This is a genomic window from Leifsonia aquatica H1aii (genome assembly GCF_000633535.1).
Lineage (GTDB): Bacteria > Actinomycetota > Actinomycetes > Actinomycetales > Microbacteriaceae > Leifsonia > Leifsonia aquatica_A.
In genome coordinates, this window is the sequence record NZ_AYMR01000006.1 from 168078 (window position 1) to 280471 (window position 112394).

At 71.1% G+C, this 112394-nt stretch carries 107 protein-coding genes and 2 tRNA genes (2 of these 109 cut by a window edge); 68 read left to right on the forward strand and 41 right to left on the reverse strand.

What is annotated here, in order from left to right; translation table 11 throughout:
• From U870_RS0104690 to U870_RS0104755, 14 genes are all read left to right on the forward strand, one after another.
• A protein-coding gene (locus U870_RS0104690) for a peptide MFS transporter (protein WP_025156255.1) crosses the window boundary here: on the forward strand, positions 1-1077 show its 3' portion. 405 nt of this gene lie to the left of the window's left edge; only the last 1077 of its 1482 coding nucleotides appear in the window; its start codon lies off the left edge, out of view; the stop codon is at positions 1075-1077.
• A 95-nt stretch (positions 1078-1172) separates the two neighbouring features.
• Positions 1173-1661, forward strand: a complete 489-nt coding sequence (locus U870_RS0104695; RefSeq protein ID WP_025156256.1) for a hypothetical protein — start codon at positions 1173-1175, stop codon at positions 1659-1661.
• A gap of 71 nt (positions 1662-1732) precedes the next feature.
• The gene (locus tag U870_RS0104700; protein ID WP_025156257.1) at positions 1733-2602 is read left to right on the forward strand and encodes a LysR family transcriptional regulator; all 870 of its coding nucleotides are present in this window, start codon (positions 1733-1735) and stop codon (positions 2600-2602) included.
• Between the two features lie 107 nt (positions 2603-2709).
• Positions 2710-3138, forward strand: coding sequence for a hypothetical protein (locus U870_RS0104705; RefSeq protein ID WP_029947185.1), 429 nt, complete (start codon positions 2710-2712; stop codon positions 3136-3138).
• Between the two features lie 10 nt (positions 3139-3148).
• Positions 3149-4255, forward strand: a complete 1107-nt coding sequence (locus U870_RS0104710; RefSeq protein WP_025156259.1) for a sensor histidine kinase — start codon at positions 3149-3151, stop codon at positions 4253-4255.
• Entirely contained in the window at positions 4252-4890 is a 639-nt protein-coding gene (locus U870_RS0104715; protein WP_025156260.1) for a response regulator, read from the forward strand. Before U870_RS0104710 ends, U870_RS0104715 begins: the two co-directional genes overlap by 4 nt.
• A 171-nt stretch (positions 4891-5061) precedes the next feature.
• The gene (locus U870_RS0104720; protein WP_025156261.1) at positions 5062-6351 is read left to right on the forward strand and encodes a sugar ABC transporter substrate-binding protein; all 1290 of its coding nucleotides are present in this window, start codon (positions 5062-5064) and stop codon (positions 6349-6351) included.
• Between the two features lie 4 nt (positions 6352-6355).
• Positions 6356-7333 (forward strand): carbohydrate ABC transporter permease, encoded by a 978-nt coding sequence (locus U870_RS0104725; protein WP_025156262.1) that lies wholly within the window; start codon positions 6356-6358, stop codon positions 7331-7333.
• Positions 7330-8157 (forward strand): carbohydrate ABC transporter permease, encoded by an 828-nt coding sequence (locus tag U870_RS0104730; protein ID WP_025156263.1) that lies wholly within the window; start codon positions 7330-7332, stop codon positions 8155-8157. Before U870_RS0104725 ends, U870_RS0104730 begins: the two co-directional genes overlap by 4 nt.
• Positions 8158-8167: 10 nt before the next feature.
• A complete protein-coding gene (locus tag U870_RS0104735; protein ID WP_025156264.1) occupies positions 8168-9682 on the forward strand; it encodes a glycoside hydrolase family 3 N-terminal domain-containing protein in 1515 nt (504 codons plus the stop codon).
• Positions 9679-10899: an anhydro-N-acetylmuramic acid kinase gene (locus U870_RS0104740; protein WP_025156265.1), complete on the forward strand. Its 1221-nt coding sequence runs from the start codon at positions 9679-9681 to the stop codon at positions 10897-10899. Before U870_RS0104735 ends, U870_RS0104740 begins: the two co-directional genes overlap by 4 nt.
• A 27-nt stretch (positions 10900-10926) precedes the next feature.
• Positions 10927-11922, forward strand: coding sequence for an N-acetylmuramic acid 6-phosphate etherase (gene murQ / locus U870_RS0104745; RefSeq protein ID WP_025156266.1), 996 nt, complete (start codon positions 10927-10929; stop codon positions 11920-11922).
• A complete protein-coding gene (locus tag U870_RS0104750) occupies positions 11912-12790 on the forward strand; it encodes a MurR/RpiR family transcriptional regulator (RefSeq protein ID WP_025156267.1) in 879 nt (292 codons plus the stop codon). Before murQ ends, U870_RS0104750 begins: the two co-directional genes overlap by 11 nt.
• Positions 12787-14445 carry a beta-N-acetylhexosaminidase gene (locus U870_RS0104755; protein WP_025156268.1) on the forward strand — a complete coding sequence of 553 codons (1659 nt, stop codon included), beginning with the start codon at positions 12787-12789 and terminating at the stop codon, positions 14443-14445. The genes U870_RS0104750 and U870_RS0104755 overlap by 4 nt, the downstream gene beginning before the upstream one ends.
• A 107-nt stretch (positions 14446-14552) precedes the next feature.
• On the opposite strand, the gene U870_RS0104760 is transcribed toward U870_RS0104755, so the two are convergent.
• Together U870_RS0104760 and U870_RS0104765 are read right to left on the reverse strand one after the other, a co-directional pair.
• On the reverse strand, positions 14553-15413 hold the full coding sequence (locus U870_RS0104760; RefSeq protein ID WP_025156269.1) for an aldo/keto reductase: 861 nt from the start codon (positions 15411-15413) through the stop codon (positions 14553-14555).
• 40 nt (positions 15414-15453) lie between these two features.
• The gene (locus U870_RS0104765) at positions 15454-16425 is read right to left on the reverse strand and encodes an aldo/keto reductase (protein WP_025156270.1); all 972 of its coding nucleotides are present in this window, start codon (positions 16423-16425) and stop codon (positions 15454-15456) included.
• Between the two features lie 98 nt (positions 16426-16523).
• Between U870_RS0104765 and U870_RS0104770 the strand changes: the two genes are divergently transcribed.
• On the forward strand, positions 16524-17150 hold the full coding sequence (locus tag U870_RS0104770; RefSeq protein ID WP_029947190.1) for an MBL fold metallo-hydrolase: 627 nt from the start codon (positions 16524-16526) through the stop codon (positions 17148-17150).
• Positions 17151-17244: 94 nt separating this feature from the next.
• Here the strand turns inward: U870_RS0104770 and U870_RS0104775 are convergent, their stop codons facing one another.
• Positions 17245-18144, reverse strand: coding sequence for an SDR family oxidoreductase (locus U870_RS0104775; protein ID WP_025156271.1), 900 nt, complete (start codon positions 18142-18144; stop codon positions 17245-17247).
• A gap of 83 nt (positions 18145-18227) precedes the next feature.
• On the opposite strand from U870_RS0104775, the gene U870_RS0104780 reads away from it, so the two are divergent.
• On the forward strand, positions 18228-18800 hold the full coding sequence (locus tag U870_RS0104780) for a TetR/AcrR family transcriptional regulator (protein WP_025156272.1): 573 nt from the start codon (positions 18228-18230) through the stop codon (positions 18798-18800).
• 37 nt (positions 18801-18837) lie between these two features.
• On the opposite strand, the gene U870_RS0104785 is transcribed toward U870_RS0104780, so the two are convergent.
• The 10 genes from U870_RS0104785 to U870_RS0104830 all read right to left on the reverse strand — a co-directional run bounded on the left by U870_RS0104785 (position 18838) and on the right by U870_RS0104830 (position 30485).
• Entirely contained in the window at positions 18838-19086 is a 249-nt protein-coding gene (locus U870_RS0104785) for a glutaredoxin family protein (RefSeq protein WP_025156273.1), read from the reverse strand.
• A gap of 9 nt (positions 19087-19095) precedes the next feature.
• A complete protein-coding gene (locus U870_RS0104790; RefSeq protein WP_025156274.1) occupies positions 19096-19743 on the reverse strand; it encodes a nucleoside/nucleotide kinase family protein in 648 nt (215 codons plus the stop codon).
• Between the two features lie 55 nt (positions 19744-19798).
• Complete coding sequence (locus U870_RS0104795; protein ID WP_025156275.1) at positions 19799-21256, reverse strand: rhamnulokinase; 1458 nt, start codon at positions 21254-21256, stop codon at positions 19799-19801.
• Positions 21253-23307 carry a bifunctional rhamnulose-1-phosphate aldolase/short-chain dehydrogenase gene (locus tag U870_RS0104800; RefSeq protein WP_025156276.1) on the reverse strand — a complete coding sequence of 685 codons (2055 nt, stop codon included), beginning with the start codon at positions 23305-23307 and terminating at the stop codon, positions 21253-21255. Before U870_RS0104800 ends, U870_RS0104795 begins: the two co-directional genes overlap by 4 nt.
• Positions 23308-23362: 55 nt before the next feature.
• On the reverse strand, positions 23363-24526 hold the full coding sequence (gene rhaI / locus U870_RS0104805; protein ID WP_025156277.1) for an L-rhamnose isomerase: 1164 nt from the start codon (positions 24524-24526) through the stop codon (positions 23363-23365).
• A gap of 25 nt (positions 24527-24551) precedes the next feature.
• On the reverse strand, positions 24552-24869 hold the full coding sequence (locus tag U870_RS0104810) for an L-rhamnose mutarotase (protein WP_025156278.1): 318 nt from the start codon (positions 24867-24869) through the stop codon (positions 24552-24554).
• Between the two features lie 85 nt (positions 24870-24954).
• Entirely contained in the window at positions 24955-27225 is a 2271-nt protein-coding gene (locus tag U870_RS0104815) for an alpha-L-rhamnosidase (RefSeq protein WP_025156279.1), read from the reverse strand.
• Between the two features lie 97 nt (positions 27226-27322).
• Positions 27323-28156, reverse strand: a complete 834-nt coding sequence (locus U870_RS0104820) for a carbohydrate ABC transporter permease (protein ID WP_025156280.1) — start codon at positions 28154-28156, stop codon at positions 27323-27325.
• Positions 28153-29097, reverse strand: coding sequence for a carbohydrate ABC transporter permease (locus U870_RS0104825; protein ID WP_025156281.1), 945 nt, complete (start codon positions 29095-29097; stop codon positions 28153-28155). The genes U870_RS0104820 and U870_RS0104825 overlap by 4 nt, the downstream gene beginning before the upstream one ends.
• Before the next feature lie 71 nt (positions 29098-29168).
• A complete protein-coding gene (locus tag U870_RS0104830) occupies positions 29169-30485 on the reverse strand; it encodes an ABC transporter substrate-binding protein (protein ID WP_025156282.1) in 1317 nt (438 codons plus the stop codon).
• Positions 30486-30792: 307 nt separating this feature from the next.
• On the opposite strand from U870_RS0104830, the gene U870_RS0104835 reads away from it, so the two are divergent.
• Both U870_RS0104835 and U870_RS0104840 read left to right on the forward strand, forming a co-directional pair.
• Positions 30793-31803 carry a LacI family DNA-binding transcriptional regulator gene (locus tag U870_RS0104835; protein ID WP_025156283.1) on the forward strand — a complete coding sequence of 337 codons (1011 nt, stop codon included), beginning with the start codon at positions 30793-30795 and terminating at the stop codon, positions 31801-31803.
• Positions 31804-32589: a nucleotidyltransferase domain-containing protein gene (locus tag U870_RS0104840; protein WP_025156284.1), complete on the forward strand. Its 786-nt coding sequence runs from the start codon at positions 31804-31806 to the stop codon at positions 32587-32589.
• A 12-nt stretch (positions 32590-32601) separates the two neighbouring features.
• Here U870_RS0104840 and U870_RS0104845 read toward each other — a convergent pair whose 3' ends face one another.
• Both U870_RS0104845 and U870_RS0104850 read right to left on the reverse strand, forming a co-directional pair.
• Positions 32602-33900 (reverse strand): MFS transporter, encoded by a 1299-nt coding sequence (locus U870_RS0104845; RefSeq protein WP_029947193.1) that lies wholly within the window; start codon positions 33898-33900, stop codon positions 32602-32604.
• A 5-nt stretch (positions 33901-33905) separates the two neighbouring features.
• Positions 33906-34337, reverse strand: coding sequence for a MarR family winged helix-turn-helix transcriptional regulator (locus U870_RS0104850; protein WP_025156286.1), 432 nt, complete (start codon positions 34335-34337; stop codon positions 33906-33908).
• 61 nt (positions 34338-34398) lie between these two features.
• Between U870_RS0104850 and U870_RS0104855 the strand changes: the two genes are divergently transcribed.
• The 7 genes from U870_RS0104855 (at position 34399) to U870_RS0104885 (ending at position 43687) form a co-directional block, all read left to right on the forward strand.
• The gene (locus U870_RS0104855) at positions 34399-35271 is read left to right on the forward strand and encodes an alpha/beta fold hydrolase (protein ID WP_025156287.1); all 873 of its coding nucleotides are present in this window, start codon (positions 34399-34401) and stop codon (positions 35269-35271) included.
• A 106-nt stretch (positions 35272-35377) separates the two neighbouring features.
• Positions 35378-36427: a lipoate--protein ligase family protein gene (locus tag U870_RS0104860; RefSeq protein WP_025156288.1), complete on the forward strand. Its 1050-nt coding sequence runs from the start codon at positions 35378-35380 to the stop codon at positions 36425-36427.
• Between the two features lie 187 nt (positions 36428-36614).
• The gene (locus tag U870_RS22370; RefSeq protein ID WP_025156289.1) at positions 36615-40229 is read left to right on the forward strand and encodes an HtaA domain-containing protein; all 3615 of its coding nucleotides are present in this window, start codon (positions 36615-36617) and stop codon (positions 40227-40229) included.
• Complete coding sequence (locus tag U870_RS0104870) at positions 40226-41389, forward strand: heme/hemin ABC transporter substrate-binding protein (protein WP_025156290.1); 1164 nt, start codon at positions 40226-40228, stop codon at positions 41387-41389. The genes U870_RS22370 and U870_RS0104870 overlap by 4 nt, the downstream gene beginning before the upstream one ends.
• The gene (locus tag U870_RS0104875; protein ID WP_025156291.1) at positions 41386-42495 is read left to right on the forward strand and encodes a FecCD family ABC transporter permease; all 1110 of its coding nucleotides are present in this window, start codon (positions 41386-41388) and stop codon (positions 42493-42495) included. The genes U870_RS0104870 and U870_RS0104875 overlap by 4 nt, the downstream gene beginning before the upstream one ends.
• Positions 42492-43319 carry a heme ABC transporter ATP-binding protein gene (locus U870_RS0104880; RefSeq protein WP_025156292.1) on the forward strand — a complete coding sequence of 276 codons (828 nt, stop codon included), beginning with the start codon at positions 42492-42494 and terminating at the stop codon, positions 43317-43319. The genes U870_RS0104875 and U870_RS0104880 overlap by 4 nt, the downstream gene beginning before the upstream one ends.
• Positions 43316-43687 carry a hypothetical protein gene (locus U870_RS0104885; RefSeq protein ID WP_240183630.1) on the forward strand — a complete coding sequence of 124 codons (372 nt, stop codon included), beginning with the start codon at positions 43316-43318 and terminating at the stop codon, positions 43685-43687. The genes U870_RS0104880 and U870_RS0104885 overlap by 4 nt, the downstream gene beginning before the upstream one ends.
• Here the strand turns inward: U870_RS0104885 and U870_RS0104890 are convergent.
• Positions 43647-43931: a GNAT family N-acetyltransferase gene (locus tag U870_RS0104890; protein WP_025156294.1), complete on the reverse strand. Its 285-nt coding sequence runs from the start codon at positions 43929-43931 to the stop codon at positions 43647-43649. The two genes, U870_RS0104885 and U870_RS0104890, sit on opposite strands and share 41 nt — an antisense overlap.
• Positions 43932-43979: 48 nt before the next feature.
• Here U870_RS0104890 and U870_RS0104895 point away from each other — a divergent pair, with 48 nt between their 5' ends.
• Both U870_RS0104895 and U870_RS0104900 read left to right on the forward strand, forming a co-directional pair.
• Positions 43980-44876, forward strand: a complete 897-nt coding sequence (locus U870_RS0104895; protein ID WP_025156295.1) for a DNA-methyltransferase — start codon at positions 43980-43982, stop codon at positions 44874-44876.
• Positions 44877-44973: 97 nt separating this feature from the next.
• Positions 44974-45798 (forward strand): phosphatase PAP2 family protein, encoded by an 825-nt coding sequence (locus U870_RS0104900; RefSeq protein ID WP_025156296.1) that lies wholly within the window; start codon positions 44974-44976, stop codon positions 45796-45798.
• A 91-nt stretch (positions 45799-45889) separates the two neighbouring features.
• Here U870_RS0104900 and U870_RS0104905 read toward each other — a convergent pair whose 3' ends face one another.
• The gene (locus U870_RS0104905; protein ID WP_043709412.1) at positions 45890-46912 is read right to left on the reverse strand and encodes a LacI family DNA-binding transcriptional regulator; all 1023 of its coding nucleotides are present in this window, start codon (positions 46910-46912) and stop codon (positions 45890-45892) included.
• 101 nt (positions 46913-47013) lie between these two features.
• Here U870_RS0104905 and U870_RS0104910 point away from each other — a divergent pair, with 101 nt between their 5' ends.
• Genes U870_RS0104910 through U870_RS0104920 form a run of 3 tightly spaced genes read left to right on the forward strand, consistent with a single transcriptional unit; the run spans position 47014 to position 50347 of the window.
• The gene (locus tag U870_RS0104910) at positions 47014-47988 is read left to right on the forward strand and encodes a nucleoside hydrolase (protein WP_025156298.1); all 975 of its coding nucleotides are present in this window, start codon (positions 47014-47016) and stop codon (positions 47986-47988) included.
• Positions 47985-49430 (forward strand): MFS transporter, encoded by a 1446-nt coding sequence (locus tag U870_RS0104915; RefSeq protein ID WP_025156299.1) that lies wholly within the window; start codon positions 47985-47987, stop codon positions 49428-49430. Before U870_RS0104910 ends, U870_RS0104915 begins: the two co-directional genes overlap by 4 nt.
• Positions 49427-50347: a ribokinase gene (locus tag U870_RS0104920; RefSeq protein ID WP_025156300.1), complete on the forward strand. Its 921-nt coding sequence runs from the start codon at positions 49427-49429 to the stop codon at positions 50345-50347. The genes U870_RS0104915 and U870_RS0104920 overlap by 4 nt, the downstream gene beginning before the upstream one ends.
• A gap of 93 nt (positions 50348-50440) precedes the next feature.
• Here U870_RS0104920 and U870_RS0104925 read toward each other — a convergent pair whose 3' ends face one another.
• The 5 genes from U870_RS0104925 to U870_RS0104945 all read right to left on the reverse strand — a co-directional run bounded on the left by U870_RS0104925 (position 50441) and on the right by U870_RS0104945 (position 56438).
• Positions 50441-51463: a LacI family DNA-binding transcriptional regulator gene (locus tag U870_RS0104925; RefSeq protein WP_025156301.1), complete on the reverse strand. Its 1023-nt coding sequence runs from the start codon at positions 51461-51463 to the stop codon at positions 50441-50443.
• A 27-nt stretch (positions 51464-51490) separates the two neighbouring features.
• Positions 51491-52972: a GH1 family beta-glucosidase gene (locus U870_RS0104930; protein ID WP_025156302.1), complete on the reverse strand. Its 1482-nt coding sequence runs from the start codon at positions 52970-52972 to the stop codon at positions 51491-51493.
• Positions 52973-52974: 2 nt separating this feature from the next.
• Positions 52975-53880: a carbohydrate ABC transporter permease gene (locus tag U870_RS0104935; protein WP_025156303.1), complete on the reverse strand. Its 906-nt coding sequence runs from the start codon at positions 53878-53880 to the stop codon at positions 52975-52977.
• The gene (locus U870_RS0104940) at positions 53877-55010 is read right to left on the reverse strand and encodes a carbohydrate ABC transporter permease (RefSeq protein ID WP_025156304.1); all 1134 of its coding nucleotides are present in this window, start codon (positions 55008-55010) and stop codon (positions 53877-53879) included. The genes U870_RS0104935 and U870_RS0104940 overlap by 4 nt, the downstream gene beginning before the upstream one ends.
• Positions 55011-55112: 102 nt before the next feature.
• Positions 55113-56438, reverse strand: coding sequence for an ABC transporter substrate-binding protein (locus U870_RS0104945; RefSeq protein ID WP_025156305.1), 1326 nt, complete (start codon positions 56436-56438; stop codon positions 55113-55115).
• Positions 56439-56767: 329 nt separating this feature from the next.
• On the opposite strand from U870_RS0104945, the gene U870_RS0104950 reads away from it, so the two are divergent.
• Positions 56768-58090, forward strand: coding sequence for a cation:proton antiporter (locus U870_RS0104950; RefSeq protein WP_025156306.1), 1323 nt, complete (start codon positions 56768-56770; stop codon positions 58088-58090).
• 15 nt (positions 58091-58105) lie between these two features.
• On the opposite strand, the gene U870_RS0104955 is transcribed toward U870_RS0104950, so the two are convergent.
• The gene (locus U870_RS0104955) at positions 58106-60238 is read right to left on the reverse strand and encodes an MDR family MFS transporter (RefSeq protein ID WP_025156307.1); all 2133 of its coding nucleotides are present in this window, start codon (positions 60236-60238) and stop codon (positions 58106-58108) included.
• A 300-nt stretch (positions 60239-60538) separates the two neighbouring features.
• On the opposite strand from U870_RS0104955, the gene U870_RS0104960 reads away from it, so the two are divergent.
• The 3 genes from U870_RS0104960 to U870_RS0104970 all read left to right on the forward strand — a co-directional run bounded on the left by U870_RS0104960 (position 60539) and on the right by U870_RS0104970 (position 63606).
• A complete protein-coding gene (locus U870_RS0104960) occupies positions 60539-61456 on the forward strand; it encodes a DUF1287 domain-containing protein (RefSeq protein ID WP_029947199.1) in 918 nt (305 codons plus the stop codon).
• A 49-nt stretch (positions 61457-61505) separates the two neighbouring features.
• Positions 61506-62336 carry a M15 family metallopeptidase gene (locus tag U870_RS0104965; protein ID WP_240183631.1) on the forward strand — a complete coding sequence of 277 codons (831 nt, stop codon included), beginning with the start codon at positions 61506-61508 and terminating at the stop codon, positions 62334-62336.
• A gap of 94 nt (positions 62337-62430) precedes the next feature.
• A complete protein-coding gene (locus U870_RS0104970) occupies positions 62431-63606 on the forward strand; it encodes a PP2C family protein-serine/threonine phosphatase (protein WP_025156310.1) in 1176 nt (391 codons plus the stop codon).
• Positions 63607-63705: 99 nt separating this feature from the next.
• Here U870_RS0104970 and pgm read toward each other — a convergent pair whose 3' ends face one another.
• Complete coding sequence (pgm, locus tag U870_RS0104975) at positions 63706-65322, reverse strand: phosphoglucomutase (alpha-D-glucose-1,6-bisphosphate-dependent) (RefSeq protein ID WP_025156311.1); 1617 nt, start codon at positions 65320-65322, stop codon at positions 63706-63708.
• Positions 65323-65493: 171 nt separating this feature from the next.
• On the opposite strand from pgm, the gene pheA reads away from it, so the two are divergent.
• Both pheA and U870_RS0104985 read left to right on the forward strand, forming a co-directional pair.
• On the forward strand, positions 65494-66498 hold the full coding sequence (pheA, locus tag U870_RS0104980) for a prephenate dehydratase (protein ID WP_025156312.1): 1005 nt from the start codon (positions 65494-65496) through the stop codon (positions 66496-66498).
• 25 nt (positions 66499-66523) lie between these two features.
• Positions 66524-67159: a hypothetical protein gene (locus U870_RS0104985; protein WP_025156313.1), complete on the forward strand. Its 636-nt coding sequence runs from the start codon at positions 66524-66526 to the stop codon at positions 67157-67159.
• 111 nt (positions 67160-67270) lie between these two features.
• Here U870_RS0104985 and U870_RS0104990 read toward each other — a convergent pair whose 3' ends face one another.
• Positions 67271-68260 carry a diacylglycerol/lipid kinase family protein gene (locus U870_RS0104990; RefSeq protein ID WP_025156314.1) on the reverse strand — a complete coding sequence of 330 codons (990 nt, stop codon included), beginning with the start codon at positions 68258-68260 and terminating at the stop codon, positions 67271-67273.
• A 68-nt stretch (positions 68261-68328) separates the two neighbouring features.
• On the opposite strand from U870_RS0104990, the gene serS reads away from it, so the two are divergent.
• The 4 genes from serS (at position 68329) to U870_RS0105010 (ending at position 72014) form a co-directional block, all read left to right on the forward strand.
• Positions 68329-69594: a serine--tRNA ligase gene (gene serS / locus U870_RS0104995; protein ID WP_025156315.1), complete on the forward strand. Its 1266-nt coding sequence runs from the start codon at positions 68329-68331 to the stop codon at positions 69592-69594.
• Positions 69591-70412: an HAD family hydrolase gene (locus tag U870_RS0105000; RefSeq protein WP_025156316.1), complete on the forward strand. Its 822-nt coding sequence runs from the start codon at positions 69591-69593 to the stop codon at positions 70410-70412. Before serS ends, U870_RS0105000 begins: the two co-directional genes overlap by 4 nt.
• A 145-nt stretch (positions 70413-70557) precedes the next feature.
• Positions 70558-71838, forward strand: coding sequence for an LCP family protein (locus U870_RS0105005; protein WP_025156317.1), 1281 nt, complete (start codon positions 70558-70560; stop codon positions 71836-71838).
• Positions 71839-71929: 91 nt separating this feature from the next.
• Positions 71930-72014: transfer RNA gene (locus U870_RS0105010), tRNA-Ser, on the forward strand.
• A 5-nt stretch (positions 72015-72019) separates the two neighbouring features.
• Here the strand turns inward: U870_RS0105010 and U870_RS0105015 are convergent.
• Positions 72020-73168 carry a GNAT family N-acetyltransferase gene (locus tag U870_RS0105015; protein WP_025156318.1) on the reverse strand — a complete coding sequence of 383 codons (1149 nt, stop codon included), beginning with the start codon at positions 73166-73168 and terminating at the stop codon, positions 72020-72022.
• Between the two features lie 137 nt (positions 73169-73305).
• Between U870_RS0105015 and U870_RS0105020 the strand changes: the two genes are divergently transcribed.
• Both U870_RS0105020 and U870_RS0105025 read left to right on the forward strand, forming a co-directional pair.
• Positions 73306-73998, forward strand: coding sequence for a VIT1/CCC1 transporter family protein (locus U870_RS0105020; RefSeq protein WP_025156319.1), 693 nt, complete (start codon positions 73306-73308; stop codon positions 73996-73998).
• A gap of 99 nt (positions 73999-74097) precedes the next feature.
• Positions 74098-75474 (forward strand): DUF1254 domain-containing protein, encoded by a 1377-nt coding sequence (locus U870_RS0105025; protein ID WP_025156320.1) that lies wholly within the window; start codon positions 74098-74100, stop codon positions 75472-75474.
• An 82-nt stretch (positions 75475-75556) separates the two neighbouring features.
• Here the strand turns inward: U870_RS0105025 and U870_RS0105030 are convergent, their stop codons facing one another.
• The 6 genes from U870_RS0105030 to U870_RS0105055 are packed head-to-tail and all read right to left on the reverse strand — an operon-like array spanning position 75557 to position 78289.
• Positions 75557-76156 (reverse strand): DUF1349 domain-containing protein, encoded by a 600-nt coding sequence (locus tag U870_RS0105030; protein ID WP_025156321.1) that lies wholly within the window; start codon positions 76154-76156, stop codon positions 75557-75559.
• Between the two features lie 10 nt (positions 76157-76166).
• A complete protein-coding gene (locus U870_RS0105035; protein ID WP_025156322.1) occupies positions 76167-76799 on the reverse strand; it encodes a hypothetical protein in 633 nt (210 codons plus the stop codon).
• A complete protein-coding gene (locus U870_RS0105040) occupies positions 76796-77368 on the reverse strand; it encodes a DUF6286 domain-containing protein (protein ID WP_025156323.1) in 573 nt (190 codons plus the stop codon). Before U870_RS0105040 ends, U870_RS0105035 begins: the two co-directional genes overlap by 4 nt.
• Positions 77365-77682: a hypothetical protein gene (locus U870_RS0105045; RefSeq protein ID WP_025156324.1), complete on the reverse strand. Its 318-nt coding sequence runs from the start codon at positions 77680-77682 to the stop codon at positions 77365-77367. The genes U870_RS0105040 and U870_RS0105045 overlap by 4 nt, the downstream gene beginning before the upstream one ends.
• Entirely contained in the window at positions 77679-77870 is a 192-nt protein-coding gene (locus U870_RS0105050) for a hypothetical protein (RefSeq protein ID WP_025156325.1), read from the reverse strand. The genes U870_RS0105045 and U870_RS0105050 overlap by 4 nt, the downstream gene beginning before the upstream one ends.
• On the reverse strand, positions 77867-78289 hold the full coding sequence (locus tag U870_RS0105055) for an Asp23/Gls24 family envelope stress response protein (protein ID WP_025156326.1): 423 nt from the start codon (positions 78287-78289) through the stop codon (positions 77867-77869). Before U870_RS0105055 ends, U870_RS0105050 begins: the two co-directional genes overlap by 4 nt.
• A gap of 196 nt (positions 78290-78485) precedes the next feature.
• On the opposite strand from U870_RS0105055, the gene U870_RS0105060 reads away from it, so the two are divergent.
• The 4 genes from U870_RS0105060 (at position 78486) to U870_RS0105075 (ending at position 81909) form a co-directional block, all read left to right on the forward strand.
• Entirely contained in the window at positions 78486-79049 is a 564-nt protein-coding gene (locus tag U870_RS0105060; RefSeq protein ID WP_025156327.1) for an RNA polymerase sigma factor, read from the forward strand.
• Positions 79046-79636, forward strand: coding sequence for an Asp23/Gls24 family envelope stress response protein (locus U870_RS0105065; RefSeq protein WP_025156328.1), 591 nt, complete (start codon positions 79046-79048; stop codon positions 79634-79636). Before U870_RS0105060 ends, U870_RS0105065 begins: the two co-directional genes overlap by 4 nt.
• Positions 79636-79980, forward strand: coding sequence for a hypothetical protein (locus tag U870_RS0105070; protein ID WP_025156329.1), 345 nt, complete (start codon positions 79636-79638; stop codon positions 79978-79980). The genes U870_RS0105065 and U870_RS0105070 overlap by 1 nt, the downstream gene beginning before the upstream one ends.
• Before the next feature lie 114 nt (positions 79981-80094).
• A complete protein-coding gene (locus U870_RS0105075) occupies positions 80095-81909 on the forward strand; it encodes a DEAD/DEAH box helicase (protein ID WP_025156330.1) in 1815 nt (604 codons plus the stop codon).
• Positions 81910-82072: 163 nt separating this feature from the next.
• On the opposite strand, the gene U870_RS0105080 is transcribed toward U870_RS0105075, so the two are convergent.
• The 4 genes from U870_RS0105080 to U870_RS0105090 form a co-directional block, all read right to left on the reverse strand.
• A complete protein-coding gene (locus U870_RS0105080) occupies positions 82073-87064 on the reverse strand; it encodes an endo-alpha-N-acetylgalactosaminidase family protein (RefSeq protein ID WP_205288724.1) in 4992 nt (1663 codons plus the stop codon).
• Positions 87065-87186: 122 nt separating this feature from the next.
• A complete protein-coding gene (locus tag U870_RS24250; RefSeq protein ID WP_025156332.1) occupies positions 87187-87441 on the reverse strand; it encodes a PLDc N-terminal domain-containing protein in 255 nt (84 codons plus the stop codon).
• Positions 87442-87452: 11 nt separating this feature from the next.
• The gene (locus U870_RS24255) at positions 87453-88175 is read right to left on the reverse strand and encodes a hypothetical protein (RefSeq protein WP_162819082.1); all 723 of its coding nucleotides are present in this window, start codon (positions 88173-88175) and stop codon (positions 87453-87455) included.
• Between the two features lie 89 nt (positions 88176-88264).
• The gene (locus U870_RS0105090) at positions 88265-89317 is read right to left on the reverse strand and encodes a LacI family DNA-binding transcriptional regulator (protein WP_025156333.1); all 1053 of its coding nucleotides are present in this window, start codon (positions 89315-89317) and stop codon (positions 88265-88267) included.
• 150 nt (positions 89318-89467) lie between these two features.
• On the opposite strand from U870_RS0105090, the gene U870_RS0105095 reads away from it, so the two are divergent.
• The 15 genes from U870_RS0105095 to U870_RS0105165 all read left to right on the forward strand — a co-directional run bounded on the left by U870_RS0105095 (position 89468) and on the right by U870_RS0105165 (position 103501).
• Positions 89468-90772: an extracellular solute-binding protein gene (locus tag U870_RS0105095; RefSeq protein WP_029947205.1), complete on the forward strand. Its 1305-nt coding sequence runs from the start codon at positions 89468-89470 to the stop codon at positions 90770-90772.
• Between the two features lie 109 nt (positions 90773-90881).
• On the forward strand, positions 90882-91847 hold the full coding sequence (locus tag U870_RS0105100) for a carbohydrate ABC transporter permease (protein ID WP_025156335.1): 966 nt from the start codon (positions 90882-90884) through the stop codon (positions 91845-91847).
• Positions 91844-92698 (forward strand): carbohydrate ABC transporter permease, encoded by an 855-nt coding sequence (locus tag U870_RS0105105; protein WP_025156336.1) that lies wholly within the window; start codon positions 91844-91846, stop codon positions 92696-92698. Before U870_RS0105100 ends, U870_RS0105105 begins: the two co-directional genes overlap by 4 nt.
• A gap of 2 nt (positions 92699-92700) precedes the next feature.
• Positions 92701-94488, forward strand: a complete 1788-nt coding sequence (locus U870_RS0105110) for a glycoside hydrolase family 35 protein (RefSeq protein WP_029947208.1) — start codon at positions 92701-92703, stop codon at positions 94486-94488.
• A gap of 109 nt (positions 94489-94597) precedes the next feature.
• Positions 94598-95263, forward strand: coding sequence for a GntR family transcriptional regulator (locus tag U870_RS0105115; RefSeq protein WP_025156338.1), 666 nt, complete (start codon positions 94598-94600; stop codon positions 95261-95263).
• Between the two features lie 10 nt (positions 95264-95273).
• Entirely contained in the window at positions 95274-95684 is a 411-nt protein-coding gene (locus U870_RS0105120; protein WP_025156339.1) for a hypothetical protein, read from the forward strand.
• 88 nt (positions 95685-95772) lie between these two features.
• Positions 95773-96516 carry an MBL fold metallo-hydrolase gene (locus U870_RS0105125; protein ID WP_025156340.1) on the forward strand — a complete coding sequence of 248 codons (744 nt, stop codon included), beginning with the start codon at positions 95773-95775 and terminating at the stop codon, positions 96514-96516.
• A gap of 31 nt (positions 96517-96547) precedes the next feature.
• Positions 96548-97333, forward strand: coding sequence for an NAD-dependent epimerase/dehydratase family protein (locus U870_RS0105130; RefSeq protein WP_025156341.1), 786 nt, complete (start codon positions 96548-96550; stop codon positions 97331-97333).
• Positions 97330-98322: a phosphoglycerate dehydrogenase gene (locus tag U870_RS0105135; protein WP_029947210.1), complete on the forward strand. Its 993-nt coding sequence runs from the start codon at positions 97330-97332 to the stop codon at positions 98320-98322. The genes U870_RS0105130 and U870_RS0105135 overlap by 4 nt, the downstream gene beginning before the upstream one ends.
• Positions 98319-99125, forward strand: a complete 807-nt coding sequence (locus U870_RS0105140) for a hydroxypyruvate isomerase family protein (RefSeq protein ID WP_025156343.1) — start codon at positions 98319-98321, stop codon at positions 99123-99125. Before U870_RS0105135 ends, U870_RS0105140 begins: the two co-directional genes overlap by 4 nt.
• A complete protein-coding gene (locus U870_RS0105145; RefSeq protein WP_025156344.1) occupies positions 99122-99808 on the forward strand; it encodes a hypothetical protein in 687 nt (228 codons plus the stop codon). Before U870_RS0105140 ends, U870_RS0105145 begins: the two co-directional genes overlap by 4 nt.
• A complete protein-coding gene (gene otnK / locus U870_RS0105150; RefSeq protein ID WP_205288725.1) occupies positions 99805-101112 on the forward strand; it encodes a 3-oxo-tetronate kinase in 1308 nt (435 codons plus the stop codon). Before U870_RS0105145 ends, otnK begins: the two co-directional genes overlap by 4 nt.
• On the forward strand, positions 101109-101765 hold the full coding sequence (locus U870_RS0105155; protein ID WP_025156346.1) for a class II aldolase/adducin family protein: 657 nt from the start codon (positions 101109-101111) through the stop codon (positions 101763-101765). The genes otnK and U870_RS0105155 overlap by 4 nt, the downstream gene beginning before the upstream one ends.
• Positions 101762-102439, forward strand: a complete 678-nt coding sequence (locus tag U870_RS0105160) for a substrate-binding domain-containing protein (RefSeq protein ID WP_025156347.1) — start codon at positions 101762-101764, stop codon at positions 102437-102439. The genes U870_RS0105155 and U870_RS0105160 overlap by 4 nt, the downstream gene beginning before the upstream one ends.
• Positions 102440-102514: 75 nt before the next feature.
• A complete protein-coding gene (locus tag U870_RS0105165) occupies positions 102515-103501 on the forward strand; it encodes a nucleoside hydrolase (protein ID WP_081815170.1) in 987 nt (328 codons plus the stop codon).
• A 27-nt stretch (positions 103502-103528) separates the two neighbouring features.
• Here U870_RS0105165 and U870_RS0105170 read toward each other — a convergent pair whose 3' ends face one another.
• Positions 103529-103930, reverse strand: coding sequence for a cytidine deaminase (locus U870_RS0105170; protein WP_162819083.1), 402 nt, complete (start codon positions 103928-103930; stop codon positions 103529-103531).
• Between the two features lie 118 nt (positions 103931-104048).
• Between U870_RS0105170 and U870_RS0105175 the strand changes: the two genes are divergently transcribed.
• The 7 genes from U870_RS0105175 (at position 104049) to U870_RS0105205 (ending at position 109113) form a co-directional block, all read left to right on the forward strand.
• On the forward strand, positions 104049-105380 hold the full coding sequence (locus U870_RS0105175) for an MFS transporter (protein WP_025156350.1): 1332 nt from the start codon (positions 104049-104051) through the stop codon (positions 105378-105380).
• Positions 105381-105479: 99 nt separating this feature from the next.
• Entirely contained in the window at positions 105480-105809 is a 330-nt protein-coding gene (locus U870_RS0105180; protein WP_025156351.1) for a hypothetical protein, read from the forward strand.
• A 79-nt stretch (positions 105810-105888) separates the two neighbouring features.
• Complete coding sequence (locus U870_RS0105185; protein WP_025156352.1) at positions 105889-106212, forward strand: hypothetical protein; 324 nt, start codon at positions 105889-105891, stop codon at positions 106210-106212.
• A gap of 159 nt (positions 106213-106371) precedes the next feature.
• A complete protein-coding gene (locus tag U870_RS0105190; RefSeq protein WP_162819084.1) occupies positions 106372-107460 on the forward strand; it encodes an AI-2E family transporter in 1089 nt (362 codons plus the stop codon).
• 117 nt (positions 107461-107577) lie between these two features.
• Complete coding sequence (locus tag U870_RS0105195) at positions 107578-108237, forward strand: DUF2510 domain-containing protein (protein WP_029947212.1); 660 nt, start codon at positions 107578-107580, stop codon at positions 108235-108237.
• 70 nt (positions 108238-108307) lie between these two features.
• Positions 108308-108396, forward strand: a tRNA-Ser gene (locus U870_RS0105200).
• A gap of 267 nt (positions 108397-108663) precedes the next feature.
• Positions 108664-109113, forward strand: a complete 450-nt coding sequence (locus U870_RS0105205) for a hypothetical protein (protein WP_025156355.1) — start codon at positions 108664-108666, stop codon at positions 109111-109113.
• A gap of 62 nt (positions 109114-109175) precedes the next feature.
• Here U870_RS0105205 and U870_RS0105210 read toward each other — a convergent pair whose 3' ends face one another.
• The 4 genes from U870_RS0105210 to U870_RS0105225 all read right to left on the reverse strand — a co-directional run.
• On the reverse strand, positions 109176-109676 hold the full coding sequence (locus U870_RS0105210) for an RNA polymerase sigma factor (RefSeq protein WP_081815171.1): 501 nt from the start codon (positions 109674-109676) through the stop codon (positions 109176-109178).
• Entirely contained in the window at positions 109673-110431 is a 759-nt protein-coding gene (locus U870_RS0105215) for a hypothetical protein (RefSeq protein ID WP_025156356.1), read from the reverse strand. Before U870_RS0105215 ends, U870_RS0105210 begins: the two co-directional genes overlap by 4 nt.
• Before the next feature lie 116 nt (positions 110432-110547).
• Entirely contained in the window at positions 110548-111933 is a 1386-nt protein-coding gene (locus U870_RS0105220) for an excalibur calcium-binding domain-containing protein (RefSeq protein ID WP_025156357.1), read from the reverse strand.
• Between the two features lie 227 nt (positions 111934-112160).
• A protein-coding gene (locus tag U870_RS0105225) for an NUDIX hydrolase (protein WP_025156358.1) crosses the window boundary here: on the reverse strand, positions 112161-112394 show its end. The gene runs 321 nt beyond the window's last position; only the last 234 of its 555 coding nucleotides appear in the window; the start codon falls outside the window, past its right edge — the gene reads right to left on this strand; it ends in the stop codon at positions 112161-112163.

Consider the following 112394-nt stretch of genomic DNA (forward strand, 5'->3'; position numbering starts at 1 on the left):
GGCGGGCTGAAAGCCAACGCGACGCGGATCGTCGGGACGCTGTACGGCGAGCACGACTCGAGGCGCGACGCCGGCTTCTCCCTCTTCTACCTCGGGATCAACCTGGGCGGCTTCCTCGGCCCCCTTCTCACCGGGCTGCTGCAGTCCACCCTCGGCTTCCACTACGGGTTCGCGCTCGCCGCACTCGGGATGGCGATCGGCCTCATCCAGTACTCGATCGGGCGCAAGCGGCTCCCCGACGAGGCCCGCGCCGTCCCGAACCCGCTGCCGGCGAAACGGTACCCGCTGGTCATCGGCGTCGCCGTCGCCGCCCTGGTGATCGTGCTCGCGCTTGTGCTCACCGGGGTGATCAACGCTCAGAACCTCGCGCTGGTCGTGATCGTCGTGACCATCGCCGCAGCCATCGCCTACTTCGCCGTGATCCTGTCGTCGCGTCTGGTCGGCGGCGAGGAGCGCAGCCGCATCCTCGCGTTCATCCCGCTCTTCATCACCAACGCGGCGTTCTGGTCGCTCTACCAGCAGCAGTTCACGGTGCTGACGATCTACTCCGATGAGCGACTCGACCGCAACCTGTTCGGCTGGGAGTTCCCGGTCTCGTGGGTGCAGTCCATCAACCCGATCTTCATCATCATCCTCTCCGGGGTCTTCGCCGCGATCTGGACGAAATGGGGCGACAAGCAGCCGTCGACCCCGCTGAAGTTCGCGGCGGGGACCATCCTGATGGGCCTGACGTTCTGGCTGTTCCTGTTCTGGGCGGGAGGAGGCAAGAACAGCACGCCACTGCTGGCGATTATTGGCATCCTGCTCGCGTTCACGGTGGCCGAGCTCCTGATCTCCCCGGTCGGGCTCTCCGCCTCCACCAAGCTGGCGCCGCACGCCTTCCAGGCCCAGATGGTCGCCCTCTACTTCCTCTCCGTCGCCCTCGGGACGGCGATGGCCGGCCAGCTCGCCAAGCTGTACACGCCCGAGACGGAGGGCGTCTACTTCGGGATCATCGGGGCCGTCGCGGTCGGGGTCGGCGTCGTCCTCGTGCTGCTCAGCCCCTGGGTGCTGCGCATGATGCGCGGGGTGCGCTGAGGTCGCCGTCAGGGAACCGCACGGATCGCGGCGCCACCCGCACGGGAACCGTCAGGGCCGGACAACGGGATGCGCCCACCGCGTAGACCGGAGGCATGACCCTCACCCGCCTCCTCCCCACCCTCCGGTGCAGCATCCCCGAACCGCTCGACCCGACCCGCTGGCCGGCGCACACGCACCCGACCACCACGGATGTGGTCATCGCTGGCGTCTCGCTCCTGCGCCTCGCGGACTGGTGCACGACGCCGTGCGTGCACACCGATGACGACACGGCCGCCGTGGTGACCCGGGTCACGGCGGTGCGCCGCCACGTGGGCGGCGGACTCGACATCGACCTCGACGCCGACCTCGGTGGAATCGCCGCCGAGACGTCCCAGGCGCGGCTGATCGGGCGGGCCACCCCGGCGCCGTTGTGCGCCGTCCACGCGGGGCCGCGGCTGATGGACCTGCCCTCCGACCTGCAGGCGGGCGACCTGGTCGCGCTGCCCGCGCATGGCCGCATCACGCTGGGCCAGGTGGATCCTCACCGGCGCGATCACGGCACTCCCTCGGCGGCCGACCCCATCGGGCGCTGCGGGCGCTGAACAACGGTCTGCCCCCCTCCGACATCGCTTCGACAGATCGAGCCGCCCGTATTCAGCAGTATCCTTGATGAATGGAACTGCGTCAGCTCGAGCACTTCGTCACGGTCGCGGAAGAGCGGCACTTCACCCGGGCCGCCGAGCTGCTGCAGATCTCGCAGTCGGGGCTCTCCGCCTCCATCCGCTCGCTGGAGCAGGAACTGGGCACCTCCCTCTTCGTCCGCAGCACCCGCCGGGTCGAGCTCACCACCGCCGGTCAGGCCCTCCTCGCGGACTCGGTCCGCACGCTCGCCAGCGCTGCGGCCGCCCGGGACGCCGTCGCCGCCGTGCGCGGACTGCAGCGCGGCCGGCTGACCGTCGGAGCCGAGCCGTGCCTCGGCTCGGTGGACCTCCCGGCCGAGCTGGCCGCCTTCCGCACCGCCAACCCCGGCGTCGAAGTGCGGCTGCGTCAGACCGGCTCCGTGGAGCTGGTGGACGCGGTCGCCAACGGGCAGGTCGACGTCGCGCTGGTGGTCGACACCGGCCACACGCCCGCCGGCGTGCGGCTGCGCCGTCTGAGTACACAGGACCTGCTCGTGCTGTGCCACCCGGACCACCGCTACTCCGGCGAGGAGAGCCTGCGGATCGAGAGTCTGCGCGACGAGACCATGATCGGCTTCCAGGAGGGCTGGGGTGCGCAGGCGCTCACCCGCCGGGCCTTCGCGGCGGCAGGACTGGACTACCGCCCGGCGATGGAGGTCAACGACGTCCACCCGCTGCTCGACCTGGTCGGCTACGATCTGGGCGTCGCGGTCGTGCCGACCAGCTTCGCGCGCAAGCGCCCGGACCGGCTGCGGGCGGTCCCGTTGGCCGGCGACGTGCCGAAGTGGACCGTGGCGGTGGCCGCCGCCGAGGAGCCGAGCCCCGCGGCGGCGGCGTTCCTGCGGCAGGTCAGCATCGTCTGACGCGGTCCTGGCACGCGTTCGCGGTCGCACGGAGCCTCCACCGATCGATGGCGAAGTCGGACCGATCGGTGGATCCGTCGGAGGGCCCGCGTCGCGACGCTGGGACCATGACTCCGACATCCACTCCCTCCTCCGTCCGTCCCGCCGCCCGGCGCGCCGCCTTCCGGCCGATCCTCGTCCTGCTCACCGCCTTCCTCGTGATCAGCGTCGCGATGGAGGCTGCGCTCATCGTCCAGAGCATGAACGGCGGCGACGTCGCGACCGCCGTCTGGATCCGCTGCTCCCTCGTGGCGGGAAGCGCGGCCGTGCTGCTGCTGATCGCGCTGTTCGCGGCGCGCGGCTCGCGATCGTCCTGGCTGCGGCTGCGGATCATCGCCCCGATCGTGGTGCTCGCCGTGATCGTCATCGTCGCCATCCCCGGCTTGCTCCCCGACTGGGTGCGCCTCGAACAGGCCGTCTGCGGCGCCCTCGTGCTCCCCGTCGCGATCCTGGCCCTTCTGCCGCGCATGCGTGCCCACTTCCCCTCGGGCGCGTAGGGTCGGCACCATGGTCGATCCGCGGTGGCGGACCGTGCTCGCGGTCGTGCCCTACCTGGTCGCGGGCATGCTCGCGGCCTTCGCCGTCGGCGTGGGGTGGGGCCGGTGGGCGACGCTCGTCCCCGAGCTCGTCCTGTGCGCGGCCTACGTCGCGTGGGTGCTCGTGCTGCGCGATCTCCCCCTGCGCTGGCGCGGTCGGCCGGCGGCGATCGCGACGCTCCTGGTGGGCACCATCGTCATCAACCTCGCCCTCGTCCAGCTCGACAGCTGGTTCGCCTTCCTCACCATCGCGACCTTCTCGCTGGCGTACTCGCTCGTCGCGTGGCCGTGGGAGCTGGTGGCGGTGGGCGCCACGGCCGTGGTGGCGGGCCTGGCCCAGGCCTCCGGCCTCGGGTTCGGCCTCGCCGGGATCGTCGGACGGGTCGCCGTGGTGGCGATCAACGTCGTGATCATGTGCGGTCTCTCGTTCGGTCTCCGCGTCGCCCGGCGGCAGGAGGAGCGCGCGGCCACCCTGCTCGAGCGGGCACGACTCGCGCACGAGATCCATGACACGCTCGCTCAAGGCTTCGCCGGGATCGTGACCCAGTTGCAGGCGGCCGAGCAGGCCGACGACGCCGCCGGCCGCGACCGGCACACCGGTGCCGCGCTGGCCCTGGCCCGCGAGGGCCTCTCGGAGGCGCGACGGTCGATGAACGCCCTGCGCCCGGCCGCCCTGGACGGTGCCGGGCTGGCCGGCGCGATCGCCGACGCCGCGCGGCGCTGGTCGGAGCGGACGGGCATCCCGGTGGATGTCGACGCACGCGAGGCGGCGGGTCCGCTCCCGACGGATGCCGAGGTCGCTCTGCTGCGGACCGCTCAGGAGGCCCTCGCGAACGTGGAGCGCCATGCCGGCGCCCACCGTGTCACGCTGACCCTCCGTCAGGACGCCCGCGGCGCCCGCCTGGAGGTGCGCGACGACGGGCGCGGCTTCGACCCGGCGGCGCCGCGCCGGGACGACGTCGACGGCGGCTACGGTCTGATCGCGATGCGGGAGCGCATCGCCGGGCTCGCGGGCACGGTCGTGATCGACTCGGGGCCCGGCCGCGGGACGGCCGTGCGGGTCGAGGTGCCGGCATGAGCCGGGTGCGGCTGCTCGTCGCCGACGACCACCCGGTCGTGCGCGACGGCATCGTCGGCATGGTCTCCTCGGATCCGGAGATCGAGGTGGTCGGCGAGGCGTCCGACGGTGCCGCCGCGGTCCGCCTCGCGCGGGCTCTCGAGCCGGACGTCGTGCTGATGGATCTCCGGATGCCGGGCGTCGACGGCGTCGGCGCGATCCGCGAGCTCACCCGGCTGGGCGTGCCGAGCCGGGTGGTCGTCCTCACCACCTATGCCTCCGACGCGGATGTGCTGCCGGCGATCGAGGCCGGAGCCACCGGATACCTGCTCAAGGACGTCCCCCGCGACGAGCTGGTGCGAGCCATCCACGCGGCGGCGAGCGGGCAGGCGCCGCTCGCCCCGGCGGTCGCGTCGAGGCTGGTCGACCGGGTGCGCACGCCGGAGGCCGGCCTGCTGAGTCCCCGAGAGCTGCATGTGCTCGCGCTCGTCGCCGACGGTGCGACGAACCGGGAGGCGGGGAGCCGGCTGCACATCAGTGAGGCGACGGTCAAGACGCACCTGCTCAGCGTCTATGCCAAGCTCGGCGTCGGCGATCGTGCGTCGGCCGTGGCGGAGGGTTTCCGGAGGGGTCTGCTCGGCGGACCGTCCTCCTGAGGGGTGGGGTCGAGACCGCGCGTCGACCGTCGTCACCGGATCGTCACAGACCTTTTACATGTGTAGAGTGGAAATAACTTGCAAGCACACGTCGAAGTGTGAAGGATAGTTTCATACCGGATGCACCAGCGTCCACCACACATTCCCCGGTTTCGAAGAGGAGACAGCACCATGAAGAAGCGCTACCTCTCCGTCGCGGCAGTCACGATCGCAGCACTGGCCCTCACGGCCTGCTCGAGCGGTGGCAGCGGCGATGGAGGCTCGGTCGACGCGAAGGGCCAGAAGCTCAGCGTGTGGATCATGCAGGGCACCAACCCCGACTCCACGGCCTTCTTCAAGAAGGTCGGCGACGAGTTCACGAAGGAGACCGGAGCCACGCTCGATGTGCAGTTCGTCCAGTGGGCCGACGCGCACGACCGTTTCGTCACCTCCATCGCCGGCAACACCACGCCGGATGTCGCGGAGACGGGCACCACCTGGACCGCCGAGTTCGCGGACGCGGGCGCCCTCGCCCCGATCGGCGACGACGTCAAGAAGGCCGGTCTCGAGGACGACCTCGTGAAGGGCCTCAAGGAGTCGGGCACCTACGACGGCGAGCTCTACGGCATGCCGTGGTACGCCGGCGTCCGCTCGCTGGTCTACCGCGCCGACGTCTTCACGGAGCTCGGCATCGAGGCTCCGAAGACCTGGGACGACATCGTCGCCGCCGGCGAGAAGATCAAGGCCGCGAAGCCCGACATGATCCCGTTCGCCGTGCCCGGCACCGCCGAGTTCGGCGTGTACCCGTGGGTCTGGGGCGCGGGCGGCCAGGTCGCCACCGAGAAGGGCGGCACCTGGACCTCGGGTCTCGACAGCGCCAAGTCGCGTGAGGGCATCCAGTTCTACACCGACCTCGCCACCAAGTTCGGCTTCTCCACCTCCGGCGCCACCACCTGGAAGGAGACCGACGTGCTCGACAACTTCAATCAGGGCAAGGTCGCGATGGCCATCCAGGGCTCCTGGACCCCGGCCACGATCGTGCAGAAGGCCCCCGACCTCGAGGGCAAGATCGCCGCGACCCCGATCCCGGGCAAGGACGGCGGAATCAGCCCGTCGGTGCTGGGCGGCTCGCACCTGAGCGTGTTCAACACGGCCAAGAACAAGGATCTGGCCTGGAAGTTCGTCGAGCTGATGACCACGGGCAAGTACGCCCAGGAGTGGGCGTCGCAGACCGGCTACTTTTCCGGTCTGAACTCGCTGGTCACGAAGGCGATGGAGTCGGACGACCCGCTGGTCAAGCCGTTCGCCACGCAGATGGTCGACGGCGGCGCGTCCGTGCCGGTCACCCCGCAGTTCGGCGCGGTGCAGGCCAAGCAGACGACCAACGCGATGATCCAGTCCATCCTCTCCGGGCAGAAGACGGTCGACCAGGCGACGACCGACGCGGCCAAGGAGATGACCCAGCTGCTGAACGACAAGTAGCCCGATGGCCATCGACGTTCGTCCCGAGACGCCGGCCGTGCGCACCGCGCGCGGCCGGCGCCCCGGCGCCCCCGCCCCGAAGCGCAGGCGCTCGTTCATCGCCGTGAGCCGGCCGTGGCTGCTGCTGGCGCCCGCGCTGGTCGTGCTCGCCGGGCTGCTGCTGTGGCCCCTCATCCGCGTGGTGATCATCTCGCTGCAGGACTACGGCCTGCGCGAGATCGTCAGCGGCAAGACGAACTTCATCGGTCTCGAGAACTACGCCGAGATCTTCGGCAACTCCACCCTGTGGACGGTCGCGCTGCCGAACACCGTGGTGTTCGCCATCCTCTCCGTCGCCGGGACCGTCGCGCTCGGCACCCTCGTCGCCCTGCTGATGCAGAGCCTCGGCCCGACCTGGCGGACGATCGTCGGCAGCGCCATCATGATCGCCTGGGCGATGCCCGCCGTGACCGGCACGTACGTCTGGGTCTGGATCTTCGACGCCGACAACGGCATCGTCAACCAGGTCCTCAAGAACCTGGGGCTCATGCACGAGTCCTTCAACTGGTTCACGAACCCGTTCACGTTCTACGGGATCGTGCTCCTCAACATCATCCACCACGGCTTCCCCTTCGTCGCGATCACCGTCCTCGCCGGCCTGCTCGGTGTCTCCAAGGAGATGCTGGAGGCGGCCGCGATGGACGGCGCGGGAGCGGTGCGCCGCTTCTTCTCGATCATCGTCCCGTCGCTCAAGCAGGTGTTCGCCGTCGTGATCATCCTGTCCACGATCTGGGACTTCAAGGTCTTCGCGCAGGTCTACCTGATGCCGGGAGGATCCGGCTCGAACCGTCAGGTGCTCAACCTCGGCGTGTGGTCGTACGTCGAGTCGTTCGGCCAGAACCGCTACGGCTTCGGCTCGGCGATCGCGGTGCTGCTCACCCTGGTGCTGCTCGCGATCACCGTCGTCTACGTCCGCACCATGCTCAAGGAGGACAAGCTGTGAAGCGCTCGGTCGGCGGCAGGATCGGCAAGGGCGTGCTCGTCGCGCTGCTGCTCGTCTTCACGCTCTTCCCCGTCTACTGGATGCTGTCGAGCGCCTTCGACAAGCGCGCGTCGAGCGGCGGTCAGTCGCTCGTGCCCCAGGAGTTCACGTTCGACAACTTCGCCTACGTGCTCACCAAGGGCGGCTTCGACGTCTTCCTCCGCAACTCGCTGATCGTCGCGGTCGCGGTCGTGGTGATCTCGGCGGTGCTCGCCCTTCTGGCCTCAGTCGCGGTCGCGCGCTTCAATTTCAAGTTCCGCACGGCGATGCTGTTCATGATCCTCTCGGTGCAGATGGTCCCGCTGGAGGCGCTCGTCATCCCGCTGTTCGTGCAGGTGCGCGACCTCGGCCTCCTGAACCAGCTGCTCGGCCTGATCGTCGTGTACGTCGCGCTGTCGCTGCCCTTCGGCATCTGGATGCTGCGCGGCTTCGTCGCGGCCGTCCCCGTCGAGCTCGAAGAGGCGGCGTACCTCGACGGCGCCAGCTGGTGGCGGATGTTCCGCTCGGTGCTGTTCCCGCTGGTGATGCCGGGCCTGGTCGCGACCAGCGTCTTCGCGTTCATCACGGCGTGGAACGAGTTCATCTTCGCGATGACGCTGCTGGGCGGCGCGAGCGACAACTACACGGTCGCGATCGGCCTGAAGCAGTTCTTCGGCGAGCACACCAACGAGTGGGGATACGTGATGGCGGCCTCGACGATCATCACGATCCCGGTCATGATCTTCTTCGTGCTGGTCCAGCGCCGCCTGTCGAGCGGCCTGGTCGCCGGCGCCGTCAAGGGCTAGGGGGAGCGGGATGAGCGCGAGCACCGATCCGGGCGTTCGCTCGCTGGTCGCGAGCGTGCTGTGGCCCGGCTTCCTGGGCCGCACGGCACCGGACTGGCTGCTGGACGCCCTCGACGAGGGCCTGGCCGGAGCGGTCTACTTCGGTCAGAACATCGACCCGGACGACGGCTCCCAGCTCCCCGCGCTCTCCGCCCGGCTGCGCGAGGCGCGTCCCGGAGCGCTGCTCGGCATCGACGAGGAGGGTGGACCGGTGACCCGGCTGGAGGCCGCGCGCGGCTCCACGCTCCCGAGCGCCTCCCAGCTCGGCCGCGTCGACGACACCGCGGTCACCCGGGCGGCCGGCGGCGAGCTCGCCCGGCGGGTGCGCGCCGCCGGGGCGAACGTCGCGCTGGCACCGGTCGCGGACGTCAACACCAATCCGCGCAACCCGGTCATCGGCACCCGCTCCTTCGGGACCACCGCGGACCTGGTCGGCCGCCACGTCGCCGCGATGGTCTCCGGCATCCAGGCCGGCGGCATCGCCGCGTGCGTCAAGCACTTCCCGGGCCACGGCGACACGGCGGTGGACTCCCACCTCGGGCTGCCGCACGTGACCCTCCCGGCGTCGGCCGTCGAGGCGGAGCATCTCCCGCCGTTCCAGGCCGCCATCGACGCCGGTGCGGCCGCAGTGATGACCTCGCACGTGGTCGTCGACGCCTACGGCGACCTCCCCGCCACCCTCGACCCGAGAGTGCTCGGGATGCTCCGCGAACGCGGTTTCTCGGGCGCGATCATCACGGATGCGCTCGACATGGCCGCCATTCGCGCCGAGTTCGGTGCCGGGGCCGGTGCGGTGCGCGCGATCCTCGCCGGTGCCGACCTGCTCTGCATCGGCAACCCCTCGGACCTCGGACCCAAGCACGGTTCGACGAGCGACTTCGACGACTTCGCGGAGGTGCGCGACGCGCTCCTCGCCGCGGTGGACGACGGCACGCTCCCGATCGCCGCGCTCGAGCGCGCGTCGCGGGCGGTCGCCGACCTCTCGGAGTGGACCGACGCCGCTTCCCGCGCGGGAGGCGCCACCAGCGACGACGGCGAGACGTTCGACGCGGCAGAGGTCGTCCGCGAGGCGATCGTCGTGCGGGGCTCCGCCTCCGTGCCCGCCGGGGACCGCGTCGTCCTCGACCTGCGGGACCGCGCCAGCGCCGCTGTGGCCTCCACGGCCGAGCCGTTCAGCGCCGCCCTCGGAGCCGAACGCGTCGTCGCGGGACCGCTCGGCGGCCGCGACGTCGTCGCCACGATGAGCGATGCGCTCGGGCGGATCCCGGCAACGAGTGCCGTCGTGGCCCTGGCCGACGCCGTGCAGCCGGGGTCGCCGCAACGCCGGGCGCTCGGCATCCTCGCCGTCGCACGCCCCACCGCGGTGGTCGTCACCACCGGCCTCCCGGCGGCGGACGACCTCCCGCTCCCCACCGTCGACGCCTACGGATCCAGCCGGATCACCGCCGACGTCGTGGCCGAGATGCTCGCGGGGGTGACGGCGTGAGGATCCTCTCGCTGCAGTCCGGCACCAGCGTCGACGGCATCGACGTGGCGGTGGTCGACATCGATCCGCTCGACGCGGGCGACCGCCCCCTGGTGCGCCTCGCCTCGGTGCTCGCCCGGACGGTGCCGTGGTCGGAGCCGACCCGCGCGCTGCTGCTCGCCGCCGTCGAGGGCCGGAGCCTCACCCCCGCCGAGTTCGTGCGGATGGACACCCTCGCCGGTCAGGAGTTCGCGGAGGCAGCGGCGGGGGCGGCCGAGCAGGCCGGTGGTGTCGAGCTGGCGGTCTCGCACGGCCAGACGCTGCATCACTGGGTCGAGGACGGCCATGCCCGCGGCACCCTGCAGATCGGCCAGCCGGCGTGGATCGCCGAACGGCTCGGTGTCCCGGTGCTCTCCGACGTCCGGTCGGCCGACATCGCCGCCGGGGGAGAGGGCGCTCCGTTGATGGGGCTCTTCGACCGGGCCTGGCTCGCGGGCGAGGCCGCGCGCGACGGACGCCCCATCGCCACCGTCAACCTCGGCGGCATCGCCAACGTGCAGATCGTGGAGCCCGACGGCGGGCTGATCGCCTTCGACAGCGGTCCGGCGAACGCCCTCATCGACGCGGCGGTCGCGCGCGCGACCGACGGTCGCCAGGGCCAGGACACCGACGGCGCACTCGCCGCGAGCGGGAGAGTGGACGAACGGCTTCTGAGCGCGCTGCTGGCCCACCCCTATTTCTCCGCTCCCGCTCCCAAGAGCACGGGACGCGAGACGTTCGACCTGGGCGTGGTCGACGCGGCCGCCGCCCGCGCCGGCGTACGGCCCTCGCTCGCGGACCTGGTCGCGACCCTGACCTCCCTCACGGCCCGCACGGTCGCCGACGCCGTGCGCTCGTCGTCGTCCCACATCCCGGCTCGGGCGATCGTCTCGGGCGGGGGGACCCGCAACCCCGCGTTGATGCGGGCCCTCAGCGCCGTGCTCGGCCTGCACGGCGTCGAGGTGATCAGCAGCGAGGCGCTCGGCATCGATGCCGACCACAAGGAGTCGCTGCTCTTCGCCTTCGTCGGCTTCCTCAGCTGGCACGGCGTGCCCGCCGACCTGCCCGGCACTCCGCCCGGCCGCGCGCGGGTCCTCGGCAGGCTGACGCTCGCTCCCGACTCCGTCCCCGGCCGCCGCCTGCGCGGCGTCGCCGGGCTGACACTGGCCGCCGACCCCGCCGTGGCGGTGGCCCGGTGACCGACGCACCGACGAAAGGACCACTCCGTGGCTGAGCCGCACTCCCTCTCCGACCTCCGCGAGACGCTCGGGACGCTCGCGACCGAGGCGGTGAGCGAATCCACCCGCGACCTCGACATCATGTCGATCGAGGAGCTGGTGGAGGCGATGAACGCCGCCAACGCCGAGGTGCCCGTCGCGGTCGCCCGCGAGAGCGCGAGCATCACCGCGGCCGTGACCGGTGTGTCCGAGCGGATGCGCCGCGGCGGACGTCTCATCTATGCGGGCGCCGGCACCGCCGGACGCATGGGCGTCCTCGACGCCAGCGAGATCCCGCCGACCTTCGGCGCCCCACCCGAGCTCGTCGTCGGACTGATGGCCGGCGGCCCGGAAGCCCTGCACACCGCGGTGGAGAACGCCGAGGACGACGAGGAGGCCGGGCGCGGCGCCGTCCGTGCGATCACCGTCGGCCCGCTCGACGCGGTCGTCGGCATCTCCGCCTCCGGACGGACTCCGTTCGTGCTCGGCGCCATCGATCAGGCGCGCCGGGCGGGAGCCTTCACAGTCGGGCTGGCCTGCAACGCCGACTCCCCGCTCGGCCGCGACGCCGAGGTCGGCATCGAGGTCGTCGTGGGCCCGGAGATCCTCACCGGCTCGACCCGGCTCAAGGCCGGGACCGCCCAGAAGCTCGTCCTGAACATGATCAGCACGATCTCGATGGTGCGTCTCGGCAAGGTGTACGGCAACCTCATGGTCGACCTCCGGGCCACCAACGCCAAGCTGCGCGCCCGCTCCGAGCGGACCGTTATGCTGGCGACGGGCACCGACGCGCAGCAGGCGGCGGAGGCGCTCGACGCGACCGGCGGCTGGATTAAGGCGGCGATTCTGATGAGCGAGACCACCCTCGACGCGGACGCCGCTGTGCGCCTCCTCGCCGAGCACGGCGGACGGCTGCGCGATGCCCTCCTCGCGGCCGACGGGGCCGGACGCGACCGGCTCAGTGCGCCGGGTGCCGCAGCGGTGCGGGTCGAGCATGGTGGCTGACGTCCTCTCCGCGGTGCGTCAGGCGGTGCCGCGGCTGAGCGCGACGGAGGCGCGCATCGCCCACGTGGTGATGGACCATCCCGAGCGCGTCGTCGACCTGACGATCTCGGAGCTCGCCGTCGCGTGCGACACGTCCCAGGCGACGATCGCCCGCTTCTGCCAGAGCATCGGGTTCACGGGATACCGCGAGTTCCGGCTCGCCATCGCGTCGGCGACCAGCCGGGAGCAGGCCACACGGGAACGGTTCCAGCTCACCGAGAGCGACGTGGACCCGGCCGACAGCGTGCAGGAGGTCGTCGCCAAAATCGCCTACCAGGAAACGCTGGCGATCGAGCAGACCGCCCGCGAGCTCGACCTCGACGCCCTCGACCGCGTGGTCGCCGCGATCGTCGGCGCCGGCCGCATCGACCTCTACGGCGTCGGCTCGAGCAGCCTCACCGCACAGGACCTCCAGCAGAAGCTCTCGCGCATCGGCCTGACCGCCTTCTGCTCGGTCGACACCCACCTCGCGTTGGCGTCGGCCGCGCTGCAGAAACCCGGCAATGTGGCCATCGGCGTCTCCCACTCCGGCGAGACCATCGAGACCAGTCACGCGCTCTCCGTCGCGCGCGCGGCCGGTGCCACGACGGTCGCCATCACGAACTTCCCCGACTCGAGCGTCGGGCGTGTCAGCGACCACGTGCTGACCACTCAGGCGCGGGAGAGCCTCTACCGGTCGGGCGCGATGTCCAGCCGCATCGCGCAGCTCGCTCTCGTCGATTTCCTCTTCGTGCGCGTGGCCCAGCAGATGTACGACCAGATGACCGAGTCCCTCCGGCTCACCTACGATGCGGTGCGCAGTCAGCGCCCGGTGCGGCCAGAGCGATGACGGCATCGCTCGCCGACCGCCTGCTGCCGCGCCCGCGGCGGGTCGAGGAGCTCCCGGGCGAGTTCGTGCTCGACGACGCGACCGCGGTCGACGCCGACGCGACAGGCGCTCCGGTCGCCGCGTGGCTGCGCGCTCAGCTCGCGGCCGCGACGGGCCTGCCGATGGCGGGCGTCTCGATCGGCGGCGGTGGCGCGGACGCGATCACCCTCGCCGCCGATCCCACCCTCGCCGAGGAGGAGTACCGCCTCACCGTGCAGCCCGACGGGGTGCGCGTCCTCGGCGGGTCGGCCGCGGCGCTCGCGCACGGTGCGCACGCGTTCCTGCAGCTGCTGCCCGCCGCCGTGCACCGGCGCGGCGCTCTCGACGGCGTCCGCTGGGCCGCCCCGGCCTGCCGGGTCGAGGACCGCCCGGCGTTCCGCTGGCGGGGGCTCATGCTCGACGTGGCCCGGCACTTCCTGCCGAAGCACGACATCCTCCGCTTCGTCGACCTGCTCGCGATGCACCGGATGAACGTGCTCCACCTGCACCTGACCGACGACCAGGGCTGGCGGATGGAGATCCGCCGCTATCCGCGACTCACCGAGGTGGGGGCATGGCGACGCGAGTCGCAGGTCGGGTTCGGTCCGGAGGCTCCCACGGACGGCCGCCCGCATGGCGGCTTCTACACGCAGGACGACCTGCGCGAGATCGTCTCGTATGCGTCCGCCCGCGGCATCATCGTGGTCCCCGAGATCGAGGCGCCCGGGCATGTGCAGGCCGCGATCGCCGCGTATCCCGAGCTCGGCGTCGCGGGCGGCGACGAGCCGCGCGAGGTGTGGACGCGCTACGGGATCAGCCGTAACGTCCTGAACCTCGAGGAATCGACGGTCGCGTTCTTCCGCGACGTGCTCGACGAGGTCGTCGAGGTGTTCCCGTCGCCCTACATCGGCATCGGCGGGGACGAGTGCCGCAAGGACCAGTGGCGCACCGACCCGCGTACCCAGGAGCGACTGCGCGAGATCGGCGCCGCGACCGAGGAGGAGGGGCAGAGCTGGTTCGTCCGTCAGATCGACGAGCACCTCACCGCACGGGGCCGCCGGTCGTACGGCTGGGACGAGATCCTGGAGGGCGGCCTCGCCCCGGGTGCGACCGTCGCGAGCTGGCGCGGCGAGACGGGCGCCGTCGCGGCCGCGCGGCAGGGGCACGACGTCGTGTTCTGCCCGGACCGCGTGCTCTACTTCAACTACCGCCAGTCGGAGTCGCCGGAGGAGCCGATCCCGCTCGTCACGGTCACCACCGTGCGCGACGTGTACGAGCTGGACCCGGTGCCCGCCGAGCTGACGGCCGAGCAGCGTCTCCATGTGCTCGGCGCGCAGGCGAACCTGTGGACCGAGTACATCGACCAGCCGCGCGGGCTCGACTACTTCGCCTTCCCGCGACTGGCCGCGCTGGCCGAGGCGCTGTGGACCGCGGACGCAGCCGGTGAGCGCTCGTGGGAGGCGTTCGAACTTCGGCTCGCGGCGCACCTCGCGCGGCTCGACGCCGTCGGCGTCGAGTACCGGCACCCTGGCGGTCCGCTGCCCTGGCAGCAGCGCCCCGGCATCCCGGGCGCCCCGCGCGACCGTGCCGACCGCGCGGCCGAGGTCGCCGCCCTCACCGCGACCATCGCCTCCTGACCCGCGCCGCGCCGACGAGCCGCCGAGTCCGCAGAATCTGGGGCCGAAACCGCCGAGTACGCAGAGAATTCGCGTACTCGACGGTTGGCGGGCCGACGACGCGCGGGTCAGGCGGGGGTGAGGCGCGCGAGCTCTTCGGGGGTGAGGGTGACGTCGACGGCGGTGAGCGAGTCGAGGATGGTCTCGGGGCGCGACGAGCCCGGGATCGGGATGACGTGCGGCCCCTGCGCGAGGTGCCAGGCGAGCGCGACGACCTGCGGGCTGATGCCGCGCGCATCCGCGATGTCCTGGAACGGCTCGAACCGCGAGCCGAGGTCGGACGCCCGGGTGATGCCGCCCAACGGGCTCCACGGGAGGAACGCGATGCCGAGCTCGCCGGCCAACTCCAGCTCCGGCTCGCTCGACCGGAACGCGGGCGAGAACTGGTTCTGCACCGAGGCGAGCCGGCCGCCCAGGATGTCCTGCGCCAGCCGGATCTGCTCGGGGTTCGCGTTGGAGATCCCCGCGAGGCGGATCACTCCCTCGTCGAGGAGGTCCCGCACGGCGCCGACCGAGTCGGCGTACGGCACCTCCGGGTCGGGCCGGTGGAACTGGTACAGCCCGATCGCGTCGCCGCCGAGCCGGGCGAGCGAGGCTTTGGCGGCCTCCTTGAGGTACTCGGGGCGGCCATTCACAGTCCAGCTCCCGTCGCCGGGGCGCAGGTGGCCGCCCTTGGTCGCGACGAGGACGGTGGAGGCGTCACCGCTCCACGTGCGCAGCGCCTCCGCGATGAGCTCCTCGTTGTGGCCGACCTCGTCGGCGTGCAGATGGTACGCGTCGGCGGTGTCGATGAGGGTGACTCCCGCGTCGAGCGCGGCGTGCACCGTGCGGATCGAGCGCTCGCGGTCTGGTCGGCCCTCGATCGACAGGGGCATGCCGCCCAGGCCGATCGCGCTCACCTCGACGTCGGCGATCCTGCGTGTCTTCACTCTGTTCCTCTCGGAGTCGGTGTGATCGTGCGCCCGGTGCTCACCAGGCGTAGTCCTCGGGGGCGGTCTTGTGGCCGGGGAAGATCTCGTCGAGTCGCGCCAGCGCGGTGTCGTCGAGCTCGACATGGAGGGCGCGGAGGCCGGCGTTCAGCTGGTCGAGGGTGCGCGGTCCGATGATCGGGCCGGTGACCCCCGGGCGGCTCAGCAGCCAGGCCAGAGCGATGTCGCCGGGCTCGTGGCCGAGCTCGTCGGCGAACGCCTCGTAGGCCTCGATCGCGTCGCGGTGCTGCGCGAGCGTCTCGGCGGCGCGGCCCTCCAGCCGCCGCTTGCCCTCGTTCTGCTTGCGGAGCACGCCGCCGAGCAGACCGCCGTGCAGGGGCGACCAGGCGATGACGCCGATGCCGTTGGCCTGCGCGGCGGGCAGCACCTCCAGCTCCACCTGGCGGGTGAGGAGGTTGTAGATCGACTGCTCGCTGACGAGGCCGGGGAGGTTGCGCTTGCGGGCCTCCGCCTGCGCGGTCGCCAGGTGCCAGCCGGCGAAGTTGCTCGAGCCGGCGTAGAGGATCTTGCCCTGCGCGATCGCGGTCTCGATGGCCTGCCAGATCTCGTCCCAGGGTGTGTTCCGGTCGACGTGATGGAACTGGTAGATGTCGATGTGATCGGTCTGCAGCCGCTGCAGGCTCGCGTCGAGGGCGCGCCGGATGTTGAGCGCCGACAGCCTGCCCTCGTTCGGCCAGTCGCCCATCTCGCCGTAGAGCTTGGTGGCGAGGACGGTCTTCTCGCGGCGGCCGCCGCCGAGCGCGAACCAGTCGCCGAGGATCGACTCGGTCGCGCCCTTGCCGACGTGCTGGCCGTAGACGTTCGCGGTGTCGAAGTAGTTGATGCCGGCCTCGTGGGCGGCGTCCATGATGGTGTGCGAATCCTCCGGCGACGTCTGCGGGCCGAAGTTCATCGTGCCGAGGACGAGGCGGGATACTTTCAGGCCGGACCGGCCGAGCTGGGTGTACTCCATGTGGTCAGCATCCGCCTCCCGGGTCGGGAAGTCCAACAGGGGGCGTGGATGGGATTATGCGCGTGGGTCGATGAATGCGAAAGGGCTACCATCCCACCATGCGCGAAGTGATCCCGTCCCTGTACCGCGTCGAGTCCGCGCGTGCCGGGAACGCCTACCTCATCGAGGCGGATGACCGGTCCGTGCTCGTGGACACCGGGCTTCCGTCGGGAGCGCGGGCGGTGGTCGCGGAGCTCGCGGCGGCGCGCATCCCGCCGCTCACGGACATCGTCCTGACCCACTACGACCCGGACCACGTCGGCGCGGCGGCCGCCGTGCAGCGCGAGACCGGCGCGCGGGTGTGGCTCGGCGCGGCTGACGTGCGCATCCTGCGCGGAGAGGCCGAGCCGCCGACCCGCGTGCGGCGGTGGATGCGGAACTCGGGATGGTTGGGCCGGCCGGCGATCCCGGCGCTCGTCGAACTGGCGGACGACGCGGAGATCGAGGTGGTCCCGGGACTCGTCGCGGTGCCGGCGCCCGGGCACACTCCCGGACACCATGCGTTCCTGTGGCGCGGGGTTGCGTTCATCGGCGACGCGGCGCGCGTCTCGCACGGGCGGCTCGTGCATTTTCCGGGCTTCCTGATCAGCGACCGGGCGGCCGCCGACGCGACCCTCGCTGCGCTCGCCGCGCGCCGCCCCCGCCTCGTCTGCCCCGGCCACGGGGCGCCCGCGCGGCTGGCCTGAGTCGCTCCCCGCCCGCCGAGTACGCGAATTCTCTGCGTACTCGGCGGTTTGGGCCCCACTTTTTGCGTACTCGGCTGCTTGAGAGCCGGACGGGTCAGGCGCCGGGGTAGGCGCCGGCGGCGATGTCCTCGAGGAGGGTGGGGCCGGTGGGCTCCCAGCCGTAGCGCGCGCGGGTGAGGGTGCTGGAGGCGGGGATGTCTGCGGCGAAGAAGCCGCCGATCCAGCCGAAGTGGGCTGCCGCATCCTCGGGGGCGATGGAGGCGGTGGGCACGCCGAGCGCGGCGCCGAACGCTTCTGCGATCACGCGCGCCGGGATGCCCTCTTCGCCCACCGCGTGGACGATCGCGCCGCCTTCGGGCGCCGCGTCGAGGGCGCGCGCGATGAGGCGACCGGCGTCGGAGTGGTGGACGGCGGGCCAGCGGTTGGAGCCGTCGCCGACGTAGCCGGCGACGCCCTTCGCGCGGGCGATGCCGGCCAGGACTGCGGAGAAGCCGTGGTCGCCGACCCCGTGCACGGTGGGGGCGAAGCGCAGGGAGACCGGTCGGATCCCGCGCGTGGCCGACGCGAGGGCGAAGCCTTCGGCGCCGCCGCGCGGGGAGGCGGGATCGGCCGAGCGCGGGCCGTCCTCCTCGGTCGCGACGCGTCCGGGGGCGAGCATCGCGATGCCGGAGGCGAAGAGGAACGGGCGGTCGGTTCCGGCGAGCTCGTCGAGCATCGTCTCGACCGCGGCGCGCTCGGTGCGTCCGGCGCCCTCGAAGTCGGAGAAGTCGTGCTTGAAGGCGAGGTGGAGCACGGCGTCGGCGTCGGCGGCGCCCGCGCGGAGGCTGTCCAGATCGTCGAGGCTCCCCGTGCGCACCTGGGCGCCGGCGGCGCGGAGGGCGGCGGCGGAGGCGTCGGACCGGGCGAGGCCGACGACGTCGTGTCCGGCGGCGAGCAGTTCGGGAACGGCGGCCGAGCCGATCCAGCCGGAGGCTCCGGTGACGAAAACGCGCATGGGATGGTGTCCTTCCGTTGATGTCAGTGTCTGACATCGACCGTAGCACCGATGTCAGCATCTGTCATCACTAGACTGTCCTCATGGGACGATGGGAGCCGGACGCGCAGGGGCGCATGCGCCTCGCCGCGCTCGAGCTCTACCTCGACCCGGGTTTCGAGCAGACGACCGTCTCGGACATCGCGGCGCGCGCGGGCGTGACCGAGCGCACGTTCTTCCGCTACTTCGCCGACAAGCGCGAAGTGCTGTTCGACGCGACCGGCCAGATGGAGCATGACGTGCTCGCCGTCCTCGCCGCACTCCCGTCGGGGCTCCCGGCTCTGGAGGCCGCAGAGGAGGCGCTCGCCGAGGGGACGGCGATGCTGGAGGAGCGGCGCTCGTACGCACGGCGCCGTGCGGAGGCGATCGCGGCCACCGCGAGCCTCCAGGAGCGCGAACTGCTCAAGCTCGCGCAGCTCGGGGACGCGGTCGCGGCGGCGCTGCGCGAACGCGGTGTGCCGCCCCGACCCGCCGCGGTCGCGGCCGAGACGGCCGTCGGCGCCTTCAAGGTCGCCTTCGCGGCATGGGTCGTCGATGACGCGCCCGGCTCACTGGCCGAGCGCGTGCGTCAGGTGATGGCGGAGGTGCGCGCACTCTCCGCCCTCGTCACCGAGTGAGGGCGGCGCGGTACCGCTCCGCCCGGGGGAGGCGCGGCTACTGCGCCAGCGCCGCCTCGAGCTCCGGGTCGGTCGGCTCGACGAAGTGGCGGCCGTCGGGGAAGACGACGACGGGGATGTTGGTACGACCGCTGATCGCCTGCGCCCGGTCGGCCTGCTCCGGGTGCGCCACCAGGTCGATGTACTCGTAGTCGGCGCCCAGCCGGTCCAGCAGGGCCTTCGAGCGGATGCAGTCGCGGCACCAGTCCGCGCCGAACATGGTCACCTTGTCGAACGTGTCGGTCATACCGCCAGCCTAGGCGCCGATCCCTGGGAGCATTCCGTCCACGAGGAGGGTCGCCCGGTCGCGGGTCGTCTCGATGACGGACGCATTGGCGCCGTCGACCTCGCGGGCCCAGGCGCGGGCGGCCTGCGGGGTACGCCCGTGCCGGGTGTGCCGCTCGACCAGCCGGGACTCCCGCTCGGCGGCCGGCGTCGCGACGAACCAGGTCTCGGCCAGGAGCGCCGGGATGCCCGCCCACGGCTCGGCGTCGATCAGCAGGTAGTTCCCCTCGGTCACCACGAGCCGCACCTCGGGTCCGACGGCGACGGAGCCGGCGACGGGCTCGTCCACGGTCCGGTCGAAGGCTGGCGCATACACGGTGTGGTCGGACTCCCGGATGAGGCGTCGGACGAGAGCGCGATACCCCCAGCCGTCGAAGGTGTCGATCGCGCCCTTGCGCGAGCGCCGCCCCAGCGCGTCGAGGGTGGAGTTGGCGAGATGGAAGCCGTCCATCGGCACGTGCACCGCGACCGTGCCTCCCGCGAGAGCGTTCGCGCGGGTCGTCACAGCGCGGGCGAGGGTGGTCTTTCCCGAGCCGGGACTGCCGGCGATGCCCAGCACGGCCCTGGTCCCCTCGGGTGCGAGGGAAAGGGCGCGGCGGGCGAGGTCGTCGAGGGTCACCTGTCCATCTTCGGGGATGACCGGCTTTCGCCGGACGCCCTGCACGCCTCTCCGGCTACCGCACTGCGAGTGTGGCGGGCTCGTAGCGCACCGGCTCGTGGTGCCGGGCGACCAGGGCACGGAGCGTGTCCAGGTCGCCACGGAGGAGGCCGACCGAACGGGCTTGGACCAGCGCGTTGCCCAGAGCGGTGGCCTCCACGGGGCCGGCCAGCACGGCGACCCCGGCGCGATCGGCGGTCGCCTGGCACAGCAGGGCGTTGCGTGCGCCGCCGCCGACGATGTGGATGGTGTCCACGGGGACGCCGGAGAGCTCGGACGCGCGCCGCACGGACGTGGCGAACGCCTCGGCCAGGCTCTCGATGATCACCCGGACCATGCCCGCCGGGCTCGCGGGGGCACGGAGGTCGCGTTCGGCGAACCACTCGGCGATCCGGCCGGGGAGGTCGCCGGGCGCCAGGAAGCGCGGGTCGTCCGCGTCGAAGAGATCGGCCGGCCGGGGCAGCTCCGCCGCCTCGGCCAGCAGCGACTCGAGCGTGACGCGCAGCCCTCGGTGCTGCCACGCGCGCAGGGACTCGCTCAGCAGCCAGAGGCCCATGACGTTGTGGAGGTAGCGGATGCGGCCGTCCACGCCACCCTCGTTGGTGAAGTTGGCCGCGCGTCCCTCCTCGCCGACGATGCGGTGCTCGAGCTCCACGCCGACGAGGCCCCAGGTGCCGCAGGAGATGTAGGCGGACCGGGCGGGGTCCATCGGCACCGCGACGACGGCGGAGGCGGTGTCATGGGAACCGACGGCGGTGACCATCGGGCCGCCGCCGGAGAAGGACAGGTCGCCGGCGAGAGACGGCAGCAGCGGGCCGACGGGGCTCCCGGCGTCCACGAGCGGCGCGAACAGATCGCGGCGGAGGTCGAGCCGGGAGAGGAGCGCGTCGTTCCAGTGCCCGGCGGCGGTCAGCAACCCGGTCGTGGAGGCGTTGGTCCGTTCCGCCTGCTCGACGCCGCTCAGCCAGTAGGTGATCAGATCGGGGACGAGCAGGAAGCGGTCCGGCGACGTCAGCTCTCCGGCCGCGCGGTCGGTGGCGAGCTGGTAGAGCGAGTTGAACGGCAGGAACTGCAGCCCGCCCTCCCGGTACAGCTCGTCGGGCGGGACGGCGGCGTGCACCAGCCCGACACCGACGGCGCTGCGCTCGTCGCGGTAGTGGTAGGGCTCGCCGAGCAGCCGGCCGCCGCGAAGCAGGCCGTAGTCCACCGCCCACGCGTCGACGCCGATGCTCGCCAGCCCGGGTTCGCTGCGCGCGGCCGAGCCGAGGCCGTCGAGGATGCTGCCGAACAGACCCGTGACGTTCCAGTGCAGGGCGGCGCGGTCGCCCTCCCACAGCCGGACGGGCGTGTTCGGGAAGCGCGCCGTCTCCGTCAGCTCCAGCGTGTCCGGGCCGACGCGCGCGAGTATGACGCGCCCGCTGGTCGCTCCGAGGTCGACGGCCGCGACGACGCCCGTCCGGGGTGTCCCGCTCATCGCAGGAAGGCCGCCGCGACGCCCGCATCCACGGGGATGTGCAGACCGGTGGTGTGGTCGAGATCGCTGCTGCAGAGCACGAACACGGCGTTGGCGACGTGCTCCGGGAGGACCTCGCGCTTGAGCAGGGTGCGCTGGGCGTAGTACTGGCCCAGCTCCTCCTCGGGAACGCCGTAGACGGCGGCGCGCTTGGCGCCCCAGCCGCCGGCGAAGATGCCGGAGCCGCGGACGACGCCGTCGGGGTTGATGCCGTTGACGCGGATGCCGTGGTCGCCGAGCTCGGCGGCGAGGAGGCGCACCTGGTGGGCCTGGTCGGCCTTGGTCGCCGAGTACGCGATGTTGTTCGGCCCGGCGAAGATCGAGTTCTTCGACGAGATGTAGACGATGTCGCCGCCGAGCTTCTGGTCGATCAGCACCTTCGCCGCGGCGCGCGAGACGAGGAACGACCCCTTCGCCATGACGTTGTGCTGGAGGTCCCAGTCGGCTGTCGTGGTCTCCAGCAGTGGCTTGGAGATGGAGAGGCCGGCGTTGTTGACGACGAGGTCGAGGCCGCCGAAGGCGAGCAGTGCGGCGTCGATGGAGGCCTGGACGGCCTCCTCGTCCGTCACGTTCGCGACCACGCCGATGGCGACGTCGGTGCCGCCGATCTCGCCGGCGGCGGCCTGGGCCTTCTCGAGGTCGAGGTCGGCGATGACGACGCACGCGCCCTCGGCGGCGAGGCGGGTGGCGATGGCCTTGCCGATGCCGGAGGCGGCGCCCGTGACCAGCGCGATGCGGCCGGCGAGCGGCTTCGGCTTCGGGAGCCGGGCCAGCTTCGCCTCCTCGAGCGCCCAGTACTCGATGCGGAACTTCTCCGCCTCGTCGATCGGTGCGTAGGTGGAGAGCGCCTCGGCGCCGCGCATGACGTTGATGGCGTTGACGTAGAACTCGCCGGCGACACGGGCCGTCTGCTTGTTCGCGCCGTAGGAGAACATCCCGACGCCCGGGACCAGCACGATCGCCGGGTCCGCGCCGCGGATCGCGGGGGAGTCGGGGGTGGCGTTGCGGTCGTAGTACGCCTGGTAGTCGGCGCGGTACTGCTCGTGCAGCTCCTCGAGGCGGGCGACGGACTCCTCGACCGAGGCGGTGGCCGGCAGGTCGAGGACGAGCGGCTTCACCTTGGTGCGCAGGAAATGGTCGGGACAGGAGGTGCCGAGCGCGGCGAGACGCGGGTGCTCGCTCGACGCGAGGAAGTCGAGGACGACCTCGGAGTCGGTGAAGTGCCCGACCTGCACGCGGTCCGTGGAGGCGATGGCGCGCAGGTGCGGTGCCAGGGCGGCGGCCTTCGCGCGACGCTCCGCCTCCGGGAGGGGCGCGTAACCGGCCAACGGGGTTCCGAACGGGTCCGGACGGCCGTGGGCGGCGATGTGGGCCGCGGCGGTCTCGATGATCCAGAGCGAGTTGGCCTCGGCCTCCTCGCTGGTCTCGCCCCAGGCGGTGATGCCGTGGCCGCCGAGGATGGTGCCGATCGCCTCCGGGTTCGCGGCCTTGATCGCGGCGATGTCCAGGCCCAGCTGGAAACCGGGACGGCGCCAGGGCACCCAGACCACCGTGCCGCCGAAGATCGTCTTCGTCAGCTCCTCCCCGTCGGCAGCCGTCGCGATGGCGATGCCGGAGTCGGGGTGGAGGTGGTCGACGTGGGCCGCTTCCACCAGCCCGTGCATCGCGGTGTCGATGGACGGAGCAGCGCCTCCCTTGCCGTGCAGGCCCCCTCTCCCGAAGAGCACATGGTCGAACGCGGCGACCATCTCGTCCTCGCGCTCGACGCCCGGGTAGACGTTCTGCAGGGCGCGCAGCCGATCCAGGCGGAGGACCGCGAGGCCGCTCTCCTGCAGGGTGCCGAGGTCTCCGCCGGAGCCCTTCACCCAGAGCAGCTCGACGGGCTCGCCCGTCACCGGATCGGTCTCGACCCCCTTGGCGGAGGTGTTGCCGCCGGCGTAGTTCGTGTTCTTCGGGTCGGCGCCGAGGCGGTTCGAGCGGCCGATCAAGGCTGCGACGGTCTCGTTCGTCATGATGGGTGAGTCCTTAGCGAGGGGAGCGGTGGTCGGTGGTCGGGTCGGGTGGTGGTCAGGCGCCCCAGCCCGCCTGGGTGCCGTCGGCGCGCTCGGATTCGATCCGCGCCTGGTACCCCGAGGCCGCATAGGCGGCCATCGGGTCGGCCGGGAGGCCGCGGGACTCGCGCCATGCGGCGAGGTCCGCGCGTACGTCCGTGTTGAACGCGTCCATCAGGACGGCGTTGGCGGCCAGCACGTCGTTCGCGCGCTGGGCGGCGTCGAGGGCGGCGGTGTCGACGAGCAGGGCCTTGGCGGTCGCCTCCTGCACGTTGAGCACCGAGCGGATCTGGCCGGGGATCTTCGCCTCCAGGTTGTGGCACTGGTCGAGCATGAACGCCACGTCGGGGTGCGCGTAGCCGCCGCCCTGGATGACCTCGAACAGGATGCGGAACAGCTGGAACGGGTCGGCCGCGCCCACGATGAGGTCGTCGTCGGCGTAGAACCGGCTGTTGAAGTCGAAGGAGCCGAGCTTGCCGAGGCGCAGGAGCTGCATGACGATGAACTCGATGTTCGTCCCGGGCGCGTGGTGGCCGGTGTCGAGGCAGACCAGGGCGCGCTCGCCGAGGGCGGCGGTCTGCACATAGCTGGTTCCCCAGTCCGGGACGTCCGTGTGGTAGAAAGCGGGCTCGAAGAACTTGTACTCGAGCACCAGGCGCTGGTCCTCACCGAGGCGTTCGTAGATCTTCTGGAGGCTGTCGGCCAGGCGATCCTGGCGTGCGCGCAGCGAGTCCTGGCCCGGGTAGTTCGTCCCGTCCGCAAGCCAGATCTTGAGGTCGCGCGAGCCGGTCTCGTTCATCACATCGATGCACTGGAAGTGGTGGTCGACGGCCTTCTGCCGGATGCGGTCGTCCGAGTGCGTGACCGAGCCGAACTTGAAGTCGTCGTCCTGGAAGGTGTTCGAGTTCACCGTGCCCAGCTCCACCCCGTTGTCCTCGGCGTGCGCGCGCAGGTCCGCGTACGAGTCGACGCGGTCCCACGGGAAGTGCAGCGCGACGGTCGGGGCGAGACCCGTGTGCTTGTGCACCTGGGCGGCGTCGGAGACCTTCTCGAACGGGTCCCGAGCGGTGCCCGGGGTGCCGAACACCTTGAAGCGGGTGCCCGAGTTGCCGAAGGCCCAGCTCGGCAGCTCGATCGCCTGCAGCGCGAGCTGCGAGCGGATGTCGTCGGTGAGTGTCATGGTGTCGCTTTCTCGATTCGGTGGTTCAGTCCAGGTGGAAGTACTCGGTGAGGCGCTTCAGGCTGCCGTCCGGCGCGGTCCCGTCGACGAAGTAGCCGGCCATGCCCGCCTGCCAGCGGGTGTTGACCTCCCGCTCGGCCATCGCCGCGACCGCCGCGTCGAAGTCCTCGGTCTGCAGGTAGCCGACGACCAGCCCCTCGTCGCGGTCGAGGAACAGGGAGTAGTCGTTCCATCCCGCGTCGCGCAGCGCGTCGAGCATGTCGGGCCACACCGTCTCGTGGGCCGCCAGGTAGTCGTCGGCGCGCTCGGGCCTCAGGCGCATCGTGAAGCACACTCTCTGCATCGGTCCTCCCTCCCTCCGGTGGCACGTGCGGCGCGAGGCGGAGCACCGCACCCGCGCCGCACGATCCTCATCGTTCCGTCCGGCCTCAGCGCTCGGCGCCGACCGGTGCGGGCAGCTCTGCGGTCGCCGTGATCGTCCCGGAGCCGATGACCCGGTCGTCCTGGCCGGGGAGGCGCAAGATGCCGTCGACGCCCTCCGGCAGCGTCGCCTCCACGGTGAAGGCGTCGCCGTCGAGGGTCCACGCGACCGAGACCCGGCCGTGCGGGGTCTCCAGCGACGTCTCGACCTCGGTGAGCCCGCCTCCGGGCACGGGGGCCACGAGCACCGAGGAGTACCCGGGCTTCAACGGGGCGAGGCCGCCGACGACCCGGTGCATCCAGTCCGCCACGGCACCGAGGGCGTAGTGGTTGAAGCTGGTCATCTCGCCCGGGTTGATGGTGCCGTCCGGGAGCATGGAGTCCCAGCGCTCCCACACCGTGGTCGCCCCCATGGTCACGGGGTAGAGCCACGACGGGCACTCGCGCTCCAGCAGCAGGCGGTACGCGATGTCGGTGTGGCCGGTCTGGGAGAGCGCATCGGTGATGAAGGGTGTGCCCGCGAAGCCGGTGGAGATGCGGTAGTCGGCGGCGATCGCCAGCTCGGCCAGGCGGTCCCCCGCCACGGCCAGGTCGGCGTCGTCGAGCAGGCCGAAGACGATCGCGAGGGCGTAGACGGTGGTGCAGTCGCTGGTCACGACTCCGGCGTGCACGTACTCGCGGGTGAACGCCGCCCGGAGGTCGGCGGCGAGTGCGGCGAACTCGGCCGCCTCGGCCTCCCGGCCCAGGATCCGCGCGGTCTGCGCGACGATGTCCGCCGACCGGAAGGCGCAGGCCGTGGCGACCACGCCCTTGTCCGCCTTGGCGCGGGCCGGGTCCTCCGGCGGTGCGTCCGGGTCGAGCCAGTCGCCGAACTGGAAGTTGCCGTCCCAGACGCCCGCGGGCGAGAGCAGCGACTTCACGCGGCGCACATGCGCGGTCATCGAGTCGAACTGCCGGGCGAGAACGCTCTCGTCGCCGTACGCGCTGTAGAGGGACCACGGCACCCAGACGGCGGCGTCGCTCCAGAGCGCGGTCGAGTCGACCTCGCCGAAGTCCGTCGGGCGGTCGAGGTACTTGAGCACATCCGGGATGACGAAGCCGACGATGCCATCGTGGTGCGCCTGCTCGAGCCCGAGGTCGATCAGCCAGTCGCTGAGGAAGGCGTCGACGTCGTAGAGGAAGGCCGCCGTGGGAGCGAACGCCGCGATGTCGCCGGTCCAGCCCAGGCGCTCGTCGCGCTGCGGGCAGTCGGTGGGCACGTCGACGAAGTTGCCGCGCATCCCCCAGACCACGTTCTCGTGGAACTGGTTGAGCAGCGGGTCGGAGGAGCGGAACTCGCCGATGCGCTTCAGCTCGGATCCGATCGCGATCGCCGTCAGGTCGGCGGGCGCGAGCTCGCCGGGCCAGCCCTCGACCTCCGCGTAGCGGAAGCCGTGGAAGGTGAAGGTGGGCTCGAAGACGTCCTCGCCCCCGCTCAGGATGTAGCGGTCGGTGGCCTGCGCGGTGCGCAGCGGGCGGACGCCCAGTTCGCCGTCCTCCAGCACCTCGGCGTGGCGGATGACGATCTCGGTGCCGGCCGGTCCCTGCACGCGGACCTTGACCCAGCCGACCAGGTTCTGACCGAAGTCGATCAGCGTCTTGCCGGACGGCGACGTGCTGATCTCCTGCACGGGCAGGCTGGCCCACCGGCGCACGCTGGGACCGACGTACGGCTCCAGTGCGGCGGTGTCGAGGTCGAGGACGCGCACGCCGGTCCAGCCGTCGCCGGCGAACCCCGGCTGCTTCCAGGACTCGTCGCGGCGGCGCGCGTCGATGGTCTGGCCGTCGTAGAGGTCGTTGGCGAGCACGGCGCTCGGGCCGCTCGCCCAGTCCTCGTCGGTCACGACGAGCTGGGTGGTGCCGTCCTCGAACGTCACCACCAGCTGCGCGAAGGCGCCGAGGTCGTCGCCGTACCAGGAACCGCCGCCGGACCAGCCGAGGCGGCCCCCGAACCAGCCCTTGCCGAGGGCGAGACCGAGCACGGTCGTCCCCTCGACGAGGTCCGTGACGTCGTAGGTGGCGTAGCGGAGCCGCCATTCGTATGCGCTCCATCCGGGCGTCAGCAGGTCGTCGGAGACGGCCCGGCCGTTCACGAAGGCCTCCACGATGCCGTGCGCGGTGAGGGTCAGTGCGGCGGAGGCCACGGCGCCGTGGCCCTCCTCCAGGGCGAACTCGCGGCGCAGCAGGGGGGCGCCGTCGTACGCGGCGTCGGCGGCGATCATACGGGCGTGCCAGTTCATGGTGCGTGGTTCTCCAGTCTCGTTCTCGGTGTCGGTGTCGGTGTCGGTGTCGGTGTCGGTGTCGTATCGGTGCGGCGTGCGCGGTGCCGACGGGTGGTCAGCCCTTGACGGCTCCGCTGGTCATGCCGGCGATGATCTGCCGGTTGAAGAAGATGTAGGCCACGAGCGGGGGGATGGTGATGAGCAGGATGTCCATGAAGAGCAGGTTGTAGAAGCTCAGGTTCTGGCCCGAGAAGGTGTAGAGCGTCGTCTGCACCGTCGCGTTGTCCGAGCCGGGGAGGAAGTACAGCGGTCCGGCGAAGTCGTTGAAGACGAACACGGACTGCACCACGATCACGGTCACGATCACCGGACGCAGCAGGGGCAGGATCACCTGGAAGAAGAGCCGCACGCGGCCGGCGCCGTCGAGCACGGCCGCCTCGTCGAGCTCCCGGGGCACGGTGCCGAAGAACGAGCGGAACATCAGGATGCAGAACGAGAGCCCGAAGGTCGCCTCGATGAGGATCATGCCCGGCATCGTCTTGTACAGCCCGACGCCCTGGAGGACCCAGATCGTCGGAACCACGGCCGGCGGCACGATCAGGCCGGCCAGCACGAAGAAGTTGACCAGAGGTCCCCACTTGCTGCGCTTGCGGGCGAGCACGTAGCCGGCCATCGCCGAGAGGATGACCATGACGATCACCGAACCGACGGTCAGGACCGCCGAGTTGAAGAACGCCCGCCAGATGAGGCCGTCGTTGCTCTGCAGCACCGCGACCAAGTTGTCGAAGAACTGCCATTCCTTGGGCCAGCTGAACGCCAGGCTCGACGCGTCGTCCGGCGTCTTCGCCGACTGCAGGACGACGAACGCGAACGGGACCAGGAAGACGATGATCGAGACCAGGATCGCGATGACGCCGACGATCCAGGCGCGGATGCGCTGCCGCTTCACAGCTCCACCTGCTTTCTGTTCAGGAAGTACGACAGCGGCACCATGATCGCCGTCACGACGAGGAAGAGGACGACGTTCCCCGCGGTCGAGAGGCCGTAGAAGCCGGCCTGGTACTGCTTGTAGATCACCGACGCCAGCACGTCGCTCGTGAAACCGGGACCGCCACCCGTGGTGGCCCAGATGATGTCGAACGAGCGCAGGCCGCCGATGAGCGACAGGATGATCACGGTCGCGGTGGCACCGCGGCTGAGCGGCATGGTGATGTCGCGCAGGATGCGCCAGCTGCTGGCGCCGTCCATCCGCGCGGCCTCGTAGTACTCGCTGGGGATGGCGACGAAGCCCGCCATGAAGATGAGGGTCGCGATGCCGACGCCCTTCCAGATGTCGACGCCGGCGATGGTGTAGAGCGCGAGGTTGGGGTCGGTGAACCAGCCGGGCTCCGGCAGGCCGAAGAAGCCCAGAACGGCGTTGACCATGCCGTGGAACGGATCGAGGAGCGACTTCCAGAGGATGCCGACGCCGATGGTCGACAGCAGCACCGGGAAGAAGACGACCGCACGCAGGTAGCCGCGGCCGACCACAGGCCCGGTGAGCAGGAGGGCGAGCGCGAAGCCGATGACGACCTTGGCGCCCGACGTGAGCACGCCGTAGATCAGGGTGTGGATGAAGCTCGTGTAGAGCTGGGGGTCCTGGAAGAACTGGACGTAGTTCGCGAAGCCGATGAACTGCGCGTCGAAGAGCGACCAGCGCGTCAAGGAGAAGTAGAACGACGCGATCGTGGGGATCGCGAAGAAGATCGCGTAGAGCGCCAGCGCCGGGATGAAGAACCAGGTCGGGTAGTGGGACCGGATGCGCCTCTTCGGCTTGCGCTTGTCCGGACTCCCGAACTCCGTCATGATGTCGGCCGCCTGAGCGGCCGTCGCGGGACTGGCCGTCGACATAGTCTGCTCCTCATCGAGTCTTCTGCGTGGGGGGTGCTCGGGCCGGCGCGGTGCGCCGGCCCGAGCGGGCGTCACCAGCCCTTGATGCCGAGCTGCTGGGCCTGAGCCTTCACATCCTGGTCGTAGAGGGCCGCGCCCTCCGTGCCGCTGGAGATGCCGGAGCCGACCTGGATCAGGATCTTCTCCAGGTTCGGGCCCTTGATCGGGGAGACGAACTCCAGCGCGAGGCCGGTCTTGCCGTCCTCCTGGTACTTGAGCTCGTCCTGCACCAGCGCGGGGGCGTCGGAGGGCAGCTTGCAGGTGCTGATCGCGAACGGACCGGCGGGGGTGCCGGCGCTGTTCTGGATCGCGCAGCCCGCGTCCGAGTTGATGAAGGCCACGAGCTTCTTCGCCGCGGTCAGCTTGTCTCCGGTGGTGGACTTCGGGATGTAGGCGCCGCCCGGCTCCCACACGGTCGCGTGCGGGTCTCCGGACTCGGTCGGCATCGCGAAGTAGCCGATGTCGTTCACCTGGTCCGGGTTGCTCTGCAGCACGTTACTGATCACGGTCGTGATCATCGGGTACTGGGCGCCTTCGCCCGTCGCGAGCATCTTGAGCGCGTTCACGTTGGTGAGCGACGCGTAGTCCTCGTTCATGAGCTTCTTGTCGAAGACCTCCTGGGTGTGGGTGAAGCCGGCGAGGGCGGGCGACTTGGAGTACTTGGCGTCGGCCTTGTTCGCGGTGTAGTCGTCGGCCCAGTTCGGGTCGGCGGCCGAGATGTTCGCGAAGTCGGCGAGGACGAAGAGCTGGCTGGTCCAGGTGTCGCCGTACGAGGTGATGACCGGGGTGATCCCGGCGGCCTTGATCTTCTCGCTGTTCGCGATGAACTCGTCCCAGGTCTTCGGGACGCTCAGGCCGAGCTTCGCGTAGACCTTCTTGTTGTACATGATGCCGCCGTCGAAGGTCGTGCCGGTCGGGGCGCCGTAGGTGCCCTTGTCGGTGCTGACGGTCTTCTTGAAGTCGTCGGTGATGTCCTTCACCCACGCCTCGTCGGTGAGCGGCTGGAGCTGGGTGTCGGGGTGGAGCGCCTGGAACAGGGAACCGGAGTTGTAGAGGAAGACGTCGTTCATCTCGCCGGTGGAGAGTCGCGTCTTGATCAGGTTGTCGCCGTCGGTACCGGCGGGGCGGGTCTCCACCTTGACCGTGACCTTCGGGTTCTCCTTCTCGAAGCCCTTCGCCAGGTCGTTGGCGAACTTGGTGCTCGCCGGGTCGTTTCCGCCCGCGAGAAGGGAGATGGTGGTGGATCCGTCGGAACTGCCGGACGAACTGCAGCCCGCGAGCGCGGCGCCCAGGAGCGCGACCCCGCTGAGCGTGGCGACGACACGCGTCGTCGTCGTTCGAGAGAACATCAAATACCTCCTTGTATTTTCAGCGCCCGTGCTCCCGGGTGTCGGAGCGGCTTGAAACGCTTCATTTGAAGATAGGGTGCTCGATGCCCCGCGTCAAGACGCAATTGTGTCGATTCAATCACGACTTCCATCCCCAGGTAAGGGTCGGTCGGTGGCCCGTTGTCTCGGGGTCCGCCTCTCGCGTGCCGCGATTCAGCCGATTCAATGGGCCGCAGCCATCGAGCGCTCGCGCTGCCATACGGAGTGCACAAGATTGTTTCGTTTCAATCCCTCTGTCCGCTACGATGACCAGCGGGAGGGACTCGTCATGGCATCGTCAAGCGTCAAGGACGTCGCAGCGCTCGCACAGGTCTCCGTGGGGACGGTGTCCAATGTGCTCAACCGACCGGAGATCGTGTCGCCGGAGACGGTCGAGCGCGTCACGCTGGCGATGGAGAAGCTCTCCTATGTGCGCAACGAGGCCGCCCGCCAGCTCCGGCTGGGGCACAGCCAGGCCATCGGACTGATCACGCTCAGCGGGGGCAACCCGTTCTTCACCGACGTCGCGACGGCGGCGGAGGATGCCGCAGTCGCCGCGGGCTACTCGGTGATCGTCGGCAACAGCAACGAGCACACGGACCGCGAGGCCGGCTACCTCACCTTGTTCGAGGAGCTGCGCGTGCGCGGCGTCCTGCTCTCCCCGGTCGGCGACCCGGCGCCACGCCTGCGGCAGATGCGCGATCGCGGCATCGCGACCGTGCTGGTCGACCGCGAGAGCAGCGACTCGACGTTCAGCTCCGTGTCGGTCGACGACATCGCGGGCGGAGCGCTGGCGGCCGCGCACCTCATCGCCTCCGGCCGCACCCGGCTCGCGTTCGTGGGCGGCCCGGTGGAGATACGCCAGGTGAGCGACCGCCTCGCCGGCGCCCGGCTCGAGGTGCAGAAGCATCCCGGCGTGACGCTGGAGGTCGTGACCGTGGACGCCCTCACGGTGCCGGAGGGCCGGCGCGCGGGGGAGGGGATCGTCGGACGCGCGGTGCGGGATCGTCCCGACGCGGTGTTCGCGGCGAACGACCTCCTGGCGATCGGGCTGCTCCAGTCGCTGTTCATCCGCGGGCGGCTCGCGGTCCCCGAGGAGATCGCGCTGGTCGGCTACGACGACATCCAATTCGCGAGCGCGTCGGTGGTCCCGCTGACCTCGGTCCGCCAGCCCAGCCACCTGATCGGCGACACGGCGGTCAAAATCCTGCTCGAGGAGGCGGAGGAGCCCGATCGCGAGGCGCGCCGCATCCTCTACCAGCCGGAGCTCGTCGTGCGCGCGAGCAGCGCGGAGGCTTAGATGGAGCACCACGACCGGGCGGTGCAGCGCTACGTCGAGCGGGTCTCCGCCGACCCCGACGTGCTCGCCGTCGTCATCTCCGGGTCGGTCGCCCGCGGCACGGCTCGCCCGGGGTCCGACGTCGACCTGTACCTCGTCGTCACCGAGGAGAGATGGGAGGCGGCGTTCCGTGAGCGCCGGCTGATGTACGTCGAGACGGAGGACGTCGGGTATCCGGACGGCTACTACGACATCAAGCTTGCGACGTTGTCGTACCTCGACGAGGCCGCGGAGCGCGGCGACGACCCGGTGCGCGACTCGTTCGCCGCGTCCCGCATCGCCTACAGCCGGGTGCCCGATCTGGCGGCACGCATCGACCGCGTCACCACCGTCTCGGCCGAGCAGTGGCAGGACCGGGTCGCGGGATTCGTGGCGCAGTGCCGGCTGCACGGCGGGTACTTCCTCCCCCAGGCGGCGGAGAGCGGCGAGCGGATGCTGCTGGCCCACGCCTCGGTGCATCTCGCGACCTCGGCCGGGCGCGCGATGCTCGCCCACAACAGGGTCTTCTTCTCGGGGCCGAAGTACCTGACCGCGCAGGTCGCCGCCCTTCCCCAGGTGCCGGCCGGCTTCTCGGCGGCGCTCGCCGCGGTCATCGCCGAGCCGACTGGGGCGACCGCCGGCGCGCTGCTCGCGCTCGTGGAGGCGGAGGTCGGGGAGAGCCTCCCGCGCGACGAGACGCTCTCCCGGTTCGTGCTCGACAACGAGCTCGCCTGGCGCTACGCGAAGAACCCGCCCGAGTACTCCTGACGGGGCCGCCGATCAGGAGGTGCGGGTCGCCGTGGCCTCGGTGTCCGCGAGCTCCTCGCGGACCTCTTCGCGTGCGTTGACCGTGACGCGCGGCCGCATGCCCGTGAACCGGACGCGCAGACCGCGGTACTTCACCAGGTAGAACACCCCGACCAGGGCGGCGGCGAAACCGCTCGCGGCTCCCACGCCCATCGCCCAGCGCGGCCCGAACGTGTCCGCCACCCAGCCGACGATCGGGGCGCCGACCGGCGTGCCGCCCATGAAGATCGCCATGTAGATCGCCATCACACGCCCGCGCAGCACCGGGTCGGTGGTCATCTGGACCGTGCCGTTCGCCGTCGTCATCAGGGTCTGCGACGAGACGCCGATCACGATGAGCGCGATCGCGAACAGCCAGTAGGTCGGCATGACCGCGGCGATGGCGCATCCCGCGCCGAAGAACGCCGCGCCCGCGAAGAGCAGAGCGACCCGCGGCCGCTCCCGCCGGGCCGAGAGCAGCGCTCCGACCACAGACCCGATGGCCATGACCGACGACAGCAGGCCGTACTCGCCGGCGCCTTGATGGAACACGGTGACCGACATCGTCGAGATGAAGATCGGGAAGTTGAGGCCGAAGGTCCCGATCAAGAAGACCATCACCAGGATGACCTGGATGTCGGGCCGGTTGCGCACATAGCGGAAACCGTCGACGAGGCCTCCGCGCGATCGTTTCGCGCGCTCGCTGCGGTACAGCTGCTCACGGCGCAGCGTCATCAGGGAGATGAGCACGGCGCCGAAGGTCGCGGCGTTGATCAGGAACACCCAGCCCGCCCCGACGGCGGCGGTGAGGAGTCCGGCGACGGCCGGGCCGATGAGGCGGGCCGAGTTGAACGACGCCGAGTTCAGAGCGACCGCGTTGGAGAGGTTCGGTCCGGCGACCAGCTCGGAGACGAAGGTCTGCCGCGCGGGGGCGTCGAAGGCCGCCACCACGCCCAGCAGGAGGGTGAACACGTAGACATGCCAGAGCTGGACCATCCCGGTGACGGTCAGCAGACCGAGGCCGAGACCGAGCACGCCCATGCCGCCCTGGGTCACCATGAGCAGCTTGCGGCGGTCGAGGTGGTCGGCCGCCCATCCCGTCACCGGCAGCAGGAGCAGCTGCGGGCCGAACTGGAGCGCCATCACGAACCCGACGGCGGCGGCGTTGTTGTGGGTGAGCTGGGTCAGCACGATCCAGTCCTGGGCGGTGCGCTGCATCCAGGTGCCGACGTTGGACACCAGGGCGCCGGCCGCCCAGATGCGGTAGTTGACGCCGGCGAGCGAACGGAACATCGCGCTCACGAGTCGGCGACCTCCCGCAGGATTGTCGCGGCCTCGGCGAGAACGGCGCGCTGCTCCGGAGTGAGTCCGCGGAGGCGCTGGTGCAGCCAGGCGTCGCGGCGGCGCCGGGTCTCGGCCACGAGCGCGCGGCCGGCCGCGGTCGGGACGACGACGACCTTGCGGCCGTCTTCCGCGTCCGACGTGCGCTCGACGTAGCCCGCCTGCTCGAGGTGGTTGACGATGCGGTTCATCGACGGCGGCTTCACCCGCTCGTGTTCGCTGAGCCGGCCGATGGTGCCGGAGCCCTCCCGCACCAGGAACGCGAGGGTGGAGGTCTGGCTGTCGCTGAGCTCGTCGTCCTCCTTCTCCGCGCGCAGGCGGCGGGACAGCCGCGCCACGGAGATCCGCAACGCGCTGCTCAGGTCATGCGTCGAGATCCGGGAAGCCACGAATACTTAGCTTAGCAATTTAGACACGCTAAGTAAATCCGTGCGCCACCGGGCGGTGATCATGCGTCACAATGAACGCGTGCAGCATGACTTCATCGACGACGACGGCATCCGGATCCACTACGACGTGTACTCGGCTCGTGGCGTCGCGCGCGCGGCCGTGCAGATCGCGCACGGCGTGGGCGAGCACGCCGGTCGCTACCGCGCCCTCGCCGAGCACCTCGCCGGCGAGGGGTACGCGGTCTACGCCGACGACCACCGCGGGCACGGCCGGACCGGCCTGGAGCAGTGGGGCGGGGACTCCTCGAAGATCGGGCGGCTCGGGCCCGGCGGGCTGCGGGCGGCCATCCGCGACGTGCGCGCGTTCAGCCGGCTGATCCGCGCCGAGGACCCGCAGCTGCCGCTGATCTACCTCGGCCACAGCTGGGGCTCCCTGATGGGGCAGATCATCCTGAACCGGCACAGCGACGAGTACGACGCCGCTGTGCTCTCGGGAACGGCGTATCGGATGGTCGGCTCGATGAACAGCGGGGACTTGAACAAGCGGCACGCGCACCTGGGGACGACCGGGGCCGAGTGGCTCAGCCGCGACCCGCGGGTGGCGCAGGAGTTCGTCGACGACCCGCTCACGACGCTGACGCCGCTGCAGCAGCTCTTCGGCCTCGCGGACGCCGCGCGCATGCTCGGCCGGCCGGCGCGCTCCCTCGCGCGGGACCTCCCGCTGCTCATCCAGGTCGGCGGCGACGACCCGCTCGGCGGCGAGGCCTCCGCGCGCAAGCTGGAGCACGCCTATCGCGCGCGCTCCGGCCTGACCGATGTCACGACGATCGTCTACCCCGGCGCCCGGCATGAGATCTTCAACGAGACGAACCGCGACGAGGTGATCGCCGACCTCACCGCCTGGCTCGGCGCCCGCTTCCCCGCCCGCGCCTAGCTCCCGCGGCCGACCATCCCTTCCGGACTTTTGCGCGCAACACGCCGCGCATGAGTGTGCAAAACTCCGGAAGGGATGGCGACCCGCGCGGACTTAGGCTGGGGGCATGCATGGTGAGTACAAGGTCCCGGGCGGGAAGCTCGTCGTCGTCGACCTGGAGGTCGTGGACGGCCGGATCAGCGGGTTCCGCCTCGCGGGCGACTTCTTCCTCGAGCCGGACACCGCGCTGGAGGCTATCGACGCGGCGGTGAACGGTCTCGCCGCCGAGTCCGACGCCAAGACGATCGCCGCGGCCGTCGCGGCCGCCCTCCCCGAGGGGGCGATCCTGCTCGGGTTCTCGCCGGATGCGGTCGCGGTCGCGATCCGCCGCGCCCTGGCCAAGGCGACCAGCTGGCGTGACTACCCGTGGGAGATCGTGCACGCGAAGGCGGTCTCGCCGCTCATGCACCTCGCCCTGGACGAGGTGCTCACGAACGAGGTCGGCGACGGCACGCGAGGGCCGACCCTGCGCATCTGGGAGTGGGACGAACCCGCGGTCGTGATCGGCAGCTTTCAGTCGGTGAAGAACGAGGTGGACCCCGAGAACGCCGAGAAGTACGGCATCCAGGTCGTCCGCAGGATCACCGGCGGCGGTGCGATGTTCATGGAGGCCGGTTCGGTGGTCACCTATTCGATCTACGCCCCTGCCGACCTGGTGCAGGGCATGAGCTTCGCCGACAGCTACGCCTTCCTCGACGAGTGGGCGATCGTGGCGTTGAAGTCGCTCGGCATCGACGCCGTCTACCAGCCGCTCAACGACATCACGAGCCCGAAGGGCAAGATCGGCGGAGCCGCGCAGAAGCGTCTCGGTTCCGGCGCCGTGCTCCACCACGTGACGATGAGCTACGACATGGACGGCCAGAAGATGACGGAGGTGCTCCGCATCGGCCGGGAGAAGATCAGCGACAAGGGCATCACCAGCGCGGCGAAGCGGGTGGACCCGCTGCGCAGCCAGACGGGACTCAGCCGCGCAGAGATCATCGAGCGCATGAAGCAGACCTTCGCCGGCCTCTACGGGGCGACGGAGGGCGACCTCACCGAGGCCGAGTACGCCGAGGCGGAGCGGCTGGTGGAGGAGAAGTTCGCCACGGACGAGTGGCTGTACCGCGTGCCGTGAGCACCGATCCGCTCGCAGGAGAGCCCGTATGCCGTTCACGGCATACGGGCTTTTTCCTGTCATCCGCTTGCGCGCTGAGCAGTCAGCTCTGTTAGGTTAGGCATGGCTTAGTTAGTTGAGCCTTACCTAAACCTCACCTTCAGAGATCGCCGCGGATCGGCCCGAGCCGACCGCTGCCAGGAGTGCCATGACAGCGTCCCGAACTGCTTCGACAGCCCCAGATCCCGAGAGGCCGCGCACGCCCCGTCGTGCGCGCCGCATCCTCGCCGGCGCCCTCGCGACGCTGCTCGCGGCCGCCGGCCTCACGGCCATCGGCGCAGCACCCGCGATGGCCGCCGGCCCCGCCGTCTCGGCCCCCGCGGTGCCCGCCGCGGGCGGCACCATCACCGTGACCGGCAGCGGCTTCGCCGCGACGGCACCCGGCATCTACCTCGCCGTCGGACCGGCCGGACTGGGCGGCTTCTACCAGGGCGCGGGCAGCCTGCTCGCGACCGAGACCGTCTGGATCGCCCCCGGCAACGAGACCGTCTCCTCCGGCACCGCGCGCCAGGAGCCGATGGCCGCGGACGGGACGTTCACCGTCCAGCTGACCGTCCCCGCCCCGACCGAGTCCACTCCGGCGTACGCGATCTACACCTCCAAGGCGCACGGACAGGGCTTCTCCGATCCATCGCAGAACACGATCACGGCGCTCAGCTACGCGGCACCCGAGCCGACGAACACCGCCGTCTCACTGACCAGTGACGTCGCGAGCGTGCAAGAGGGCGCCGCCGTCGCGCTGACGGCGACCGTCACCCCCGCGGAGGCGGCGGGGACGGTCACCTTCTCGGAGGGATCGACGACCCTCGGCACGCAGCCCGTCGCGTCCGGGACCGCCGCGCTCACGACCAGCGCCCTGTCCGTCGGCACCCACGGCATCACCGCATCCTTCGCACCGTCCGACGGCGGGGCCTACACCGGCTCGACGTCGGCCGCGACCACCGTCACCGTCACGGCGGCTCCTCAGCCGACCGGTCCGACCATCGTGGCGAGCCCGGCGAGCGGCATCGCGCCCGTCGCGGGGACCACGACCGCGACCGGGTCCGGCTTCTCGACCACCGGGACCGGCTTCTACATCGGCGTCGGCCCGAAGTCCGCCAAGGACAACGCCGACTGGTTCACGAACGCCTCGTACTACCAGGGCGTCAAGTGGGCGACCACCGCCGGAACCTACGGCGCGAAGATCAACGCCGACGGCACCGTCTCCATCGCCCTCAGCGGCCTGAAGCGCGTCTTCACCTCGAACGGGGCCGGCGTGGACTGCGCCGCCGTCGAGTGCGGTGTTTTCACCTTCGCCGCGCACGGCTCCGCCGACCGCAGCCAGGACACCTACACCCCGATCGCCTTCGCGGCGCCGAAGTCGACCACCCTGACCGTCTCGAGCTCCGCCTCGTCGGTCGTCACGGGCACCTCGGTCACCCTCACGGCGACGGTCGACCCCGCCGCCGTCGGTTCCGTCGAGTTCTTCGACGGCAGCACCTCCCTCGGCACCTCCGCCATCGCCACCGGCACGACGGCGACACTCGACACCAGCGCCCTCGCGGTCGGCTCGCACCAGCTCAGTGCGGTCTTCACGCCGACCGACCCGACCGTCGCCACCGCCTCGACCGCCTCGGCGATCACCGTCACGGTGACGGCGACCGCCGTGCCCGCGGTGGCCGTCAGCCCCACCACCGGCATCGACCCCGCGGGCGGCTCCGTCACCGTCAGCGGCACCGGATTCTCCACCGCGGGCAAGGGCTTCTACATCGGCATCGGCCCGAAGTCGGCTAAGGACAACGCCGACTGGTACTCCAACTCGAAGTACTACCAGGGCGTCAAGTGGGCGACCACGGCGGGCACCTACGGTGCGAAGATCAACGCCGACGGCACGTTCAGCATCACGCTGACGGGCCTCAAGCGCGCCTTCACCTCGAACGGGGCCGGCGTGGACTGCGCCGCCACCGAGTGCGGCGTCTACACCTTCGCATCCGGCGGGTCGACCGACCGCAGCCAGGACACCTACACACCGATCGCCTTCGCTGCCCCGACGACGACCGCGGTGACCGTCTCGAGCAGCGCGTCGAGCGTCACAACCGGCACGGCCGTCACCTTCACTGCGACGGTCACGCCGGTCGCCGCCGGCACCGTCAAGTTCTTCGATGGCGCCGTCTCGCTCGGCTCGACCACGGCGACCAGCGGAGTCGCGTCGCTGTCCACCAGCACGCTGGGCGTCGGCTCGCACGCCATCACCGCGGCGTTCACGCCGACCGACGCGACCGTCGCCGCGCCGGCGACCTCGGCCGCGACGACCGTCACCGTGAACCCGGCCGGTGTCCCGACCGTGTCGGCACCGCAGATCCCGGCCGGGGGAGGCACGATCACCGTCACCGGCAGCGGCTTCTCCACGGCGGACCCCGGAATCTACCTGGGCCTCGGCCCGGCGGGCCTCCGCGGCTTCTACGCGGACTCGGGGAAGCTCATCCCGAGCGAGACGGTCTGGATCGCCGTGGGCAACCCCGACGTGACCTCGGGCACCACCCGCACCGCGCCGCTGAAGGCGGACGGGACCTTCACGGTCACGGTGACCGTGCCTGCGGCCTCGGACACCGTCCCGGCCTACGCGCTCTACACCTCGAAGGCGCACGGACAGGGCAACGTCGACCGGACGCAGGACACCACCACGGCGCTCTCCTACGCCGCGCCGGGCACCGCCATCACGCCGACCATCACGCTGACGACCTCGGGCGGCACCGGCAACGCCGGCGACCCGGTCGACGTCACCGTGCGGGTCACCCCGGCGGCCGACGGCACGATCACGCTGCTCGACAACGGGAAGGTCGTCGCTCGCGACGTTCGCCTGGTGCCCGACGTCACGGCCGCGCCCACCGCGCGGGTCGCCGTCTTCGCGGCGTTGGCTGCGTCCTCGTCGTCCGTGACGGTGCGGGTCCCCGGCCTGGCCGCCGGAACGCACGCCTTCTCGGCGAGCTTCTCGCCGGACGACCCCGACCTGTTCACCCCGGTGGTCTCCCCGCAGGTGCCGTTCGTCGTCCAGCCGGCCGCCGTCGCGACCCCGGAGGCTCCGGCCCCCGTCGCCGCGGCACAGCCGACCTGCGTGGCGCGCGCGGTGAGCGGCGCCTCGCTGGACTGGGGTGTGAAGACGAGCTTCCGCAACTACATCAGCGGCGGGATCGCGAACGGCTCCTGGACCCTCGCGGGCGTCACCTACTCCGGCGGCCAGTACGGCTGGACCGGCGGGAAGGGCACCTTCAACCCGGACGAGACCCGCGGTCTCGTGCGGTACTCCGGCTCGGTCTCCTTCACGGGACACGACGGCGTGCTGAACCTGGTGCTCTCCAACCTCGCCGTCCGCGTGACCAGCCCGACGCAGGCGACGCTCATCGCCGACGTGCACTCGACCGACATGGGCGGGAAGCCGAGCGACTTCTCGGGCGTCTCGTTCGCGACGATCGCGCTCGGCGGCGGCACGGCTTCGGGCTCGACCTACTCGGTCGACGGCGCGGCCACCGCGCTGACCGCCGACGGCGCCCAGGCGTTCGCCGGGTTCTACAAGGCAGGCGACGCGCTCGACCCGATCTCATTCCGGTTCCCGCTGGGCGCCGAGGTGCCGTGCGACAGCACGACGACCTCGGGCCTCGCCTCCACCGGCAGCGCCGGTGCGGGCTCGGTTCCGCTCTTCGGCGGGCTGCTGATCCTCGCGGGCATCGCCGCGGTGGCGGTCGTGCGCCGCCGGGCGACGCGTGCGGACGCGGAGGTTCTGTGACCCTGATCGGCACGAAGACCATGGGCGGCGCCTCCAGCGCCGCCCATGGGCGTTCCCGCACGTCGCGTCCTCTGCGGTCGCGCGCGGCCCGCGCCGTCGCCGTGGCCGCCCTGGTGTCCGTCCTGACGGGATGCGCGGCCGGGGCTCCGGCAGCGAAGCCGACGGCGGCGAGTCCGTCGGCCTCCGCGACCACGACGGGCGAGACGCTGCCCGACCCCCGCACCATCACCGGTCCCTCGACCGCGGCCTCCATCGCCGAGATCGAGCCGGTGGCGAAGAACCCGAAGCCGGCGCTCCCGGTCACCGTCACGGACGCGACCGGCACCTCGGTGACGATCACCGACACCAGCCGCATCCTCGCCCTCGACATCTACGGCACCCTCGCCGAGACGGTGGTCGGGCTGGGGCTCGGCGACAAGCTGGTCGGTCGCGGGTCCTCCAACACGCTCGACGTGATGAAGGACCTCCCGCTCGTGACGCAGAACGGGCACGAGCTGAACGGGGAGGCGATCCTCGCCCTGCACCCCACCCTCGTGCTCACGGACACCACCCTCGGCCCGCGCGAGGTGCAGGATCAGCTGCGCGCCTCCGGGGTGCCCGTGGTGTTCTTCGACCCGAAGCGCAGCATCGCCACGATCGGCGCGCAGACCATGGCCGTCGCCCATGCCGTCGGCCTGGACGGCGTCGGCGACCAGCTCGTGAAGCGCACCGACGAGGAGCTCGTCACGGCGAAGGCCGACATCGCGAAGCTCGCTCCGAAGGCGGACGCGGACAAGCTGCGCGTCGCTTTCCTGTACGTGCGCGGCACCGCCGGCGTCTTCTTCCTGTTCGGCAAGGGGATGGGCGCCGACGATCTGATCTCGGGCGTCGGCGCGGTGGATGTCGCCTCGGCGGCGGGCATCACCGGCGCGAAACCCGCGAACAGCGAAGCGCTGCTGGCGACGAACCCGGACGTCTTCCTGATGATGACCGACGGTCTGGAGTCCACCGGCGGTGTCGACGGCCTCCTGAAGCGGCCCGGGGTCGCCGACACGCTCGCCGGTCAGCACCGCCGGATCGTCGACATGTCGGACGGGCAGATCCTCTCCTTCGGGCCGACCACCCCCGCGGTGCTGCGCTCGCTCGCCGACGCGCTGTACCGGCCAGGGGCGGCGGGATGACCGCCCACGCCACCCGCACGGAACGGGCCGGTCGCGCCTCCCGCGCCGACCGGCCCGCCGTCGCGGCGGTGACGCGGGCACGCGGGCGGCGCGCGCTGGTCATCGGCTCGATGATCGTGCTGCTGCTCGCCGTGGTGCTGACGTCGTCGGCGCTCGGCCAGTTCTCCCTGTCGCCGGCCGAGATCTTCGCCTCGTTCGGCCGTCGGCTCGGGCTCGCGCCTATCACGCCGGCCGACCTGTACGCCGACGGCGCCCTCTGGAACGTGCGGTTCCCCCGCATCGTGCTGGGGCTGATCGTCGGCGCCGCCCTCGGCGTGGCGGGCGCCCTCATGCAGGGCGTGTTCGCGAACCCGCTGGCAGAGCCGGCGGTCGTCGGCGTCTCCGCGGGCGCCGCGGTCGGCGCGTGCGCGGCGATCGTCTTCGGCCTGCAGACCTTCGGCGCCGCCACGGTGCCCGCGGCCGCCTTCGTCTCGGGTGTGATCACGACGGTGCTCGTGTACGTCCTCGCTCGCGCGCGCGGACGCACCCGTGTGCTGATGCTCGTGCTCACCGGCATCGCCGTGAACGCGATCGCCAACGCGGTGATCGCCCTCTTCGTCTTCCTGGCGGACACCGCCAGCCGGGAGCAGATCATGTTCTGGCAGCTCGGTTCGTTGAACGGCGCGACCTGGTCGGCGGTCGGGGTGACGGTTCCGCTCCTGATCGTCGGCGTCGTCTGCGCCTGCCTGATGTCGCGGCGGCTGGATGCGCTCGCCCTCGGCGACCGCAGCGCCCGGCACCTCGGCGTCCCGGTCGAGCGTGTGCGGCTGGTCTCGATCCTCCTGGTGGCCCTGCTGACGGCGGTGGCCGTCTCGTTCGCCGGGATCATCGCATTCGTCGGGCTGATCGTTCCACACCTGCTGCGTCTGTTGATCGGGCCCGGTCACGGTGCTCTCCTGCCCGCGAGCGCCCTCGGCGGCGCGCTGCTGATCTCGGTCGCCGACGTGGTCGCGCGCACCGCTGTCCCCTTCGCGGACCTCCCGATCGGGATGTTCACCGCCCTCGTCGGCGGCCCGGTCTTCTTCATCCTGCTGCGACGCACCGTCGCGTCGGGGGAGAGCGCATGAACGCCGGCACGGCCACGACGGTCGGTGCCGAGCTGCGGGGCGTCGGCGTGACGATCGCCGGCCGCCGCATCCTCGACGACGTCGACCTCGCCGTGCGCGCGGGCGAGCTCGTCGCCCTCATCGGGCCCAACGGCGCCGGCAAGTCCACCGCGCTCGGGGTGCTCGCCGGGGACACCGCGCCCGACGCCGGCGCCGCCCTGATCGACGGCCGGGACACCCGCAGCGTGAAGGTCGGGGAGCTCGGCCGGATGCGCGCGGTGCTCCTGCAGCAGAAGGGCGTCTCGTTCTCCTATCCGGTGCGCGAGGTGGTCGCGATGGGGCGGATGCCCTGGGCGCGCACACCGCAGAGCGACGACGACGAGGCGATCATCGCCGACGCCCTGGAGCGCACCTCCACCGCGCACCTCGTCGACCGCGACGTCACCACGCTCTCCGGCGGCGAGCTCGCCCGGGTCTCCCTGGCACGGGTGCTCGCCCAGCGCTGCCCGATCGTGCTGCTCGACGAACCGACCGACGCGCTCGACCTCGGCCACCAGGAGCAGGTGCTCACGGTCGCCGCCGAGCTCGCTCGCACCGGCTGCGCCGTGCTCGCGGTGCTCCACGATCTCAATCTCGCGGCGGCCTACGCCGATCGCGTCGTGCTCCTGAGCGACGGTCGGGTGGTCGCCGACGGCTCCCCGGAGGAGGTCCTCACGGCCGAGCGGGTGGCCGAGGTCTACGCGTATCCCGTCGACGTCATCCCGCATCCGCAGAGCGGCGCACCCTTGGTGCTTCCTGTGCGTCCACAGGGCGCGCGGCGGGCCTCCGGTACCATCGAGGGGTGAATTGGTGGGTCGTGGGCGTCGTCGTGGCGCTCGTCGCGGTGATCGTCGTGGCGGTGAAGCTCGGCTGGATCGACCTCTCCAACAAGGCCCAGCGCGGCTCCGGGACCATGAGCGGCGCCATCGGCGGCTCGTTCGACGAGATCTTCGCGCCCACGCGCCACGAGGCCCAGCAGGAGCTTGATCGGCAGTCCTTCCTTCCGGCTCCCGCACCGCTCCCCGGCGACGGGGAGAAGGGGGTCTGGGAGGGCGGCAAGATCACGATCGACGTCGGCTCCCAGGGCAACGGGCAGCGCGCCGAGGGGCGCGCCGTCGACGACGACGGCCGGTCTACCGCCGTTGCAGGGCGGCGTAGTCGGGATGCGCGCTGAGCCAGCTCCGCACGTAGGGGCATGACGCGATCACGCGGCGCTCCGAGGTGTCGCGCACGTCGTCGAGGGCTGTCTGCACGAGTGTCGACGCCATCCCCTTCTCGCGTTTCGCCGGGTCGACCTCGGTGTGCGTGAAGACGATCGCGTCATCGCGGAGGTCGTACTCGGCGACCCCGATGCGCTCGCCGTCTTTGTAGAGCGCGTAGCGCGACTCGTCGGGCTCGTTCTGCACCGTCAGGCTCATGGCGGCAACGCTACTCCTGCGGCGCCGGGTCGCTGCGAGAATGGACCCATGCTCGAGTCCGTCCCCGCCGCCGACCCCGCGGCGCCGCTGTGGCACCCCGCCGCACCGAGCACCGTCGTGCACGCCGACAACCTCGATGTCGTCGCGGCTCTTCCGGACGAGTCGTTCCGGCTGATCTACCTCGACCCTCCCTTCAACACGGGCCGTTCGCAGGCGCGCCGCGCGATGAAGGCGGTGCGGTCGGAGCCGGGCGCGGGAGGCAGCGTGATCGGTTTCAAGGGGCGCAGCTACGAGCGCATCAAGGGCGACCTCCTGAGCTACGACGACCGGTTCGAGGACTACTGGGAGTTCCTCGAACCCCGGCTGATCGAGGCCTGGCGAGTGCTCGCCGACGACGGGACGCTCTACCTGCACCTCGACTATCGGGAGTCGCACTATGCCAAGGTGCTGCTCGACGCGCTCTTCGGTCGTGAGAGCTTCCTCAACGAGATCGTCTGGGCCTACGACTACGGGGCGAAGTCCAAGACGCGCTGGCCGGCGAAGCACGACACCATCCTGGTGTACGTGAAGAATCCGTCCGGCTACTTCTTCGACTCGTCCGCGGTCGATCGCGAGCCGTACATGGCTCCTGGACTGGTCACTCCCGAGAAGGCCGAGCTCGGCAAGCTGCCCACCGACGTGTGGTGGCACACGATCGTCTCGCCGACCGGCCGCGAGAAGACGGGGTATCCGACCCAGAAACCGGAGGGCGTGCTGCGCAGGATCGTTCAGGCCTCCAGTCGGGAAGGGGACTGGGTGCTCGACTTCTTCGCGGGCAGCGGCACCACCGGGGCCGTCGCGGCGGCACTCGGCCGGCACTTCCTGCTGGTGGACAGCAACCCGGAGGCCATCGCGGTGATGCGGGAGCGGTTCGCCCGCGACGAGCGCGACGTCCGCTTCGTCTGAACCGCGGCGACGACGCGGCGACCACCTGGCGCCGGAGCGGCGCCTTCCCGGCGACCGTCCGGAGATTTCCGAGCCGCGTGTGGAAGGGTTGTTGACTATGCGACCGGTCCTGCGAGCCCTGCCCTTCCTGTGGGGCGCGATCGGGACCGCGCTCGCCTTCACCGGGGTGTACCTGCTGTTCGTGCGCAGCTACGTCGGCCAGGTGATCGACGAGCGGGCCTTCGCCGGGGCGGACGCGTGGAAGGGCGACCTGATCGACTTCGCGCACACCTTCCTCAACGCGCTTCCGGTGGCGGCCGTCTTCATCGGCGCCGTCATCGCGCTGATCGTGGTGATCGTGCGGCGCAATTGGCTGGTGTTCGCGGTCGCCGTCGGAGCCGCGATCGGTGCGAACGTGAGTACGCAGATCCTCAAGTACTCCATCCTGTCCCGACCCGAGAAGGGCGTGGACGCAGGCCTCGCGAACTCTCTGCCGTCCGGACACACCTCGGTCGCGGCGTCGGCCGCCCTGGTCGTCTTCCTGGTGGCGTCGCCGCGCTTCCGCCCGCTCGCCGCGGTGATCGGAGCGGTCTTCACGATCGCGGCAGGAGCCTCCACCCTCGTCGAGCAGTGGCACCGGCCCAGCGATGTCATCGCCGGCATGCTCGTGGTCGCTTTCTGGGGTTGCGTTGCGGGGCTCGTGCTCAGCGGTCTCCGGCTGCGGCCGGCGGAGCAGCCGGTGCGGACGAAGCTGTGGCCGCTGGTGTGGATCGCCGCCGTGTGTGCCGTCGGGGCCCTGGTCTCACTGCTGATCACCTACTTCTCCGCGCAGCAGGGGGCCTCGCACCTCTTCATCGCGTACGCCGGGGGCGTGGCCGCGATCGTCGCGACCGGTCTGATCCTCGCCGTGCTCGGCAACCGGGTCTACCGCGCCCTCGCCTAGCGCTCGGCTCCCCGCACAGATTCGTGCCGAATGTCGCGAATGGCGGCGCCATTCCCCACATTCGTGCGGAATGCGGAGGAGACGGGTCGCGTCAGGTGGAGGCGCGGACGGTGAGGGTCGCGGCGAGCGGGCCCGGTGACTCCTCCGGGGTCGCGTCGTCGGGCGCGATCAGCGCCAGCAGCCGGTGGGCGGCGGCGCGGCCGAGCGCATCGCCCGGGAGGGCGACGCTGGTCAGGCTCGGCGCGGTGACCGCGGAGGCCGGGAGGTCGTCGAAGCCGGCGACCGCGATGTCCTCCGGCACGCGGATCCCCGCGGAGGCGCAGGCCGCGAGCACGCCGTGGGCCAGTGTGTCCGCTGCCGCGACGACGGCGGTCGCGCCGGCGGCGCGCCACGCCGGCAGCGCCGCGAGCGTTGCGGCGGCGGCCTCGCCGACGTCCGGCCCGCTGCGCACGTCCGGCTCGGCCAGCAGCGTCATCCCGTGACGGACAGCGGCCTCCCGGAGCAGCTCCCGGCGGAGCGTGTAGGTGGCCGCGGGGGTCGCGCCGTCGAGGTAGCCGATGGTGCGGTGGCCGCGCTCGGCCAGGTGACGCGCGAGCTCCTCGACCCCCGGAGCGAGGTCGTAGTTGACGGCGGCGGCGCGCGACTCGAGGCCCGGGGCGTCGAGCAGCACGAGCGGGGTGCCGGCGGGCAGATCGTCGAGGAACTCGGGGCCGGGCGCCGAGACGAGCAGTCCGGCCGGGCGCAGGGAGGAGAGCCGCCGCACGTCGGTGGCGGTCGGCTGGGCGCCGCTCGCCGCCGCGGAGAGCAGCAACTGGTAGCGCTGGCCGAGCTCCTCCTGCACGCCTTTGATCACGCGGCCGAAGAACGGGTTCGGGAGGTCGGGCGCCAGCAGCACGACGATGTCGCTCGTCCCGCGGGCCAGCGCGCTCGCGGCGCCGTCGACCACGTAGCCCAGCTCGGCGACGGCGGCGAGCACGCGGGCGGCGTTCTCGTCCGAGATGCGTCCGCGCGCCTTGCCGTTCACGACCAGCGAGACGGTCGCGATGCTCGTCCCCGCCCGCTCCGCCACCATGGCCGCGGTCACCCGACGGGGTGCGGGCGGGAGCGAGGACATGGTCTCGATGCTATCGGTGGCCACCCGCCGGTTTGCGACGTCAAGCGCTTTACGCTTACAGTGTCAAGCGTTTGACGTCCCCGACGAAGCGGAAGGCTCCCATGGAGAAGATCATCCTGGACTGCGACCCGGGGCATGACGACGCGATCGCGCTCATGCTCGCCCACGGCAATCCCGACATCGACCTGCTGGCGGTCACGACCGTCGCAGGCAACCAGACCCTCGAGAAGGTGACCCGCAACGCGCTCGCCGTGGCACGCGTGGCCGGGATCGTCGGCGTGCCGTTCGCCGCCGGCGCCGACCGTCCGCTCACCCGCCCCGTGGAGGTCGCCCCGAGCATCCACGGCGAGTCCGGCCTCGACGGCCCCGAGCTCCCGGAGCCGGCCTTCGAGCTCGACGGCCGGCACGCGGTCCAGCTCATCATCGACACCGTGATGGCGCACGACCCCGGCACGGTCACGCTCGTCCCGACCGGCGCGCTCACCAACATCGCGCTCGCCGTGCGGCAGGAGCCGCGGCTGGTCGAGCGGGTCAAGCAGGTCGTGCTCATGGGCGGCGGCGTGCATGTCGGCAACTGGAGCCCGGTCGCCGAGTTCAACATCGTCATCGACCCGGAGGCGGCCGACATCGTCTTCGGCGCCGGCTGGAAGGTCGTCATGTGCGGCCTCGACGTCACCCACCAGGCACTTGCGACCCCGGAGGTCGCCACCCGCATCGCCGCGATCGGCACGGCCCCGGCGCGTTTCGTCGGCGAACTGCTCGAGTTCTTCGGCCGCACCTACGCCGACGTCCAGGGCTTCGACAGCCCGCCCGTCCACGATCCGGTCGCGGTCGCCTACGTGATCGACCCGACCGTCGTCCGCGCGGTGCAGATGCCGATCGCCATCGAGACGCAGGGGCGGCTGACCACGGGGATGACCGTGGCCGACCTCCGTTCGTCCGCTCCCGCCGACTGCCCGACCTGGGCCGCGATGGAGCTCGACCACACAGGCTTCTGGGACCTCGTCGTCGACGCGCTCGAGCGCATCGGGGACCCGACGGACGCCGAGACCGAGACCGCGGGAGCCGCCGCGTGAGCGCCACCGCCCCCACCCCGGTCTCCGCGCCGACCGGTCGGCCCGTCCGCATCGCGGCACTGACCGCGGCGCTGCTCGCCGCCTGCGTGGCCTTCCAGCTCAACGCCAGCATGCTCAGCCCGGTGCTCGTCACCATGGGGCACGAGCTGCACACCGACGAGGCGACGATCGGCCTCTCGCAGACCCTCTTCTTCACCATCGCGGCGCTGTTCTCCCTGTTCCTGCCGCGCCTGAGCGACATCGTCGGCCGCAAGCGGGTGCTCCTGGCGATGCTCGTCGTCATGCTGATCGGCAGCGTGGTCGCCGCGCTCGCTCTCAACGTCGGGATGCTGTTCGCCGGCCGTCTCATCCAGGGCGTCACCGGCCCGGTCGTCCCGATCTGCCTCCTGATGCTGCGCGCCGAGATCTCCGACCCGCGCAAGTACGGCGCCGCCATGGGCCTGCTGACCGCGGTCAACGGCGGCATCGCCGGCATCGACGCCATCGCCGGCGGCTGGCTCGCCACGACCTTCGGCTTCCGCTCCGTGTTCTGGACGATCGCCGTCGTGACCGTCGTCGCCGTCGTCATGGTGCTGGTCTGGGCCGCCGAGTCGCGCCCCTCGGAAGGCGTGCGGATGGACTGGTGGGGCGTGCTCCCGCTGGTCGTCTCGATCGGCGCGCTCCTCACCGGTCTGAACGAGGCCGGGCGCCTCGCCGCAGCGAACTGGGTCCTCGTCGCGCTCTCTCTGGCCGTCGCCGTCATCGCGTTCATCATCTTCTGGCGGGTGGAGAACCGGGTGACCCAGCCGCTCGTCCCCACCCCGCTGCTGCGCCGCCGCTCCACCTGGGCGCTGCTGGCCACGACCCTGCTCACCATGACCGGTGTGTTCGCCGTCGTGAACGGACTGGTGACCTCCCTCGCGCAGAACGCGGACGCGGGCTTCGGCATGGCGCCCGACCTGGCGTCGCTGGCCTTCCTCACGCCGTATGCGCTGGTCGGTTGGATCGTCGGCCCGCTCGCCGGTCGCCTCGCACCGGTGCTCGGCTACCGCCGCATCCTGCGCATCGGGCTCACCGGCACCATCGTCGCGACCGTCGTCATGGCGTTCGTCGGTGTGCACTCCCTGCCCGTGCTCATCGCGACGACCGTGGTCATCGGGATCGGCTACGCCGGCATCGGAAACATCATGCTCAACGGGCTCGGCATCGTGCTGTCCCCGGCGGAGAACCCGGGCTTCCTGCCGGGCCTCAACGCGGGCGCGTTCAACCTCGGCGCCGGCCTGAGCTTCGCGCTGCTGCCGGCCCTGCAGGTCGCGACGTCGGCGGCGCCGGACTCCACGACCGGATACTCTGCCGGAATGATGCTCGGAGCCGCCATCACCGCCGTCGCCCTCGCGGTGTCGTTCCTGATCCCCCGTCCCGACACCGCCGAGGTCGCGTCCTCGCGGGCGGCCGCTCGATGAGCGCCGCCCCGGCCGGCGGCCGCATCGTCGTCGTCGGCTCGCTGAACGCCGACCTCGTCGTGCAGACGGCCGCCTTCCCGAAGCCGGGCGAGACGGTCTCGGGAGGCGACCTCGCCACCGGTGCCGGCGGCAAGGGCGCGAACCAGGCCGTCGCGGCCGGCCGCCTGGGCGGCGCGGTCAGCCTGGTCGGCGCGATCGGCGCGGACGCGCATGGCGAGCTGCTGCGCTCGGCCGTCGCCGGGTCCGGGGTGGACGTCTCGTCGGTCGCGGTGCGCGACGGCGTGGCGACCGGCACGGCGCTGATCACGGTGGACGCCCACGGCGAGAACACGATCGTGGTCTCGCCCGGCGCCAACGGCACCCTGGCCCCCGCCGATCTCGCGGACGCCGTGCTCTCGGGCGCTGCCGTGCTGGGCCTCTGCCTGGAGGTGCCGGAGCCGGTGGTGGTGGATGCCGCCGAGCGCGCCCGCGCCGCCGGGCTCACCGTCGTGCTCAACCCCTCCCCGTTCCGTGTCGGAGCGCGCGAGCTGCTCCCGCTCGTGGACGTGCTGCTCGTCAACGAAGGCGAGGCCGCAGCGCTGCTCGGCGTCGCCGAGGACGCGTCGCCGGGCGCGCTGCGCGACGGCCTCGCCGCGCTCGGTGTGACCCGCGCCGTCGTGACGCGCGGCGCCGACGGCTGCGTCGTCGTCGACGGCTCCGCCGCTCCCGTCGCCGTGCCCGCCGTGCGCATCGACGCCGTGGACACCACCGGCGCCGGCGACGCGTTCATGGGCGCCCTGCTGCTCCGGCTCGCCGGCGGCGACACCCTGCTCGACGCGGCCCGCTTCGCGGTCGGCGTGGGTGCCTTCGCCGCCTCCCGCGCCGGTGCCCAGGCCTCCTACCCGACCCCCGCCGAGCTCGCCGCCTTCCTGCCCTGACCCGCGGCACATTCGTGCCGAATGCTGCGAAAGCGACGCGCTAACACCACATTCGGCACGAATGTGCGGCGCTCCGGAGCGGCGGGGGCGGGGTCAGGTGGATTCGCGGACGACGAGCTCGGTGGGGAGCAGCGTGACGCGCTCCACCTGCTCGCCCGCGATACGGCGCACCAGCACCTGCGCCATCGCCTGGCCGAGGCCGATCGACGGCTGGTGCACGGTCGTCAGCGGCGGCGCGGCGGTGATGCCGAAGTTGTCGTCGTCGAATCCCACCACAGCGATGTCGCCGGGGATGGTGAGCCCGGCCTCCCGGATCGCCGAATAGGCGCCGGCGGCCATCTGGTCGTTCGCGGCGAAGAGACCGTCGATCGGCACCCCGCGCGCGAGCAGCCGTCGCATCGCCTCCTTGCCGGAGAGCGGGGAGAAGTCGCCGAGCTCGACGAGGGAGCTGTCGAGACCGTGCGCCTCCAGCGCGCGGCGCCACCCGACCAGGCGGTCGAGTCCGGCGGGCATGTCCTGCGGGCCGGTGATGAGGGCGATGCTGCGCCGTCCGCGCGCGATGAGGTGCTCGGTCGCGCCGGCCGAGCCGGACACGTTGTCCACGTCGACGAAGTACGACTCCCCGGTCTCGTCGCCCACCGGCCGGCCGCCGAAGACGATCGGGAGGGAGGCGCCGAGCTCCACGTACGAGTGGTCGCCGGAGTGATGCGACACGACGAGCGCGCCGTCCACGTTGCCGCCCATGAGGTAGCGCCGGGTCTTGTCCGGGTTCGTCTCGGACGAGATGACCATGTTGAGCGTGTACTCGGTGTCGGCGAGGCTGAGCGCGACGCCCTGGACGATGGAGGCGAAGAACGGGTCGGCGAAGACCTTGGCCGTCGATTCCGGCACGACCAGGGCGATCACCTGCGTGCGGCGGGAGGCCAGCGAGCGGGCGGCGCGGTTGGGCACGTAGTTGAGGTCGGCGATGGCCGCGGTGACCGCGGCGACGACCTCGGGGGTGACCTTCGTCGAGCCGTTGACCACACGCGAGACCGTGGCGCGCGAGACTCCGGCGCGTGCCGCCACCGCCTCCAGGGTGGGCACGGCCACGGCGTCCACCGAATCCGTGGTCATCGGTCTCCTTCCCGTCCGTCGTCCATGCTAAGCGCGCGCCGCCGTGGCGCCGACGTCCGACGACTCCGCTTCGCGCGCGGCGGCGATGAGGCGGGCGAACGCACGGCCCGATTCCTTCACGGTGCGCACCTGCGTCTCGTAGTCCACAGACACGATGCCGAAGCGCTTCTCGTAGCCCCAGGCCCACTCGAAGTTGTCGAGCAGCGACCAGACGAAGTAGCCGCGCACGTCCGCCCCCTCGTCGATCGCGGCGCGCACGGCGTCGATGTGGGCGAGGATGTACGCCTCGCGCTCGGTGTCGCGGATGCGGCCGTCCGGGTCGGCCGCATCGTCGTAGGAGGCGCCGTTCTCGGTGATGTAGAGCGGCGGGAGGGCCGGGTACTCGGCCGTGAGCCGCACCAGCAGTGCGCGCAGCCCGTCGGGGTTGACCTCCCATCCCATCGCCGTGGTCGGCAGGTGCCGCGACGGGAAGGTGACGAACTCGCTGCCGACGAACGGCGATGCCTTCGGGCTGTCGGTGGGCACCACGGCGGCTGCGGCGTCGGCGGGCAGAGGGTGTCCGCTGACATTGTCGTCGTGGTAGTGGTTGACGCCCAGGAAGTCGAGCGGCTGGGCGATGGTCGCGAGGTCGCCGTCGTGCACGAGCGTCTCGAACCGGTGCTCCCGCAGGTCGTCGAGCACGTCCGTCGGGTACGCGCCCAGTAGGAGCGGTTCCAGGTACATCCGGTTCCAGAGCCCGTCGATGCGGCGGGCGGCGTCGAGGTCGACCGGGTCGGTCGGGTCGTTCGGCACCGCGGTCGTCAGGTTGAGGGTGATGCCGAGGCGCAGGCGGTCGAGGCGTCCCGGATCGCTCCCGGCGCCGACGGAGGCGATGGTCGCGCGTTCGCGGATGGCGTGAGCGGCGAGGCCGTGCGCCAGGTGCTGGTGGTGCAGTGCGGCGAGGGCCGCGTCGGGTTCGCGGCGGCCCGGCGCGTGCTCGCCCGCTGCGTACCCGATGAGGGAGGAGCACAGCGGCTCGTTGAAGGTCGTCCAGTGGTCGACCCGGTCGCCGAGCGCGTCGTAGACCGCGACGGCGTAGTCGCGGAAGCGGTAGGCCGTGTCGCGGTCCGCCCAGCCGCCCTTCTCCTCGAGCGCCTGCGGCAGGTCCCAGTGGTACAGCGTCAGCCAGGGCAGGATGCCGGCGCCGAGCAGCTCGTCCACCAGCCGGCTGTAGAAGTCCAGGCCGGCCGGGTTCACGGTCCGGTCGCCGGGCACGACGCGTGCCCAGGAGGTCGAGAAACGGTAGGACTGGAGGCCGAGGGAGGCCATCAGGGCGACGTCCTGGGGCATGCGGTGGTAGTGGTCCACCGCGCGCTCGGGGGTGTCGCCGCCGGCGATCGCGTTCGGGACGCGGGCGAAGGCGTCCCAGATGGAGTCCTCCTTGCCGTCCTCGTGGGCGGCGCCCTCGATCTGCGCGGCGGCCGTGGCGGAGCCCCACAGGAAGCCGTCGGGCCAGCGGTTGTCGGTCATTCTTAGCCTTTCACCGCGCCGGCCATGATGCCGGAGACAAGCTGCCGGCCGGCGAGCACGAAGAGGATGAGCAGGGGGATGGTCGCGAGCACGGCGCCGGCGAGCACGATCGAGTAGTCGACGTACTTCGCGGACTGCAGCTGGCTCAGCGCGACCTGCAGTGTGGGGTTCTGCGGCGCGACGAGCAGGGGCCAGAGGTAGTCGGTCCACGCGGTCATGAAGGTGAACAGCCCGAGGATCGCCATCGCCGGGCGGGCGGCGGGCACGCCGACGTGCCAGAAGGTGCGGATCATGTTCGCGCCGTCGACGCGCGCGGCCTCGATCAGCTCCTCGGGGATGACGTCGACCAGGTACTGGCGCATGAAGAAGACGCCGAACGCCGTGACGAGCGTCGGCACGATCACCGCGCCGAGGGTCCCGGTCCAGCCGAACTGCTTCATCACCATGAAGAGCGGGATGATGCCGAGCTGGGTCGGTACGGCCAGCGTCGCGATCACGAACACCATCAGGCCTTCACGGCCACGGAACCGCAGCTTGGCGAACGCGTAGCCCGCGAGGGTCGAGAACAGCACGACCGAGGCGGTGATGACGGTGGAGACGATGATCGAGTTGCCGAGCGCCTGCCAGAAGGGCACGGTGCCGAGCACCTCGCCGACGTTCTTCCAGAACTGGCCGCCCGGCAGCAGGGGCGGCCAGGTGGCGGTCAGCACGGTGCTGTCGCTGGAGCCGGCGACCGCCGACCACCAGAGCGGGTAGGCGCCGCCGACGAAGATGACGATGAGGATGCCGTAGGTGAGGAACCCCGGGCGCCGGTCGATGCCGAGGGCGCGACGCTTCGGGTCGCGCGGGGGGCGTGGGCCGTCCGTGCGCTGCGTGGAGCGCGCGCGCTGCTTGGCGACGGTGGTCACAGGTTCTTCTCCTCACTGGCCGCGGCCAGGGCGCGGGCGCCCTCGGCGGTGGCCTCGCGGTCCTCGCGGTCGTCGTCGCGATGGTCGCGGTCGTCCGCCGCTGCGGCGGCGCGACTGCGCGCGAGGCGCTTCGCTGTCCGTCTGGTGTGCAGACGCGCCTCTGTGGAGGCGATCCGCCGCGAGATCAGGAAGTTCAGGAGGCCGAACAGCACGATCAGGAGGAACAGCATCCAGGCGATCGCGGAGGCCTTTCCGAAGTTCTGCCGGTTGAAGGCCATGTCCCACAGGTAGAGCACGGTGGTCTGGTACTGGCGCTGCGGGCCTCCCGGCACGGCGCTCGACGGGTTGAACAGCTTCGGCTCGGTGAAGATCTGCAGACCGCCGATGGTCGCCGTGATGATGACGAAGATCATGGTGGGGCGGATGCTCGGCAGCGTGATCGAGAAGAAGCGGCGGAACGACCCGGCGCCGTCGAGTGCGGCCGACTCGTGGATGTCGCGCGGCACCGCCTGCATCGCCGCGAGCAGGATCAGGGCGTTGTAGCCGGTCCAGCGCCAGTTGACCATGGTCGCGATGGCGACGTGCGACGGGAACGTCTCCGTCTTCCACATCACGGGGTCGAGGCCGATGGCCTGGAGCATGTTGTTGATGAGGCCGTACTTCTCGTCGAACGCGCTCGAGAAGATCAGCGTGACGGCGACAGGGGTGACGACGTAGGGGAGCAGCACGCTCATGCGCCAGAAGGTCTTGGCGCGGATGTTCTGGTCGAGGATCGCCGCGATGAAGACGGCGGCGATGAGCTGGGGGATGGCGGACAGCAGGAAGATGCTGACCGTGTTGAAGAGCGAGTTCCAGAAGAACGGGTCCTTCAGCTCGGTGAGGTAGTTGCTGAAGCCGACCCACTCGCCGGGACCCGTGAGCAGGTTCCAGTTGTTGAGCGAGACGACGAACGTGTAGACCAGGGGGAACAGCCCGACGAGTCCGAACAGGACGAAGAACGGCGCCACGTAGAAGTACGGCGACGCCTTGACGTCGAAGCGGCTGAGCTTCTGTTTGAAGGTGAGCGCCTTGCGCGCATCCCGGTCGCGCCGGACCGCGGTCGCGGTCTCGGGGCGGGTGGCGGTGGTCATGCGGATCTCCGGTGGGCTGGGGTCGAGCCGCCGAGCACAGGTCTCTGCTCGTCTCCGAGGGATCGGGCGGATCGCCCGGCTCGGCGGCTCGTGGTGAGGTGGTTACTTGTTGACGACCAGCTGGTTGAGCAGGGTCATCGCGTTGGCCCAGGCCTGGTCGCCGTTCGCCTTGCCGGAGTCGAGCTCCTGCACCGACGGCCCGAAGACCTGCGACTGGATGACGGAGTCGTCCGGGCCCTTGTACTGGGCGACGACGCCCTTCGCACGCTGGGCGAGGATCTCGCCGACCGGAGCGTTGTTGAAGAACTTCGTCAGGTCGCTCTCACCGGTCACTCCGGGGTCGGACTGCGCCGCGGTCACCGACGGGAACGTGCCGGCGGCCTGGAACGTGGCGACCTGCGACTTCGCGGTGGTCAGCCAGGCGGCGAGCTCGGCCGCCTCCTTCGGGTGCTTCGACTGCTTCGGCACGGTCAGGAACGAACCGCCCCAGTTGGCGGCGCCGCCCGGGAACACGTTGGCGAAGTCCCAGCCGGTCTCGGCGTTGCCGCCGCCCGCCTCGACCTGGCCCTTGACGACGCCGAGCATCCAGCCCGGGCAGACGAAGGTCGCGAACGAGCCGTCCGTGAACGCCTTGCCCTTGCCCCAGTCCCACTGGGTCTGGTTGGAGGAGAGGCCCGCGGCCGCACCGGCGGCCAACTGGCTCCACAGCGCCTTGAGGTCGGAGTTGTTCTCGATGTTCAGCTTGCCGGCCTTGGTGTAGTAGCCCTCGGGCTGCTGGTTCACCATGGCGTTCCAGAGGAAGCCGGACTGGTCGTAGAACGCCTTGCCGGTGGCGGCCTTGTACTGCTCGCCCACCTTGAAGTAGTCCGCCCAGGTGGCGCTGTCGCCGCCGAAGAGCTTGGCGACGGAGTCGCGGTCGCTCGGCAGGCCGGCCGCGGCGAAGAGCTTGCTGTTGTAGCAGAGACCCTCCGGCCCGATGTCCGTGCCGTAGCCGATGATGCGGCCGTCCTTGTCGGTGGCCTGCTTCAGCTTCCAGTCGACCCAGCGGTCCTTGATGTCGTTCGCGCCGTAGTCCTTGAGGTCGTTGAACTGGTCGGAGACCTGCATGACCTTGGAGAGCCAGCCCTCCTCGACGGCCTGAACGTCGGGGAGGCCGCTGCCGGCCGCCTGCTTGGTCTGCCAGTCGGTCAGGGCGTTGTCACCGGTGTCGATGTTGGTCGCCTTGATCTTGATGTTGGGGTGCTCCTTCTCGTACTCCGAGTAGAGCTTGTCGAAGCCCATCGTGCCGAACGTCGTGACGGTCAGCGTGATGGGGTCAGAACTGCTCCCGCCGTCGCTGCCGCTCGATGAGCAGCCGGCGGCGAGGAGGGCGAAGGACGCGGCGCCGGCAATGGCGGCCGCGACCTTGGTGCGTCGTGAAAGCTTCACGGTTCACTCCCTTGTGGTGTGTGCTGGGTCTGATGAGGCGCTGTGAGAGCGCTCTCAGTTCGCGACCGTGAGAGCGCTCTCACGCGTTGTTGGAGAATCTAGAACGAGTCCGGCGAGGATGTCAAGCCGATCCGTGATCGCGCTCTCACGCCCGGGATTCCGGGCTTTCCTCCGCCGCGGGATTCCGCGGATCCGACCCGGCCTCCGGTCGACGCCGTGACCTAATCGTTACCTGATCGACCACGTGTCCCGGTGGAGCCGCGTCCCGTGCTCCGACGAGACTGGACACCTCCCCGACCGTCGGGGCGGGTGCCGAGGGGAGGGGTGGAATGCCCGTCATCATCCTCATCGGCTTCGCTGCCGTCGCGCTCTGGTCGCTGGTCGCCCACCGATTCGAGCGCGTCGGGATCGCGGGGCCCGCGGGTCTCGCCGCACTCGGGGCACTGGTCGTCATCCCGGCGGTGCCCGCCTTCACCGCCGCCATCGACAGCGACGTGTCCGAGCACGTGGTCGAGCTCATCCTGGCCGTCCTGCTGTTCGTCGACGCGTGCGAGGTGCGCGGCGGACTCTTCGGCGGAGAAGGACGCTCGCTCGCCCGTCTGGTGCTCATCGCCCTGCCGCTCTCGCTCGTCCTGGTGGTGCTCGTCGGGGTGTGGCTGCTGCCCCAGATCGGCGTCTTCGTGCTGATCGTCATCGCTTGCATCGTGATGCCGACCGACTTCGCACCGGCGACCGCGTTGCTCCGGTCGGAGCGCATCCCGGCGCGGGTGCGGCGCATCCTCAATGTGGAGAGCGGCTACAACGACGGCCTCATCTCGCCCGTGTTCGGGATCGCGCTGGCCATCGCCGTGGCGCTCCCCACCCTCCTCCACATCGCCGAGACGGGAACGGAGGCCTCCGGTGACGAAGCGCAGCTCGAGAAGAACATCACCGACCTTGTGCAGGCCTTCTTCGGAGCGGTGCCCGCGACGGTCATCGCCATCCTGATCGGCGTGCTGCTCGGCGGGGCACTGGGGTTCCTCACCCGCTGGGCCGCGCGTCGCGACTGGGCGAATGCGACCGGCATCCGGTTCGTGACCCTGCTGGCGCCGCTGCTCGCGTTCGGGATCGCGACCGTGCACGAGCTCGCCGCCAACGGCTTCGTGGCGGCGTTCGTGGCCGGCGTCATCTTCCGGATCGCGCGTACCCGGCGCACCGAGCTGCGCGCGGTCCCGCACGAGGAGCTCCTGCTGGTCGAAGAGGCCAGCGCTGTCGCAGCGAACTTCGTGTGGTTCATCCTGGGCGGGATGACGACGGCGGTCATCGTGAACGGCATCGACTGGCGGCTGCTCGTGCTCGCCGTCCTCGCCCTCACGGTGTTCCGGGCGGTGCCGGTCTACGTCGGGATGCTCGGCTCGCCCGTCGGCTGGAAGGACCGCACGTACCTGGGGCTCATGGGGCCGCGGGGCACGGCGTCGATCGTGTTCGGCCTCCTGGCCTTCAACCAGCTGCCGGAGTCCGTCAGCGGCGATGTGCTCGCCGTGACGGTGCTGACCGTCGTGGGCAGCATCCTGCTCCACGGCGTCGCGGCCCCCTTCGTGCTGCGCAGGATCACCCCGGTGACGATGACGACGACGGCCGCCGTCCCGGAGGACGACGGCCGTCGTGGGTGAGGCGCCTGCGCGGGACTATTCGCCCGCGGAGGCCTGCGGTCGCTGAGCGCGCACGGACGCGGTATCCGCACCCGGCTCGATCAGGGCGCCCACCTCGGCGGCCGCGCGGCTGGCGAGGATGCCGACATCCTCGTTCTCCTCCTCGCGGCGTGCCGCCTCGTCCTTCTCGGCGGCATCGTCCGCCGCCTCCTGCAGTGCGGACTTCGCCCGCAGCGGCGGGGTCTTGAAGAACCACGTCAGCACGAAGGCGATCAGCACGACGATCAGGGCCACCCAGTAGACCTGGATCGCGGAGGCGTTGAAGCCCACGAGGAACGGCTTCGACAGACGCGGGTCGGCGTCGTTCAGGAACGACGTGTCGTCGAGGTTGCCGCTGCCGGCGTTCGCGCTGGTCGACTTCTTGAGGGTGCTGGACAGGGTCGGCGCGACCGAGTCGACGAAGTCCTGACGGACGGTGTCGTTCGAGAAGTCGAGCGTCACCGTGCCGTCGGGGGCGACGGACGCGTACGGTGCCTTCGCGGAGATGGCGGTGCCCGCCGCGGCGGTCGCCTTCTCGACGGCGGCGGTCGTCGCCTGCTCCTGCGCGGCGGCCGGTATCTGACCGGCCGCGACCGCGTCGGCGACCGCCTGCTTGGCGGCGTCCTGAGCCTTCGTGACGTTGGCCTGGATGCCCGACTTCGTCTTGTCGGTCAGCTCGGAGACGATCGTGTTGTAGCTCTGCTCCATGATCTTCTTGTTCTCCGGAGCCTGTGCCACCGACGGGTCGAGCGCCGCGTTCAGTGCGCTGTTCAGCGTGGGCTCGTCCGCGAGGGACGACTTGACGTTGCCCGGCATGACCGTGAACAGCAGGGAGAGGAGGACCGCCGTGCCGAGCGTTCCACCGATCTGGCGGAAGAACGTCGAGGCGCTGGTCGCCACACCCATGTCCCGCACGCCGACCGAGTTCTGGCTGGCGATCGTCAGCGTCTGCATCAGCTGGCCGAGGCCGAGACCGATGAGCAGCATGGCGCCCGCGATGAACCAGTACGAGTCGTTGTACTTGAGGAAGGTCAGGTAGAAGAATCCGCCCGAGAGCAGCGCCGTGCCGATGATCGGGAACTGCCGGTAGTGACCGGTGCGCGCGATGATCTGACCGGAGGCGATCGACGAGATCATCAGTCCGAGGATCATCGGGAGCATCTGCAGCCCCGACTCGGTCGGCGTCGCGCCGAGCACCAGCTGCAGGTACAGCGGCAGGGTCAGCATGGCGCCGAACATCCCGAAGCCGACGAAGACGCCGATGATGGTGGCCATCGAGAAGGTGTTCGAGCGGAACAGCTTCAGCGGGATGAGCGCGTCGTCCTTCATCGCCCTCTCGATGAGGATGAAGGCCAGGATGCCGACGGCTCCGATCACGTAGCAGGCGATGGCGCCGGCGCTGTCCCAGCCCCAGTCGCGACCCTCCTCGGCGACGAGCAGCAGCGGGACGAGGGCGACCACGACGGCCGTCGCGCCCCACCAGTCGATCCGCACGGAGCCGCGGTCGTGCTTGGGCAGGTGCAGGAACCGCAGCACCATCGCCAGGGCGATGAGGCCGATCGGCACGTTCACGAGGAACACCCAGCGCCAGCCGGCGATCCACAGGATCTGGTCGGCGCCGGCGAACAGGCCGCCGACCAGCGGGCCGATGAGGCTCGAGATGCCGAAGACGGCGAGGAAGTAGCCCTGGTACTTGGCGCGCTCGCGGGGGGCGAGCATGTCGCCCATGATCGCCAGCGGCATCGACATCAGGCCACCGGCGCCGAGGCCCTGGATGGCCCGGAAGGCGGCCAGTTCGACCATCGAGGTCGAGAAGGAGGCGAGGATCGAGCCGATGATGAAGACGACGATCGCGAAGATGAAGAGCGGGCGGCGGCCGAAGATGTCGGAGAGCTTGCCGTAGATGGGCGTGGCGATCGTGGAGACGATCAGATACGCGGTGGTCACCCACGCCTGCTGGCTGAGACCGTGCAGGTCGTCGCCGATGGTGCGGATCGCGGTGCCGACGACCGTCTGGTCGAGGGCCGAGAGGAACATGCCGGCCATGAGACCGAAGATCACGAAGAGGATCTGCCGGTGCGACATGATCGGTTTGGGTGCGGGCGGGGCCGCGGGGGCAGTGCTGGACATTGAACTCCGAGTCGAGAGCGAAAGGGGACGCCCGGTGCTCGGGCGTCACACCGGTGTGAGTCGTGAATATTTTTGCGGAGGGTGCAAAGTTACACCCGGTGCGCGTCTTTCGGCAACGCGCCCAGGCTTGGCCGGGGATGGTTCGCCACGGGCGAACGTGCGCTCGCGATCCCCGGGATGACGCGGAACTCCTCGGACGCTACGCCCCGGAATGGCCCCCGTCCAGGTGGCGCATAGGTAGCAGGCGTACCGTGTGAGGCACCCGAACCCGTCCCCCTCCGAATCCCCTCCGAAGGACGTATGAGTTCTCTCAGCTCCCCCCGTCGTTCCCCCCGGCACCCCCGCCGCATCGCCTCCGTGGTGGCCGTGGCGGCCTCCGCCGCGCTCCTCTTCACCGGATGCGCCGGCGAGCCGTCCGTCGCGACCAAGGCCCTCGCCGGGGCGACCGCGAACACGACACCTCGCACGGCCAGCGTCTCCGACGTCGAGCCCGCCACGGGCAGCGTCTCCGGCGGGACGGTCACCCTCACCGGGTCGAACCTCCAGAACGTCACGAGCGTGCAGATCGGCGGCCAGGCCGCCGCCGTCACCGCGGCGACCGCCGACAAGGTCACCGTCGCCGTCCCGGCCGCGCAGAGCTTCGCCGCGGGCGCCGTGCCGATCGCCGTGACCGACAAGTCGGGCAAGGCCGTCGCCACCGATGGCAAGACGTACGACTACCAGGTCCAGACCCCCGTCGACAAGCAGCTCGCGTATGCGATGACCTACTGGAAGAACTACAACACGGCCGAGTGGGGCGATCTCAACCCCGTCGGCGGCGACTGCGCGAACTTCGTCAGCCAGACCCTCATCGCCCGCGGCTGGACGATGAACGACGAGTGGTACAACAAGAACGCCGCCGCCGATTGGAGCCCGGCGTGGGGCTACGTCCCCTCCATGGACGCGTATTTCCAGCAGAACGCCGCGGCGCTCGGACTGACGGAGTACTCGTTCGACCAGCGCGACAAGATCAAGGTCGGCGACATCGTCATGTTCGACTGGAACGACAACGACTCCCTCGACCACGTGCAGATCGTCTCCGCGGTCGAGAACGTCGGCGGCCAGATCAAGATCAAGATGGTCGGCCACAACGAGGACACCGACTACCGCGACCTCGACACCACCATCACGGTCGACCACCCGGGCGCGATCGGGCACTTCTGGAGCCTGTCGAAGTAGTCGCCCCGCCGTTCAGTGCCCTCCCACCGGGAGCGGCTATGCTCTGCCCGTGACCTTGGGGGGAGCCCGCCTGCGGGCGACGACACTGGGCGCTGCCGTGACCGGCGCTGCGCTGGCGATGCTGCTCGCCCTCGGAGGCTGCGCAGCCGATCCGTCCGCCGAGGCGGGCGGACGCCCGACGCACCGCCCGCACACGGACGCCCCCGGTGCAGGCGCCCGCCCGCATCCACGGCCCACACCCTCCGCTCCGCCAACGCCGACCTCCGTCGGCTTCGATGCCACCGCCCAGTCGTTCGACGATCCGGCGAGCACCTGGGTGGTCGTCAACAAGTCGCGCGTGCTCGACCCGGTCGCCTTCGCCCCGCCGGAGCTCGTCTACCCCGACGTGACGTATGTGAACCGGCAGCCGATGCGCCCGGAGGTCGCCGACGCCCTCGTCGCGATGTTCCACGCGGGCAAGCAGGAGGCCGGCCTCGACTTCTCGGTGCAGAGCGCCTATCGCTCGTTCGACTCCCAGACCCGCGTCTACGACGACGACGTCGCCCGCAACGGGCAGGCGTACGCCGACACCGACACGGCACGACCCGGCCACAGCGAGCACCAGACGGGTCTCGCCGTCGACATCAGCGCGGTCCCGGCGAAGTGCTCGCTCGCTGCGTGCTTCGCCGACACCCCGCAGGGCACGTGGCTCGCCGCCAACGCGTGGCGATTCGGCTTCCTGTTGCGCTACCCGGCGGACAAGGTGCCCGTGACCGGGTTCACGTTCGAGCCCTGGCACTTCCGCTTCATCGGGGTGCCGCTCGCCGCCCACCTGCACGCGACCGGGGTGACGACGCTGGAGGAGTTCTTCCACTGCGCCGGAGGCACCGAGTACCACTGACGTCGGCGACGGCCGTCGTCGCCGCCATCCGCTGGGCCCCTGCGTTCCGAACACTCCGTCGATAGGGTGGACGGACGGGATGACGGGAGGCCGGATGACCATCGAGGCGGTACGGACGCGGGAGTCGGAACAGCGCAGGCAGAGCGCGGTGGAGGCCCTCGAGATCCTCGATACCGAACCGGAGGACCGGTTCGACCGGATCACCCGGATGGCCCAGCAGCTCTTCGATGTGCCGATGGTGAGCATCACCTTGCTCGACGACGAGCGCCAGTGGCGCAAGTCGCACCTCGGGCTCACCCGGGAGGCGCCGCGCGCCGATTCGTTCTGCGACCTGACCGTCCGCACCGACGCTCCGGTCATCATCGGCGACACGATCGCCGACGAGCGCTACCGCGACAACCCGTTCGTGGCGGGCGACCCGCACCTGCGGTTCTACGCGGGGGAGCCCATCCACGCGCCGGGCGGGGAGGCCGTCGGCACCCTCTGCGTGGTCGACGTGCAGCCCCGCACCCTCACCGCGGCCGAGCTGCGACTGCTGCGCGACCTCGCCGACTGGGTGCAGGCCGAGCTGGATCGCGACGAAGAGCTGGACAGGACCGCGGTCGTGCAGCGTGCCCTCCTCCCGCGACGCAAGCCGACCGCGCCCGGCTACGACGTCGCAGCGGCCTGCGAGCCGGGCGAGCGGATCGCCGGCGACTTCTACGACTGGTACGACGCCGAGGGCGGGTTCCACGTGACGATCGGCGACGTCGTCGGCTCGGGCAGCCCGATCGCGATCATCGCCGCCTCCGTCCGGGCGGCGCTGCGCAGCGCGAGCGCCTTCGCCGACCTGGTGCCCGCCGTGGCCGAGGCGTCGCGCATGGTCGAAGAGGAGCTCGACCGCCTGGCCGCCTACACCTCCGTGTTCCACGCCCGCATCGACGGCGACGGACGCGTGCGCTTCGTCGATGCCGGCCACGGGCTGGCGTTCGTCGTGCGGCGCACCGGCGACATCGAGCGGCTGGAGACCTCGACCCTCCCGCTCGGGATCGCCGGCGCCGAACGCCCCGAGCGCACGGTCTCCCTCGCCGACGGGGAGGGGCTGCTCGTCATCAGCGATGCCGTCTTCGACGCCCTCGGCGGAGAGGCGGGGCTCGGTGTGCTGCAGTCGCGCGTGCGCGGCTCGGCGACCGCGGCCGGTGCGGTCTCCCGGATCGTGGGGGCCGCCCGCGACGAGAACGGCGCCGCCCCCGTCGGGGACGCGCTCGCGATCCTCGTGCGCCGCGCCTGATCGTCGCCCCGCGATCCGTCCGTCACGACACGCCGCGCGGGCCGACCGGCCGACGGCATGTCGTGACGAACGGATCGTTCGGTCTGCGGGAGCGGGCGATCAGGCCAGCGCGTCGCCCACGATCCGCTTGGCCTCCTCCTGCACCTGGCGCAGGTTCTCGTCGCCCGCGAAGCTCTCCGCGTAGATCTTGTAGACGTCCTCCGTGCCGCTGGGGCGGGCGGCGAACCATGCCGTCGCCGTCTCCACCTTGACCCCGCCCAGAGGCGCGTCGTTGCCGGGTGCGCGACTCAGTTTCGCGGTGATCGGCTCGCCCGCCAGCTCGGTCGCGGCGATCGCGTCGCCGTCGAGCTTGCCGAGCGCGGCCTTCTGGGCCGGGGTGGCCGGGGCGTCGACCCGCTGGTAGACCGGGTCGCCGAACCGCTCCGTCAGCTCGCGGTACAGCTCCGACGGCGACTTCCCGGTGACGGCGCGGATCTCGCTCGCGAGCAGGGCGAGCAGGATGCCGTCCTTGTCGGTCGTCCAGACCGAGCCGTCGAAGCGCAGGAAGCTCGCGCCCGCGCTCTCCTCCCCGCCGAAGCCCACCGAGCCGTCGATCAGGCCGGGCACGAACCATTTGAACCCGACCGGGACCTCCCACAGCCGCCGGCCGAGCGACTCCGCCACCCGGTCGATGATCGACGACGACACCAGCGTCTTGCCGACCGCGGCGTCCTCCCGCCAGCCGGTGCGGGTGCGGAACAGGTAGTCGATGGCCACCGCAAGGTAGTGGTTGGGGTTCATCAGGCCGCCGTCCGGCGTGACGATGCCGTGCCGGTCGGCGTCCGCGTCGTTGCCGGTGAGGATGTCGTAGTCGGCGCGGCGCTCGACCACCGAGGCCATCGCCGACGGGCTCGACGGGTCCATGCGGATCTTGCCGTCCCAATCCAGCGTCATGAAACCCCACGCCGGGTCGACCAGGGGGTTCACCACGGTCAGGTCGAGCTCGTAGCGCTCGGCGATCGCCTGCCAATAGTGCACGCTCGCGCCGCCCAGCGGGTCGGCGCCGATGCGGATGCCGCTCTCCCGGATGGCCTTCAGGTCGATGATGTTCTCGAGGTCGTCGACGTACTTCCCGCGGAAGTCGTAGGTCTCCACTCCGCTCGGCTCGGCCATGCGCACGTCGCGCAGGCCGCCCGCGATGATCTCGTTGGCCCGGGTGGCGATCCAGCTGGTCGCGTCGGTGTCGGCCGGTCCGCCGTGCGGCGGGTTGTACTTGAATCCGCCGTCCGCCGGCGGGTTGTGGCTCGGCGTCACGACGATGCCGTCCGCCTGATCGGGGTGCCCGGCCCGGTTGTAGGCGATGATCGCGTGCGACACCGCCGGCGTCGGAACCCAGTCATCGAACTCGTCCACCAGCACGCGCACCTCGTTGCCGACCAGCACGGCCAGTGCGGTGGTGGTCGCGAAGTCGCTCAGCAGGTGGGTGTCGGCGCCGATGAACAGCGGGCCGGTGATCCCCTGCGACGCGCGGTACTCCACGATCGCCTGCGTCGTCGCGGCGATGTGGTCCTCGTTGAATGCCGTGTTGAGCGAGCTGCCGCGGTGGCCGGAGGTGCCGAAGACCACCCGCTGCTCGGGGATGCTCACATCCGGCTTCAACTCGTAGTACGCGCGCCGGAGGGCGTCCACGTCGATGAGGTCGGAGGGCTGCGCGGGAGTGCCTGCTCGGGGGTCCATGCTCCTATGCTTCCACGCTCGCGCGGCGGAGGGGAGGGGCGGGTGTGCGCGAGGCCCACGTCTGCGCCATCCCGGGTGGTCCGTCTGCCGTCGAAACGCCGGACTCGTTCCACGGCGGCGCCGTCGACGGGGGCGCATCCCACGCTCGCCCCCGTCGCTAAGCTGAACGCCATGTCCTCAGAGCCCGTCGAGCCCACTGCCGAACTGCCCGCCTCCGTCGACGAGGTGTACAGCTTCCTGGGGCCGTCGGGTACCTTCACCGAGGCCGCGCTCGCACAGGTGCCGGAGGCTCGGGGCAAGCGCTGGCGCGCCGTGAACAACGTGGGGGAGGCGCTCGCCGACGTGGTGGCCGGACGCAGCGTGGCGGCGATGATCGCGATCGAGAACTCGATCGAGGGCGGCGTCTCGGTTGCGCAGGACGCGCTGGCGACCGTGCCGGGCCTCCGGATCGTGGGGGAGTACCTGGTCCCGGTCAACTTCGTGCTCGTCGCCCGGCCCGGGACCACGCTGGCGGACGTGCGGACGATCAACGCCCATCCCGTCGCCTACGCCCAGTGCCATCAGTGGCTGGACGAGCACCTTCCGGAGCACGGGCACCTGCCGGCCTCGAGCAACGTCGCCGCGGCGGCCTCCCTCTTCGAGGGCAGCACCGCGGACGCCGCGGTCGCCCCGCCCGGGATCGTCGACCACCACGACGTCGCCGTGCTCGCCGAGAACATCGGCGACAACCCGAACGCCGTCACCCGGTTCGTCCTGGTCAGCACCGCACGCACCGTCCCGAAGGCGACCGGCGCCGACAAGACCAGCCTCATCGCCGAGCTGCCGGACGACCGCCCGGGCTCGCTGCTCGACCTGCTGGAGCAGTTCTCCACCCGCGGCATCAACCTCAGCCTGATCGAGTCCCGGCCCATCGGCGACGCCCTCGGCCGCTACCGGTTCGTGATGGATGCAGACGGGCACATACACGACGAGCGCGTGGCCGACGCCCTGCTGGGCCTGCGCCGGTTCAGCCCGTCGGTCATCTTCCTCGGGTCGTACCCGCGTGCCGACCGCGTGCCGGTGGACTTCGATCAGCGCTATCGCGACGACGTCTTCACCGAGGCGCGGACCTGGCTCGCGTCGCTCACCGAGGGCGGCGCGCGGGACGCCGCCGGGTCCGGGACCCCGCGGGGGTAGGCTGCGCTTCAGAAGGAGACCGAAGATGATCGCGGACGACGAGCAGGACAGCGCCCGCTCCGGCGGGTTCGACCCCCGGTACGACCCGGCGTTCCAGCGCGGCTACCACCCGCAACCGGGCGAGCGCTCCCGCACTCGTGTGCGCGCCGTCGCCGCGGCTCCGGTCCGCGAGCGGCCTCGCATCGAGGCCGACGTGGACGATGCGTTCCCTGCCGCGTCGTCGTCGTCGTGGGAGGCCGCGGGCGTGGTCGAGCCTGCTCCGCTGGACCTGCCGGACGGGTCCTTCCCCGTCACCCCGTCCCTCCCGGAGACCGCCGCGGCCCCGGTGGTGGTGACGGCGGGACTCCTCGCCGGCGCCGAGCTCTCCCCCCGACGCAACCCGCTCATGCTCGCGCTGTGGATCGTCGGGGCCGGCCTGGTCGTGCTGGGCGTCGTGATCTACGCGGTCGCGGTGAACGCCTCCTACACGACGAGCTACACCGGCACCGGCGGCGACATCGGCATGCAGGTGCTCACCCAGATCGGGTGGGTGCTCGCCGGCCCGATGATCACCATCGGGATCGCCACGATGGTCGCCCTGCTCTTCCTGACCGCGATCGTCGGCCGGCGTCGCCCGGTCGCCGCGACCGGTGCCGACCTCGACCCGGACGACGAGCTCTAGCCCCGCCCGACCGGCACCGCACCACGCGACTCCGCCGCACCCGGCTCCGCACGTGACGCGTTCTGCCTGTCGCGGTTCTGCTTGTCGCGGTTCTGCTTGTCGCGCCGGCGTCTACCCCCGCGGCACCCGCACGCGCAGGCCGCCTTGGTCGACCGCCAGGTCCAGGGCGACCACGTGACCGAACGCGTCGCCGTCCAGCTCGAACGGCTCGGGGCCGTCCACGCGCAGACCCACGTCCGCGCCGCGCAGGTAGCTGAGCTGTGTGCGCACGGCCCGATCGGTGAAGCGGATGATGCGGCGGCCGAGCGCGCTCCTGCGCAGCACCCGGTTCTCCCACGTCACCTTGCGCCAGATCGCGAGCCAGCCGAACACCGAAGCCGGCTGCAGGATCGCCACGTCGAGCAGGCCGTCGTCGACGGCGCCGTCGGGGATCAGCTCCATGTTGCCCGGCAGGGTGCCGCAGTTGGCCACGAGGATGGTGCTGACGTGCGCCGACCGCTCCTGCCCGGCATCGAGGCGGTACCGGACGCGGAGCTTGCGGGCCTTGGGCAGCGTGCGCACGCCCGCGTCGACGTACGCGAGCCAGCCGAAGCGGCGTTTCAGCTCCGGTCTGGCGTTCGCGATCATGGTGGCGTCGATCCCGATGCCCGCCATGACGAGGAAGACCTGCTCGGTGCGCTCCCCGTTCTCCCGGGTCGCGGTGGCGACGCCGAGGTCGATCGAGCGCGTCTCGCCGTCGAAGGCGACGGCGCATGCCTCCTCGACGTTCGCGTACGGGAGCCCGAGGTTTCGGGCCAGGAGGTTGCCGGTACCCGAGGGGAGGAGGCCGAGGGTCGCCTCCCGGTCGCGCAGCGCCTCGGCGACGGCGCGCACGGTCCCGTCGCCCCCGGCGGCGAGCACCAGCGTGGCCCCGCGTTCCAACGCCGCGCGGGTCTGCGCCTGGCCGCCTTCTTCCGGGGTGGTCTCGAGCCAGATCAGCTCGACGCCGCCGGCGCGTGCGGCCGCGGCCTCCACGGCAGCACGGACCCGGGGGACGTCGATGCGGACGGGGTTGTAGACCACCGCGACCGTGGCGTCCCGCGCGTCTCCCCGTCCGTTCACCCTGCTCACGCTACCTGTTCCGTGTGCAGAACCGGGATGCCCGGTTCCGCGGTGGATAAGCTGGTGGCGTGATCGATCCAGTCCTGCTCCGCGAGAACCCCGATGTCGTCCGCCGATCGCAGGAGGCGCGCGGTGATTCCGTCGAGGTCGTCGACGAGGCGCTGCAGGCCGATATCGACCGCCGTGCCGCCATCACCGCGTTCGAGGAGCTTCGCGCCGAACAGAACGCGTTCGGCAAGCAGGTCGCCCAGGCGCCCAAGGAGCAGAAGAAGGAGCTCGTCGCGCAGGCGCAGGTGCTGGCCGGCCGGGTGAAGGAGGCGCAGCGCACCGCCGGTGACGCCGAGGCCCGGTTCTCCGACGTGCTGCGCCGCATCGGCAACCCGATCATCGACGGGGTGCCCGCCGGCGGCGAGGACGACTTCGTGGTGCTCAAGACGGTCGGCGAGATCCCGTCGTTCGACTTCGAGGCCCGCGACCACCTGGAGCTCGGCGAGCTGCTCGGCGCGATCGACATGCCGCGCGGCGCCAAGGTCGCCGGAGCCCGCTTCTCGTACCTGCGCGGCATCGGAGCGCGCCTCGAGATCGCCCTGATGAACATGGCGCTCGACAAGGCGGTCGGCAACGGGTTCATCCCGATGATCACCCCGACCCTGGTGAAGCCGGAGATCATGCAGGGCACCGGCTTCCTCGGCGCGCACGCCGACGAGGTCTACCACCTGCCCGCCGACGACCTCTACCTCACCGGCACGAGCGAGGTCGCCCTCGCCGGCTACCACGCCGACGAGATCATCGACGTGACGGAGCCACTGCGCTACGCCGGGTGGTCGACCTGCTACCGGCGCGAGGCCGGCTCGGCAGGCAAGGACACCCGCGGCATCATCCGCGTGCACCAGTTCAACAAGCTGGAGATGTTCGTCTACACCCTGCCCGAGAACGCGGAGGCCGAGCACGCCCGCCTCCTCGGCTGGCAGGAGGAGATGATGCAGGAGCTCGGGCTCAGCTACCGCGTCATCGACACCGCCGCCGGCGACCTCGGGTCGAGCGCGGCCCGCAAGTTCGACGTGGAGGCGTGGATCCCGACGCAGGGCAGCTACCGCGAGCTCACCTCCACCTCCAACTGCACCACCTTCCAGGCCCGCCGTCTGGAGGTGCGCCACCGCGGCGAGAACGGCAAGACCTCCCCGGTCGCCACGCTCAACGGCACGCTCGCCACCACGCGCTGGATCGTCGCCATCCTCGAGACGCACCAGCAGGAGGACGGCTCGGTGCGCGTGCCCGAGGCGCTGCGTCCGTACCTGGGCGGCCTCGAGGTCCTGGAGCCGATCGCCCGGTGAACGCCTCCGCTCCCGACGGCGCCGGCCGCCGCCTGCTCATCGCGCTCGACGTCGACGGCACGCTCATCCACGAGGACGAGACGATCGGCGACGCGGTCCGCGCCGCCGTGACCCGCGTGCGCGAGGCCGGGCACGAGGTGATGCTCGCCACCGGCCGCAGCTGGGAGACGGCCAAGCCGATCCACGAGGCGTTCGGGCTCGACAGCGAGTTCGTGGTGTGCGCCAACGGGGCGCTGACGATGCGCCGCGATGACACCGTCGAGGGTGGTTACCGGCGCGAGTTCGTCGAGACGTTCGATCCGACCGAGGTGCTCCGCACCATCCGGCCGCACCTGCCGAGCGGGAGCTTCATGGTCGAGGACCCGACCGGGTTCCGCCGCTACACCGAGGGCATGACGGATTGGGAGCTCGTCAACGCCGAGCAGGTCACCTTCGAGGAGCTCTCCGACCACCCCGCCACCCGTGTCGTCGTCGTCTCGCCGCAGCACGACGAGGAACAGTTCCTCTCCATCGTCGAGCGGATGGGGCTGCACAAGGTGAGCTACGCGATCGGGTGGACGGCGTGGCTCGACATCGCCCCCGACGGCGTCAACAAGGCCACGGCGCTGGAGCGGGTGCGCGCCGCCCTCGACATCCCGCTCGCCGACGTGGTCGCGGTCGGTGACGGCCGCAACGACATCGACATGCTCACGTGGGCCTCGGCCCAGGGTGTCGGTGCGGCGATGGGACAGGCGCCGAACGAGGTGAAGGCTGTGTCGTCGCGCGTGGTCGGCACTGTCGTGGAGGACGGCCTGGCGGAGCTGCTCGATAGCCTCTGAGCGGTCGTCCCGCACCGATCGGCTGCCCTCCCGATCAGCACTTTTCCTCGCCTCTTCCAGATTCCTGCCAGGGTGGCGTGCGACTCTGGAAATCCCGTGTCGTGAAAGACTGCCCTTCTGAGGCCGTTCCATCGAGAGGAAGTGAATGAACGAGGTGCCCACCCGTGCTCAGGCGCGCGCCCAGGAGAAGTCCGTCGGACCGACCGTCGCCCGCCATGGCCGGCTCAAGCGGCACCACCCGTTCCGCACCCTCCTGACGGCGCTCGTCGCCGTCGTCGCGGTGCTCGCCGTCTCCACCGCCGGCGTCGCCGCCTACGCGGTCCTCGACGTCACCGGAACGGTGGCGTCGAAGAAGTCGGTCACCCTCGTCGACGCGAAGGGCAATGCGGTCGTCCCTCAGATCGGTGCGATGGACGGCGCGTTCAACGTGCTCCTCGCCGGCTCCGACAGCGGTGGCGGCAACGCGGCCTACGGTGAGCGCGGTGAGGTGCTCAACGACGTCACGATGGTGCTGCACGTCTCCTCCGACCACAAGAACGCCACCGTCATCAGCCTGCCGCGCGACATGTTCGTCTCCATCCCGTCCTGCCCCGACCCCAAGGGCGGCAGCTTCGACGCGATGAGCCGCCAGAAGATCAACAGCTCACTGAGCTACGGCGGTCTGGCCTGCACGGTGCTCACGGTGGAGAAGCTCACCGGCCTCGACATCCCCTACGCCGGTGTCATCGAGTTCGACGGTGTGATCGAGATGTCCAACGCCGTCGGCGGTGTGCCGGTGTGCGTCGCGGGTGACATCAACGATCCGTACACCGGACTCGACGTGAAGGCCGGTGACAACACCCTCGAAGGGTCGCAGGCCCTCGCGTTCCTCCGCACGCGCCACGGTGTCGGAGACGGCTCGGACCTCGGCCGCATCAGCAACCAGCAGGTCTTCCTGTCGTCGCTCGTGCGCACCATCAAGAGCGCGGACACCCTGACCAACCCCCTCAAGGTCTACGGACTGGCGAAGGCGGCGGTCAACAACATCCAGCTCTCCGACAGCCTGCAGAACGTCACGACCATCGCCTCGATGGCGGTCGCGCTCAAGGACATCGACGTGAGCAAGGTCGTGTTCGTGCAGTACCCGAACCACTACGTCGATGGTGGGGTGGCGCCGACGATCGACGCTGCGGAGACCCTGATGAACGCGCTCAAGAACGACCAGCCGATCACCCTCACGGGCGACACCGGCGTCGGCTCGCAGGCGGACCCCAACGCCCCTGCCACGCAGACTCCGGCCGTCCCCGGCGACACCGCGACCCAGACTCCCACCGACGGCTCGACCGACGCGTCGACCGGAGCCCCCGGCAGCTCGGTCTCGCTCCCGTCGAACGTGCACGGTCAGACCGCCGCGCAGTACACCTGCTCGAAGCCCTTCCAAGACTGACGCCGCCGCGCCGCGGTCGTCCCGAACGACAGCACTCGCGAACGCGACGCGCGCGTTGGGTAGAATCGGGCGACGCCGGTCTCCGGCGCCAGGAGGGCTGTCCGAGCGGCCGATGGAGCCAGTCTTGAAAACTGGTGGGCAGAAATGTCTCGTGGGTTCGAATCCCACGCCCTCCGCCCCGTCAGCGCAGCACCTTCCTCCACCGCGCCGCGTACGAGATCGGTTCGAACCCCATGGCCTCGTTCACGTCGAGCATGCGGCGGTTGTCCTCCGCGTTCATCGTCTCGACGATGTGCTCGCCGGGGAACCGTCGCGTCAGTTCGCGCAGGTTGGTGAGCTTCAGCAGGGTGCCCAGCCGGTGGCCGCGGTGCTCGGCGAGCGCGAGCGTGTCCATCTGGTCGACCGGGCGCTCGGGTTCGGCGGGGACGGCGAGTTCGGTGTAGCCGGCCGGGCGGCCGGTGGCGTCGTGCACGACGATGGTCGTCAGCACCGTGAGGGGGCTCTCCGCCCAGAGGTCGTCGACGGCGCGCACGCGGTCGGCGGTCCAGACGTCCTCGGTCTGCTCGATGCCGGCGTTCGGGGTGTCGGTGCTCATCCGGGTGCGCAGGAGGGCGAGGGCGTCGAGCCACTCGTCGGGGGTGCGACCCGGCCAGCTCACCGTTCGATAGCCGACCGCGGCGGCGTCGGTCGCGGCGCGGAGAGCGGCCAGTGGTGGCGCGGCCGGCGGTGGCGCGGCCGGATCGAGCGATCCGGTGGAGCGCGGCCGTCTCCCGTCGGCGGGCACGCGGAGGCCGCTGAGGCGGCCGACCTGCTCGAGCGAGAAGCCGTGGCGGCGGAGGAAGCGTGTGGACACCAGCTCGAGCGGCACCGACCCGAAACCGGTCGGCGCGGTGAGAGCCTTGCCGCCGATCCCCGCCGGGAAGTCGGTCTGGTTCTGGATCGTGGTGCGTCCGGCCTCCCCGGCCATCCGCTCCAGCCGCTCGTAGAGGGCGGAGCCGATCCCGCGACCGCGGACGTCGCGCAGCACGCTCACCGCGGCCCAGCACTCGGCCGCTCCGAGCGGGAGGGCGAGGGTGCCGCGGCCGACGACGCGACCGTCGACCTTCGCGACGAGCCCCGCCATCGGCGACGTCACGTCCTTCCAGGTGGGCAGGAGCTCGGCGGCGGCGGTCTCCGGGGCGACAGCATGCTCGGCGGAGGCACCGCGCTGCTCGGTCTCGACGATGCGCCGCACCTCGGCCATCCCGATGAAGTCGGCGGCGTCGGGCGACGCGATGCTGTCCGGCACGGCGACCGGGGACAGGGTGAAACTCGTGTGATCAGAAGACATGGGGTACCTCATCGTTCGCAGGATCGATCGACTCACCCACGGGCGTGGGGAGGAAGGGAATCGCTGCTAGAGGACCACGGGGAGAGTTTTGCAGAACGAAGACGGTGAAGACAAGAGCGGTCGTGAGAGCATGACGCATGGCCAGTCTGCTCACCCGTTTCCGCACCGCGGTGACGGATGCGGCGTCGCTGCGATCGTGGACGGTGGACGCCAACGACGGCATCATCGCCACGGCCGGTGTGCTGGAGGGTTTCGCGGGAGCCGGGGCGTCCGATTCGACGCTGCTGACCGCCGCCATCGTGGCGACCGTCGCCGGCGGCCTCGGTCTCGGCGGAGCGAAGTGGTCCGAGGCGGCGGCCGAGCGCGAGGCGCAGCTGCGGGTCATCCGCGAAGAGGAGGCGCAGCTCGAGCTGAGCCCAGACGAGGAGGTCGCCGAGCTGGCCGGGTACTACGAGGCGAAGGGGCTCACCGCCGACCTCGCCCTCCAGGTCGCCGAGCAGTTGACGGCGGCGGACGCCCTCGCCGCGCAGCTGGAGGCGGAGCACGGGATCCGCGAGGTGCTCTCTCGGGCTGCGCCGGTGTGGGCCGGTGTCACCGCGAGCGCCGCCTTCGTGCTGGGCGCGTTCGTCCCCCTGCTGATCACGATCCTGGTCCCGGGCGCGCTCGAGGCGTGGGCGGTGCTGGTCGCCGTGATCGCCTCCCTGGTCCTGACGTCGATCGTCAGCGCGCGCAGCGGCAAGACGGGGGTCGGCCGGACGATGGCGCGATCCCTCACCGTCGGGGTCGGCACGCTGGGCGCCAGCTACCTGGCGGGGTTGCTGATCTTCTAGACGACGGCGATCGGGTCTTGTTCGCGTCCGCACGCACCGACTAGACAGTCCCTGAATGAGAGTCGCGTCTCGACTCTCACCTGCGCAGATGGAGGGACGATGGCATCGACAGGCTTTCCCGGGGGATTTCCGACGGAGTCGACCGTCACGGACGCGTACGACCGTGCCGACAGCAATCGAGCGGTCGCCTGCTACCGATACTTCTACCCGGCCGTCTCGGGGATGATGATCGCGCGCGGTACTCTCGCCGCCGGCGTCGAGTACAACCGGGTGTTCGGGACGCTCGACACGCGTCCGCTCCAGGTGGGGTTCACCCTCAACTCCGACACCCCGTACGGCCCGATGCTGCTCGACCTCTCGGTCGGCCCCCTGGTGGTGGAGGTCCCGCAGGGCCCGATCATCGCCGCGTTCCTGGCGCTGGACCAGCGGTGGGTGGCCGACATGGGTCTCCCCGGTCCTGATGCGGGCAAGGGCGGCAGCTACCTCCTCCTTCCGCCCGGCCACGACGGGGAGGTGCCAGAGGGCTACTTCGTCGCCCGGTCCAGCACGTTCCACGTGGTAGGCGGCGTCCGCGCCATCCCGGTCGACGGCGACGTCCCCGCCGCGCTCCGGCTGCTCACAACGGTGAAGGTGCACCCGCTCGACCCGTCGACGCCCTGGGAGGAGCCGACGTGGATCGACCTGACGGGGAAGCCGCAGGACACCACCCCGGTCTCCATCGAGCGGAGCATCGAGTTCTGGCGCGTGCTGCACGACTTCATCTCGACCGAGCCCGCCCTGGAGGAGGCCAGGGCCGCGTACGGTGACCTCGCGGCGCTGGGCATCGAGAAGGGTACGCCCTTCGATCCCGACGAGCGGCTCCAGCGCATCCTCGCCGCCGCCGCCGAGGACGGCAACGACCAACTGCGGGTGCAGTCGTTCGCCGACCGGCGGCCGGACCGGTCGGTCTGGAGCGACCGCCATTGGGAGTGGGTGACCCTGCGACCTGAGAACGGGTTCTTCCAGACGCCGGGCTACACCGACACCGTCGCGCGCGAGGTCTGGTTCTTCCAGGCCATCGCGACGTCGCCCGCCATGTTCCGGCGCCAGGCCGGCTTCGGGTCCCTCTACTGGTTCGGGGCGCGGGACGATCAGGGCGACTACCTCGACGGGTCGCGCGCCTATCGGCTCGAGGTGCCGCTCCCGGTGCCCGCGAACTTGTTCTGGAGTGTCACGGTGTACGACGCCGAGACGCGCAGCCAGATCCAGACCGACCAGGGATATGCCGCGTTGCGGTCGATGTTCGAACTCAGGGACGCTCCGGTCTCCGACTCGGTGGCGTTGCATTTCGGCCCGGAGCAGCCGGACGGTGACGACGACCACTGGATCCGCACCATCCCGGGTCGCGGGTGGTTCGCGTACTTCCGGGTCTACGGACCGCAGACGACCGTCTTCGACGGCACCTGGCGGCCGGGGGACTTCACGGCGGCGGAGTGAGCGCAGGCGGGATCCGGGCAGTCCGCCGGCCCTCAGGACCCGGCCCCCGTCAGGAACCCGCCCCCGTCAGGACCCGGCCCCGTCAGGACCCGTCGCGGAAGTCCCCCGGCACCTCGGTCGAGTACACGATCGCGTCGAAGGTTGCGACGCAGGTGTCGCCCATCGGCGCCTGCGCGAGGAATCCGACGTTCACCGGCCCGTCGTAGTCGAGGCGGAAGACGCGGACGAAGTCCCAGTGCACGCCGTCGCGGGAGGAGTGGAACGCCCAGCCGGCGCCCGAGCGGACGACCCGGAGGAAGACCTGGCCGTCGGTCACGAGGGTGGAGTTGCAGTCGTCGGAGTATCCGTTGGTGACGACGGAGACGACCATGGGCTGCCCCTGCGGGGAGAACTCGAAGCAGAGCTTCGCCCAGTGGTCCCGGTCGCCCCAGATGGCGAGGACGCCGGCATCGAAGGTGCTGCGCGGGGAGGTCACCCGCACCCGGGCGCTGAGGGCGAAGTCCTCCGTCGGGGTGAAGCCGAGTGCGGTCGCCGCGTGCTGCTGCGGGCCGCCGAACGCGTCGTTGGTCCAATCGCTCCCGGCGGCGGCCGTCACCACGACCGCGCCCTCCGCGGTCTGCTCGGCCTGACCCGGTGCGTTGCTCCAGGACAGCGGTGGGAGGTTTTCGACGACGATTGTCATGCGAACCAGGCTAGGGGATGGATCGCACGGCCGTCGCGCCGGTGTCGACCCGAACCGGGGTGCGGACGCGCGCCCGGAATCCGCCGGTGAGTTGCGCGAAGACGGGGGGCTCCGCGCCGAGTGCCTCGCCGAGCCGGAGGACCGCGTCATCGACCGCATCGACGATCGTGCGGGGAGAGGCGCCGCGGCGGCAGTCGACGGTGAGCTTGAGGGCGGGCTGTCTGCGGACGCGGTAGGCGCTGACGGTCACGTGAGCCACACCCGGCACCGCGCGGAGGCGGTCGACGAGCAGGCGCGCGGGCACGGCGGTGTCAATCTCGATGGCGCCGTCGTCGCCGCGGGCCCGCACCAGGGTCGCGGTCGCGCCACCGCCCTGCCGGAGCGCGAAGGCGAGCAGCAGGACGACGACCAGCACGGCCGCGGCCAGGGCGACGATCGCCGCCGGACCGACCGTGGTCCCCGACCAGAGCGGTCGGCCGAACACCTCATCCGTCCACGCGAGGACGGCGGTCGCCCCGGTGCGCCAGAGCGATCCCGCGCCGGGCACGACGAGCAGCCAGGCCAGTGCGGCGGCGAGCGCGACGAGGATCACTCCGATGACGGCGAGCAGTGCGCGGTTGAGTGCGCGGTTGGTGCTGTTCACGATCCGACCTTTCCTGCCGCGGAGACGAGCACGGCGACACGCACGGGGCGCGCGGGCGCGGCGTCGGCGAACTCCGCGGCGACAGCGCTGCGGACCGCGTCGCGGTCGACGCGGGTCCCGGAGACGGGCACGAGGCAGACGGTGGTGGAGCGGCGCCCGAGCGACACGCTCACGGCGTCGGCGGAGACCGCCGCCGTCCGGGCGGCCGTGCGGGCGAGTGCGGAGGCGAGCATGGTGTCGTCCGCGACGACGACCGTGTGCTCCGCGTCCAGCGGGCGGCGGGCGCGACGCCCCGGCAGCACGGCGATGCCGAACAGCAGGACTCCGAGCAGCCCGGCGACGACGGCGGTGCCGGCGAGAGCGGCGGCGGGTGCGTCGGGCAGCGCAGCGACGGCGGTCAGCATCCCGCGCGGGGCGAGCAGGAGGGGGCGGAGGCCGAGCAGGGACAGAACGCCTTCCGTCGCTGCCCACGCGACGACCAGGGCGACGCACAGTGCGACGACGACAGCGGCGGTCGAGCGCGGCGAGTGCGTCTCACGCCGCACGATGCGGGTTCCGAGCGCGTTCATCGCACCCTCCTCTCGATGATGGCGGCACCGGTGGCGCGCACGTCGACGCGTGCGACCTCCAGGCCGGTGAGTTCCGCGAGCCGCCGCCGCGTGTCGGCGGAGGCGTCCGCCAATCGGGTCGTCAGCCCGCCCCCGGCACTGTCGCCCAGCGGCGGGAGGGCGACGGGAGACTGGACGCGCACGGCGATCGCGCCGGCGGCGTCCGAGATCCGCACGGAGGTCTCCCCGATGCGGACCCCGAGCGCCTCGGCGGCGATCGCCCGGGCGAGGCGCTCCAGCGCCCGGGGAGCGATGCGGTCGCGTCCGGCCGTCATGACGACGAGCGGCGGCCGCGCAGCGCGTCGGCGAGGCGCGCCGCCTCGATCTCGCCGCTGAGCAGGCGCCCGACGACGGAGCCGACGAGCATCGCGGCGGCCACGCCGAGGAACACCCAGAAGCCGAAGACGGCCCAGACGACGGCGAGCGCGCCGCCGACGAGGACGCCGAAGCGGGCGGAGGTCACTGGACTCGCGCCTCCTGCTCGTCCTTGTCGTCGTCGGACGGGACGTGCACGTCGTTGATCGTCACGTTGACCTCGGTGACCTGGAGCCCGACGATCTGCTCGATCGCCTGCGTGATGGCCGTACGCACATCGGCGGCGACCTTCTGAAGCGCGACGGGGTACTCGGCGACGATGGTGACGTCGGCGGCGACCTGCGTCTCGCCCACCTCGACGCTGATGCCCTGACCCAGATCGGTGGCGTTGATCGCCTCCCGGATCGCCCCGAAGGCGCGGGCTGCGCCGCCGCCCAGCGCGAACACACCGGGGACCTCGCGCGCCGCGATTCCGGCGACCTTGGCGACGACGGCGTCGTTGATGACGGTCTTGCCCTGCGCTGCCGTGACGCTCGGTCCGGTGGTGGTGGTCGTTGTGTTTGCCATGCGTGATCCTTCCCTCGGTCCGCGGGGACGTCCCGCGGCGGTCACCGTGGTGACTCCTACTGCTGGGACGGGCGCAGGCGTGTATTCGTCACGCTCCCGCGCGAAGATTTTTCTTTCGACGGCGCTCGGCGTGCTGATCGCCTGTCTAACATGATGCGTGTGGTCGCTCAAGCGATCGCCGAGCAGAGGGGGTGCTGTGCCGAGGTCCAGCGTCTCCGATCTGTGGGAGGCGGCCGACAGCCTCCTCGCAGGCCGCGCCGCCGACGGCGACACCGTCGCGTTCGAGGTGCTGGTACGCCGGCACGGTCCGCTGATGCGCGCCTACGCCGCCCGCATGCTCGGGTCGACCGACGAGTCGGACGACGTGGTGCAGGAGACGTTCGTCACCGCGTGGCGCCGGCTCGGCGAGCTCGACGAGGGCGCGGCGGTCAAGAGCTGGCTGATGCGCATCCTGAGCAGACGCTGCATCGACCGCATCCGCGTGCGCCACGAGCACGACGACATCACCGAGCTGGACGCGCCCGCTCCGGCGCGCGAGGAGCCGGGCCGGATCGTCGAGGCGCACAGTGCGACGGAGGCGCTCGGTGCGGCGCTCGACCGGCTCCCCGAGCTGCAGCGGCGATGCTGGGTGCTCCGCGAAGCGGGGCAGTACAGTTACGACGACATAGCGGAGGAGCTCGGCGTCCCCGCATCCACGGTGCGCGGCCAACTCGCACGCGGCCGCAAGAGGCTTCTCGAGGCGATGGAGGACTGGCGATGACCGATCCGCTCCTCCCGCCCGACGAACTGATCGACGGGCACACGCTCGACGAGCTGAGCGCGTACCTCGCGGCCGGGCGGCAGCCCGCCGACCCGACGATCGACGACTCGCCGCAGTGCCGGGCCGCGTTGACCGCTCTCGAGCGCCTCGGCCGTGCCACGCAGGATCTCCTGGACGAGGAGGCCGCGGCCCGTCCCGCCGAGGACGACTGGGTCGGGCGCATCCTGACCGGCATCCGGCTCGACGTGCAGTCGGGACGCCGCATCCCGATCTCCCACCCCGACCCCGCAGCGGAGCTGGCCCTGACCGAGGGAGCCGTCCGCGCTCTCGTGCGCGGCGTGGGCGACGACATCGACGGCGTGCTCGTCGGACGGTGCCGGCTGGACGGCGAGGTGGAGACGCCCGGTGCGCCGATCGCGGTGCACGTGGAGATCTCCGTGCGCTACGGGGTGCCGATGACCGCGACGGCCGAGGCCGTGCGGAACGCGGTCGCGGCGGAGCTCGCGCGCCACGCCGAGCTGACGATCACCTCGGTCGACGTGCTCGTCACGGACGTGCGGGAGCCCCGCACCGGAAAGGACGCGTGATGAGCGGCACGCTCGCGACCGACGGACCCGGACCGGACGCCGGGTCGACGGCGGAGCTCGCCGCCCTCATCCTCGGGGTGCCCGGCGTCGCAACCCTGTACCCGGCGGCCTCCCCGGTCGGCCAGGTGGTCGCCGCGATCGGCTCGGCCCTCGGCAGCGGCCCGGCGGACCCGGGCACCGTGGCGGTGAGCGGCGACCGTATCCGCGTGCGCATCGGGGTCGACGGCATCGACGCGGCGGCGGAGGTCTGCCGGCGGGTCTACGACGTCGTGCGCGACTGGGCCGTCTCGACGGGCCGCGCCGATGCCGTCATCGACGTGACCGCCGCCACCATCGGCAGCTGAGTCGCGCGATTCGTGCCGAATGTCGACTTCGGCGACGTCGAAGGCCACATTCGGCACGAGTGTGCGGCGCCGCCTCGGGGCGCGCTCGCAGCCCGCAGGGGCTACCGTTGGACGATGACCACGTCCGATTCCGTGCCCAGCGAGGCCGAGACCGCCGAAGCCGCGTTGACCTTCTCCGACCTGGGGCTCGACAGCGCCGTGCTGAAGGCGCTGAAGGACGTCGGCTACGAGACCCCGTCCGCCATCCAGGCCGCGACCATCCCCCTGCTGCTGGAGGGGCGCGACGTGGTCGGGCTCGCCCAGACCGGCACCGGCAAGACCGCCGCCTTCGCGCTGCCGATCCTCTCCCGCCTCGACCTCTCGCAGAAGAGCCCGCAGGCGTTGGTGCTCGCCCCCACGCGTGAGCTGGCGCTGCAGGTGGCGGAGGCGTTCGAGAGCTATGCCGCCCACCTGAAGGGCGTGCACCTGCTGCCGGTCTACGGCGGGCAGGGCTACGGCGTGCAGCTGTCGGCGCTGCGCCGCGGCGTCCACATCGTCGTCGGCACGCCCGGCCGCATCATGGACCACCTCGACAAGGGCACCCTCGACCTCTCTGAGCTCAAGTACCTCGTGCTCGACGAGGCCGACGAGATGCTCAAGATGGGGTTCGCGGAGGACGTGGAGACCATCCTCGCCGACACTCCGGACGACAAGCAGGTCGCCCTGTTCTCGGCGACGATGCCGGCGCAGATCCGCCGCATCTCAAAGAAGTACCTGCACGACCCCGAGGAGATCACGGTCGCCTCGAAGACCACCACCTCGGCCAACACGACGCAGCGCTACCTCGTCGTGTCGTACGCGCAGAAGGTGGACGCGCTCACCCGCATCCTCGAGGTCGAGAACTTCGAGGGCATGATCATCTTCGTCCGCACCAAGAACGAGACAGAGACGCTCGCGGAGCGGCTGCGGGCGCGCGGGTACTCGGCGGCGGCGATCAACGGGGACGTCGCACAGGCCCAGCGCGAGCGCACGGTCGACCAGCTCAAGTCGGGCAAGCTCGACATCCTGGTGGCGACGGATGTGGCGGCCCGCGGCCTCGACGTCGAGCGCATCAGCCACGTGGTCAACTTCGACATCCCGATCGACACCGAGTCGTACGTGCACCGGATCGGCCGCACCGGTCGCGCCGGGCGCAGCGGAGCCGCGATCAGCTTCGTCACGCCGCGTGAGCGCCGTCTGCTGACCGCCATCGAGAAGGCCACGCGCCAGCCGCTCACCCCGATGCAGCTGCCCACCGTCGACGACGTGAACGTCACCCGGCTGGCCCGATTCGACGACGCCATCACGGCGGCCCTCGAGGAGCCCGAGCGGATCTCCCGCTTCCGCGACATCATCGCGCACTACGTCGAGCACCACGACGTCCCCGAGTCGGACGTCGCGGCGGCGCTCGCCGTCGTGGCGCAGGGGGAGGAGCCGTTGCTGCTCAGCGAGGACGACGCGCTCTCGCAGCGTCTCGAGCGCGACGCGCGCGCGGACGACCGGGGGCGGACGGATCGCGGCGCTCGCCGCGATGACCGCGGGGATCGGCCGGCGCGGCGGGAGCGCAGCGACAAGCCGATGGCGGCCTACCGCATCGAGGTCGGCAAGCGCCAGCGGGTGGAGCCGCGCCAGATCGTCGGCGCCCTGGCCAATGAGGGCGGCCTGAGCCGCGACGACTTCGGGCACATCCGCATCATGCCCGACTTCTCCCTCGTCGAGCTGCCGGCCGACCTGCCGAAGGAGACGTTGAACCGTCTCTCGGGCACCCGGATCAGCGGCAAGCTGATCGAGCTGCGGCTCGACCGCGGTCCCGGCGCGCGCCGCGAGTTCACGTCCCGCGACGACCGGGACTCCCGGGGCCGCGGCGACCGGGGCCGCGACGCACGCCCTCCGCGCAAGCCCCGCCACTGACACCGCCGCTGCGACGGCGCGTGCTCCTCTCGACATTCGGTCCGAATCGCGCGAAAGCGGGCGCGTAAGTCGACATTCGGTCCGAATCGCGCGAACGAGACGACGCCCCGCCACCCGATGATCGATCGGGAGGCGGGGCGCCGTCGTCGGTGGTCCGCTGGGGCTACGCCCGGCGGGTGCGCCGGAGGCGGAGCAGCACGCCGGTGCCGATACCGGCAGCAGCCAGCAGGGCGAGCAGTGCCGCGACGCCGAGCGCGGTCGAGCCGGTGGCTGCGAGCGGGTCGTCGAGGCCTGGCGGGAGCGCTGCCGCGCCGCCGCCTCCCACGCCCGGCCCGGTCCCCGGCACGGCGGCCGCCGTCACGGTGATGGCACGCTCGGCGACCACGGCGCCGTCCACCACCACCTGCAGAGTGTGCGGGCCGGTGGCGAAGTCGGCCGGGACCGTGGCGGTCAGGCTCGCCGTGCCGCTGCCGTCCGTCGTGACCGTGCCGAGCGTCACCGGGTCGGAGTGCAGCACCACGGTGGCGCGGACCCCCGGCGCGAACCCGCTCAGGCCGACCGTGAGGTCGTGCCCGGCGGTGACCGCGACCGGGGCGGAGATCGCCGGCGTCCCCGGCGCGCAGGGAGCATCCGCCGGTCGCGTACCCGGTGCGTATCCGGCCGGGAGGTCGGCCGCCGTGCCGTAGACCCGCATCTCGGCGGCCGCGGCGAACGGCTGGCCGTTGAGCGCGCTCGTCGCGGTGAACCGCACGAACGATGCGGTCACCGGCGTGAACGACGCGACCTGGATGGCGGGGGAGTCGACGAGCGTACCGCTCGCGACCGTCATCCACGTGGCGCCGTCGTCGGAGACGGCGACCTCGTAGCCCTTCACCCGGCCGTTCTGACCTCCGCTCTGGCGGCCGAGGTAGCCGAAGCCGTCGACGGTCGACGGTCCCGCCAGTGCGAGGGTGACCCAGTGCGGGTACGGGGCGGCCGAGTTCGTGTAGTCGGTGTGCCAGATGGTGTCGATGTCGCCGTCGAGCACGTTGCCGACCGGTCCCTCCCCGGCGCCCGACGACAGGTTCTCCGAGTCGGCGGTGGCCGTCATCGAGCCGGGCGACAGCATGGGCCGGTCCGAGACGGTCGTCTTCACCTGCCCCGAGACCGTCTTCTCGACGCAGTCGTTCGCGTAGGTCGCACCGACCGTGAAGGTCGCATCTGACCCGGCGGCGGACGCCGGCGGGGTGACGAGCCAGGTGGTCGTCACGCTCTTCCCGGCCGCGACGCTGCCGAACAGGTTGCCGTCCTTCTTGGCGACCTGGGCGGTCCAGCCGTCCGGGAGGCCGCGGAGCTCGACGCCGACGTTCGTCGCCGCGGTGAGCTCGTTGTTGGTGAAGGTGGTGACGAGTGTGCCGGCGACGCCCGGGCTGAGGTCGGTGCTCGCGGGTGCGGTCACCGAGCCGCAGGACGCGCCTCCGGCCTCCTCCCCGAGATCTTCGACGCGGAAGTCGTCGAGCACGAAGTCGGCGCCGTTCGCCCCGGCGAGCTTGCGCAGGCCCACCCAGGTGTCACCGCAGCCGGCGACGATGTCCGCGGTGTAGTGCGTGGTGTCGAGCGCGGGCGCGAGGGCGTCGCGGTTCACGTCGGCCGAGCTGACGGTCCCGCCTCCGACGGTGTCGGCCCCGGTGACCCAGGCCCACTGGCCGTCGAGGTTCGTCTGGTAGTCGAACGAGACGCGGTACTTGTGCCCGGCGACGAAGGGAACGGTTGCCGGGACGGTGCGGTACACGAGTCCGGTGTTCTCCTCGTGCGCCTTGAGCGAGTGCAGGCCCGTGAGCACGTCGTCGACGCCGAGGCCCTTCAGCGCGCCGGAGTCGTACGGCGAGTGGGTGTTCTTCCATGCCTTCTGGCTGTACGGGTCGTGCAGCTCGCTGATCGAGGTGCGCGGGTCGGTCGTCCCTCCGGCGTCGCCCTTCACGAACGGACCCCAGCCGGGCTGGTTGCCCTCGAAGTCGTCCGCGGCGATCACCGCGCCGCCCGCCGGAAGCGGTGCCGAGGTGTCGACCATGACCCGGGCGTCGTCGAACGTGACCGACGCCTTCCCGGCCACCGCGCCGAGGGCGACGGTGACGGTTCCGTTCTCGGGTGCGGTGAAGCCGACGGATGCGCGCTGCGAGTAGGTGCCCTGCTTCGCGTCCGACGCCATCGAGTTGGCGGCGGGTGTGGTGTCGAAGGTGTTCGCGGTGACCGTCCCGGTGTCCACCGAGAGGGTGGTGGCGCGACGCTCGCCCGGGCCGATCTCCACGTTCGCGCTGAAGGAGTACCGCGTGCCGGGACGCAGTCCGGTCACCTTCTGCGAGAGCGACGCGCGGTCGGTGCCGAGCACGGCGACGTTGTCCCCGCTCTCGGCCGTGGCGACCTTCGCACCACCGGTGGGACTCCAGGCGGACAGGTCGCCCGCGTTGAAACCCGGGTCGGTCAGGCCGCTGCCCGCGCCGTAGCCGGCCGAGGCGTGCGGGGCCGCGCCGTTCGCCGGGGCGAGCACGTAGGGCACGCCCTTCGACCCGTTCAGCGTCACCTTCCCGTCGGCGGCGCGCACGTCGGAGACCTTCACACGGCCCTGGTCCGTCAGCCGGTAGAGGGTGAAGTCGGTGGTGCCGGCGAACTGCGGCGTGAGGGTGAAGGTGGCCGAGCCTCCCGCGGGGGTGAAGTAGTACATCTTGTCGGCGTGAGCGGGCGACGAGACGCCGTCCGCGCCCGGCTCGCCCCAGGGCAGCAGGTAGGTGCCGCCGGTGGCGACGGTCGCGCCATCCATCACGATCTGCCGGACGCCGTCCTTCAGTGAGACGGACACGCCATCGGAGAGGGTCGCGGTCTTCCCGAAGTCCCACGACTGCACGGGGAAGTGCTGCAGGAACTTGGTCGGGAGGTTGGCGGTCCAGATGTTGCTGGAGAAGGTGTTCCAGTCGTTCTGGCCCGTCCAGCCCTCGAACTCCTTGATGTCCGCGCCGCCGAGCAGGGGGTCGACGTTCCAGACGTCGCGGTCCGTGTTGGCGATGAAGCGGACGATGTTGGAGTTGATGCCCTTGTTGGTGGCGCCGCCGTAGTTCTTGTCGTTGGCCCAGTGCGACCAGATCGACGAGCCCTCGAACTTGTACGCCCATTCGGTGGCGACCTGGAGGTCGAGGTCGCGCAGCTGCGCGGCCAGCCCGTCGGCGAGCCAGCCGCTGGAGTAGTAGGCGTCGATGTAGACGCCGGCCAGGCCGGGCACCTCGTGCTTGAGCTGCGCGAACCGGTCGACGATCGCGCCCGAGCCGAGGTCGTAGCGCTGGTCGATGTGGTAGCTCTGGTTCAGCCAGTCCCAGCCGTTGACCTGGCCCTGCACCATCCGGTCGCTGAACGTCTTCGCCTGCGGGTACGCCTCGGTCGCGTTCACGTGCACCGCGACGTCGGTGTTGTAGGCCTTGGCGTCGTCCACCAGCGTGTTGAAGTCGTCGAGGCCGCCGGCGCGGGTGTTGTAGTCCCCGCCGTAGTCCGGGTGCCCGGAGTCGTGACCCTCGTTGGCGTAGCCCTTGTCGAGCACCCACTGGCCGAGGTCGTCGGTCGACATCGAGATGCGCTTGACGTTGTCGAGGGTCTTGAGGAACGGGTTCGTGGCCTGGCTCGCGAAGTTGAACGGGATGTGCTGGATGACGCGCTCGGGCACGCGATCGGCGCCGAGCGGCCGGGTCTCGGCGTCCCGGTAGGCGATCGCCGCATCCTGCCAGTCGATGCGGCCGTCGCCGTTGACATCGGCGGCGAGCACGACGGTAGCCCGCGGGAGTGCGTAGACCGCGACGCGCGGATCCGTGGCGCCGGCCGGGGCGTAGGTCCAGGTGCCGACCGACAGTTGGGCGCGGCGTGCGCCGTTGCCGGCGTCGACGATCTGCGACTGCAGGCGCGTATTCCAGTTGGTGTTCGAGTCCTGCGCCGAGTCGTCGGTGGCGTTGGTGAGGAGGCCGGCGGCGAGCTGCGACGAGCTGACGAAGCCGTAGGGCGTGCCGACGCTGCGCGCGTCCACCGGCGTGGCTCCGGTGATCGCGAGGAACCGGTCCGCGGTCGTCGTGGAGTCGGTCGAGATCTGCGTGCGCGCCAGCGCGGCGGAGGAGTCCGACGAGTCGACCGAGACCAGCGACAGGTCCGGGATGGCGAGCTGGTCGACGGTCGCCGCGGCGCCTCCCTCGATCTTCGTCACCGCGAACTCGACGGTGCCCTTCGCGGTGGCTGTGATGGCGGTCGTGATCGTCAGGTCGGGGAGGTCGGCGAACGTCGAGACGTAAGTCGCGGCGTCGGCGGTCGTCGTCATGGTGGTGGTCGCGGTGTGCGCGGTGCCGTTGATGGTGAACGCGCTGAGCTTCTGCGCCTGTCCCGCCAGACGGCGGCCGTTCAGCTCGTACGACACGACCTGAGGGAACTCCTGTGCGACCTGCACGGTGAGCCCGGCGCCGTTGCCGATGGCGACCGGGGTGGCGGCGTCGGCCGGCGGATCCGGGGTGACCGGGGGCGGGGTGGTGTCACCCGTGGCGAAGACGCGCAGCTCGGCGGCGGAGACGTTGGCGCTGCCGTTGATCGTGCTGGTCGCGACGAACTTCACGTAGCGGCCGGTCACCGGCTGCGCGAACACGAGGTTCTGCACGTCCGATGCGTCGGCGGGCTGGCGGAAGACGGCCGTGCCGGCCGGCGAGCCCCAGTCCGCCTCCGGGTCCTTCGCCACCGCGGCGCTGTCGGTGACGTAGACCGTGACGTCCTTCACCGGTCCGTTGGACTGGTTCTTGACCTGGTACTGGATGCCGGTGAGCGGGAACGACCCGCCCACGTCGACCGTGATCCAGTGCGGCAGCGGGTCGGGGTCTCCGCCGTTGTAGCGGGTCGCCCACTGGGTGGCCGGGTCGCCGTCGAAGGCCGCGAGGGCCGTGCCGTCGAGCGCGGGAGGCGCCGGGTAGGGGTCGGACTCGGAGTCCACGCCGACGAGCGCGTACTGCGTCTGCGGGATGGCGGCCCCGGCCGGAGCCGGGGCGTCGGCCGCCGTGGCGGGGGCCGACGCGATCGGCACGAGGGCGCCGGCGACGGCGAGGGCCGCGGCCGCGATCGTGGCTGACAGGGCGCGCAGCGCGCGCCGGGGAGGAAGGCTCACAAGGTCCACCTAGCTGCATCGTTGGGAAGGTATTGCCCGTATGGCATCGATAACACTAGGTGATTAAAGAGCTTTCAGGAACCCCCTGATATCGCTAGCAGTTCGGTGAGTTCCTGGGGAAGTCAAGCCGTCGGAGGACTTGTCGGCGCGTCGTCCTCTCGAGGAGCGATCTGCGTGTGTGCAGTCACGAACCAGGCGACGGCACCGATGATCGGTACGGCGATGGCGATGACGACCCACATTGCGCATTGTGCGGGTGTTGCCCATCGCGCGCGGGCGATTGCGACGATCGAGGCGATGGTCAGCCCGGCGATCAGTACCCCCAGGAGGATTCCGACCACGTCGAACGCGACGGGAATCTGCGGCTCGATGCTCATCTCGTCCCTCGCTATGAGTTCGTCTGCCAGGCGCGATCGCCACCGACATTCAGTTGCACCCACACGTTCCAACTCCCGAGATAGCCGCCATTGACGTCTGCCTGCCAACGTTGGTATGCCGCCGAACGGTCTTCGACGGGCTTCCAGAGAACCCTGACCGGCGATGAGCAACTGGTGGGATACACGCAGCGCTGAAAGCCGTAGCCTCCATCGATCATTCGATCTGCGCCGCCCTGCACCAGTGTGTAGCCGACGTTGATCGCTCCTGCGATCACCGTTCCCCATGCGCCGTCGATCTGGCACCCTGTGGCGTTCGAATAGCCCGATCCTGACTGGTATCTGCACTGCGAAATGGTCCGTGGGCCACCGTCCACTACTTCGCCGCCGCTCGGAATCTGCAGTCCGACATACGAAACCGACCCGTCGGCATAGTGCTTGACGTCATAGGAGAATCCATCCCTGACGACACCATGCGCCTCGGATACCGGAACCGCATCGGGCGCGGTTGCGTCCCAGAGCTCGCCCGCTCGCGCGCGATCGATAAGGACGTCCTGCGTCGACTCGGGGACGTCGAACCTAGAGAGAGATCTACGGAGCATCTGCTCATCGGCCGCCGTTAGGCCGTGAGGGGCGCTTTCTGCCGCGGTGGCGTGAACTGATCCGCCGACGGTTGCCGAGATAGCAAAAGCTGCCGCAAGGATTGCGGAACGAACGTGTACAGACGTCATCGTCATCTCACCCCATTGTGATGTCGAACCATCGCTGGAATGCACAATTTTAGCGGCGAAGACCGTCTCAATACCAGATATACAGATATAAAATTCTACGACTCTGCCACCGCGCGGCCCGCGGGTGCCGCCGTCGTCGAAGCCCGGACGACGAGTGTCGGCTCGACGGAGGCGGGGGCCAGCGGGGTGCCGGGGTCGGTGATGTAGCGCAGCAGGTGCTCCACGGCGAGGCGCCCCATCTCGCCGAACGGCTGGGCAACGGTCGTGAGCGACGGGGAGCAGTACTCGGCGAGCGAGATGTCGTCGACGCCGACGACCGAGATGTCCTCGGGGATGCGCCGGCCGAGCTCGTGGAAGGCGCGGATCACGCCGAACGCCATCTCGTCGCTCGACACGAACACGGCGGTCACGTCGGGGATCCGCCCGAGGATCAGGCCGTTCTGGTAGCCGGACGCGGGGGACCAGTCGCCCTTCAGCTCCGGCGGCGGGGTGATCCCTGCGGCCTCGAGGGTCCTGCGCCAGCCTTCGCTGCGGCTGACCGCGTCGAGCCACTCGGATGGGCCGGAGACGTGCCACACCGTCTCGTGGCCGAGGTCGAGCAGGTGCTGCGTGGCGAGCCGGGCGGCCTGCGACTGGTCGACCGCGACGATCTCGGTCGTGGAGGTCCGCGACCCGTCGATCGTGATCGTCGGAATCGATCGGGTGACCTCCTCGATGCCCTTGGTCACGTGGATCAGCGGCAGGGCGAGGATGATCCCCTCGACACCCTGGTCGGCCAGGCGTGACATCGCCTCCTCGATCGCTGCGGGCTCCAGCGACGGGCTGCTGGCGGTGCTGACGGCGTAGCCGGCGTCGCGCGCGGCGTTCTCCACACCGACGGTCACCGCCGTGCGGGAGTAGAAACCGGTCTGCAGCAGCACGACGCCGATCGTCCGGCTGTGGCCCGAGGACAGCATGCGGGCGGCGTTGTTCATCCGGTAGCCCAGCTGCTCGACGGCGGCGAGGACCTTGGCGCGCGTCTTCTCCTGCACGTTGGGGTGGCCGCTGAGTGCGCGCGAGACGGTCTGGGCGGAGACGCCGGCGACGCGGGCGACGTCCGTCATGCCGGGCGGCTTCGGTGCCGACTCCCGTGCTTCCATGCTGGTCATGCAGGCAATGATAGCGGGCGCATCGCTGTGATCGCGCAGATCTGCTGAGCGATTACGGCAATCGCGATCCAAGTGTTGTTATCGGTATCATTCTGTGCGACACTCGCTTCTCGAACCCGCTGAAGGGTGTCTGTGTTCAAAGGAGAGGCAGTGAAGAAGTCAGCAGCAATACGAGTGGCGGGCGCGGCGGGGGCGATCGCACTCGGCATGATGACCCTGGCCGGCTGTTCCGGAGGCAGCGGTTCGGGCTCGTCCGATTCCGGACCGGCGACGGTCACCTTCTGGGGCTGGGCCCCCGGCTACGCCGACGCGGTCAAGGCCTTCAACGCCAGTCACAAGGACGTGACGGTGAAGTACCAGGAGGTGCAGCCCGGTTCCAAGGGCGGCTACCAGAAGATGCTCAACGCCGTCACGGCGAACAACGCGCCGTGCCTCGCCCAGGTCGGCTACGAGACCCTCCCGAGCTTCGCGGCCCAGGGGGCGCTCGAAGACGTTGCGAGCTACGCCAAGGCCGACGAGAAGGACTTCCAGCCGGCCGCGTGGAAGTCGGTGAGCATCGGCGACGCCGTCTACGGTGCGCCGGTCGACACCGGCCCGATGGGCCTGTTCTACAACAAGGAGCTGTTCGACTCCCTCGGCCTCAGCGCGCCCACCACGTGGGACGAGTACAAGGCGGACGCCGAGAAGATCCACGCCTCCGACCCGAAGAAGTTCATCTCGTCGCCGTACCTCGACTACGACTACGCCGGACTCGCCTGGCAGACCGGCGCGAAGTGGTTCGACGTGGACGGCGACGCCTGGAAGGTCACCATGGCCTCCGACGCCAACGCGAAGGTGGCCGACTACTGGCAGGGCCTCGTCTCCGAGGGGCTGATCAGCAGCGCCCCGATGTACGACCAGGCCTGGTACACCGGTCTCGGCGACGGCAGCATCGCCACGGTCGTCGGCGCCGTCTGGCAGGCGGGCGTCATCAAGGGCGGCGCGGCCGACGGCTCCGGCAAGTGGGCGGTCGCCCCGATGCCGCAGTGGTCGGCGGGCGACGACCAGGTCGGCAACGCCGGGGGCTCGGCCACCGCCGTGCTCAAGGGCTGCTCGAACGCGAAGGCCGCGTGGGAGTTCGCGCACTGGCTGAGCACCGACAAGGACACCTACAACACGCTCGTCCAGAAGGCGGGCCTCTACCCGGCCGCCACCGGTCTGACCGACCTGCCCGCGCTCACGGAGGGCGACCCCTACTTCGGCGGGCAGAAGATCTTCGACGTGTTCGCCGACGCGGCGCCGCACGTCAACCCGGACTGGACCTGGGGACCGGTCATGACGAAGACCGCCGCCGACCTCGACGACGGGCTCGGCAAGGCGTGGGCCGGTCAGGGGACGATCACCGACGCGCTGAAGAGCGCGCAGGACAAGACCGTCGCCGAGCTGAAGAAGCAGGGGCTGAAGGTCTCCGAATAGGAGCCGACGGCGACAACGGGGGGCGACGGATGCGGCGGTCCGGTTCGGGACGGACCGCCGCATCCCGTCGTGAGACCGCGCGGGCGACCGCGCGCAGAGAGAAGGAATCGTGACCGACCTGGATGTCGCCGAGTACCGGGCGACCTCGCCGGCGACGGGGCGGGCCGCCCCGCAGAAGCCGCGGAAGCCGCGCCGCGCCTTCAGCTGGCGTGCGCCGCTGCTGTTCCTCGGGCCGTTCGTCGTGCTGTTCGCCGCGATGAACATCGCGCCGATCATCTACGCGTTCGTGAGCAGCCTCTTCACGGTGAAGCGGTCCGGTCTCGGGCTGACGGCTCCGACGCAGGAGTTCGACCCGTTCGCGAACTACGCTCACGCGTTCGGCGACCCCGACTTCGTCGCCTCGCTCGGCCGCGTCGCGCTCTTCGGCGTCGTGCAGGTGCCGGTCATGCTCGGCCTCGCGCTGGTGCTCGCGCTGCTCATCGACTCGAAGTCGGCCCGCGGCAAGGGCTTCTTCCGGCTGTCGAGCTTCCTGCCCTATGCGATCCCGGGCGTGAGTGCGGCGCTCGTCTGGTCGTTCATGTACTCGACCACGTCGAGCCCGATCAACCACATCCTGGAGCCCCTCGGCATCCAGTTGCCCTTCTTCGACGAGGGGACCGTGCTGTGGTCGGTGGCGAACATCGTCACCTGGAGCTGGACCGGCTACAACATGATCATCATCTACGCCGCCCTCCAGTCGATCCCGGCCGAGGTGCTGGAGGCGGCCACGCTCGACGGCGCCTCGGCGTTCCGCACCGCGTGGAGCGTCAAGATCCCGATGGTGCGCAGCGCGATCATCCTGACCGCCGTCTTCTCGATCATCGGCTCCGCCCAGCTCTACAACGAGCCGACGGTGCTGCAGCCGATCTCCGGCGGATCCGTCTCCTCCACCTTCACCCCGATCATGTCGGCGCAGGCCGCCGTCGGCGCAGGCAACTACCCGTATGCCGCCGCCCAGTCGGTCATCCTCGCGGTGATCGTCGGTGTGATCTCGTTCGTGTTCTTCCGACTCACCAGCAAAGGGGACAAGGCGTGACCCTCCTCAGCCCGCGGCGGGACACCACTCCGCTCAGCCGCACCGTCGTGATGGTGCTGCTCGCCGTCTCCACCGTCTACTTCCTCTTCCCGCTCTGGTGGCTGTTCGTCTCGGCGACCAAGCCGTTCGGCGAGCAGTTCTCGGGCAACGGCCTCTGGTTCGACGGCTTCGGGCTGTTCGACAACCTCGCCCGCCTCACCGCACAAGGCGACGGCATCTTCTGGCAGTGGATGCTGAACAGCCTGCTGTACTGCGGTGTCGGCGCCGCGATCGGCACCCTGCTCTCCGCGATGGGCGGCTACGCGCTGGCCAAGTACGACTTCCCGGGCCGCGGCGCGCTGTTCGGAGTGATCCTGGCGGCGGTGCTCGTGCCGAAGATCCTGTTCACCCTCCCGCTCTACCTGATGTTCTCCGGCGTGCACCTGATCAACAATCCGCTCGCGGTGCTCCTGCCGAGCATCGTCAGCCCGTTCGGCGTCTACCTGGCACGTGTCTTCGCGGCGCAGTCGGTGCCGGACGAGGTGATCGAGGCCGGGCGGATCGACGGGGCGAGCGAGTTCCGCATCTTCCGCGCGATCTCGACCAAGATGATGCTGCCCGCGCTCGTGACGATCTTCCTGTTCCAGTTCGTCGAGATCTGGAACAACTACCTCCTGCCGGCGATGGTGCTCGGCGACGACCGCATGCAGCCGGTGACCGTCGGGCTGGTCGGGTGGAACGCCAGCCACGTCGCCGTGCCGCCGCCCCTGGTGGTGATCGGCTCGCTGGTCTCGGTCGTGCCGCTGATCATCGCGTTCCTGGCCCTGCAGCGTTTCTGGCGCGCCGGGATGACCGCGGGGGCCGTGAAGTGACGGTGACGACGACCTCCTCGCGACTCACGCTCGAGGAGGGGGTGCTGCTGCGCGACGGCGCACCCCACCAGGTGCTCTCGGGTTCGATGCACTACTTCCGGGTGCACCCCGGCCAGTGGCGCGACCGGTTGGAGCGCCTCGCCGCCCTCGGGCTCAACACGGTCGACACGTATGTGGCGTGGAACTTCCACCAGCGGCGGGAGGACCGTCCGGCGTCGTTCGACGGCTGGTGCGACCTGGAGGCGTTCATCGCCCTGGCCGGGCAGGTCGGGCTGGACGTCATCGTGCGTCCGGGCCCGTACATCTGCGCGGAGTGGGACAACGGCGGTCTGCCTGCGTGGCTGACCGCGCGGGTCGGTATGCGCGCCCGCAGCTCCGAGCCCACCTTCCTCGCCGCCGTCTCCGAGTGGTTCGACGAGCTGCTGCCCCGGCTGGCCGCGCTGCAGGCGTCCAACGGCGGGCCGATCGTGGCCTTCCAGGTGGAGAACGAGTACGGCAGCTACGGCGACGATGCCGGGTATCTCGCCTGGCTCCGGGATGCGCTCGTCGACCGCGGCGCGACCGAACTGCTGTACACGGCGGACGGCCCGACCGATCTCATGCTCGACGGCGGCACCCTCCCCGGTGTGCTCGCGACGGCGACCTTCGGCTCGCGGGCGACGGAGGCGTTCGGCCTGCTGCGATCGCGTCGCGACGGTGAGCCGTTGCTGTGCGCGGAGTTCTGGAACGGGTGGTTCGACCACTGGGACGAACGGCACCACGTGCGCACCGTGCCGAGCGCCGACGCGACCCTCGCCGAGATCCTCGACGCCGGTGGGTCCGTCAGCCTCTATATGGCACACGGCGGGACGAACTTCGGGCTCTGGGCCGGAGCGAACCACGATGGTCGCCTGCAGCCGACGATCACCAGCTACGACTCGGACGCGCCGGTCGCCGAGCACGGGGCCGTCACGCCGAAGTTCCATGCCTTCCGGGAGCGCTTCGCCGCCCTGGGCGTCGCCCTGCCTCCGGTGCCGGCCGATCCACGCATCCTGGCGCCGCGGAGCGTGCGGGTCGAGCGCGGGGCGGAGCTGCTCCCCGCCCTCGGCATGCTGCCCGCCGCCGCGGCCCGGCCGACGCCGCCGAGCTTCGAGGAGCTGGGGATCGCCTCCGGTCTCGTGCTGTACCGCGCGACACCGCGGCTGCCGCTCGGCGACAGCACGATCACGGTCGCCGGCCTGCACGACCGCGCGCAGGTGTTCGTCGACGGCGTGTCCGTCGGCACCGTGGAGGGGGACGGCTCCGTCAGCGTGACCGGCTCCGGCGCACCCGTCGACCTGACCGTGCTGGTCGAGAACCAGGGCCGCATCAACTACGGGCCTCTGCTCGGCCAGGGCAAGGGCATCCTGGGCGGCGTGCGGGTCGGGCGGCGGCTCGTGCACGGCTGGACGGCCACCCCGATCCCGCTCGACGAGTGGTCCGTGGCAGAGCTCGCGCGACATGCCGACGGTGCGGGCCGGCCGGGCGGTCCGGGGTTCTCGACCGCCCGGTTCCGGCTCGACGCGGACGAGCCCGCCGACGCGTTCATCGCCCTGCCCGGCTTCGGGAAGGGGTTCGTGTGGGTCAACGACCTGCTCCTCGGGCGGTACTGGGAGATCGGGCCGCAGGTCACCCTGTACGTTCCGGCACCCGTGCTGCGGCCGGGCGGCAACACGGTGACGATCCTGGAGCTCGAGCACTCCGGCGACCGGATCGAGTTCCGCGCCGAGCCGGAGCTGGGGCCTCCCGAGGAGTACGTGGAGACGTTCTGAGGGCGCGCGTCGGCGGGTCCGGGCGCCGCCGACGCTAGAATCGGGCGAGGTCGGTCCGCCGACGCCGGCAGGGCGGTCGGGCCTTCCGAGTTGCGAACAGGGGTCATGGATGGTTGAGCGGATAACACTGAGGCAGCCGATCGCCGATCAGATGTACGAGGTGTTGCTGCACCAGTTCATGTCGGGCGAGCGTGCGGCGGGGGAGAGCCTCAACATCGGCGCCCTCTCGCGCGAGCTCGCCGTCAGCCAGACCCCGCTCCGGGAGGCGCTGGCCCGGCTCGAGCACACCGGCCTCGTCGAGCGCGAGGCCCTGCGCGGCTACCGGGTCGCGCCCGCGATGACGCGCGAGGAGGTCGAGCAGCTCAAGGAGGCGCGCCTCCAGTTGGAGCCGTGGCTCGCCCGCGAGGCGGCCGCTCGCCGCACGGACGACTTCATCGCCGCGCTGACCGAGACCCTCGACGACTTCGACCGGTCCGCCGAGGTCGCCGATGTCGAGACCGAGGGTTTCGACCTCTACTGGCGTTCGGACGACCGGTTCCACATGTTGATCGCCGCACAGTCGGGCAACACGTTCCTCGAGCTGGCCTACGGAGCGCTCGGCGGCCAGATCCAGCGCTTCAGGCTGTTCTCCAAGGTCGGCCGCACGGGCGCCCAGGGAGCGGCGCCGGAGCACCGCGCGATCTTCGAGGCGCTCGACGCGGGTGACGGCGACGCCGCAGATGCCGCGATGCGCACGCACATCGCGGGCGCGACCGAGCGGCTCCTCGCCCGCTGAGGAGGCCTCCGTGCGCGTCCGCACCCCTGTCGCCAAGGCGGGACTGATCGTCGCCGGCTACGCCGGCGTGGTGCTGGCCGTGATCCCGGTCGCCGTCTCCACCACCGCGGCGTGGGGCGTCGCGACGGGGAGCGGGATCGTCCTGCTGCTCGTGCTGGCGCTCACCCGCGTCTTCCGCGGTGAGAACGAGTCCGATGCGCCGCGCGCCTGGTGGCGCATGACGGCGCGTCCGGCGGCGGGGTACGTGCTGGGCCTCGGGTTCGCTCTCCAGGCGGTCGGCGCGACGGCCTCGGCGGCGCCGGAGTCGGCGCCCGCGGCGTGGATCGGCTGCCTGGTGTCGCTGGTCATCGCCGCGGCCTATCTGAACTCGGCCGTCCGTCTCGGCGCCGGGGCGCCGGACCGCCCAGCGACCGACGGTTAGAGCGGGAGCGCGGGTGCAGGAGCGCTTTGACTTCGACGTGGTATCGCTATACTATAGCGATACCAACCACGAGGGAGAGGATGAGGGCGTGAACTCCTACACCGCGCATCCGATCGTCGACGGGTTCCCCGGCAAATCGCACTCGCACGGGGCCTTCGGCTGGAGCAGCCTGTGGCTGCTCGACGACGGCGCGCGGCGGGTGCTGATCGACGCGGGGCAGCCGGCGTACATCCCGCTCATCCACGAGGGCCTCGACCGGCTCGGCCTGACGCCGTCCGACATCACGGATGTGCTGATCACGCACCTGCACTGGGACCACGTTGCGAACTTCACCATGTTCGAGAACGCCACCACCTGGGTGGGGGAGGCCGAGCTCGCCTGGGCCGCGCAGCTGCCGGCCGGCACCACGTTCATCCCCGACCTCCACGTGCGCGAGCTGCTCCGCCGCACCGAGGGCGTCGAGCGGATGGCGCCGGACCAGGAGGTCCTCCCGGGCATCCACGCGATCGCCAGCCCGGGCCACACCCCGAACCACCTCGCGTTCTTCGCCGAGCGCACCGACGACCGGCTGGTGTTCGCGGGGGACGCGGTGAAGAACATCCACGAGCTCGCCACCGGTCTGGCCGACTCCACGCTGGACGCGGACGCCAGTGCCGCGACGATCGACCGGCTGCGTTCCCTGCTGACGGACACCGCGGGCCTCCTGGTGCCCGGACACGACGTCGCGCTGCGGCTCGACGGCGGGACGGTCGAGCGGGTGCGCCCGCAGCGCGCCGCCATCGGGTACTTCCCCGGCGCCACGGGCGGCGAGCAGGACCGGAGCATCCAGTGAGCCGCTCGACCGGCACGACGAAGGGACGACGATGACCGCAGTGCTCTACACCGGGGGCACCGGACGGATGGGCCGGGTGATCCGCGAGGGACTCGCCGGCCGCTACGACCGCGTGGTGCTCTACGCCCGCAGCGCACCCGACGAACCGCTGCACCCGGGGGAGGAGGTCGTCGTCGGCGATCTCGCCGATCTGGACGCGCTGGAGCGCGCGGCCGCCGGCATCGACGTCATCGTCCACCTCGGCGGCATCGCCGACGAGGCGCCCTTCGAGCAGATCCGTGCCGCCAACATCGACGGCACCTACAACGTCTACGAGGCCGCACGGCGGGCCGGCGTGCGCCGAGTGGTCTACGCCAGTTCCAACCACGTGGTCGGCTTCCACCCGGCCTCCGAGGTGCTGGACGAGTCCGCACCGCTGCGCCCCGACACCTACTACGGCGTGTCCAAGGCGTTCGGCGAGGCGCTCGCGTCGCTGTACCACGACAAGTGGGGAGTGGAGTCGGTGCTCCTGCGCATCGGCACCTTCCGTCCCGAGCCGGAGGACCGACGCCAGCTCGCGCTCTGGCTGAGCTGGCGCGACGGCATCGAGCTCACCCGCTGTGCGATCGAGAGCGGGCCGGTCGGCTGCCAGGTCGTCTACGGCTGCTCGGCGAACGCCGACGGCTGGTGGGACGGCCGGGCGGGCTGGGCCGCGATCGGCTTCCGCCCGCAGGACGACGCCGCCGACCACGCCGGCGCCGTCGACCACGCGGCCGCCGCGCCGCGGTTCCACGGCGGTGCTTTCACCGCATCCGACTACGAGGGAGGGATCTGGTGAGCGCCGCCGCCGAATCCATCGATGTCCTGATCACCACCGCGTTCCTGCAGCCGGGCGACGAGGTCGACGAGACGCTGCGGGCGGCGGGGCTGCGCACGCACCACGCGCCGGAGCTGGCGGCCCTGCCCGCGACGGAGCGGGCGCGCATCCTGTCGCAGGTGCGGGGCATCATCGCGGGCACGCAGCCGCTGCGCGCGGCCGACCTGGAGCAGGCGCTGCGGCTCGAGATCGTGGTGCGCACGGGTGTCGGCTACGACAGCGTCGACGTCGCCGCCGCGACCGCGCAGGGGGTCCCCGTGTGCGTGACGGCCGGTGCCAACCGGCAGGCGGTCGCCGAGCATGTCTTCGCCCTGATGCTCGCCGCCGCGCGCCGCGTGCCGGAGAACATCGAGAACCTCGCCGCCGGCCGCTGGCAGCAGCTCACCGGACGGGAGCTGCACGGTGCCACGCTCGGCATCCTGGGCCTCGGGTCGATCGGCAAGGCCGTCGCCGGCATCGCCCGCGGGTTCGGGATGCGCGTCATCGCCTACGACCCGTACTTCGACGAGGACTTCGCGGCGGCCAACGGCATCCGTCGCGCCACCCTCGACGAGGTCGTGTCCGAGGCCGACTTCATCACCCTCCACCTCTTCCTCGACGACTCCACGCGCAACCTGATCGACGCCGAGCGCCTCGCCGCGATGAAGAGCGACGCGATCCTCGTCAACACCGCGCGCGGTGGGATCGTGGACGAGGACGCCCTCGTCGCCGCCGTGCGCGACGGCGTCATCGGCGGGGCGGCACTCGACGTCTTCGCCGCCGAACCGCTGCCGGCCGACAGTCCGCTGCTGCACACCCCCGGCATCGTGGCGACCACGCACGTGGCCGGGGCGACCCGCGAGGCCCGCGGCGAGTCCGGCCGGATGGCCGCCGCCAACGTGATCGGTGTGCTGGCCGGCGATGCGCCCCGCTTCGTCGTCAACCCCGACTACCAGGCGGTGCCCGCATGATCGTCGAGACCGCGGGCGGCCCCGTGCGGCTCGCCGCCAACCTGAAGTGGCTGTTCACCGAGCTGCCGTTCGAGCAGCGGTTCGACGCCGCCGCGGCCGCCGGATTCAGCGGCGTCGAGTTCGCGTCGCCCTACGACCTCCCGGCGGAGCGGGTCCGCCGCCTGCTGGACGCGGCGGGACTGGAGCAGGTGCTGATCAACACGCCGGCCGGCCCGGCCGGCTCCCCGACGGTGATGGGGGCGGCGTACGTGCCCGAGGCGCGGGAGGAGTTCCGCGCGGGCGTGGACCGCGCGCTGCAGTACGCGACCGTGCTCGGCACCTCGGTCGTCCACGTCATGTCGGGGCTGCGGCCGGACGGGGTCGACGCGGACCGCGCCTTCGCCTCCTACGTCGCCAACATCGGCTGGGCCGCCGAGCGGGCCCGGGGTACGGGGGTGCGCATCGCGCTGGAGGCCATCAACAAGCGCGACCAGCCGCGCTACGGCCTGGCGACGATGGAGACCGCGGCCGCGGTGGCCGAGGCCGTCGATCCCGAGACCGTCGGCGTGCTCTTCGACGTCTACCACGCGCAGGTCGACGGCGGGGACCTGATCACCCGCTTCGACCGGCTGCTCCCGCGCATCGCGCACATCCAGGTGGCGGACAACCCCGGTCGCGGCGAGCCGGGAACGGGTGAGATCGCCTACGACCGGGTGCTCGCTCACATCGCCGCCGGCAGCTACGACGGCTGGATCGGCTGCGAGTACGGTCCCGTCGCGGGCACCGTCGACGGCCTGGCCTGGACAGAGAGGATCGCGCGATGACCCCCGCGGACGCGACCGCCCCCGTGAAGATCGCCCTGATCAGCGCGACCCCGCTGGCCATCCCGCCCGCCGCGGCCGCCCTGGCCGACGCGCTGCCCGACGGCACGGTCTGGAACCTGCTCGACGACCGCCTGCTCGCCGATGCGGAGCTGCAGGGCGGGATCACGCCGCCGCTCGCCGCGCGCATGGACCACCTGATCGAGCTCGCGCTCGCCGGTGGAGCGGACGGCGTGCTGCTGACCTGCTCGCAGTTCGGCGCCCGCGCCGACGTGCGCGATCGCGCCGCCGATCCGGCGGCCGTGCTCTCCGCCGACGGCCCGCTCTTCGCCGAGGCGGTCGAGCACCGGCCGGCGCGCGTGCTCCTCGTCGCCTCCCTGGACTCGGCGGCCGCCGACAGCGCGGAGCGCCTCGCCCAGGCGTTCGCCGCCGCAGGCTCCGCCGCCGTCGTCGTGCCGGTGGTGGTGTCCGCCGCTGCCCGTCCGGCTCCCGGCGACCGCCTCGACGCGGTGCTCGGCTCGGCCATCGCGGCGGTCGAGGAACCCTACGACCTCGTGGTGCTCGCCCAGTACTCGCTCGCCGCGGCCGCCGACGCGCTCGCGGAACGGTTCGGCGTGCCCGTGCTCGACGGTCCGCGCGCGGCCGCGCGGCGGCTCGCCGCCGAGATCGCCGAGCGTATCCGATGAGCACGCCGCCGCGGGCCGCCGTCCGCCCGATGCTCGGTGTCGTCGCCGACGACGTCACCGGGGCCACCGACGTCGCCGCCGCCCTGAGCCGGGCCGGGCTGCGCACCCTGCTCTCCCTGACCAGCGACCTCGGTGACCCGGAGACCGCCGCGGAGACCGCAGCGGACGCCGCCGCGGGCGACTCGGCCGTCGACGCGATCGTCGTCGGCCTGAAGACCCGCTCCCTGCCCGCCGCCGAGGCCGTCGCCCAGAGCCTGGCGGCCGTCGACGCCCTCCGCCGTCGCGGTGCGCGCCAGTTCTACGTGAAGTACTGCTCGACGTTCGACTCCACCGCCGAGGGGAACATCGGGCCGATCACCGAAGCTCTGGCCGTGCGGCTCGGGGCGCGGACCGTCGTGACGACGCCCGCCGCCCCGCTGCACGGCCGGACCGTCTACCAGGGCCACCTCTTCGTCGGAGACGCTCTGCTGGACGAGACGCACATGCGCGAGCACCCGATCACCCCGATGCGGGACTCGTCGGTGCCGCGCCTCCTCCGGCCCCAGAGTGCCGGTGCTGTGGGGCTGCTGCCGCTCGACGCGGTGCGCGCGGGAGCCGTGCAGGTGCGGGAGCGGATCGCAGCGGCCGAGGCCGACGGCATCGGCCAGCTCGTGGCGGACGCCGTGAGCGAGGACGACCTCTCGACCCTCGCGGAGGCGATCGACGACGCGGTGCTGGTCGCCGGATCCGCGGGGCTGATCGGTGCGATGGCGCTGCGCCGTCCGCGGTCGGAGGCCGCCGCCGTTCCTCCGCCCACCGCGCGCACCGCGATCATCGCGGGCAGTTGCTCGCGACGCACGCTGGAGCAGATCGACCGCTTCCGCGCGACCGAGGCGCCGTCCCACCACATCGTCGCCACCGCAGGCGACACCGCGACGAGCCTCGCCGAACGGGCGCTCGCCTGGTGGGACGAGCTGCCCGAGGGCGCCTCCGGACTGCTCTACTCGTCCAGCCCCGCCGACGAGCGCGCGAGCACCGTCGCGGGCGCGGCCGAACTGTACGAGCAGGCGGCGGGCCGGATCGCGGCCGGACTGGCGCAGCGCGGCGTGCAACGGATGCTCATCGCCGGCGGCGAGACCTCGGGTGCGGTGATCCGCGCCCTCGGCACCGGGACGGCCATCGTGGGGGAGGAGGCCGCCCTCGGCGCCCCCTGGATCCACGACGTCGAGCACGACCTGCACCTGGTGCTCAAGTCGGGCAACTTCGGCGAGCCCGGACTGTTCGTCGACGTCGCCCTGCGCGACGCGGTCGAGGCCGGGCGATGAGCGACCACGCGAACCCCGCCGCCCTGGCCGTCGAGCGGGTGGCCCACGACATCCACCGTCGCGGACTGACCCACGGCCGCACCGGCAACCTCGCGGTGCGCGACGGGGAGCGGGTGCTCGTCACCCCGACCGGCGTCAGCCTGGGCGACGTGACCGCTGCGGACCTCTCCATCGTCGACCTGGCCGGCACCCACCTCGCCGGCCCGCGCCCGACCAAGGAAGCCTTCCTGCACGTCGCCGTGCTCCGCGCGCGCCCCGGTGACAACGCGGTCGTGCACACCCACTCCGTGCACGCGGCCGCGCTCTCCTGCCTGGACGGGCTGGACCCCGAGCGGCCGCTGCCCCCGCTGACCGCCTACTACGGCATGCGCGTGGGTGCGCTGCGGCTTCTGCCGTACTCCGCTCCGGGCGACCCCGCGGCCGCGGACGCCGTGGAGGAGGCCGCGCGCGCCTCCCACGCGCTCCTGCTGCGCAATCACGGCCCGGTCGTCGCCGGCGCCGATCTCGCCGAGGCGCTCGACGCGCTGGAGGAGCTCGAGCACACCGCGCAGCTCTTCCTCCTCACCCGCGGGCTCCGGACGGCATCGCTCTCCGACGAACAGGTCGCCGCCCTCCAGCCCCGAACGACCACCGGAAAGGCCCCCACCCCATGATCACCCTCTACAGCGGACTCGTCGTCCGCCAGCCGCTGGTCGAGACCGTGATCCCGGTCTTCGAGGCGGAGCACGGCGTGCGTGTCGAGGCGACGTTCGAGCCGACGACCCGGCTGCTGCAGCGCATCGAGGACGGCGACCGCCCGGACCTCGTGCTCGGCGTGGCGTCGTCCGTGCGCGACCTGGCCCGCGACGGCGTCGTCGACGCGGCGGCGATCGAGGACATCGCGGTCTCTGCGGTGGGCTTCGCGCGGCTCCCCGAGACCCCGGCGCCCGCCGACTCCGGCGCGCAGACCTTCCTGGATTACCTGATGGCCGCCCGCGCCGTCGCCTACACGCTCTCGGGCGCCAGCGGCCTCCACTTCATCGCGGTGCTCCGCGAGCACGGGCTGTTGGAGCGCCTCGACGAGCGGGCGGTGCGGTTCGAGTCGGGCCTGACCGCGGAGGCGGTCGTCGACGGCCGCGCCGACATCGCCGTGCAGCAGGTGAGCGAGCTGCGCTCGGTCGCCGGTCCGCACGTGGTGGAGCCGATCCCGCACGAACTCCAGGCGTACGCGCGCTTCGCGATCGGCGCGCGCACCGGCGCCCCCCAGGCGGCCAGGGACTTCGCCCGGCTGCTGACGGAGCCCTCCGCGCAGGAGGCGTTCGCCGCGGCCGGGCTCAGCCGCCCCTGACGCCGCGCGACCGGCACCCTCGCTCCGAGAGCACCCGAGAACATCCGAGAACGAACCGAGAAGGAAGCTGGACCGATGAGAAAAGTCGTGGTCGACACCGACACCGGCGTGGACGACGCCCTGGCGCTGATGCTGCTGGCAGCGGACCCCGAGGTGGAGATCCTCGCCGTGCTGAGCGTCTTCGGCAACACCCACGGCGACCGCGCCGCCGACAATGCCCGCTACGTGCTGGACACCTGCGGCCGGCAGGATGTGCCCGTCTACCGGGGGGCGGATGCGCCGCTGAAGCAGGAGTTGCGCCTGTCGGCGGGCATCCACGGCGACGACGGGTTCGGCAACACCGGGCTGCGGCCAGCCGCACCGGTGCCTGCCGAGCCGCGCGGCGTCCCAGTCCTCCTCGAGCTGGTCGAGGCGCACGACGGCGAGATCGACTACGTCGCCCTCGGCCCGCAGACCAACCTGGCGATCGCGCTGCAGACCGAGCCCGCGCTGATGCAGCGGCTGCGGAGCACGACCATCGTCGGCACCCTGGGCCCGGCGCTCTACCACGACACCGAGCCGTGGGCCGATCGGCGCTTCCGCGTCTCCCGCGACCCGAACGTCTCCTTCGACATCGATGCGGCCCAGGAGGTCGCCGCGCGGGAGGGGGACATCACCTGGTGCGGACCCTACGTCACCCGTCAGGCCATGGTGCCCGAGGACTTCTTCCTCGAGATCGCGGCCTCGACCGGCTTCGCCCCGGCGGAGCTGATCACGAAGATCAGCGCGGACTACGCCGGCTTCTACACGCGGTCGTACCCGCAGCCCGACGGCAAGCGGATCATGGGCATCAACGACAGCCTCGCCGTGGCGAGCCTGCTGCGCCCGGACCTCGTGGCCGGGTCGGTGCAGCGACCGCTGCAGACGTTCGAGGACCCGCAGACCGGCGACCGCTACCTCGCCGGCGTGCATCCGGTGCGGGGCGAGACGCGTCCCCTCCACCGGGTGATCTTCGACATGGACTTCGACGGCGTGCTGGAGCTGATCGGCGATGTGCTGCGCCGGCCGCTGCCCTGGCGCTGATCGCCGGGCCGGCGGCGCCGGGCGCGCTCAGTCGTACGAGCGCGCCCGCACCCACGGCATCGGGAGCAGCTCGGGCGAGGTGACGGCGACCACCGCGTCGCCGGCGTCCACCAGCACGCGCACCCCCGGGGCCAGCGCCGGGACCAGCTCGCGGCACACCCCGCACGGGTTGATCACCCGCGGCACGTCGTCCTCGCCGAGCCCGACCGCCACGATCGTCTCGAGCTCCGCCTCCCCGGCGAGCTTGGCGTTCGCGATCGCCGTGCTCTCCGCGCAGACGCTCACCCGCGGAGAGCGGAGGCTCACCCCGAGGTACACCGCACCGGTCGCGCCACGCACCGCCGCGGCCACCCGGACCGCGGCGGGGTCATGCACCCGGACCAGCGCGGCCGAGGCCTCCGCGATCAGCGTCTCGTCGGTCGTCGTCATCGTGTGAACCATCGTCGGCTCCCTTTCCGTGAGTGCGGCTATCGCTATACTATAGTTTTGACAGCCTCCCGAATCCCCCCAACCTCCCCGATCTGCGATGAGCGAAGGAGCTCACAGAATGTTGGAAAACCAGGACACCGCGGCCCCCGCGACCTCCTCCTCGACCCCCGCCGGCTCCCGGCCGCACACCACCCGCAACCTGTTCGCGCTCAGCGCCGGGCACGCGCTCGAGTGGTTCGACTGGGCGATGTTCGGTCTGCTGTCCGTCTACATCGGCAACGCGTTCTTCCCGGGCTCCAGCCCCGCGGCGTCGACACTGAACTCTCTCGCCGTCTTCGCGGTCGGTTTCGTCGCCCGCCCGGTCGGCGGTGTCGTGTTCGGCCTCGTGGCCGACCGCATCGGCCGCAAGGTCGTCATGCTCTGGGCCGTCGGCGCCACCGCGCTCGCCAGCCTGATCATCGGCTTCCTGCCGACCCACGAGGTGCTCGGCATCTGGGCCGGCATCATCGTCCTCGTCATGCGCCTCGTCCAGGGCTTCTCGACCGGCATCGAGGCGCCGCTGAGCAACGCGTACGGCGTGGAGCTGGTGCCCGACCGCCCGGGCTACGTCGCCGGGTTCATGTCGTTCTTCAACAACCTGGGCAACCTCCTGGCGCCCCTGACCGCGTTCACGGCCAGCGCGCTGCTCGGCCCGACCGGCATGGCCGCGTACGGCTGGCGCATCCCGTTCATCCTCGGTGGCCTGCTCGGCTTCATCGTGCTGTGGCTGCGGCGGTCGCTGCCCGAGACGCTCGGGTCCGAGGACGGCGTGGCCGACCCGGGCACGATCGCCACCCGCACCGAGTCGATCCGGGTCTGGCGCGGCGTGCGCCACTACTGGCTCAGCATCGTCGCGGTCATCTTCGTGGTCGGTGCGATCCAGGCCTACAACTACACCTGGCTCTCCGGGCTGCCGTCTCTGGCGACGGGCACGTTCGAGGAGGACCCGACCAGCGTCTTCGCGGTGAGCACCACGCTCAGCGTCGTGCTGACGATCGGCGCGCTCGTCCTCAGCCGGTTCCTGGACAAGTGGGCGCTCTCGCGCTGGTTCGTCCTCAGCCGTGCGCTGGCCATCCCGACGATCTTCCTCGTGCTGCTCTACACCGGAAACGGGGTCGGCTCGCTCGCCGCCGTGATGCTCGGCGGCTCGCTGGTGCTGCTGCTCAACCTGACGATCTACAACACGGTCGCCAACTCGCTCCTCCCGCAGTACTGCCGCGGCACCGCGGTCGGCATCGGCTACGGCGTCGGCGTCGCGCTCTTCGGCGGCACCGCGTCGTATCTCTTCGTGTGGCTGCAGAGCGTCGGGCTCGGCAACGTGTTCCCGATCTATGTCGCGGTGCTGTGCGCGATCAGCCTGGTGCTCTACCTGCTGGCCAAGCGCCGCCACGGCGTCTTCTACGGCAAGTAGGAGAGCAGGGCGGCCCTACGCCCTCGAAGCCCTCGGCGCCCCCAGCCGGGGGCTTCGTCGCGTCCGTGGAGCGTCCGGGCGGCGGTATACATTCGTCGCATGGAACCCGTGCGCTCCTGCCCGAGCCGCAGCGACGGCCGGCGCTGCACCCGGCCGTTGGGGCATCCCGGGCTGCACCGTCACCGCGGCGCGATGTGGAGCGACCTGTCGGCCGATCCGCCGCGCTGCCCCGGTTCGGGCGTCGCCGGGTCGCCCGCTGCGTCGCTGCCCGACGGGTTCCCGGGCGGCCGCGCCCTGTGCCGGAACTGCCTGCGCTTCGTGGCTCTCGACGCACCCGGCCGACTGGTCGAGCACGACACGGCCGATCCGGGGGAGTCCGGCGTCGAGGCGGGACGCCGGCGCGACTGGTTCAACACGCACGGCTGGTGACGTGCCGCCACCGCGGTCGGTACTGGCCGCACGGCCGTGCGGGGAGTTGGATGGGTCGCATCCGGCCGAGAGGAACCCCATGACCGACAGCCCCGAGACCGCCTTCGACCTGCTGGCGAGCCAGCTGCTGCAGGATCCCGACCTCGACGTCTCCGTGACGGCCACCGGGCTGCATGTGCGCGGGCGCCTGTTCGCCTACCTCGACGGCGACACGCTCGCGGTCGACCTGCCGTCCCCGCGGGCGGGCGATCTGGTGGGGCGCGAGGTCGCCTCCCGCGTCCCCGCCGCCCGCGCCGAGGCCAAGGGTGCGTGGGTGCGGATCGCGGATGCCGAGGATTGGCCCGAGCTCGCCGCGGAGGCGCACCAGTTCGTCGGCGAGCCCGCGGTGGGCATGGATTCCTGACCCGTCACCTCCGGGGTCCGATGTCAACCGTTTTGCTGGAGCGCCGCGCGCGGTGAGGATGAGGTGGTGCCGTTCGAAAGGAGACCTCTCATGGAGCTGCGCTGGAGTCGTCCGCGATCGGACGGGGGTCGCGCCCCCGAGTCGAGCGTGCCGCACGGGGTGAGAGCAGCATCCGAGTGGTCCTGGCGGCTGCTCGTGATCCTGGGTCTCGCGGCGGTGGTGGTCTACCTGGTCATGGTGTTCCAGGAGATCGTCATCCCGCTGCTCGTCGCGCTGCTGGTCTCCGCGCTGCTGCAGCCCGCCGTCGCCGCCCTCGAGCGCCGCCGGTGGCCGAAGTGGCTGGCGATCGTGGTGACGCTGGTGGCGTTCGCCGCGGTCGTGGCCGCACTGGTGACCCTGGTCGTGTGGCAGGTGCGGGCCGGCCTCCCGCAGCTGGAGCGGGAGTCGGTCGCCGCCTACGACCGCGCCAGGGTCGTGCTGCGCCAGCCGCCGTGGAGCGTCAGCGACCAGCAGCTCTCCGGCTACATCGCCAGCCTCGGCGACCTCATCCGCAAGGACAGCGGGCAGATCATCGGCGGGGCGGTCCGCGTCGGGTCCACCACCGGCCATCTGCTCGCCGGTGCCCTCATCGCCGTCTTCGCCACCATCTTCATGCTCATCGACGGCGGCGGCATCTGGCGCTGGATCACCCGGCTGTTCCCGCGCGGGGGGCGCCCGGCGATCTCCGCCGCGGGCGACGCGGGCTGGCAGACGCTGACCAGTTTCGTGCGGGTGCAGATCCTCGTCGCCACGGTGAACGGCGTCGGGATCGGGCTCGTCGCGTTCTTCCTGGGGCTGCCGCTCGCCATCCCGATCGGCGTCGTCGTGCTGCTGGCCTCCTTCATCCCGGTCATCGGCGCCATCGTCTCGGGCATCATCGCCGTGGTCATCGCCCTGGTCTTCGCCGGACCGGTGCAGGCGATCATCATGCTCGCCGGCGTGCTGCTCGTGCACCTGCTCGAGGCCCACGTCATGCAGCCGCTCCTCGTGGGAGGGGCAGTGAAGGTGCACCCGCTGGCCGTCGTGGTCGGTGTGGCCGCCGGCACCGGCATCGCCGGGGTCGCGGGCGCCCTGTTCGCCGTTCCCCTCATCGCGGTCGCCAACGCGATGGTGACAGCCCTGTTGCGCGCCACGAAGGGGCACCCTCCCGCGAACGACCCCGGCCCGGCCCCGGTGACGGCCGCGGATCCGGACCCCGGAACCGCTTGACCGGAGGGAGTCCGGTCGGGCGCGCCGTACTCGGGGCGTGCCGATCGGGGCGTCCGAGGCGGTGACGGTAGGGTCGCAGGGGCGGCCGGATGGGGCCGCGGGATGGAGGCGCGCACGATGACCGACGCGAACGGGACCCCCGGAGGAGCCGCACCCGGCTGGTACAGCGACCCGTACGGCGCCGCGCCCCAGCGCTGGTGGGACGGCACCCAGTGGACCGCGGACGTCTCCCAGCCCGTCGTCCCCCAGCCCGCTCAGGTCCACTACGCCCCGAAGCGTCCCGCGCTGAACCCGGCCACCCCGGTCGGCACCGTGTGGATCTGGCTGGTCGTCCTGCTCCCGCTGGTCACCCTCGCGATGCTGCCGTTCCTGCGCTTCGACTTCACGTCGTACTTCTACACGACGATGCACGCGTCGCCCCAGAACATCCCGGACCCCTTCGTCCTGCTCGGCGGCCCGATGTACTTCGTGCTCGTGCTCGTCGGCTGGCTGATCTGGGCGGTCACCGTCGTGCTCAGCTGGCTGGACTACCGCGAGCTCACCCGCCGCGGTGTCGTGCGCCCGTTCCACTGGGCGTGGTCGTTCCTCAGCTCCCTGGTCTACGTGATCGGCCGCACCGTCATCGTCCGCGGCGTCGCCGACCGCCGCGGAATGGCCCCGCTGTGGGGAGCGATCGCCGTGACCGTGCTCTCGTTCATCGTCACGATGATCTGGACGGTGACCCTCCTCTCCGGCATGTTCAACGACATCGCGCGCCTCACCGCATACGGAGCCTGAGAATCCCGTGTCCATGGCGGCCGCTCGCGTCCGTTATGATGGCAGTCGTGCGCCTGCTCGCGGGCGCCGAGGAGACGTCGCATAGTTCGGCCTAGTGCACCACCCTGCTAAGGTGGAGTCCCCGCAAGGGGACCGAGGGTTCAAATCCCTCCGTCTCCGCCGATCGAACCACCCCCGGAATCCCAGTGATTTCGGGGGTTTTCACGTATCGGCGATGGATTTGCCGCATCGTGCCCACAGATTCAGAGCAGGCCATCGTGCAGGGAGCGACCGGTGCCGCTGTAGGCCCGTTCGCTTCTCCTGCTTCCGGCGATCGGATGCGCGAGCCGAACCGGCTGCGGGACGTCGACGCAGAGCAGCCGTGACCTGCCGCACGAATCCCGGACACGCTGGTACTGTCAGCCGACGGCATTCCGGAGGGGATCGATGACGCGCAACGAGTCGGACGCGATGGCGGGGGAGACCTGGTCGCTGCCGGTCGCCTGGGTGGGGTTCCTGGTGCTCATCATGGCGGTCCTGGCTGTCGCCGGTGTATCTCTCCTGGTTCAGACCGTGGCAGGCCATGCCGGTCCGCCGTTGTGGTTCCTCGTGATCTGGTTCGGTTTCCTTGGATGGAACGTCTACTGGTGGCTCTTCCGTGTTGCGTATCGTGTCGATCTCGTCGGTGAGACGTTGCACTGGAAAGCACCACTCAAGAGCGGAGAACTGCCCGTGAGTGATATCACCAGTGTCGGAAGGTTCTGGGGGACTGTCTTCACCTGCGTTCTTCGAGCGCCTGGTCACCAGTCGGTGGTCGTCTTCACACAGCTCCGCTCGTTCGAGCCGATGCTCGCCGCGCTGAATCGGCTCAACCCGGCTGTGCCTCCCCACCAGTAGTCATCTTGGGAGGAGTGGCGGCGTGACGAAGAGTGCTCGGCCGCGCTAGAGGCCGGCTGCTGTCACCCCAACAGGTCCCGGAGCCGTGCTTTCGCGCGCGCATATCGGGTCCGGGCGGTGCCCGGCTTCAGCCCGAGAACGGCGCCGGCTTCGGCGACCCCGAATCCGTCCCAGAGGATCAAGGTGACCAGTTCGCGGTCTTTCTCCGTGAGCTGTGCGAGAGCGTCGGTGATGGCTTCGTCTCCGCCCGACGAGACGGCAGCGGTGGCCAGGTTCTCGCGCAGCCGGTCGTTCAGGGCCAGCCGTCGGATCGCGCCGCGTCGGAAGTTCGACAGGACTCGTCTGGCGACCCCGAACGCCCAGGCTCGCCGGTCGTGTTCGTCGGACGGGAGGTCTGCGCGCCGCCGCCAGAGGACCAGAAGCGTCTCGGACAGGCAATCCGCCGCCTCCTCGGTCGGCCAGACACGTCGAGAGAAGTAGGCGAGAAGGTCGGGGGCGATCCCGCGCACGAACGGTTCGAGGGTGTCGACGTCCGCTCGCTCGGAGCCAGTGCCGACAGTCATCCGGCGAGGTTCCCGGTGAACGGAGCGCACCCGTCGATTCCATACGCGGAGACCACGGCGGCCCGATCGCCTGCGGCTGCCGAGTGTGCGACCGCACGCAGGTGATCCACGACTCCACCGCCGTCGGTGCTCACGGTCGCCGGCCAGTCGGTCGCGTCGTCGATGGTCCTGCTCGCGAGGGCGAGCATCGCAGCGTCCTGGGCCTGATCGGCGTCGATCCATTCCCGGTACCACGCGCATCGGCCGTAGCTCTCGAACATGCGCTGGATGTCCGTCTCCTGCGTCAAGACGTGACCGGGCGACTCCTTCTGAGCGTGGCCCACGCTTCGTTCGTAGAGCGATCCGACAGTGAGTTCGGCGTCGCCACGCGTCGTCCCCGCGGGGAGCGGCATCCACTCGGGGTAGAGGTCGCGGATGGCAGTCGGCGCGTCGGACGCGTCCAGTCCGATCCACTCCGACGCGTCGACTTCCGAGCCGTGGCCGCCGAAGATCCCCGTGTGCGCAAGCCAGTCGACGGCCGCTGCTGCGGGGACGCCGACAGCGCCGACGGCGATCACGATCCCGAGGGTGGCTCCGAGGAGGGGGTGGCGGCGCCACCACGCCGGTTTCGTCGCCAGCCCCGAGCGAACGTCAGGGTCGCTGAGCTGATCGAGAACGTGTGTCAGGGGAGCGGCGACCTCAGGATCCTGCGCGGGCGACGGGCCAGCGGCGGCTCGCACGCGCGCCTCGAGCTCGTCATCGGTGATCGTCGTCATACACGCAACATGTCCGGAACGGGACCGATCGTTTCACGGGGGTCGGAGGTTCCTCGAGCACCGCCGAGCGGCCGTCATCGTCTGGCTCGGCTCCTCTAAAAGCCAGGAGTGGCGTCCTACTCGCAGGCGATCCCATCTCCGTCACGGTCGAGCTTGCGTGAGTATCCGGGCTCTCCCGCGTAGAGCGGCGCCTTGCCCGCAGCACGAACGGCATCACAGTTCTGGTAGTACATATTCGGCGCCGGAGCGGGGGCCGGTGCCTCCGGGGCGGGTGCCGGCGGGGCGGGTGCCGCCGGAGCGGGCTGTGCGGGAGCCGGAGCGGGTGCCGGTGCCACCGGCTCCGGGGTCGGCGTCGGGGCGGGCGGCGTGAACGTCGACGACTGTGCCATCTGGCCGGAGCACTCAGCGAGGACGGCCGTCATCGCGGCATGCTCCGCGCTGGTCACCCACAGCCCGTAGGTGGCCTTCACGGAGATCTGCCGGGCGACGTACTCGCAGCGGAATGCCGTGTTCCTCGGCAGCCAGGTCGCGGCGTCCCCGGCAGCCTTCTTCTCGGTGGACTTCGCGTCGACCGCGATCAGGTTCAGTGGGTCGTTGGCGAGGCTGATCCGCTGCGCATGGGTGAGCTGCTGTGCGCCGGTCGCCCACGCGTTCGGCAGGGAGACGATGTGATCGATCTGGACGAGAGCTGAGGTCGTGTCGCCGCGGACGAAGTCCATCGACGTTCCGGAGTACTTGTCGTCGAGGGCGCCGGAGAGCACCCTGCACGGGCCCTGCCGGACGACGCCGGTGAGGTCGCGAGAGAGGATGTCATTGCGGGTGTCGCACCCGTTGTGGTCGACATCCAGCCACGCCGCACCGAACTGACCGGTGCGCGCGTACCCGGTCTGCGGGGCCTTCCCCTTGATGGGGATCGTCGAGAGGACCTCGAAGGCCGTCTTGGCGGTGCTGCTGGTGTCCGCGATCGCGACGGCGGGTCCGCCGTCCGCAGCCACGGCCGTGTCCGGATCGAGCGGCTCTCCCGTCGCGGTCGGTGCGGGAGTGGGAGTGGGCGTCGGTGTCGTCGCCGCGGGCTGGATCGTCGACCCCGCAAGGGCGGGTGGCTCCGGGTGCGCCGCGGAGTACAGGCTGGTGCCCGTGATGAGGAGCACGAGCGCGCCGCCGGCGATCGCGGCGGCGATCGGGCGCGACTGCGGCAGGCGAGCCCACCCGCGCCGCTTCGTGATGAGCGTGTAGACGGCGGTGCCTCCCGCGATCAGAGCCACGCACATCAGGAACGAGCCGACACCGGCCGGGATCGCCGCGAGCGCGAAGAGGGCGGCGAGCCCGCCGCCGATCCAGGTGGAGACGGGGATGGCCCGCGTGGGTTTCGGTGCGCTCGCCGCAGTGACAGCCACGGGTGGGGCGGTGTGCTCGGTCCACGTCGCGCCGTCCCACCAGCGCATCTCAGCGGGGTCGTCGGGGTTCGGGTACCAGCCGGCAGGCGCGTTGGAGTTCGTCATCAGGATCTTTCGGGTAGGTCGCGATGGTGACATCCCACCCTTGCAAACGTGAGGAATCGTTCAGAGGCCCCAGAACGCGGGGTGGGAGCGCCGCCCGAGCGCGCCTCGGTGAGGCCTCTCAGGCTGACATCCCTGGAAATGACGGGGTTTGCGGCCCGCTCGTGGGGCCTCCGGAGCGCGTTGCTCGGCGTCTACACCTTTCGATGTATTCACGGCGCCGGGTACCGTCACCGCGCGCGCAGCAGCCCCACCGCCCGCTGCACCCGCGCGCTGAGGCCTTCGGCCGTGTCGGCGGGGAGGGACGCCACGGGGAACCAGTCGACCGCCTCCGACTCGTCGCTCGCCCGCAGCTCCAGGGGTTCCGTGGCGGCGGCCGCGAGGCCGATGTCGTAGTGGGCGGCGCAGGTGAAGCCGGGGCCGAGGTCGTGGATGTCGATGTCGGCGATCAGTGGAGCGCTGAT

What these genes read in the sequence shown, in the direction of transcription:
- U870_RS0104775 (WP_025156271.1), bottom strand. Translation starts at nt 18,144, where the DNA reads ATGCGCGTTTTCGTCACCGGAGCCTCCGGCTGGATCGGCTCGGCCGCC.
- U870_RS0105215 (WP_025156356.1), bottom strand. Translation starts at nt 110,431, where the DNA reads ATGACGACGATCACCGATGACGAGCTCGAGGCGCGCGTGCGAGCCGCC.
- U870_RS0104705 (WP_029947185.1), top strand. Translation starts at nt 2,710, where the DNA reads ATGACTCCGACATCCACTCCCTCCTCCGTCCGTCCCGCCGCCCGGCGC.
- rhaI (WP_025156277.1), bottom strand. Translation starts at nt 24,526, where the DNA reads ATGACACTCACCGACGACATCCGCTCGCAGCTCGCGCTGCAGGCGATC.
- U870_RS0104895 (WP_025156295.1), top strand. Translation starts at nt 43,980, where the DNA reads ATGCTCGAGTCCGTCCCCGCCGCCGACCCCGCGGCGCCGCTGTGGCAC.
- U870_RS0104755 (WP_025156268.1), top strand. Translation starts at nt 12,787, where the DNA reads ATGACGGCATCGCTCGCCGACCGCCTGCTGCCGCGCCCGCGGCGGGTC.
- U870_RS0105115 (WP_025156338.1), top strand. Translation starts at nt 94,598, where the DNA reads ATGGTTGAGCGGATAACACTGAGGCAGCCGATCGCCGATCAGATGTAC.
- U870_RS0104700 (WP_025156257.1), top strand. Translation starts at nt 1,733, where the DNA reads ATGGAACTGCGTCAGCTCGAGCACTTCGTCACGGTCGCGGAAGAGCGG.
- U870_RS24255 (WP_162819082.1), bottom strand. Translation starts at nt 88,175, where the DNA reads ATGACGATGACGTCTGTACACGTTCGTTCCGCAATCCTTGCGGCAGCT.
- U870_RS0104840 (WP_025156284.1), top strand. Translation starts at nt 31,804, where the DNA reads ATGGAGCACCACGACCGGGCGGTGCAGCGCTACGTCGAGCGGGTCTCC.
- U870_RS0105020 (WP_025156319.1), top strand. Translation starts at nt 73,306, where the DNA reads ATGGCCAGTCTGCTCACCCGTTTCCGCACCGCGGTGACGGATGCGGCG.
- U870_RS0104920 (WP_025156300.1), top strand. Translation starts at nt 49,427, where the DNA reads ATGAGCGCCGCCCCGGCCGGCGGCCGCATCGTCGTCGTCGGCTCGCTG.
- U870_RS0104875 (WP_025156291.1), top strand. Translation starts at nt 41,386, where the DNA reads ATGACCGCCCACGCCACCCGCACGGAACGGGCCGGTCGCGCCTCCCGC.
- U870_RS0104940 (WP_025156304.1), bottom strand. Translation starts at nt 55,010, where the DNA reads ATGACCACCGCCACCCGCCCCGAGACCGCGACCGCGGTCCGGCGCGAC.
- U870_RS0105030 (WP_025156321.1), bottom strand. Translation starts at nt 76,156, where the DNA reads ATGACAATCGTCGTCGAAAACCTCCCACCGCTGTCCTGGAGCAACGCA.
- U870_RS0105195 (WP_029947212.1), top strand. Translation starts at nt 107,578, where the DNA reads ATGACCGACGCGAACGGGACCCCCGGAGGAGCCGCACCCGGCTGGTAC.
- U870_RS24250 (WP_025156332.1), bottom strand. Translation starts at nt 87,441, where the DNA reads ATGAGCATCGAGCCGCAGATTCCCGTCGCGTTCGACGTGGTCGGAATC.
- U870_RS0104815 (WP_025156279.1), bottom strand. Translation starts at nt 27,225, where the DNA reads ATGAACTGGCACGCCCGTATGATCGCCGCCGACGCCGCGTACGACGGC.
- pheA (WP_025156312.1), top strand. Translation starts at nt 65,494, where the DNA reads ATGTCCTCAGAGCCCGTCGAGCCCACTGCCGAACTGCCCGCCTCCGTC.
- U870_RS0105045 (WP_025156324.1), bottom strand. Translation starts at nt 77,682, where the DNA reads ATGACGGCCGGACGCGACCGCATCGCTCCCCGGGCGCTGGAGCGCCTC.
- U870_RS0105015 (WP_025156318.1), bottom strand. Translation starts at nt 73,168, where the DNA reads ATGTCTTCTGATCACACGAGTTTCACCCTGTCCCCGGTCGCCGTGCCG.
- U870_RS0104750 (WP_025156267.1), top strand. Translation starts at nt 11,912, where the DNA reads ATGGTGGCTGACGTCCTCTCCGCGGTGCGTCAGGCGGTGCCGCGGCTG.
- U870_RS0104855 (WP_025156287.1), top strand. Translation starts at nt 34,399, where the DNA reads ATGCGTCACAATGAACGCGTGCAGCATGACTTCATCGACGACGACGGC.
- U870_RS0104695 (WP_025156256.1), top strand. Translation starts at nt 1,173, where the DNA reads ATGACCCTCACCCGCCTCCTCCCCACCCTCCGGTGCAGCATCCCCGAA.
- otnK (WP_205288725.1), top strand. Translation starts at nt 99,805, where the DNA reads ATGAGCACGCCGCCGCGGGCCGCCGTCCGCCCGATGCTCGGTGTCGTC.
- U870_RS0105090 (WP_025156333.1), bottom strand. Translation starts at nt 89,317, where the DNA reads ATGACCAGCATGGAAGCACGGGAGTCGGCACCGAAGCCGCCCGGCATG.
- U870_RS0104710 (WP_025156259.1), top strand. Translation starts at nt 3,149, where the DNA reads ATGGTCGATCCGCGGTGGCGGACCGTGCTCGCGGTCGTGCCCTACCTG.
- U870_RS0104955 (WP_025156307.1), bottom strand. Translation starts at nt 60,238, where the DNA reads ATGTCCAGCACTGCCCCCGCGGCCCCGCCCGCACCCAAACCGATCATG.
- U870_RS0104860 (WP_025156288.1), top strand. Translation starts at nt 35,378, where the DNA reads ATGCATGGTGAGTACAAGGTCCCGGGCGGGAAGCTCGTCGTCGTCGAC.
- U870_RS0105210 (WP_081815171.1), bottom strand. Translation starts at nt 109,676, where the DNA reads ATGACTGTCGGCACTGGCTCCGAGCGAGCGGACGTCGACACCCTCGAA.
- U870_RS0104835 (WP_025156283.1), top strand. Translation starts at nt 30,793, where the DNA reads ATGGCATCGTCAAGCGTCAAGGACGTCGCAGCGCTCGCACAGGTCTCC.
- U870_RS0104900 (WP_025156296.1), top strand. Translation starts at nt 44,974, where the DNA reads ATGCGACCGGTCCTGCGAGCCCTGCCCTTCCTGTGGGGCGCGATCGGG.
- U870_RS0105130 (WP_025156341.1), top strand. Translation starts at nt 96,548, where the DNA reads ATGACCGCAGTGCTCTACACCGGGGGCACCGGACGGATGGGCCGGGTG.
- U870_RS0105175 (WP_025156350.1), top strand. Translation starts at nt 104,049, where the DNA reads ATGTTGGAAAACCAGGACACCGCGGCCCCCGCGACCTCCTCCTCGACC.
- U870_RS0105075 (WP_025156330.1), top strand. Translation starts at nt 80,095, where the DNA reads ATGACCACGTCCGATTCCGTGCCCAGCGAGGCCGAGACCGCCGAAGCC.
- U870_RS0104910 (WP_025156298.1), top strand. Translation starts at nt 47,014, where the DNA reads ATGGAGAAGATCATCCTGGACTGCGACCCGGGGCATGACGACGCGATC.
- U870_RS0104810 (WP_025156278.1), bottom strand. Translation starts at nt 24,869, where the DNA reads ATGCAGAGAGTGTGCTTCACGATGCGCCTGAGGCCCGAGCGCGCCGAC.
- U870_RS0104825 (WP_025156281.1), bottom strand. Translation starts at nt 29,097, where the DNA reads ATGTCGACGGCCAGTCCCGCGACGGCCGCTCAGGCGGCCGACATCATG.
- U870_RS0105170 (WP_162819083.1), bottom strand. Translation starts at nt 103,930, where the DNA reads ATGACGACGACCGACGAGACGCTGATCGCGGAGGCCTCGGCCGCGCTG.
- U870_RS0104930 (WP_025156302.1), bottom strand. Translation starts at nt 52,972, where the DNA reads ATGACCGACAACCGCTGGCCCGACGGCTTCCTGTGGGGCTCCGCCACG.
- U870_RS0104795 (WP_025156275.1), bottom strand. Translation starts at nt 21,256, where the DNA reads ATGAGCGGGACACCCCGGACGGGCGTCGTCGCGGCCGTCGACCTCGGA.
- U870_RS0105155 (WP_025156346.1), top strand. Translation starts at nt 101,109, where the DNA reads ATGAGCGACCACGCGAACCCCGCCGCCCTGGCCGTCGAGCGGGTGGCC.
- U870_RS0105055 (WP_025156326.1), bottom strand. Translation starts at nt 78,289, where the DNA reads ATGGCAAACACAACGACCACCACCACCGGACCGAGCGTCACGGCAGCG.
- U870_RS0105220 (WP_025156357.1), bottom strand. Translation starts at nt 111,933, where the DNA reads ATGACGAACTCCAACGCGCCTGCCGGCTGGTACCCGAACCCCGACGAC.
- U870_RS0104925 (WP_025156301.1), bottom strand. Translation starts at nt 51,463, where the DNA reads ATGACCACGGATTCGGTGGACGCCGTGGCCGTGCCCACCCTGGAGGCG.
- U870_RS0104985 (WP_025156313.1), top strand. Translation starts at nt 66,524, where the DNA reads ATGATCGCGGACGACGAGCAGGACAGCGCCCGCTCCGGCGGGTTCGAC.
- U870_RS0105145 (WP_025156344.1), top strand. Translation starts at nt 99,122, where the DNA reads ATGACCCCCGCGGACGCGACCGCCCCCGTGAAGATCGCCCTGATCAGC.
- U870_RS22370 (WP_025156289.1), top strand. Translation starts at nt 36,615, where the DNA reads ATGACAGCGTCCCGAACTGCTTCGACAGCCCCAGATCCCGAGAGGCCG.
- U870_RS0104890 (WP_025156294.1), bottom strand. Translation starts at nt 43,931, where the DNA reads ATGAGCCTGACGGTGCAGAACGAGCCCGACGAGTCGCGCTACGCGCTC.
- U870_RS0105005 (WP_025156317.1), top strand. Translation starts at nt 70,558, where the DNA reads ATGAACGAGGTGCCCACCCGTGCTCAGGCGCGCGCCCAGGAGAAGTCC.
- U870_RS0105040 (WP_025156323.1), bottom strand. Translation starts at nt 77,368, where the DNA reads ATGAACGCGCTCGGAACCCGCATCGTGCGGCGTGAGACGCACTCGCCG.
- U870_RS0104970 (WP_025156310.1), top strand. Translation starts at nt 62,431, where the DNA reads ATGACCATCGAGGCGGTACGGACGCGGGAGTCGGAACAGCGCAGGCAG.
- U870_RS0104735 (WP_025156264.1), top strand. Translation starts at nt 8,168, where the DNA reads ATGAGCGCGAGCACCGATCCGGGCGTTCGCTCGCTGGTCGCGAGCGTG.
- U870_RS0104785 (WP_025156273.1), bottom strand. Translation starts at nt 19,086, where the DNA reads ATGACCGACACGTTCGACAAGGTGACCATGTTCGGCGCGGACTGGTGC.
- U870_RS0105165 (WP_081815170.1), top strand. Translation starts at nt 102,515, where the DNA reads ATGAGAAAAGTCGTGGTCGACACCGACACCGGCGTGGACGACGCCCTG.
- U870_RS0105070 (WP_025156329.1), top strand. Translation starts at nt 79,636, where the DNA reads ATGAGCGGCACGCTCGCGACCGACGGACCCGGACCGGACGCCGGGTCG.
- U870_RS0105140 (WP_025156343.1), top strand. Translation starts at nt 98,319, where the DNA reads ATGATCGTCGAGACCGCGGGCGGCCCCGTGCGGCTCGCCGCCAACCTG.
- U870_RS0104845 (WP_029947193.1), bottom strand. Translation starts at nt 33,900, where the DNA reads ATGTTCCGTTCGCTCGCCGGCGTCAACTACCGCATCTGGGCGGCCGGC.
- U870_RS0105185 (WP_025156352.1), top strand. Translation starts at nt 105,889, where the DNA reads ATGACCGACAGCCCCGAGACCGCCTTCGACCTGCTGGCGAGCCAGCTG.
- U870_RS0104725 (WP_025156262.1), top strand. Translation starts at nt 6,356, where the DNA reads ATGGCCATCGACGTTCGTCCCGAGACGCCGGCCGTGCGCACCGCGCGC.
- U870_RS0104800 (WP_025156276.1), bottom strand. Translation starts at nt 23,307, where the DNA reads ATGACGAACGAGACCGTCGCAGCCTTGATCGGCCGCTCGAACCGCCTC.
- U870_RS0104830 (WP_025156282.1), bottom strand. Translation starts at nt 30,485, where the DNA reads ATGTTCTCTCGAACGACGACGACGCGTGTCGTCGCCACGCTCAGCGGG.
- U870_RS0104950 (WP_025156306.1), top strand. Translation starts at nt 56,768, where the DNA reads ATGCCCGTCATCATCCTCATCGGCTTCGCTGCCGTCGCGCTCTGGTCG.
- U870_RS0105160 (WP_025156347.1), top strand. Translation starts at nt 101,762, where the DNA reads ATGATCACCCTCTACAGCGGACTCGTCGTCCGCCAGCCGCTGGTCGAG.
- U870_RS0105025 (WP_025156320.1), top strand. Translation starts at nt 74,098, where the DNA reads ATGGCATCGACAGGCTTTCCCGGGGGATTTCCGACGGAGTCGACCGTC.
- U870_RS0104770 (WP_029947190.1), top strand. Translation starts at nt 16,524, where the DNA reads ATGCGCGAAGTGATCCCGTCCCTGTACCGCGTCGAGTCCGCGCGTGCC.
- U870_RS0104880 (WP_025156292.1), top strand. Translation starts at nt 42,492, where the DNA reads ATGAACGCCGGCACGGCCACGACGGTCGGTGCCGAGCTGCGGGGCGTC.
- U870_RS0105180 (WP_025156351.1), top strand. Translation starts at nt 105,480, where the DNA reads ATGGAACCCGTGCGCTCCTGCCCGAGCCGCAGCGACGGCCGGCGCTGC.
- U870_RS0104715 (WP_025156260.1), top strand. Translation starts at nt 4,252, where the DNA reads ATGAGCCGGGTGCGGCTGCTCGTCGCCGACGACCACCCGGTCGTGCGC.
- U870_RS0105205 (WP_025156355.1), top strand. Translation starts at nt 108,664, where the DNA reads ATGACGCGCAACGAGTCGGACGCGATGGCGGGGGAGACCTGGTCGCTG.
- U870_RS0104720 (WP_025156261.1), top strand. Translation starts at nt 5,062, where the DNA reads ATGAAGAAGCGCTACCTCTCCGTCGCGGCAGTCACGATCGCAGCACTG.
- U870_RS0104960 (WP_029947199.1), top strand. Translation starts at nt 60,539, where the DNA reads ATGAGTTCTCTCAGCTCCCCCCGTCGTTCCCCCCGGCACCCCCGCCGC.
- U870_RS0104780 (WP_025156272.1), top strand. Translation starts at nt 18,228, where the DNA reads ATGGGACGATGGGAGCCGGACGCGCAGGGGCGCATGCGCCTCGCCGCG.
- pgm (WP_025156311.1), bottom strand. Translation starts at nt 65,322, where the DNA reads ATGGACCCCCGAGCAGGCACTCCCGCGCAGCCCTCCGACCTCATCGAC.
- U870_RS0104765 (WP_025156270.1), bottom strand. Translation starts at nt 16,425, where the DNA reads ATGGAGTACACCCAGCTCGGCCGGTCCGGCCTGAAAGTATCCCGCCTC.
- U870_RS0105065 (WP_025156328.1), top strand. Translation starts at nt 79,046, where the DNA reads ATGACCGATCCGCTCCTCCCGCCCGACGAACTGATCGACGGGCACACG.
- U870_RS0104905 (WP_043709412.1), bottom strand. Translation starts at nt 46,912, where the DNA reads ATGTCCTCGCTCCCGCCCGCACCCCGTCGGGTGACCGCGGCCATGGTG.